Source organism: Shewanella surugensis (assembly GCF_023284005.1).
Taxonomy (GTDB): Bacteria; Pseudomonadota; Gammaproteobacteria; order Enterobacterales; family Shewanellaceae; genus Shewanella; species Shewanella surugensis.
Window position 1 is genome coordinate 1 of the sequence record NZ_JAKIKS010000004.1, and the last position, 104221, is coordinate 104221.

The window sequence follows — 104221 nt, forward strand, 5'->3', positions numbered from 1 at the left end:
TAGGTTGCTCTCCTGTCTTTTGGTCGAGACTTGAGCCTACCTATACCGCGGTATAGGTGAAACCTATGCGAGTCACCCCGGCAGAGCCGGGGGTTTACCGTTTGTTAATTAGTCAAATCTTGCATCAACCGCCACGTTTTTACAGCATAGAAAGCCACGACAATAATAATGAAAAGAACATAAAACAGAGGAAAGTGATTACCATTAGAAATAGCTTCAAGTGCTATAATGGCGAAAGGAAGGTTTCCTAACATAACCATTACTATTAGGTATTCAAATAAACACCATTTTTTATCCAATAATTGCTCTGACACTCCAAAGCTTGGCCCCCTCAAGAGCTTCGCTTTATCAATCGGTAGCGCTAACGTTTTATCTCGCTTGCGTAAAAAAGCCCACATAACAAAAATCATGACATAAGGCCCAGATAGCAGCACTATGATAGGCAGCATATTCACCGTAAAAGCGGGCATAGCTAACATCCTTGTTGCCATTTATTGAAGAAGCATTAAGTATAGATGACTTAATACTTCACTCTGCGCTGTTTAATATGAAATTGGTATTAGCGCTTACTCAACACGCGATCAATATCAGCTACGCTGTGACGATTTTCTAAACGCTCTGAGTCCTCACCCCAAGTACGATTGACAATACGGCCTCGTTGCACGCCCTTTCGCTCAGAGACGGCTTTAGCCCAACGTTGCACATGTCGATAACTATTCACCTCTAAAAACTCAGCGGCACCATAGGTTTTGCCCAAAACAAGATTACCGTACCAAGGCCATATGGCCATATCGGCAATACTGTATTCATCGCCTGCAATATATGCATTACTTGCCAGCTGCTTATCGAGTACGTCTAGCTGACGCTTTACTTCCATGGTAAAACGGTTGATGGGGTATTCAAACTTTTCGGGGGCATAAGCATAAAAATGCCCAAAACCGCCACCAAGATAAGGCGCTGAGCCTTGCAGCCAAAAAAGCCAATTCATGACTTGAGTGCGAGTATGTATATCCTGCAGTAAAAAATGACCAAATTTTTCGGCCAAATAAAGTAAAATGGCACCCGATTCAAACACCTTAATAGGCTTATCACCTGAATAGTCCACCAACGCAGGAATTTTTGAATTTGGGTTGATGTCAACAAAGCCAGATGAAAACTGCTCACCATCACCGATATTAATCAAATGCGCATCATATTCAGCACCTAACACATCCAATGCCAATAACTCTTCAAGCATAATCGTGATCTTTTGGCCATTAGGCGTACCCATAGAATAAAGCTGTAATGCATGTACACCTGTCGGCAACGCCTGCTTGTATCGTTCACCAGAATCAGGTCGATTGATACTCGCCCATTGACCACCATTTTCATCATTCATCGCCCATCTTTTGGGCGGGACATATTCATTTTCCATCGTAGTTCCTTAGTTTTTTCTTCGCGGTCTCAAGTCACTCAAATTCATGTTCAAAGTGCACTATCTCAACATCTACTTTATTATCCCTTTAAAAGTGTTACCTCTCTGTATCACTTACTTACACTAAATCATTTAATTTCCACAAAAAATTCTATCGCCAAAAACACTTGACACATATGTACCCATTGGTACATTATTATTGTATACCAAGTAGTACATAATAAGCAAACGCCGATAAACCATGGATCGGTGAACACCCAAGCCAAGCACATTAAATAATAAAGGAATAGAGTATGAGCGTATCAATTAAAGATAAAGTCGCGTTAGTCACAGGTGCTAATAGGGGGATAGGTAAAGCCATTGTCGAGGCCTTTATCGAGCAGGGAGCAAAGAAAGTTTATTTAGCAGTACGTGATCCCGAAACGACCACAGAGCTTGAATTTAAGCATGCTGATAAAGTACAAACCTTACAGGTCGATATGGCTAATGCCAACTCAATTGCTGCACTTGCTGATAAAGTTAGCGATCTTGACATTATCGTCAATAATGCAGGCGTACTTGAACTCACTAATTTATTGGAAGATCAAAGTGAAGCCGCGCTCGATAAACAGCTCTCCGTTAACCTTTATGGTTTGCTTCGTATTAGCAATGCACTTGTACCTGTTATAGAGAAAAATGGTGGCGGCGCCTTAGTGCAACTAAACTCAGTCGCATCCATTAAAAACTTCTCTGGCGTTGATTTTTACTCCGCCTCTAAAGCGGCAGCCTATTCAATCACCCAAGGCTTAAAGGAAAAATTAAAAGATAAAAATATTACCGTATTAAGCGTTCACCCTGGCCCCATTGATACCGATATGGCGGCGCAAGTGGGGTTTCCTGATGGCGCTTCACCTGCAAGCGTTGCACAAGCCATTGTCAGTTCGCTAAATGCTGGCGACTTCCACTTATTCCCCGATCCGGTTTCAAAAGACTTTGAAAGTGCTTACCAAAGCTATTCCGATGCGCTGATCACGGCAGAATAAAGTGAGGACTAATCTTCAATTATCCATCTTTGCTCCAATCACACATTAGCTTTAAATTTTACTTAAGCCATAAAGTAACACCTTTCCTTCTAAAGGGAGGGTGTATTCTTTCCGAATGTGTTCCTTTATACCTGCTAAGAACACTTTTTCAAATTTCACATCATGTGTCACAGCGCCGAAATTAGGATCAAAATACATCACCTCATCTCCTTGTTTAACAAGATCCATAGAATGCTCCTGCGTTCTAAAAACAAATCAATAAAGCACAAAATAAAAAGTCCTGTTTATTTGATTCAGTCATTTCAATAGCAGAACACTTAATGATGGACTAATTTTTAATCACCTTCTTTATTTAGGTGTTGATATGGGCATCCTACACTCTCTTTTTAAAGCATCGCCACTTATAGCCCTATTAATCACCCTCACCTTAGGCTACTTGGTGGGTAAACTCACCATCGGCCGTTTTGTATTAGGGGGGCTGGCGGGTACGTTAATTATGCGTGTCCTTGTGGACCCAATAGGCGTCGATATTGACAGCAGTATTCGAAATATTTTCTTTGCGCTTTTTATCTATGCGGTCGGATTTCAGGGCGGCCCTCGCTTTTTCAGTGCACTCAATATATTACTTTCTGCCGTTGTCATGACGGTCACCGGACTCGTTTGTGTACTCGCAGCAGATTGGGCGTTTAAACCGCGATCGAGGTACAGCAGCAGGCTAGCGGCCGGGGAATTAACGCCATCATCCATTATCGACACCGAAGGTGATGCCATATCTCAATTGAGCGGTGTGTCTGATCAAGCCAAAAAATCATGTTCTCCTCACATTTAAGATATACAAGGCCAGTAATATGTTAATCGCAGCATTCGAACTCAATCAGTTAATCAACGCGCACTCAAGCGTTGAAAATAATGCGTTACCACTGCATATCTTTGACTGCCGTTATGCTTTACCTACACCGACAACAGCAGACAAGCCCTCTTATGGCAAAGCCAGTTTTGATAAAGGGCATATTCCCCAAGCCCAATTTGTAGACATCGATACGATGTTAACGGGCACGATCACCGCCACGTCAGGTCGCCACCCTTTACCCACGCATACCGATTTTAATGTACAACTCCAAGCATGGGGATTATATCCCAACAGCAAGGTGATCATTTATGCCGATAAAGGGAATTTATTTGCGGCTCGTTTATGGTGGATGTTACATCGCTGGACTAATATCCCCGATGTTTCTTTGTTAGATGGTGGCTTTACAGCTTGGCAGGATGCAAAGTTACCTCTCAGCTACGCATTACCGACCATAACGGCTTCCACACATGATTTTCATTTCGATGATAGCGCATATGTTGATATGCAAACGGTACAAAATGAAATCGCAAAGAAACGGACAAACTTCATCACTGATGCCAGATCCACATCTCGATTTAACGGCGAGCCCAACGCGATTGATACTGTGCAGGGGCATATTCCGGGTGCTGTGAACTATCCTTGCCAACAAAATATCGATGAAGCGGGCTATTTTCGGCCAAAAGATCAATTAATTGCTCATTTTTCATCACTGGTTCAACACAATGCCCCTAAACCGATATTACACAGTTGTGGCTCTGGGTTAACCGCATGCCATAATGCCTTTTCAATGGAACTAGCAGGATTTGATGACTATAAAATTTATATCGGTTCATGGAGCCAATGGACGAAATTTACTGACAATCCGATTGAACAATAAGCGGTGTAATTCGACATATCTGCTTAGAACCTAGTTCTTTGTTCAACGCCTTGTCTAAAAGGCTTTTAATTTCAGTGGGATCCTGTATCTTGATGTATCACGGGTATAAACAAGAGAAGAGCCCACCCGATGAAGATCTTCTCTTTCGAACCATATCACCCTCTTGGGGCAAACATAATAATCGCCATTCCAGCAAGGGCCACCGACGCCCCTAAGAAATCCCAACCACTAGGCTTTACACCTTCCACGCCCCATAGCCATAATATAGCCACAAAAATATAGACTCCACCATAAGCTGCATACACTCTTCCCGCAGCTGAAGGATGTAGAGATAATAGCCAAGCAAATAACGCTAAGCTTAATGCTGCAGGGACTAATAGCCAAGCACTCTTATCTTCTTTTAACCACAAATAAGGCAAATAACAGCCAATAATTTCAGCAATTGCAGTAATAACAAAAAGGGCTAAGGTTTTAATTTCAAACATACGATTAGAAACTCGTTCAATTAAGTAAATTCATTACCCGCATTCATCAGTTTTTCTATCCTCATAGCCTAAAGCACTTGAGCACTTGAGCACTTGAGCACTTGAGCACTTGAGCACTTGAGCACTTGAGCACTGATTAGCGAATAATAATAACAAAGGCTTTGCAACAACATAAACTGTCGCCATTCATGATCCAAATTCAGCCCCTCCTAAAAAACAAAAAAGCGATAATAATTTAGATGATAGAGAAAAATACCATATACCAAGATTCAATATAATAAGCAGCTTAAAACTACCCTTTAGCCTACTAATCTAAAGTATTAACCCTTTAGTATAGAAATATTAAACCTTACTTTCATAGCGTTATAAAAACTTTATTACTTAAAAATCATGAGATTATCTATTTCTGCAATATAAACAGCATCATCTTTGCTTAATTTTACAATCAACTGAAATATTAACTAACAACAACAGATACAACTAACACCATATCACCCACTAAAAATAAACACAGTTAAAACCATTAATCAACATTGACAACTTTATATTCAAATTTTAGTCTATGATAAGAAAACAGTAAGTTGAGCAATTGCCGCTTATTATTAATGTCATAAAAATAACAGCAGGGATGAATCAATAATTGATAAATATAGAGGGGGGGTATCTATAAAAATATAGGTATATTATATACTTGAGATAGATTAAAAACAAAATAATAAAAAATACTTTAATCGATACGTGTAATGAACAATGGAAAGGATGTTTCAATGAAATTATTTACATCATTTACAAAGTGGATTTTACTCGCTCTTCTCGCTCTTCTCATTTTATTTACCGCTTATCACTCTTACTTAAGAGTCAGACCTAATGCTGTCAATTTACCCGAACACCACGGTAAAGTGCATTCTGAACTTAATTTGAGTCAAGGCAATCAACAACCACTAATTGTTTATTTAGGTGGAGAGGAAACTCATCATCATTGGAACAGTGACGCCTCAATGGGTCCCAAGAAACGCCAAGCCATTACCAATCAAGGTTATGCGCTACTGACATTAGACTATTTTGGCAAAGATGGAACGCCTAAACTTTTAGATAGAATTGATTTAGCTGGCGTACACGAAGCCATTATTGATGCAGCAAATCATCCTCAAATAAATCAAAACTGTATTGCTATTATCGGTGTATCTAAAGGAGCTGAGCTGGCCTTAAGTTTAGGCAGCCACTACTCTGACATTAAGGCAGTAGCAGGGATCGTTCCAAGCAATGTGGTATTTGCAGGTCTCACTAATACGATGGCAACCTCTTCATTTTCTATCAATGGACAACAGATCCCCTTCGTTCCCGTTTCAGCCCACTCTGTTTTAACCTATTTTACTCACGACTTAAAATCCAGTATCGAAATCATGTTAGAAGATGAAGAAGCCGTGGAAAATGCAGCCATAAGAGTCGAAAATATTAATGGGCCTGTTTTATTTATATCGGCGATTAATGATATGCACTGGCCTTCCACTGAAATGTCAGAGAAAATGATGGAAAGACTCAGAGATAATGATTTTCCCTATCATTTTGAACATATTACCTCCGCAGGTGAGCACGGGGCTTGGATGAGTCAAGATGATAAGATTTATGATTTCTTTGAAGAACATTTGATCACTAAAAACCCCTCGAATTGTTCAAGAAATGCAAAAATTGCAATGCATTGATCATTGTTATTTTCATCACTGAATCCGCTAAAACCACTTCACTATAAAACTAAAGCCTCTTAAGCCTAAAAACCTGAGTCGCTTTAGTGCTCAGCCCCCATTACTTCTTTCTGCCTAAGCATCCAGAAATTTAAGTTTATTGACTCAATGTTATACAGGCGTATCGAGTTAACCCTATTAAAGTGATCAACAAGGAAAAGACAATCAAATTTTTATGAAACCACTGTCATCAAACGGATCTCAAGACTATGCTCATTATGTATACTCAACAAGAGAACACGATGAAGCATCACATATTAACACTTGCAAGCCTATTTTTATTATTAAGCGTTAACGCCTTTGCTTTACAAAATGATCTGCAACAAGAAGTCATCATCTCGGCAAAAAATCAACAAGCTGATATTAAGAATAATCAAATGATCTTTAATGGCCCAGTGAAAGTGACTCAAGGTTCCATTACCATCACCGCTGAAACACTGCGCGCATTTTCAAAAGCTGGCGGGGATCATAAAGTCCTCATCGCCATAGGCAACCCCGCCACCTATTCACAAACAATGGATAATGGGTTACTCGCCTCCGCCAGCGCAAAAGAGATCCGTTATGATCTCAGCACACGTGTATTACAACTCTCTGGTGATGCAGTGCTAGAACAAAGTGGCAGTAAAGTAAAAAGCAGCTCAATTACATACAATATGTTAGAACAAAAATTAACAGCACAAAGTGGGGGCAAAGGTAGGGATAGAGTCACAACGGTGATAAAAGCCGAAAACTATCAAGACAACGGCAAGCAAGGCAATCCCAAGAAGAAAAACCAGAAAAACCTATCAGTGCATAAAAGTGACAATAACAAGCAAAAAACGGCGGTGTCTAAAAACGTGCCTCAACCCAAAATCAACAATACTAATAGAACAACTGCACAAATAACAAATCCTGCCATTACTCAAGCTCCACCAAAAAAAACCACTCCCATTCAAGCCAGCGCTAGCGCCGTCACCAAAGAAAAACCAACAAAAATAATAGGCATCACACCCGCCAATAAAAATAACTGGTACATTCAAGTCGGTGTGTTCGCGCAAACTCATTCCCAAGATAGCCTCATCAAAAAAATAAAGAAAAGCGGTTTTTCATACAGAACCTATCCAACACGTTTAAAAGGCCGCGATATGTCTCGACTATTAATCGGCCCTTATAAAAACTTACCAGCAGCAAAGAAAGAGATAAACAGAGTCAGACTTGAAATAGAGAAAAGTGCCTACTTTTATCAACTAAAATAGGCATTTATTTATGTGATAATTACATTCCAGTCGTTGCAGCTTGTTTACGTAAAAAAGGGATAAGTAATAATCCCACAACCCCAGCCGACACCGTTAATACAGTAAAGAAGCCTGTCCAGCTATACAGCTCTATAATGCGTGCTAAAGGATAGCCAGCAAGTGCCGCTCCCATATAGGCAAACAGTCCCACAAACCCTGTCGCAGCGCCTGCCGCATCTTTATGTGAACACTCCGCCGCCGCCACACCAATGAGCATTTGAGGTCCAAACACAAAAAAACCAATCGCGAAAAAACAAGCAGCCTGCACAAAGTATCCCTGTGAAGGAAAAAACCAAAGTGCAGAAACAGCAATCAAAATCCCAATAGAAAACAGCCAATTCATTGGCCCACGATTACCTTTAAAGAGAATATCGGATCCCCAGCCCGCGACTAACGAGCCAATAAACCCGCCAATCTCAAATAACGATATGGCGCCATTAGCCGTCATTAAATCGTAACCTTGCTCTTCGGTTAAATACAGGTTTCCCCAATCATTAATCCCCGTCCGCACGATATAAACCAGCACATAACTTAACGCTAATAGCCAAATATATTTATTGCTGAGTACATATTTGAACAATATCTCTTTAGTACTCAACCCTTCATCTGAATGCTCATAAGCCTGTTCAAGCTTATCTTGGCGCCATTCACCAATACTCGGTAAACCTAATGTTTGAGGCTTATCCCGCAAACGCCAACATAAGAACACCCCCACCGCAATAGCACAAAAACCCGGTACGATCATGCCCATACGCCAGCTGTAATGCAGGGTTAAAAAACCCACTAAAAGGGGAATTATTGCCCCACCCACATTATGAGAGGTATTCCAAATCGACCACCAGAACCCTCGCTCTGAGCGAGAATACCAAGTGGTGAGTAATTTAGAGCAAGGCGGCCAACCCCAGCCTTGAAAGAACGCATTTAACATCCATAGAGACGCTAACACAAGAATGGATGACGACAAACCAAATAAAATATTAATAACGCCCGTCGCAATCAGACCTAACCCCATAAAATAACGAGGGTTAGCTCTATCACTCACGATCCCTGAAACAAATTTAGAACAACCATAGGTGAGATAAAATAACGTGCCAATCACACCGATATCTGACTTATCCAGTCCTAAATCAGCAACCATCGCTGGCATAACAAAATTAAAGCTTTTACGGGTAAAATAAAAAACAGCGTAACCGATATACATAGTAAACATCAGGTGTAAACGCCAAAATTTATAATCCGTATCCACTTTCTCAGAAGAAGTCATGGTTGGCTTTATCGGGGCTGCTTTTAAAAAATTAAACATAATAATCTAAACCTGTTTTTAAGATCTCGTCGTATCAATAATCAAATCCGAGATCAGTAATCATGCCGGCTTAATAATGTTTTATGATCAGCAAAATCAAGGATTAATAATGATCCTCAATGGAGTATTCGGCAATCAGGCTTTCCATTATTTTTATGCGAGCAAAACAAGCCAACATGCTATAACAAGTCGGATTTATTCTCAAAGTTCCTGTTTTTTAAAACTTTTAATTTGTCATTTTATTAACTCAAAAAAGGCCTTAAAAACAAAAAACAATATCAGCCATATAAAACAAACGTACAATTATCCATATTAATCATAATGATATGAATTATTAGTAAAAGACATAATACGAGCCTACGACTTAACGCTAAACTCTATTTATTATTAAAAAATGAAAAGTATTAACCGTAAAATAATCACAAAAAGAATCATAATTACAACAATGCACAATTTAAATAAATGTTAATAACAAATAATACAGATTTAACCTTCCCTAATATACTCAACCACTCTCTATGATCTTTGTTATCAATTCGCCATTGTTCACTATAACAACTAACCTTATGGTTATTCCTTCACATTGACACGTTAATTTTCATTGCAAATATAAAAATGAGCCAAGCGATCCTGCAACTAGCTGACATCACCAAGCATTATTCTGATGTGAGAGCATTAAACCAAGCCTCTCTATCTTTATATGCCGGTCAAGCTATGGCACTACTAGGCGAAAATGGGGCGGGTAAATCGATGCTCATGGCTGTGCTTTCTGGTGTCATTAAACCGGATGCTGGAAAAATAATTTTTCAGGGGAAAGAACAACATTTTCATCACCCCAAAGCCGCCCAAGATAAAGGGATCTGTATTATCCATCAGGAGCTAAATCTCATCCCAGAACTCTCCATCGCCGACAATATTTTTTAGGGAGAGAACCGACTCGATATGGGCATATTTTAAAAAAGAAACTGCATGCGGATACCCATGCGCTACTCAAACAACTCAACATCACCCACAGCCCAGAAACAAAAGTCAGTCAACTGAGACTCGGTGAGCAACAAATGGTTGAGATTGCCAAAGCGCTGATCATTATCATGGATGAGCCCACTGATGCGCTAACGCATACCGAAACCCTAAGCTTATTCAACGTGATTACACAACTTAAACAGCAAAATTGCGCCATCGTTTATATTTCTCATCGGCTCCCTGAAATCTTTCAAATCTGCGATCAAGTCACCATTTTAAGAGATGGGCAAACCATCACTCAACAAGCCATCACCGCGCTGACTAAAAACAGCATGATTGAATTAATGGTCGATCGTCCACTCGATCAACAATACCCTAAAATTAACGCCCCCCAAGGAAATGCTCGACAGTAAGTTGAGCATCTCAGTGGTGTCACCGACAATGGTATTAACATCACCAATCTAAGCTTTCATGTTAACGCGGGTGAAATGCAGGGCTTTCAGGGTTAATAGGAGCTGGGCGTACTGAGCTGATGAAACTCATCTATGGCGCACTCCCTTTTAGGGAAGGGAAAATAACCATTGATGACATCCCCGTTAATCTCACCTCCCCCAATAAAAGTTTACAAGCGGGCTTAGTCTATATATCAGAAGACCGAAAGGGTGATGGTCTCATTTTATCTTTATCGGTCAGAGATAATATGAGTCTTTCGGCCTTAAAAATGCTCAGTCATTTTAGCGGACATATTCACCTCTCCGTAGAGCATGATTTAATCCGCTATTATATCGATACCTTTAATATTAAAACGCCTAGCTTACAGCAAGATGTGGGCCATTTATCAGGGGGGTAACCAACAGAAAGTCGCTATTGCCAAAGGGCTCATGGCACAGCGGCTGGAATAGCGGCGGTAAAACGAGGACAGCTCACCGCAACAGTTGCCCAGCAGCCCAAATTAATTGGTCAAACGGGAGTTGAAACTGCGGTGAGTCTATTACACAATAATCACGTCCCCCCCATCATTGCTGTCCCCTTAAAACTAATTCAACAGGTACCTAAAACAGAATGAAAAATAATTTAATCTCGAGTGGCTATCTCTTAGGTAACCAGAGTTTCACTCTAAGTCCACCATGAGGCCTATTGTGCATACTCAATAACCCATTATGAGCTTCTATAATCTCTCGGCATAAGGGCAATCCTATCCCAGTGCCCGATTGCTTAGTCGAATAAAAAGGCAATAATGCTTGTTTCAATACTTCACTGGACATGCCATCCCCCTTATCCTGAATAATCATCTCTATTCCCGCTTGGCCCTCTATTGATAAACCTGTATTAATCAGCAATTGAATCGCATCAGGCTTTGATCCTGATTCATGAGCATTTTTTAATAAATTGATTAACACTTGCTCCATTTGGATTACATCAAAAAAATCGGTTGTTTTAGGTAACGCTGAAGCTAATTCATAATAATAATGCTGCGTTAATTGAGCGGTAAAGCTATCCCAATCGACGGCTTCCTTTTGCGGTAATGATAACTTGGCAAAGCGGGAGTAATCGGCGATAAATTGACTTAAATGCTGACTGCGATCGGCAATGGTATCAAAAATCAAATTCAAGCGACTATTGTTCATCTCTTTGGTGATCATCTTGCCAGAATGGACCATAGAGGTGATCGGCGCCACCGAATTATTTAGCTCATGACTGATAATACGGATCACCTTTTTCCACACAAGCACTTCTTGGCGATCCAATTCTCGAGTCATTTGTTTAAGCAATAATAAATGATGATTTTGCCCGTTTAATAAAAAACGTCCTCTGGAAACATGCCAAGTTTCCATTGTTTCGATATCATTCTTATGAGCCTTATCACTCTGCCAAGAAAACAGTCCCTCCTGCATATCGTTAATGGCCTCACAGAGCACCCTCGGCATACGGTCTAATAACAAGGATAAACTGAGGCCGATAATAGGGCGGCCTCGATAAAATAAATGCCTCGCGGCATCATTGGCGTAAATTATTTTATGGTTATCATCAAATAACAACATCACATTGGGTGAACTTTGGATCACTTTATCTAATAATAATTCCCGTTGATAAATAAACTGCCGTTCCTGACGTAAACTGTCCGATGCATGATTAAAGAGCTTGGATAAGGTTTGAAATGGCTCTTCTTTCCCCACTGGTAAGCTGACACTAAAATCATTATCTTTAAAATTAAGCAGCCCGACTTCTAACGCTTTCAATGATTGAGACAAGTGTCGAGTCACATAAACACTCGCAACAAATGTGATCAGAGCCGACAATAAAAAGCTCCAAAGTAAAGAACTCGATCCAAAGTAGCGCATGAATAACAGCGCAGCCCCAAGGCTCAGTAGACTGATCCATACTGACATCAACACTAACTTAGTGCGGATAGAACATGAAATACTCACCTTTATTTCTCGATACCGTATTTTTCCATCCGTCTATATAAAGATTGACGGCTTAACCCTAAAGATTTTGCTACTCGCGCAATCACCCAGTTATGCTCTCCTAAAGATTCTTCGATACGGGTTTTGCTCACGATAGGAAGAGCGGGGGTAGAAAGAGAAGTAATGGAAACAGCAGGTATACTCGTTTTTGACAATGCGCTATGTTGTTCCGGCAAAAAAAAGTGACTCTCTGCGCGATCAACTTTAGAGGAAGTAAATTCAAACTTAACAATACCTTGAGTAGATGGCGCTTGAATTGTTATGCCAAAATCATTCGTCGTTAACATGGCACTTTGCGCTAAGATCGCCGCACGCTTACAAGCATTTTCAAGCTCTCTAACATTACCTGGCCATGAATAATGATAAAGACTGTGCTTGGCCTGCTTATCCAGATGAAAATCCGCGCCTATAAAATGCCACACTAAAGGTAAAATATCATCTTGGCGCTGACTTAAGGGCGCTAACGCCAGCTCTATCACATTTAAGCGATAAAATAGATCTTCACGAAAGACCCCCGCTTGTATCGCCGCGCTTAAGTCTGCATTCGTCGCGCTGATCACCCGTACCTTTACTTTACGCGTGACATGACTGCCTAAACGTTCAAATTCGCCAGTTTGTAATACTCGCAGCAACTTGATTTGACCCGATAAGGGTAAATTACCAATTTCATCTAAAAATAAACTGCCGCCATCAGCCGCCTCAAAGCGACCAATACGGGCTTTGGTTGCGCCCGTAAAGGCGCCCGCCTCCGCACCAAACAATTCTGCTTCTAATAAATCCACCGGCAAAGCGCCCACATTCACTTTAATAAAAGGTTTATCTCGTAAAAACGAATTAGCATGAATAATATCGGCCAATTTATCTTTACCCGCACCGTTTGGGCCGGTGATTAATACTGACACATCGGAGGTTGCCACTTGCAGTGCTAAATCGACACAGCGCTGCATCACCCCACTGGCAAACACTAAACCACATAAATTAGCAGAATCAATTCCTTGCATACGCTGTTGGTTGACACGTTCAAGTTGAAATTTCTCTTTTGTCATATGCTGTAAGGCCATCAGATTATTAATACTCGTCAGCAGCTTATTATCATCCCAAGGTTTACCCATATAATCGGCGGCACCATGCTTGACTAATTCCACCGCCAATTCAAGCTGAGTCCATGCTGTCAGTAAGATAATGGGCAGCAGTGGCTGTTTTGCGCGTAAGGCATAAAACAAGGCCTTGCCTTCCTCACCCGAGGTTGTATCTTGAGTGAAGTTCATGTCTTGTAACACTAAGGCAATATCATACTGGTCAATAAACGCCAATGCAGCCTTTGGTGATAAGCAACTTAAGGTAGTATAGCCTTGTAACTGCAGCATCAAGGACAAAGCATCGCATATTGCCTGACTATCATCGACAATCAAGATAAGCGCCCCCCTAACCGAGGTCTGGGTGATCACAGTATTCTCTGTTACGCTCATTGGCGAAGGATTTTTAGGCATGGGTTTACTCTATTATTCAAGTATTGAACACTTTATGTTATACACTATGTTAAACGCTGCGAGTAGCCGTCGCAGGCGAAATCATGGCGGCTTTTTGCGCCGGAACAATGACCGCAATGGTCGTCAAAACGATCAACCCCAAAAAGGTCAGCAAAGGGTAAATCGGAGCCAATATGGGCAAACTATAAAGCTGCATTAATTGTTCCCCAAGCTGCAGAGCCAGTATAGCGCCAAGGCTGCCACCGATAATACAAATAATATAATTTTCAACGAGAAAGAAGCGAACAATATCACCTTTGGTGGCCCCAAGCGCGCGGCGAGTACCTATTTGTTTAGTGCGACGGCCAACATTAAACATCACCAAGCCCGCTAAGCCTAGAGAGGTGATGAGTAATAGCAATATCACCATCATGCCCAGCACTGTGGCCATCAACTCATGGGCACGATAAGCACTTTGCCTGTATTCAGCGATCGTCTTAAAGCCTTTTATCACTCGATTGGGCTCATCTTGATGTAATAAAGCAGGAATGATCTCTTTTAAACTGGCAATATTATCCAGATCGCTCCGCACCACATACTTATGAAACGCGCCGTTCATTGGGACATTAAAAATAAGGCTATTATCATTCATCTCTCGATCAACCCAAGCCCCTTGTAAGGTCTCAATCACCCCGATCACTTTGACCGGATAATCTCCCCACTCGCCCATATAAATGATCTGACCGAGTGGTGACTCATCACCCCATGTCTTTTGGGCAAACACTTGAGTCACCAACACTAAAGTTGGGGCTTCCCCACCGCTTGTGATCACTTCATCAGCATAAAAATTACGCCCTTCAATCAATTTAACCCCTAAGGTATTCACTAAATGCTCATCACTATAGAATATGGGCGCTTCGGGGGCATATTGTGACGTCTCTTGACTTTCTCCCACGGTAAACGTCGATGATGATCCGCCGCCGCCTAAAGGCGACATATTAATAGTGCTGGCATCTATCACCTCAGGTAAGCGTCTAATTGCGGCTAAATCACGCTGCCTTTGTTTATCCAAATCAATATCAGTATCAGTATCGAAAGCATAAAGGTTAAAGGTAAACACTTGTGTCTCTTCCACCCCAGAATCACGCTGCATTAAGCTTAACCGTTCAATAATAATAAAGCTGGCGTTTGCCACAATGGCCACCGAGAGCATGATTTGTACTAACAGCAATAATGGCCCGGTTTTATTGCGCATCAAGCTGCTTAAAATGGGTTTTACATGTAACATCATAAAATGTCCTTAATCATTATAAAACCAGATAATAGTGAGGTCAGGATGTTATTACGCATCAAGGTGCTTAAAATAGGTCTAATATGTAACATCATAAAATCCTTTTACTGGCTTTTGAGATAAATGCTAGGCTGAGTACGGCAAATTCGCCAAGCAGGATACATGCCCGCCAATAAAGTCGACACAATGGCAATCATTGGCGCAAAAATCCACATACTCAGATCTAGCTGGGTTAACGCTTCCCCTAATTTAAAACGTGATGTTAACAGCGATAATGCCATCCAAGCCCAGAGCAAACCAAACACCCCACCTGCGGCACCTATCATGGCCACCTCTATCATATATTGGGCAAAAATTTGCAATCGACTCGCCCCAATGGCGCGGCGTACACCGACCTCAGGCGCACGTTTTAAAAATTTAGCCAGCAATAACCCCAACATATTCACCAAACACACCACTAAAAACAACACACTGAGTCCCACTAGGATTTTATTATCTTCAGGGACCACTTTATTGAAATCGAGCCAAGCTTGGACATCAGACACCTCACCTCTGGCATCATCGCGCTCAAAGCGCCCTAATCCTTGTTGCTGCTTTACATAAGCCTGCAGCCAAGCTTGATAATCTTGAACCTGCTGCTCACTTTCAAGCTCCACCCAGTATTGCAACCAATGGGTTTCTGAATGCAATCCTTCTTGGTAATTACGAATATTTTCAGTGTTCCAGCTTTGATTGTTTCCCCAAGATTCAAATTCTTCAATCGGCGCTAAGGATAAAGGCACATAAATCGATTCTGGATCGCTAAAGGGACCGTTATTCAAGTCGTAATACTTAGGGCTTTGATGCCAATCGGCTATCACTCCCACCACCTGATAGGGCATTTGATTTAAATACAGCTCACGGCCGACACTGTTTTCGCCTTTAAACAGGCGTTGATTCAAATCCGCATCGATCACCACTTGATAAGCGGCATCGACATCGATGCTTTTATCCCAAGGTGCGCCGTAGATGAAAGGCACTGAAAATAAATCAAAAAAATCACTGTCTGTTGCCCGAATGTTTTCCAACATAGGTTGAAAATTAGCATCGCCTGTCTGCACCGCCGCGCCTGTTTTATACATGGCTATTTGTCTTGTCGGAATAGTGCTCTGCCTTAGATTCATGGCATCTTGATAGGTAATTTGCGCATTAATGTCAGGCCAAGTATCTTTCCCTTGACTCATTAACTGCACAGCAAACAACTGAGTTGAACGCTCACCCGCTGGATTGGTATTCATTTGTTGATACACATTGAAAGTGGTAATGGTGATCCCTATGCCAATCGAAATGGCCAGCACCATGAGTAATGACAGGTATGGCGTTTTTTTGATACTGCGCCAACCCAAGTCCATATAATAAAAAAACATCTCTGATCTCCCTCGATCGTCACTTAGCGACTGCTGAACTGCTCCTATATAAACAGATCCTAGCAAACTCGATAGCAATACCCTGAATACTGTTCAGCTAAACAGCCACGGGCTTATTTGCAATATTAACTTGTTGATGAGCTTCTTTAGTCGCACTCAGGTCTTGACCTTGGTACAGACTAAAGTCACATACTTGACCATCGACTATTTGAATATTGCGTTGCGCACGCCTCGCTAAATCCCCATCATGGGTCACCATAATAATCGTGGTGCCCGCTTGATTAATATTTTCGAGTAACGCCATCACTTGCCTTGCCATTAAACTGTCTAAGTTCCCTGTGGGCTCATCGGCCAATAAAAATCGCGGCTTACCGGCGAGTGCTCTGGCAATTGCCACTCTTTGCTGTTGCCCACCCGATAATTGTGAGGGCAAGTGCTTCATGCGCGCCGCCAAACCCACTTGCTCTAACGCTTCAATCACTCGGCGCTGACGCTCTTTAGCATTGAAACCACGATATCTCAGTGGTACTTCAACATTCTCAGCCAAATTTAAATCAGAAATTAAATTAAACCCCTGAAATATAAAACCTATTTTCTCATTACGAATGGCGGCACTTTTATTATCACTGACATTAGAGATATTCACCCCATCGAGAAAGTAATCCCCTTGGGTAAACCCCTCTAACAGCCCCGCAATATTCAAGAAGGTGGTTTTACCCGAACCGGAAGGCCCTGTGACAGCAACAAACTCACCTTCATTGACTTCTAAATTGAAATCTCGCAAAGCATGGGTTTCGACTAAGTCTGTTTTAAAAATCTTGCTCACATTTTTCATCGCTAACATTTTCTATTTCCTTATTTTTAAACCTGTTGCATTCCATCAATGGGATTGCCATTCACGGCACTGTGTTCAAACAAGCTGACTTCTAATTGAAAAGACAGCTCCAATAATGAGAAATGAACAAAGAACGTCTTGCTTATCATGTTATTTTCAAGCTGTAATAGGAGAACAATAAACAGCAACAGAGTCACTAAGTTCGATTTATTCATTAAGACCTTTTTATTTTTAAATTCAATCATTAACGCAGTTGAACTTCATGAGCTTTTTTAAAAGGATCAAGACTGGATATCACCCACCTATCGCCAACAAGTCCACCACTGAGCACCTCGACATGACTCATACTGCGCGCCCCTAAGGTAATAGGAATAGACTTGGCAATATTATCTTGCACGACATAGACCCGCTGCCCCCCCCCACTGCGCACAAAAGCACCTTGTTTGACCATGAGGACATTGGGTTTATTTTCAAGTAGTACCCGAGCCGATAACCGCTGATTCTGCCTTAGGTGTAAACTGTCATCTTGGGTAAAACGGACTCTGGCACTGACTTCACGATTAATGACCTCTGGTGAAATGGATGATAAGGTTCCAGCCACCGTGACGGCACCAAAATTAAGCACCACAGTCATTCCCAAACCTAATTCATCGGCGTAGGTTTCAGGTACGGCCAGCTCTGCCTCAAATGCACTTAAATCCACGACAGTGAATAATGCTTGTCCTTGAGATACCCGCGCGTTTTGCTCAACCAGCCAATTACCAATAATACCTGAGACTGGTGCGATGAGCTCAAGCGCAGCCACTTGTCTGGTTAACTCTGTCACCACTAAACTTTGACGTTTGACATCAGAGGCCTTATCTTTAATTTCAAAGCTAAGCGTGTCTTTCATCAAGGCCACTTCTTTTTCCGAGTGGGCATAAAGTAGCTCGGCTTTTTGTAACGTATCCTTACCCGCTTCAAAATCAATTTCGCTGATTAAATGTGACTTAATCAATAAGTCCCCCCGACGACTCTCTCGCTCAGCCGCGACTAAATCCACCCGTGCCATATCCAAAATTCTCTCTGTGGTTAATTGCTGACGACGCGCGTCAAGCTTGGCACGCTCCAGCGCACTCTTCATCCCTTCCAATACCGAACCTTGTTGTTTAAATTGACTCAACAAGGCATGGCTCTCAATTCGGGCTATCACCTCTCCTTTTTTAACGTGATCTCCAGGCATCAGGGCAAGTGTCACTGACCCCATTTCAGGGCTATAAAGTACGGGGGCATTCGCTGCGACTATGATGCCTGTGGTACTGATATCTCGCACTAATGTGCCTTTCTCTAATGTGGCAAATCGAAGTGCTTCAGCATTTATAGAGAAGCTGGCTTGAGGCGACGATATACTAAGCCATACCAGTCCAGTTACCAGTAATCCCCCCCCAATAACCAGCAACGGCCTGACGAATTTTCGGGTTTTATTTGGAGAACAAAGCTTATCTTGTCCACTGGTATCTTTAATCATGCTCATGTCTCTACTATTCATCCCTAATATCACTTACGCACTGTTAAGTACTCATCTTATGTACTGGCCTTACGTACTGTCACCACGCCAATCTTGAGCGGCCACTTATTGACTCTCGATAATGCGATAAGTATGCCAAATTTTATTTTTCAATTAAAAACAAATAATTACATTAATTTAGATTCAAAAAGTGTCCGGCGGACAGTTATAATAGGTGTCCGAACAGAGGTATTCATCACACTCACCTGTCCGGCGAGCAGATTAAGTGTCCGCTGATCATTAATCAAATGAGGAATACAGTGAATTTGTAATAAGAAGATCCATTAACCATAGCCAAATGGCTTAATGTCTTAATGTCTTAATGTCTTAATGTCTTAAAAGTGACGGTCCAAGAATAAATAGCCATCAATAAGTTCAATATAAAATTATACCCATAGTTTTTGTAATGTTTTTATTTTGTGTAAATTTGATCTAATTGTTTGAAACTTGTTTGATATTAAGTTATTTTAATCGGTTTTCGTGTAAAGAAAGCTAATTTTCAAGCTAGATACAGCGCCAGCGTTTTTAAAATTAAGGGGCTTATCTTTGATTTATTTTATCTGTATTAGGCGGTTAGATGAAAGAATTTAAACAGACTCGTCGGGAATTTATAAAAACCGTCGTCATTGCTGGAGTGAGTGTCTACTTTGCACCACTGGCTAGCGCCATGACTCGAGAACAAGAATATTTATATAAACCCAATAAAGGTTGGGCGAGTAATGGTGAAGCTAAGTATCGTGTCGATGCCATGCAAAAAGTCACCGGACAAAAAGTGTTCGCCCGTGATTTTAGAGCGCAAGACTTTGCCGATTGGCCCAATAATCAATGGCATGGTTATATCGTCTGTGCAACAAAAGCAGATCAAACATTCGAAAATATCGACTTGTCATTTTTAGAAAAGCAACCCACAAAAGTCATTTTAGCTGAAGATTTAGCCGACCATGATATTGAACTACCTCGATTTCATGGTAAAGAGATGCTGTTAGAAAAAGGTAACGTGGCTCACTTTTTGGGTCATCCCGTCGCCATTTTACTGTTTGATCGCTTTGATGATTTTAATACCGCAAAATCTCGTCTCGATTTTAATCAAGACATCGTTAAATACGGTGTAAAAGTCCCCGTCTATGAGCGTAATCCCTATGCGGCATGGCGAGTCGTACGCGTCGCGGAAAACCGTACTGAAGGTATCGATGTTTTCTCTCCCTTCCAAGACGGATTATTTTTTCCCGCTTACCAACTCAGACAACCTAAGTGGCCAACTGAGCGCAATATTCAGGGTGATTTAGGACAAAGAGGCATGTTTTATGCTGATCGCATTCATCAAAGCATGTCTGATGACAAATTTCATGTGGTCGATAAACAGTTTCAAACACAAATCATTGAACCCATGATGCTTGAACCTGAGGCGGCTAACATCTGGTTTGATACAAAAACAGCCACGATGCATGGCACTGTCACCTGCCAAGATCCAACCGACTTTACCGAAATGGCTGTGCATATGTTAAAAGCCTCAAAACCCGGTAAAGATATAGAGAATGTAAAACTCTACTCCGGTTTTGTGGGCGGCGCGTTTGGCGCGAAAGATCATTCTATCTTTCCCTTTTACACACTAGCGGCTAGTTTGTTTTCAGATGGCAACCCTATTCGTATTGCAAACGATCGTTATCAGCAATTTCAATCGGGTTTAAAGCGCCATCCGTTCAAAATTCAAAATCGTTTAGCCATTAATAAAAAAACCCTCAAAATTGAAGCATTGACCTCTAAATCAGATGTCGATGGCGGTGGACGTGAAAACTTCTCAGCCAGTGTTGCTTCTGCGGGTATGTCTGCCATGCAAGGGGTCTTTTATATTCCTCAGAGCGATCTACAAGCCACTGCATACTATTCTCGCAATGTCACCTCAGGTTCAATGCGAGGTTATGGCTCGGCTCAATGTATGCCTGTGATTGATTTGATGATAGGGCAAGCTGCGGCCGAACTGGATGTTGATCCCTTTGAATTGCGCCGCAGAAACTTAATGCAAACGGCTGACTTAAATACCCAAGGCGCCGAAATCGACGGTGAAATTCGTTACCGTGAAATTTTAGATAAAGCTGAGCAACATCCGATTTGGCAACAACGAGTCGCCAACAAAAAAACCTTTGAAGCCAATAATCCCAACAAACACTTTGGTGTCGGTTACTCTTTACTGGCTAAAAACTATGGTACCGGTAATGTTGGACCCAATGCTGCGGTTAATTTATCCCCTAACGGCGATATTTTACTGGAAATAGAGTACATGGAAATGGGCTCAGGCGCACAAACCAGCCAAGGCTTATTGACCCATGAGTTCTTTGGCTCTGCTGCCGATGAAGTGCATATCGCCGTGACCGAAACATGGAAAGCACTGCAGCTGTATGAAACGGATAATCCGTATATTATAAGCCAAGAAAAACAAGATAAAATGTCCAAAGATCCCTTATGGACGCCGGTTAAATTAATGGCCAGTAGTGCCTCTGATTCGGCAACCTTCCAAACAGAAGCCACCAAAGGGGCTTGTAACGTTGTCTATCAATACGGTATTTTGCCTGCAGCACGTATTCTGTGGTCTCTGGCTAAAAACAGTGATTTATCTGCCGCTAAATGGGACAAAAATAAACTCGTCCTTGAGGGAAAACCCGCCTTAGATCTTAAGCTACTGGCTAAAACCGCTCACGAACTCGGCTTTGTCACCGGCAGTGTTTCCCATACCCTAAACCGTTGGGCGTGGACTGAAGCGGAATTTACCGTTGAAGGTGATACCCAAGTGCACTCTTTAGATGCGATGGCCGTACGATATGGCGATGGCGCCAGTCAAACTAAAAAGCAAAAAATGGATAGTGCGGGTTACCATTTAATCAAGCGTAACTGGGTAAAGTATCCAAGCACTCAGTTTAATAATGCCATGGTGACTTACTACGCACCTTGTGATTGCTTAATTGAGTTAGCCGTTGATAAGTATACTGGAAAGGTCGATATTCTTCGCTCTCACAGTGTATTAGATGCGGGCCCCGTTATTTCTCAACCTATTGTTGATGGCCAAATTCAAGGCGGTTTAGCCATGGGTGTGGGTCATGTATTACATGAATACTTACCGCCATTTGAAGAAGGTGCGGGCAACGGTACATGGAACCTCAACCGTTACCATGTCCCTATGGCCTCTGATTTAAATGTCTGGAATATGACATCAGAAACCTTGCCAACAAGTGATAAGGCTGCAAGACCAAAAGGGATTGCCGAAGTCGTTATGCTGCCGGTTATTTCAGCCGTTCAAGATGCCCTTTTTAATGCCATAGGTGAGCGCTTTGAGCAAACCCCTATCACGGCCGAACAAATCAAAGCGAGATTAAACGCATGAATACCATCACTGTAGAATTTATCCTTAACGGGAAGCAAGTTGGCCCACTTCAAGTGCCACAAAACACCATGATGATCCAGTTCTTACATGAGTACTTAAATCTCACGGGAACAAAGTTTGGTTGTGGCGCAGGCATATGTCATGCCTGCGTTATCATAGAGCAGACAAAAATAGAACCCATTACCCATAGAACCTGTATCAATGGTGTAGGCGCGTTTAATGGCATGAATTTAGTGACCGTTGAAGGTCATGCCAGTATCGATGTAAAAACAGAAGAAGTGGTATTGCATCCCGTTCAGCAAGCCTTTATTGAAAACTTCTCATTCCAATGTGGTTGGTGTACCTCCGGCTTTGTCAATGAAGCCGTATGCTTTTATGAGTCACTGAAACAAAAACCTGTCGCAAAATCTGAATTACGAGCTGCACTCGAAGCCAACTTAGGTGAGCATGTTTGTCGTTGTACTGGTTATGTGAAGTATTACGAAGCAATGGAAAATCTCATTTTATCTCAGCCAGAACTCGTGCAATAGGATCACCATGAAAAATATCTTTATGATTGGCGTCTTAGCGGGAATTTTTGCCCTTACCTTTGTCTATTTAGGCAGTGGCAAAGATGCTAAAATTCCGCCTCTAGCAAGCCAATGGATTGTCAATGATACTGTGATTGAACGTGGCCGTCAGGTCGCCATTGAAGGGGATTGTGTGGCTTGTCATACCGCCCCTAACGGTGCACCCTTTGCAGGGGGGGTTCATTTCGCCTCACCATTTGGCGACATTTATTCAACAAACATTACCCCCGATCTCACTCATGGCATTGGTGGCTATACCCGTGAAGATTTTTATCGGGCCGTCAAATACGGTTATTCAAAAAATGTGGGGAATCTTTACCCCGCCATGCCTTATACCTCATATCGTAAGTTAAATGATGAGGATATGAATGCATTATGGGCTTATTTTCAATCAGTCACCCCCATTGCAGAGCCCAACATTAGCAATGATCTCATCTTCCCTGCCAATATTCGATTTGGTTTAGGTGGCTGGAATCAACTCTTCTTTGATGACAGTAACTTTAGCGCCGATCCTCATAAAAGTGAGCAGTGGAACCAAGGTAAATATTTTGTTGAAGCCGCAGGTCATTGTGGCGAATGTCACACGCCAAGAAACTTCGCCTTTGCCATGAAACCCGATCAAGCATTAGAAGGGGCGCTGTTAGAAGGCTGGAATGCCATGAATATCACCTCAGGAGAGCTGAAAAATCAAGGTTGGACGGCCCAAGAGCTTAATCAGTTTTTAAAACAGGGCGAGTCAAAATTGGGGATCACTTTTGACAGTATGTTCATGGTGGTTAACCATAGCCTCAGTCATATGACCCAAGATGATTTCAATGCAATATCGGCTTACTTACTGGATCTTGATAACGTTAATACACCGGTTATGGCGGATCAAACTGCCACAACGACCGCTGCCAACAAGCAACGTCACTATCTCACCGATAGCGAAAAGTCACTTGCAGGCTACAAAACCTATGTGAATTACTGCGCCGGTTGTCACGGTGTCGACGGATTGGGTAAACCGAATGCCGTGGTTGCACTGGATCTAAACAGTACTTTTAGTGCCAATTCGCCTTACAACTCGATTGCCGTGATATTACGTGGCTTACCGAGTAAGCGTCAAAGTGTCACTAAAGGCTCTGTTGCCATGTCGAGCTTCAACAACCAAGTCTCTGACAAACAAGTTGCTGAACTGGTGAACTTCGCCAGAGCCGCTTGGGGCAACCAGCCAGAATCGACTGTTGATGCTAAAATGGTGACAGATATTCGCCAGACACTCGAGAACGAAGGCTATTTAGGCCATATGCAACAACAAGCGAGTCATTAATGGTTTGTTAAACTTATCTTTTTAACTGACTACAATGCGTGGTTCACTCCTATATCAATCTTAGTAAGGCCTACTTTTTACAATAGGCCTTATACCAATTGCACGATATCAATGAGCCATTGATATTATTTTTTTGAAACGGAAATATTTGCAACTCATTTTTTTAAACTGGAATAGGCTCATTAAAATGCTACGCTTTAACATTAAGTTAGGGAGAAAGGACGCACACTTTGCTTAAAATCAACGACCCCACGCCAAGGCTTTTCGCTTAGGCTCAAATTCGCTACGCGAAGAGGGGTATCTAAATGACTCCAAAGTCTAAATACTTCTACGCCGCAAGCAGCGAGGAATTAAACCCTACTGAGATTCAAAAAAGACTCGCTATACCAGCATAAAGGTTTTTTAATACGTCATATGACTTATAACAGTCAAAATGAATAAAAATGTCATTCCATATTTATTTTATAAAAATAAAGTCCACAACATTTAAATTAGCCAAGCCTTATTTAAATGAAATAACTCAATCTATTTAAATAACAATTATGGCTTTTACGGCTTTGTTTAAAACAGCGCAGATAAATTCACACCTTCTAAATCAGCTAACTAGTACTAAGGTACCGCTGATCCATGTTGCGTGTTTAAAATGTTATCGATAAGTTATTCCCATCTGGCACAACTTGATACAAGTTGCACCAGGTGGCATTTAGCAGTGAGATACCAACTAAAAGGATTTTCATCGTATTCCCGCAGACTGCATATTGACATTTATCCGTATCTCTCTTGTTGAATAAAGCTAACGTTGGGGGAAATCTGGCTGCTATTAATAAAATCAATATTATCGATGATAAAAAAGTAGACGCTTTGTTAGCGTGCTGATTTTAAATAATCACCTAGATGACTCAATCCCTAATGAGCATGCTTCAACTATTGGATAAGGATAATTCTCTGACATTGAAATCAAAATAACATGAGACACGCCAATGAAGATATTCAACACGCTGTTACTGCTCAGTCTGATTGCTATCTGCTCCTCGAGCTATGCCGATAAAGGGCTGGCTTTTGTTCATGGAACGGGTAAGCAAACCAATGCACTTGACGATTACTGGACGGCTGAATTTGTCGACTCCGTTCGACAAGGTCTAAGCAATCCCAACAAATACACTGTCATCAATTGTGACTTTGATCAATACATGTGGGATGACGCTGCGGCAGGTTGTTTAGCCAGTCAACTCAACAACTTTATCACCAATGATAATATCGATGATTTGATCATGATCACACATTCAAACGGTGGCAATATTGCTCGTTGGATCCTATCGAATCCCACTTGGGATGCTAGCTACGCCTCTATTATCAATGTCACCAGTAATGTTATCGCACTAGCACCTTCCAGTGGCGGCACTCCCTTAGCCGATGCGGCCATTGAAGGCAATGTGTTCGAACAAGCCGTCGGCTGGCTACTGGGTTACCAAAGTGATGCAGTAAAACAACAACAAGTCAGCTGGATGGATTTCTATAATGAGACTTGGCTCTATGGCACACAAAATCGCCCTGCAACCCTAAAGCCTTTTGAGGTCGTTGTTGGCTCAGATGTCAGCTCCGCCGTTTGGGACCATGATAGCTATTGTGGCGGCTATGCCAGTCAAGTGGCATTGGAAACCACGCAAAATTGGTTAGATAATTGCTCCGATGGTTTCTTAGACTGCAAATCACAAAATGCAGCGGGTTCAGTGTGGTTTCTCGATACCAGCAAAACCAATGATAGAGAGCCTTTAAGCCATCAGCAGAGTCGCCGGACTTGCTTTAACTTAGATACTTTACTTCGCCAACATATTTAGGAACGCTACCATGTCATCAATGATTAAATTTGCCAGTGCCTTACTATTTATGAGTAGTCCTTTGGCTGTATTGCACCTCGCTCACGCCAATGACAACACAGCAGAAAATACAGCCATAAGTCCTGTTAAAATAGAGCTATTAAGCAGCCAATCACTCGTATTGTCTTCACCTAAGGTGAGTGACTTACATGCTTCTGAAATCAGTAGTGTCTCTCTTTCTGCCATAAATACTCGTCGCCAATATGTCAGCTACGTCTCTAAAATGTCGAGTCATGATCTCTATACGCCTTCAATGACACAAACCAGTCAAAGCGATCAATATTGGAAAACAGTCACTGGCGCGCAATTAAATAAAGGCCTGCCATTCGCTGTGAGTCAAACCCATAGCGTTATTCGTCTCGCGCCACGATTTGATACGCTCACCAGCCTCAATATCAATGATACGATTTCGCCAGATGATATTATCGTCACCCCCTACACTGCCAATCCAGACTTTGCCATAAAAGGGGATCCTATCAATGAAAACGCTATCTCACTTATTTATTCAAAAGTGGATGCGGATGCCTTAGCAACGGCAGGGCTGAGTGATCACTCCAGCGCTTTGGCATTATCCAGTGAAGCTAAACCTGGATTATATTGGCTTAAAGTCAATAAATCGCTTCCGAGTGATGGCCGTTATTTACTGAATGTTAAAGAAAAACACTCTCCTTTTCAGTTAAGCTTAAATGCACCCATCGCTGTTGCCGAGAATACTGACGCGATTCGTTTTAATCTAGCGTTAACCAACAGTCAAGCGCCATTCACTCCCAAGGCGTTCCTCAAAAATAATCAAGGCCAGCAAACGCCCCTTAAAGTGATCAAGTATGCTGATCATTGGCAAGCACTATTGCCACAAGGTGAGTCCTTATCCACTCACAATGCAGGATTAAGTGAAATTGTTGTCAATGTCGATACACAAATCGATGGCCTGCCAGTGATAAGAAGCGTCAAAACAGCCTTTAAAGCCTTCGTTAACTCGGCTAAAATTAGCAAAAAAGTCAGTGTAATGAGACAAGATAAACAACTTCAATCTATCTTACTCAATATCGATGTGGCCAATGAAGGACGATATGAAGTCAGCGCTGTATTCACTGGCACCAATAAACAAGGTCAAAGTGAAGTCATTTTAAAAACCCAAGCAGCCAATTGGATCACACGCGATAGCCCTCAACTAAAGCTCATGCTAGATGCGAAGCTTATCCAAGCATCTGGGTTAAAAGCCCCTTTTGCTTTGACTCAACTTGAACTAAAAGATCAAAGTCAAATGGCAAGATTAAGTTACCAAGCACACGCGCTCACTTTTAAGTAAGCAGAACTTAACAGTGGACAGCCGAAAGACAACAATGGACCCCTGTATTTGTCACTTGATAGACAGGGATCCACTTTTATTAATATAATTCAAACTCTCAGCGAGCCTTCACTAACGAGCATTGGTCATAGCAACAAACTCAGGATATGCAGAGACACCACAATCTGACACATCCAGACCATCATATTCTTGCTCTTCACTGACTCGGATCACCATCGTTTTGTTCAAAATAGTCCAAGTCACTAAACCCATACCAAATACCCAAGAAAAAATAACAAAGGCACCATACATTTGCCCGAGTAAACTGGCTTCACTATTCGACAAGGGAACCAATAATAGTCCTAACAATCCCCCTACACCATGGACAGAAATAGCCCCTACAGGATCATCAATTTGACAGCGATCGAAACCGATAATGGCAAAAATTACCACGCCCCCCGCCAACAAGCCAATAAGGCCTGCCGCCATCAATGATGGTGATAAAGGATCGGCTGTAATGGCGACTAAACCTGCGAGTGCACCGTTGAGGATCATGGTTAAGTCGACTTTTTTCCACACTAGCTTACACACTAACATGGCTGAAATGGCTCCAAAAGCCGCCGCTGAATTGGTATTAACAAATATTTTGGCCACAGCAGAGGCGTTAGCCGTATCTGAAATCATCAGTTGCGAGCCCCCATTAAATCCAAACCAGCCCATCCATAGAATGAACATACCTAATGTCGCCATGGGTAAATTTGAACCGGGAATAGGGTTCACCTTACCTTTCGCATCATACTTGCCTTTTCTGGCTCCCAGTAATAATACACCTGAAAGTGCGGCCGCTGCGCCCGCAAGATGCACTATGCCACTGCCAGCAAAATCAACAAAACCCGCTTCGGCTAAAAATCCTCCGCCCCAAGACCAATACCCTTCAACAGGATAAATGAAGCCCGTCATCACCACAGCGAAAAGAAGGAAAGCCCATAATTTCATGCGTTCAGCAACAGCCCCTGAAACAATTGACATCGCAGTAGCAACAAAAACAACTTGAAAAAAGAAATCGGCACTCAATGCATGGCTCGCATCACTCGCTTGCTCTCCGATCAGCATTGCCATTGAAGGTAACCAGCCCCCTTGCGTATTATCAACGTACATGATGTTATAACCCACAATCAAAAACATAACGCAGGCGATTGAATACAAGCACACATTCTTGGTTAATATTTCAGTGGTATTTTTAGAACGAACCAAGCCTGCTTCTAACATAGCGAACCCAGCCGCCATCCACATTACCAGTACCCCTGACATTAAAAAATAAAAAGTATCTAATGCAAATCGTAACTCAGCCACTGTCAGGCCTATTGTTTTTATGTCTTCCATTTTGACTCCTGACTTAAAGTGCTTCGTTGTCGACTTCACCAGTACGAATACGAACAATTTGTTCTAGATCTGAGACAAATATTTTTCCATCACCAATTTTTCCCGTTCTTGCTGCACAGATGATGGCCTCAATTAAGATATCGACATTATCGGCTCGAGTGGCAATGTCTAGTCTGACCTTAGGAAGAAAATCCACGCGGTATTCAGCACCTCGATAGAGCTCTGTGTGGCCTTTTTGACGACCAAAGCCTTTCACTTCTGTGATGGTGACACCTTCAATCCCCAGTTCGGCAACCGCTTCTCTTACATCATCTAATTTAAAAGGTTTAATAATGGCACTGACTAATTTCATGGCGACCCTCCTAACAGGACATTTTTATCGTTATTTTGCGCCATTCATGCGGCACTCTACACTCAAACAAGGACAAAACGTAGGATCTCATTGTCTGAGTCCATTGATGCTTTCAAACATCAGGCCATTAATTAAAAGCTATTTTAATTATATAGATAACATATATTAAGTGGATTACATTGACTAAAACGCACTCTTTCAGTGCAAGAATAAGGTGAAGCGCACACTATTAGCGCAGAGGAAAGGATAGAAAAGTAAGGGGAAAGTAAAAAACAAAAAGCAGCTAAAACTGCTTTATCTATTGATGACGTTCTACTGAAATAGAAGCTGAGGCACACTGTTTATCCGCAAACAACTTAGGCATATTCTTTTAGGAATAAGTTAATGCTTTTCATCAATAAAACGACGCCAACTTAACAAGACTTCATAGAAATCTTCTAATCCACAAAAGGCTTCAGACTCCGAAGTGTACAAAGACAGACCCATATCATGTTCAATCTCTTGATCCATGTCTATCTCATTGGCAAACACGCGAACTTGTTCATTATCTAACTCTACAGATAAGCTTTTACCCACAAACACTTTATTGGTAATTTGATTTGCTTGTAACTGAACAATCGTTTGCCCAATTTCAACATAAAAGGCTTTATCATCTGCCAATACCTCAGAAAACCATAATCCCATAATCGCATGCTCCATACTAAAGCGTGCTAAAAAGGTTCCCGTCATACTATTGCGTAAAAATTCATATTCCATAAAGCAAACTCAAATCAAAAATCAGTTTCAACTTTGATTTTAACTCATATCCACAACTCTTGCTTGCTATATGCTATTTATTCTGAGCACTAATCCATCGGACTCGCGACTATAAAGCAATTAAAAACAAAAAAGCCATTTACGATGTAAATGGCTTTTAATCAATAACAGAAATATAAACAGATCCAATTGACCCTGTCACATTTTTCCTATTATGCGATTTGCTTACTTCTTAGCAGCATCTGCTTTAGGCGCTTCTTTTGCATCGGCGGCAGGATTGTCAATTGACAATAGCTCAACGTCAAACACAAGTGTAGAGTTCGCAGGGATACTGCCCATATCACGATCGCCATACGCTAAATCTGCAGGGATAACAAACTTATACTTAGAGCCAACAGTCATTAACTGTAGACCTTCAGTCCAACCCGGAATAACGCGATTAAGCGCAAATGTTGCAGGCTTACCACGAGCAACTGAACTATCAAACTCAGTACCATCTGTTAAGGTACCCACATAATTCACCGTCACTGTATCTTCAGCTGATGGTTTCTTACCCGTACCTTCTTTAAGTACTTCGTACTGTAAACCAGAAGCGGTTGTCTCAACCCCTTTTTTGGCTTTATTTTCAGCTAAGAAGGCTTCACTTTCTTTCTCATTCTTCTCTGAAATTTCAGCCGCTTGAGTTTGACGCTTTTGATCTAGCTTCTCATATAAGCCTTGCAAGATTTTTTGCATATCTTCTTCAGATAATTGCAGATTACTGTTAAGTCCATCTTTAAAGCCTGTGATGATTAGCTCTCTATCTGCTGGAATACCAAGCTCTTCTTGTTCCTTGATATGACCAACCATGTAAGTACCGATAGATGCGCCAACGCTATAGGCTTCCTTTTGTGCTTCTGTAGTCAGTTGAACAGGCGCTGCAGTACTTGCAGTCGACTCTGCTGCTTTTTCTTGATTACAAGCGCTTAAACCAACAACAGCTAACGCAACTAGCGAAAATTTATAAATAGATTTCATTGAAAAGCTTCCTCAGCATCTATAATTGATGATAATTAACTTGATTCTTACAGTTAGGTATAACAGCTTATACTAGTTAAATACGTTATACCAATTAGATTAAATAAATGCACCATCACGGTCAAAAAAACATCCTATTATCATTATAAAACATAGAATAACCGTTATTTTTATACATTTATTTTTCAATATCTACGTTACAGAACATTAATTCAATTCCATGTTTAAACGCAGATAAGTAACACATTAAGACAGCCTTATACCACAGGAATATTAGCAGTGAGACACAAGAATGATTAAGAAGTTCAAATATCCAACGACTTCTAGTCTATTTGACTTTTTTTTAAGCTTTTGTACTCAAACATTCAATATAATAGTCAATATAAAAACAAATATAAGCTAACACAAGGCAACAATGATAAAACAATCAAAAAAGTATTCCTCCTAAACAAACCTAGCTAAAACTTAAGATTTACCAAACAATGTTCCCCAAAAAGGCTTGAGGATAGTATACTCTGCGCATACGAATATTATCTATATCCAAATGACTTAAACAGACAAATTTCAGAGCCTCTTAGCTCAGAGTCATTTAATACTATATTGAACAAGCGCTCCATTTTTAACGGCCTTGCATTTCATCGTTAGGCTGGGAGTTATCCATTTAGAGGCCAGTATGGAAAATATGCTACAACGCATTGAAGAACTTGAAATGAAACAATCCTTTCAAGATATTACAATTGATGAGTTAAACCAACAAGTCATTAAACTCAATGATATTATTGCTATGCAGCAAGAGCAATTTAAGCTATTAGTGACAAAAATACAAACCATTGAGCCCAGTAATATGGCCAGTCAAGCTGATGAAACACCGCCACCCCATTATTAATCTATACTTTGCTTGTTAACGCTTTCATTATTGATAATAATCAGCGTATAAAATGGAGTCATATATTCACATGTTGTCTATTGCACAAGTCGGAGAAACGGTTCTCACTCAAAAAGCAAAAGCCGTGGTATTAATTGATGCCTACATTCATGCCCTTGCCGATACGATGCTCGACTCGCTTAAAGAGGCAAAAGGTGTTGGGCTTGCCGCACCACAAGTTCATCAAAGTATTGCTTTATTTATTATGGCATCTCATCCCAATGAACGTTATCCTGATGCGCCTCTTATCGCCCCAACGGTGGTGATAAACCCCTCTATATTAGCGGGCTCTGACATAATGGAAACTGGGGAAGAAGGCTGTTTATCCATTAAAAATAAACGGTTTTCAATTTTAAGGCACCAATGGGTCGATGTCAGGTACCAAACAATAGCAGGTCAATGGATAGAAGATAGATTAACGGGTTTCGTCGCGCGGATTTTTCAACATGAGTATGATCACCTTCAGGGGATCACAATAGACAAAAGAGCACAATCACAATCCTCTGTTTCACCAGAGGCTAAGCCATGAAAAAAGGGCTCATACTGCCACTGCTATTAGTCACTTTATCTGGATGTGCTATTAACAGTGCTTTTATTAATTACCCTTCACAACTTGCCCCCGTCAAAGCAGAACTCAACAGCAATACCCCCTTAGAAGGTTTAGACTCTCTCACGTCTAAAATTTCTGGCAATGACGGATTACTTTACGCTCAAGAAGCCGGACGAGTCGCTCAGATCGGTGGCGACTTTAAAGCCAGTAAAGCCTTTTACCAACAAGCTGTCAGCGATTATATTGACTTTGACGATAAAGCCACCATCAGCCTAAGTGACACTGGCGCCACCGCCAGTAGTCTATTGATTAATGACAATGTGATCCCTTATAGAGGACCGGGTTACGAGAGGATCATGTTGCATCAATATCAAGCGCTCAATTATATTTTTAGCCAGGATTATGAAGGTGCTTTAGTTGAAGTCAGGCGCAGTAACGAATTGCAAAGCACAGAGCAAGCGAGATACGAAGAGTCGAATAAATCCGTTCAAGCCATGGATAATGGCACTATCAATACGGAAATGAGCAAACTCAGTCAAGCGGCGGGTAGTACGACCAGTGCTTTTTTAAATGCCTACAGTTATTATACGACAGGTGTGTTACATGAAGTGCTTGGCGAGCCTAATGATGCCTTTATTGATTACCGTAAGGCTGCCCAAATCTCGCCTAACAACCGTTATTTACAACAAGATCTCGTCCGCTTAGCAAAGCAACTTGCCATGCCTCAATATGATGAATTCAAACGTCGTTGGGGAGAAGCGGTTTTTCCGACAAAAAATCAAGGGCAAGTCATTTTTTTAATCGAACGTGGATTTGTTCCGGCTAAGCAAAGTTTTACCGTGCCTTTTCCCATTAGTGGCAAATGGCAAAGCATCTCTTTAGCCACCTATCCGTCAAGAGATCCTCTGGTTAGGCCTGCAAGGATCCAAGGCGTCGGTCCTTTACTCCAAGCGGCACCGATTGCTGAAATTAGTGCCTTAGCCATCACCGCGTTAAAAGAAGATTTACCCGCCGCGCTTGCGAGGCAAGTGGCTAGAGTCTATGCTAAATCATTACTTGCCAAAAACACCAGTGATTGGGGTTCAGTGGCCATTCAAATTTTCAATCTTATTACTGAACAAGCCGATAGACGTAGCTGGCTAACCTTACCTCAACAAGCACAAATCGCTCGTAAATACATCAACCCAGGCCAATATAATATTCAATTGGACAATAGTTCACCGACTCAGATTAATGTAGAATCGGGTAGAACAACCTTGATTTGGGCAATAGATACAGGTAATTATACTCGTTTTTATTCAACCATTATTTAGCAACCACTTGTATGGAATTCACTATGAAAAATTTTAAATCCATTTTTATCATCGCAGCATTAATCGCTTTAGCAGGTTGTCAGTCAAAAGTGCAATATGGGGATGCCACCGAAGTCGAAACCGTCAATGCCAATTTTGGCTCTACAGATCTCCAAGCTATTACCACCAAAATGGTCAATAGCATGCTGACTTTCCCGCCCATAATCGCCATCACTGCCAATGAGCGTCCTATCATTTTTGTTGATCGCATTAAAAATAAAACCTCAGAGCATATCGATACCGAATCGGTGACGGATTCGATTAGTAACCAACTACTACGCTCTGGAAAATTCCGTTTTATCGATATGACTAAAGTGGATGCAGTCCGTAAGCAATTAGACTACCAAAATAACTCCGGCATGGTGGATCCTTCTACCGCGATTAACTTCGGTCGTCAAATTGGTGCTCAGTATATGCTATACGGCAACTTATCAAGCATTGTCAAACAAGCAGGTAGCACGAAAGATGTTTATTATAAAATGACCATGCGTTTAATGGATCTTCAAACCGGTTTAATTGAATGGTCTGATGAAAAAGAAATTCGTAAAGTTAAATCGAGCTCTTTCTTAGGCTTGTAAACACAAGCTCTGCCATATTGTTGGAATTAAGCTTATAACTAATTACCTTAATTCCAACAATAACTTAACGGTTAAGATCACAATAGCTCACGCACAAGCGTAATAAATATGTTGCATTATTGTCATTTCCGCTCATTATCCTAGCTTTTATCCCACCCAATGGAAGCTAAAATACATGACGTTTTTTGCATTAAAAAACCTACCTCACTTGTGCGTTATCGCTTGTCTAACACTAATAACCGCCTGTAATGATGAGGCCAGTTCAATTCCCACAGAGACTACCGCTAATAATGAGGCTGATGTTCAACCTACTGAGAAAATATTGGCACACGTAGGTCCTAGACCTTTGTTTCTCGTCAGAGATATGCAAAATAGCGAGTTAAAAACAGCATTATCACAATGCGCTAACCAACCTTTCTATCGTAGTGATTTTTCCATCGGTCACCGTGGTGCGTCCATGCAGTTTCCTGAGCATACAAAAGAGTCTTACCAAGCCGCGATGGACTCAGGTGCTGGTATTGTTGAATGCGATGTCACTTTCACCTCAGATAAACAGCTTGTTTGCCGTCATTCTCAATGCGACTTAGCCAGCACAACCAATATCTTAGCGATCCCTGAACTGGCTAGCCAATGCAGTCAACCTTTTACACCAGCGGATCCTGATAACGGCATTGAAGCCAGTGCCACTTGCTGCGCCAGCGACATCACTGTCAATCAATTTAAGTCATTGTGTGGCAAAATGGATGCCTTCAATCCTATGGGGACAACGCCTGAAGAATATATGGCGGGTACCGCTAGCTGGCGCACCGATCTCTATTCCAGTTGTGGCACCGTCATGACACATGCCGAGAGTATTGCATTATTTAAAGAGGCTGGCGTGAAAATGACCCCAGAACTCAAATCACCCAGTGTCACTATGCCTTATGATGGCTATACTCAGGCCGATTTTGCTCAGCAAATGCTGAATGAATATATTGCTGCCGACGTGGCTCCATCAGATGTTTATCCGCAATCCTTTAATCTTGAAGATCTTCAAGATTGGTTAGCAAGCCATCCCGAGTTTGCAGAGCAAGCCGTCTATCTTGATGGCCGCTATGATCTCGATGATTTTAATCCCAATGAAGCCTCTAGCTGGTCACCTACGATGGATGAACTAAAGAATCAAGGTGTTAATATCATTGCCCCCCCATTATGGGCCTTAGTCACCTTAGATGTTGACAACAATATTATTCCTTCAAACTACGCAAAAGCCGCTACGGCCTCAGGGCTTAAGATCATTGCTTGGACATTAGAGCGTTCTGGCTTATTGAAAAATCAAGGCGGTTGGTATTATCAAAGTATCAGTGACAAAATTGATCAAGATGGAGATACTTATGAGTTACTGCATGTGTTAGCAAAAGATGTGGGCGTCATCGGAGTCTTTTCTGATTGGCCTGCCACCGTCACTTATTACGCTAATTGTCATGGCTTATAAATCTGAACTACAATAAAAATAAAACAGGCGCTCGATGAGCGCCTGTTTTATTTTATAAAAAATTGAATGATGTTAAATAAACAATTCCTTAATATTGGCTAAATCACCTTTACCTTCTGTAATCTCTTTCGCTGATAAACCTGACACTTCATGAGGAAAAACCAGCCACTCATCTGAATTATGAATAAAGTAATCAGGCTTAAGGGGGACAGAGGTATTTTTATGCTTGTAATAAGGACAAGCAATGCGCACATCTTTTGGCATATTGAATCGCATTAACTCACCCAGCTTTTCTTTTAACGCATGGATACTGCGACCGGAATCAAACACATCATCAACGATCAATAACGCATCATCAGCATTGGCATTTTCCACAATGTAATGCAGACCGTGTACCTTAATTTGTTTACTCTGTTGATTAATCCCATAATAAGATGAAGTACGCACGGCAATGTGATCTGTTTCAACTTTTTTAAAATCAAAAAATTCTTGTACCGCAATACCGATTGGGGCACCACCTCGCCAGATCCCAACAATAAATTGTGGGCGGAAACCACTCTCATACACCTGCGCCGCCAAGCGAAATGAATCTTCTAATAATTGCTGCGCCGTAATAAAGCACTTCTCTGACATTTGGCCGTCCCCATTTTATTATATTTAATTTGGTACGGCGGGCTAAAGCTGCATTTCCAAAGATCTGAATGTAGCACAACACAGAAGTCATCATTATTATGACCCCCAGAATTTTAAAGCACCCACCTGATTTTGGAGGCGAATTCTATACTAAAAAACACATTTGTGCCTTAAAAAGAAGCGTGACTTGTCCCTCAAATAATGAAAAAAGCACCGCTCAAGGAAAATGGACATGTTCACTTTCATGTATGTAACAAAAAAACAACATTAAAAAGTAAAAAAACCTGCTTTAAAATGTATTATCTGGCTTTAATCGTGATCATCACTGGCGCATGATCGCTACTTTGGCTGTCTTGTTCGTATTGAGGGTCCACTAAGTGGCGATCAAACGTTTGATGTTTCGTGACTTGAGCCATATTGTGTCGATGTCCATTGACAAATTCAGACGACAATAAAATATAATCTAATACCGATCCCCTCGAACCGTAATAATGAGTCACTGGACGCGGTAATTCAAACACTAAATCCAGTGTGCCTTGATATAAATCAAAAGCATCTTTTAAACAAAAATCACTCAAGGCCCCAACGGATAAACGAGCAAACCGCAACTCATCCATCATCAAATGTGACAAAATATCGCCAGAAATATCGTCATTAAAATCCCCCATCAACACTAAAGGACGCTGAGTGTCTTGCCGTACTTTCACAATATCACTGAGCAACATGGCCGCCTCAGCACCTCTTTGAACACTCGAAGCCCATGTTCCTAATACATTTTCAGCTAATATTTGCCCAATGCACGTTGCACTCTCTGGTGCGTTCTCACTCTGTCTCTGTGCTGACAATGCCACACTCGATAATGACTGATAAGCCTGTTTAACCACTTCAATCGCTGGACGCTTAGATTTAAAGTGCACAACATAAAAATCGCAATAACCTAAATGCGGCAATTTAACGCTCACCTTTAAAGGTGTTCGGCTAAAACTAAACTCATCCGATAAACCCATACTCTGAGCAAGAACGTTATCAGGCTCGATCATCACGACATCTTCAATCGGGTAGCGAGAAGCGATGGCAACAACAGGTGCCTCATAGATATAGTCTTTAACCTGCTCAGGTTCACCCGCGATCGAAAAATATGGATACCCTTGTTCCTCAAGCAGATTTTTTAACGCATCACCGCTAAACACCTCCTGAAAACCAATAATATCGGGTTGATTTTTTAATAGAAAATGGCCTATCCATGCCTGCTTTTTAGCCCATTCTTGATGAGTATAAATATTTTCAAAATCATAATAAGCCGCTGGCGGCGCCATATAATTGAATAAATTCAAGGTTGCGATTTTAATCTCATCAGGACCATTCAAATAATTTTCCTTCTCATTGGTTATCATTTTACATGCTTGATTTTTTTCGCTGTTTCAAATAGCCATAATGCTAATCCCCCCACCAGCACACCAAAGATAGTATTGAATACGCTCGGTAAGATATAAGCCAATAAGGGACCGACGAATAACCAAGCTTGCGTTAAGACTGAAATAGAGACAAAAAATGCTGACACTCCATGCAAGCCATGGGTCAAAATTCCCCCTCCTACCATAAACATCGCTATGGTACCTACCACAGATAAACTTCTCATCAGTAATGGGGCTGCACTCAATAACATAAACCCGACTTTTCGCTTTATTTTAGCAAAATATCCCGATGCCTGTTGTCGAGTCAGGTAAAGACCCGCATCATCCATTCTGACAATGGCGGCTACAATCCCATAAACCCCTATCGTCATGACAATCGCAATAATGACCAAAGTAAAAAACTGTGTCATTAAGCTCATTTGCGCTACAACCCCCAAGGTAATTGCAATGATTTCAGCCGATAAAACAAAATCCGTTCGAATCGCCCCTTTCACTTTTTTAGCCTCATAGGCTTGCAGATCAAGTGCGTCATCATCGTCTATGTCGTTATCGCCTGATGTGGCTTTTTGATTACCTTGCCTTTTATGTGCATACGCATGATAAACACTTTCAACGCCTTCAAAACATAAATACAATCCACCCATCATCAATAAAGGCATCACCGCCCATGGAATAAAAGCGCTAATCAATAGCGCTAGTGGCACTAGAATACATTTATTTCTAAAGGATCCTTTCGCCACCGCCCATACCACAGGCAGCTCTCTGTCGGCGTTCACGCCCGACACTTGCTGGGCATTTAGGGCTAAATCATCCCCTAATACTCCGGCTGTTTTTCGTGCAGCCATCTTACTCATGGTCGCCACATCATCTAAAATAGTGGCTATATCATCAAGTAAGGTTAATAAACTGGCACCCGCCATCTTTACACCTCATATTTGTAAGCTATTAATTATTTTATAAAATATAATACTACCGGCATTGACCGACACTCACATCTGCTCCTTGTTAGGCATTTAATGCTAAATCATCCCCCCCTCTAATATTCCGGCTGTTTTTCGTGCAGCCATCTTACTCATGCTCGCCACATTATCTAAAATGGTGGCAATATCATCAAGTAGGGTTAATAAACTGGCACCCGCCATTGAGACTCCTATATCGATTAATAAAAAATGACTCTGCTTATTACGTCACTGTCAAAATACGCCTTCCTGCTGCGGCTCACAATGGCTTTCTCATTTTTAATCCTCTTGCTTTTAATAAAATTGTTTTTCTGTGTGGAAAATCGGAGATCAGGCATTAGGAACAGCGTATACTAATACCACTCTTTAGCCTTGACGAGATAGAATAATGACACAAGATGAAATGAAAAAAGCCGCTGCTTGGGCCGCACTCAAATACGTTGAACATGACAGTATTGTCGGTGTAGGGACGGGATCGACGGTTAATCACTTTATTGATGCACTCGCGACCATGAAAGCCGATATCGAGGGCGCTGTTTCCAGTTCTGAAGAGTCTACTCAAAAAATGAAAGCCTTAGGGATCCCAGTCTTCGATCTCAATAGCGTTAATGAACTTTCACTCTATGTCGATGGTGCCGATGAAATTAATGCTAGCATGCACATGATAAAAGGCGGCGGCGCTGCGCTGACTCGTGAAAAAATCGTTGCAGCCGTTGCCGATAAGTTTATTTGTATTATTGATAGCAGCAAACAAGTGGATATTTTAGGTGAATTTCCCTTACCCGTTGAAGTGATCCCAATGGCCCGTTCTTATGTTGGCAGAGAACTGGTTAAATTAGGCGGCGACCCTGTTTATCGTGAAGGTGTTATTACCGATAATGGTAATATTATTTTAGATGTCTACAACATGAAAATCATGCAAGCTAAGGTATTAGAAAAACAAATCAATGCCATTGTCGGCGTGGTCACTAACGGTTTATTTGCTCACCGCGCTGCTGATGTATTATTAGTCGGTAAAGAAGCCGGTGTTGAAACGATCACTGACTGACCTCTGGATAATCGATTAAAAGTACAATATGGCGGGTTTCAGTACCTGCCATATTATATATATTAATTTTATTGCATATCAAGCCGCTTCAATCTGCTCAATTAATAACAGGAACGACCGAAAGAGCTTTTATAGCATAACCACCTTTAATTTCAATAACTTGAATTAAAACTGCATCTTTCCCAACACATCCCAAACTGACTCTAAGTGCTTGTAACTTCCTCCTGCTTCGATGTATGGTACACCATATATACACCATTTTGTTTAGAACAGATCAAGAAAGTAGGGGTATAGCATGGCATCCTATTCTATCGAAAAACGCAAAAAAGCAGATGGTAGTTTTAGCTATCGCTGTGGGATCATTGTTAAAAAATCTGGCAAGATTATACATCGGGAGCAAAAAACATTCTCGAAAAAAGCGCTAGCGGTAACGTGGGGAAAAAACAGATGTGCTTATTTAGAAGAAAATGATGTATTAGAAATAAATAAAGTCATCACAATTAATGAACTGCTTAACCTTTATTTTGAAAACCATGATTTGTGGAACGCCACTGGCACCACTAAACGCTATGTCATTAACATGCTCATGGATTGCGATATAAGCAAGATAAAAACAAATGCACTTAAGACAAGTGATTTAATCGAGCATTGTAAAAATCGCCGTGATGCAGGAGCTGGTCCAGCTACGGTTTACCATGATATTGCTTATTTACGCAGTGTAATGAAAAAAGCTCTACCCGTTTGGAATATTACAGCTAACTTTGCCATTTTCGAAGCTGCTATTCCTGTTCTTATTGATATGAAATTGGTCGGAAAAAGCCAAAAAAGGACACGACGACCAACAACTAATGAATTAGATAAATTAAAACTAGGCCTTCAGCAACGTATGGACTCGAGTACCAATAATACAGTACACATCCCTTTTGTTGATATTCTCGATTTTAGTATTTTAACCTGCATGCGAATTGGTGAAGTTTGCAGACTCAAGTGGGATGATTTAAATGAAGATCATAAAACAATTTTCGTACGTGACCGTAAAGATCCCCGCAAAAAAGAAGGCAATCACATGATCGTGCCGCTTTTAGGAGGAAGCTTCGATATAGTTAAACGCCAACCAAAAACAGATGAACTTATTTTTCCTTATAAATCCCCATCCATTACCTCTGGATTTCAAAGAGTTAGAAACAAGTTAGGCATTAACGATTTGCGTTATCACGATTTACGTCGAGAAGGGGCAAGCCGTTTATTTGAAAAAGGTTACTCTTTAGAGGAAGTCGCCCAGGTAACTGGGCATAAAAACTTAAATATTTTGTGGACGGTTTACACGCAACTCTTTCCGCATAAGTTACATGATAAATTTGCAGATGAGTCAAGCGGTGATGGGGCTTAACTTTCCATCTAATGCGGCCGCTTGTGATTGATAGCCGGTAAAGCTACTGGCTTGATCGGGTGGCGCGCCTCTACCGTGTGTGTGTGCTGCCAAACTGGTGTTAGTACTTTTAACCACTGCAATTAAATCAACAACAATTTGCGCTAAGTTTACCTCCTCACTACCGACCCATATTTTAGGGGCTTGTACTCGAGCTAAGTCTGCAGCCTTAGCTTCTAATATTTTTAAACTTTCGATGTTGATATTGGCATGAGCCTTAATATCAACTTGTTGTTTGCTACCAAGCAGTAAGTTATCTAATGCTACGAGTAATGCTTTTTCACCTACTTGGGTTTTTAATGATCCCATCACTTCATTAATCTGATTACCCTCTATCATGGTTTTATCATGAGTGGCTATATGGGTACTTCTTTCGTGATAACTTTGCTCACGAACTTGAGCGTTTACGATAGATGTTTGACTCGTTTGTTTGATGCACCCATCTGTTTGAATATACCAATTTTCATTGGTGCCGCTGATTTTACTACGACTTGATTGCTGCAGTGTCACATCTGATTGTCGATGCTCAGTCACCAAGGTATTGAACGGCAACAATGCAGTGATCACCGGCATAGAATCTAAACCATCAATGTATTGAATAAGGCACTGCATTCCTACGCAGGGCGATATAAAAACGCCTCTGTCATTTGCTTGTCCTGTGGCTAACGTCACTTGTTCAAAAATGGGTACCGCTAAGGCGTGGCCTGTTACAGCATCGAGCAATTGCACATCCACGGCCTTATAGGCTCTAAATGGGCTACTCACTTTGGCCACATCAACGGGTAAGTCATAAATACGTTCTATTCGTGCGAGTTGCGGGACATGCTTACGCTGGCCAAGCTCTGGGTATAAACGCAAAATTAAGCGCTTAATAGCGTTTTTGACCATGTTATCTCCTGCGTATTTTTTGATAAAACCACTTGTGTGATATATCGACCATTCAGCTTTATGCCTGGCCTCATTTTAGGGATCACCAATAACCTTCCCGTCGTGGCCGTCTTAGTGACAATCGGATGCTCAGAAAAGTCAGTAATAGGATTGTTAGCCCAGCCGCTATCGTGCCAACTGCCAACATAAATTTTACCGTCACTTCGTTGCTGAAAAATATAATCAGTTATTTGATAAATTCGCCCTAAGCTGCGTAATGCGCTGACCCCATCACCACTATGGTGGAAACAAGGCACTGGATTATTAATATATTCAGCCTCGGGATAAACAAACTCAACACCAAGCAGGGATAACCCTGAAAGCACATGCTTTAAAGTGGCAAAGCGTATGGCTAACGGTGCAGGAAAAGAAAGCGCCCCAATTAATTCACGACAAGTTAAAAACCACATTCCCTGGCTAAAATGTTTCTTCTCGATCACACCCAGAAAATAAGGAATAAGAGTTGATACTTGATAACCCAGATGTAGTTCAACTAAACCGCTTGGCTCGCTTTCACAACACACCACAAAGATAGCGCGACCTGTTGAAAATAAATCTAACTGCACATGATCGCTCACAATGTTAATCACTGGCTGACCGCCGATGGTCAATACTTTAGTTAATTTAACCGACTCCGCCATTAAGGACCATCCTGTTCGGTAAACTTATCTTGTACTGCGTTATGGCCATCACTTGAAACTGATTGAGTATTCGATACGGCTGTTGCATCTAATTGCTGCTGCTCGCGTTCCGACTTACTCAATAACTCTGTTAATTTAAAAGCGATAGTCCACGCCTTGACATCATCTTCTTCAGTTGCCAACACTTCGCCATCAAACTTAGCTTTACGCACTTTAAACGCGCTAGCTACATCGCTATTGATGGTATAAGGCACGCGAGCGCCGTTTTCATCGAGCGCTTTTGCTTTAGTTACTAGCTCTTCTAACTTTGACACATCGACAAAAGGCACCTTGGTTGTTACCGTTAATATCGCCGCTTTGATGCCGTTATCAGCATTTATCAAAAAAGAGCCGGCGCCTGATAAATCTTCTCCTGCCAATTTAAAACCGCATTTTACTTTGGTTTCATAACCTGGCACTTCCCAACCGTCCAATGTGATCATTTCTCTACCCAAATATTGACATTAATTGTGATAACTCACCTGCATCACCCACGAATAAACATTGCACCCAATGCTCATTATTATCACCTCGCGCTTTTACCTGCTCTGCTAACCCTCTTGCACTACTGGCATTAAATTGCTCTATAAATAATCCGTGATTAGCAGGAGTGAATGCGGTTTGTGTTAGCCTGGCATCTCGCGCTGACTTCAATTCATCCAACTCATTTAAAGCCGCATCAATATCGCTAATCAAGCTTTTGCCCGCATCATCGACCTGAGATAAACCCACATCATTATATTGTTGAGACAAAGGAAGTAACGCCCTAGGTTCTGCAATATGACGCCATTCTAATGATTGGCAACATGCTAGCCCGCGCTGTATTTTATCGAGATCCAACATGGCCAAACTTGCTGCAAAGCGTGCGGCTTCAAGAAACACCGACAACGGACAATATGCATTCATTGCTGTTAAGCTCGAGACTAAGTTCCCCGCGCTTTTTGATGACACATAAAGCAATAATGCATTAAATTTCTCGGGCCGCTGCGAACGGCTTAAATCATTTAATGCTCTCGATAATGCCAAGAACCCCTGAGCGCTAGTTGTACCTACATTAGGCGCATAACTATGGTGGCTAATGCAATGCATCACGCAGGCGCTATCGCTAGCACGCTCTCTTTAAAATACGTTTCAGCCAGCAATACTAATGCATCACCGCTTAACTGTAGTTCGGTACTTGTATTACTGTTACGCCCGACATAACTCACTGCCATGATTGCTGCTGTATGGGTAAACCCGTGTGTAAATGACATTAATCTATCCTTCTAAGTGAAATTGTTTTCGAAAATTAAGGTTTTGCTGTATCTGAATTGTGAGCCAAGATCCATTCACCGCTTAAATTGACGAAATAATTATCTAACTCCTCAACATCAAGATTAACCGTGTTTATTCTTTCTTCTACATATTCAAGCGATTCAACGAGGACGGGATCATTATCAAGTGAGTAAATTTTATCGCCCACTTTTATATTTGATATTGCTATCCATCGCCAATCATTAAATGCCTGACTCAACACTAAAAAAGGGTGCTCATACGTCACTTTTACGTCATCATTTAAAATATAGTGAGCCGGATCGGAACCGAGTATTAAACTTCTAACCGTGGCGCTTTTTATTTCAACTTCTTCAACATCATCACTTTTAACAGTCTTCCATTCTGTATCGTTACCAGTGGCTAAAATTGGGTGATAAATAGATTTAACCTTGTCGCCCACCCTAAGCATTTCAATAGCAACTGAAGCGCCATTTTCAAGCAAAACTTGTGTACCCACTTCAAAGCAAACATCGGGAGGATTTGTCCCACCTGTTCCACCACTTGAACTTGAAACGTGAGTGAGTAATTGTTCGAAAAGCTCGGCAACGTAAATCCTTTGAACTACATTTGAATTTTGAGCGCAAAATAAAACGTAACCAGCCTCAATAGTACCGCCCGCTTTTGATTCAGGCGATCTTGATAAAGACATGTTTGCGCAATTAACTTGATTAACCGCTAAACCACCGTAAGCGTCACGAATTACTACTTTGTTAGATATTGCCTCCTTTGAACATGATGATATTTGCAAGTATTTTGACGCTAATGAGTTACCGTTCTCATGAAAAGCCTTTGCTTGTAGACTTCCGTTTGAATCTCTTGCCGCTATCGTGGTAGCTACTGCTCCGTAATTAGGTTTAAGCCCTTGAAGTAATTCAGCGTTAGCGGATTTACCGTCAACCGTTAGATATATCTCTCTTAATTGTTTGCCATGCTCATAAACATAGCCTTGAGTCCATAAATCATTACCCATTGCACTTGTTGGCTTTCCATTTTGGCACCAAACCGCTTGATGACCTCCGCCCATTAATCCCGAGTTTGTTCCGTCGCCGTCATTTATCTTGTTACCATAAGCTCTAGCTAAGCCGTACAAATTGCCAAAATCTTTACCTGTTAGCCCCAATTGATAAGCAGCACCCATAGAGAATATTAAGCTAACCGATTCTATGGAGTAATCCCCATAAACTCCGGCTTTCGCTGTAGGAGAGCTTGCAATTAACTTTCCCGTAAAAGTTTGATCTGTCGTTTCATTATTTAAAAATACCGATCTTATATTTTTGCCGTCCTCGTAAAAGCTTTGACTAGTTACTTTAGTGAAAAATGTATTGCCGCTCGCGTCCCTTTTTGCAATTGAATTATTAGTCGCCAACGAGGTTGGTAATAATCCGGCTAGCTGAGATGAATTAACCGAAGTCCCATCTTCAGAAAGCGCTCCGACTTCTGCAGCCGTTGGTGGGTTTGATGTATCGTATTGACGCGCCCATGGCGTCCATGTGCCGTTATAAACTCCGCAAACATACGTTTCGCCATCGTGATAAACTTTATATGTATATGTAACCCCAGAACCAGACGACAGCGTTACCGTTAATGATCCAGCCAACTCAATAGGGTAGTTTAATTCTAACTTGGCTGACACTGAAGCGTCTTGATGATAATGCCCTACCTCTAAAGCGGGGTTCTGTATATCCTCGTCCCACAACCTCGTTGAATTAGTAATAGTGCCTTTAACTATTACAGCTACCTCAGAATTTAGAACATATTGCGAATGCGGATTGGCATGACTTAAATGCGCGGCAAAGTCTTCACTGCGTAAAAACTCAGAGTCACTGGTTTGCCAGGGAAGTGTCGACAAAGTGATACCGAGTTCACCTGCCACGCTAGCCCCTCGCCAGACGATACTTTTTACACTGTAATTACCGGTAACCGCGCCGACTGTTTTGGTCTTGGTTTGCTCGCTGGTATGTACAATAGCAATTAACACCTCATCGCTATTAGCTTGAGTCGCAACAACACCATAGGCGTTATAAGTAAAATCACCAACGCTATAATCCAGTACTGCACTCATAAGCACAGCATTACCATTGAGTTTTGATACTCGCTCAACAGGGTGTGATGCCACTATATGACTGTTATCAATTGTGCTATCAGGATCAATCGGTAAATCAGCATCTAGATTAGGAATATAAGCAAACACAAAGTGAGTAATATTTTGCACTTCATCGCCTGCAAACACCGCGTTTTTATAATCAATGCCTGCGTTTGTTATTGTTAATTGGCTCATCCAATGACCTCTTTTTCAAATTCAATAAGTGCAAAACGCTCGTCAGTATTCACGGCGGCCACTGCGCTTAAAAAATAGCGGCTACAGGTACGGCCATAACTGGCAATAATCGCGTTTATTAATTCTTCACGCTCAGCAAATTGGCTCTCTAACATCAGGATTTCGATTTGATCCCAATCAAAGCCTTCTACCCGTTCATTGATATCAATAATATCGAAGCCTAAGCGCCAAAAAATGGCTTTCATGCCTGCCGGACTGCCTGCATCTTTTGCATTAGCAAAGGCATAGATCACTCGTTTGCCATATATCTCTATTGACTCATTGGCTAAACGGGTGATCCCCCGCTCCCACGCGAGCAGGTCTAAAATTTGAATATCGCTGTCTTCTGAATGTTGCTGAGTCAACCACCAATAGAGATAGTTCTCGATATCTCGCCAAAATATTTCAATGACTTTTGCCAGGGAATTAACATCGCTAGACTGAAGCCAAACGGGTAATTGTGGGGTGAGTTTGGATATTGATTGTGGCGTTCGCTGGCTCATAAGAATGTCACCTTGTCAGGTAATGGCAGTGACAAAGATGGCGCAATATTATTATTCGCAAATTTGATGCTTTTAATTTCAGGAAAGTTATTATGCAATTCAGCTTCTAATTGACTGAAACTGAATAGCGCATCGGGCTTACAACGAGTGGGTTGATAATCATTGTTTTGCCTAAAGGCCGCACGAATAAATTGCTCTATATCACTGCGTTTATCTTGAGTATTAATGTGCTGTAATAAATTAACATCTATATCAATACTGGATAACGGCACCGCAAATACTTTTAAATCATCACCGTCACCGTGATTACCCGCCGCAATATAATCATTCACTCTATCGAGTAGGGCTTGACTGACTTGGCCAACATCTAAATACAGATACACATCAACAGAACCTGGTCCACGCGGGGCTGTTTTATCAAACACAATATTATCGGCGCTAATACCGGTATAGGTTGCAATGATGGTGCGATATAAAGAATCGACGTGATAACTGCCTAATGTGGCGAACGCATCACGAAACCTGAGTTGATAATTTTCATTGGTTTCGACATCCTGACCGGCAATGATCAGCCAATCATCATTATTGGTAATGCTAACGCCTTCAATAGACTCTTCTAAGTAAACATAATAACCACGGCTGAGGTTATAATTTTTACCTGAAAACTCCGCTTGAACCACCACTTGCACTTGGCTTTCATTGGCTGAAAATTCAGTATCAAATAACGAGACTAATGTATAAACGACACCATTGATGGGAATAGAGTGAATACGGGTACCCGCCGCTATAACAAGCGCACTTGTCGTATCAGCTCTGGAAAACGTAATATGCCCTTGTACTTTTACCTCTGTTAAACGGGGTAATTTACGGGCATCACCGTGTAAATCGAGCCATTCATCTTTTGCTAGCCTGGCAAAGGAATTTGGCATGATTTGCGTTGCTAAAGTATTAATCAAATCTAACGCAGGCTCTGTCACCATGGCTTTTTGTAAACGCCAAAACGGGCTCATAGGCGATTTATTATTAATCACAAAATCGCTATTTTCTAGGATAGACTCCAGTTTGACTTGCATCGAATAACTATCAGTTGGAATACCCGCTTGCTGCATGATGCGTTTAAAATCGACCTCTTTCATATAGATCCCGCTTGCGTGTTAATATTGTATTGTCGAGTCTCAGCATGAATTGATAGGGTATGGTCGCTGTTATAAAACAGCTCTATGGTGCCAGGCTTTAATCGATCGTCTTTTTCAACTTCAAGTTCAAGCTCTGTTAAAATAGGTGCAATTGAATTGTTATTACGCAGCTTAATGAGTCGGGTTAACATGCCAGACTCGATAATTCGGTGTTTAATATCTTGGGCGATCACTTGTGCTTGGGTTAACTGACTTGGCTCAAACACGCTATTAAAATCTAAATCACCATCGAGAATATTTAAATCAATGTGGATCATCCCGCTAGCTCCATCATGTACTCTGCTGTTTGCTCTGGGCTATCCGATTGCAGCGTTAAGTTATCGATATACACGCGTTTACTGTTATCGGTTGAGCTTTGATTGTTGGTGTTATTACTGCTTGATAGCGATTGTAAATAAGATGAACGCTCAACACGTCGAGTCACATTGGCGTTTATCGTTTTAGCCGAACTGTTCGCGTTATCAATTTTCTGATTAACCTCTTGCACACTCGATAAATTTTGCGGCGTAAACTGTGTCGCATTGTGATTAACTTGGGCAATTCGTTCGTTAATGCTGGTCATGCTAGGAGAGTCACCCGAAGCGATTTGTTGCGCCCGTTGATTAACATTACCAATGCGGCTGGTAATATCATGCACACTGGCGAGATTACCCGATGTCATGTCATTGGCTGCTAAGGCTTTATTCAATGTTAAGTCTTGGGGTTGAGTGAGCGTTTGCTGAGTACTGCTGACGTTTTTCGTTAAATTAGCATCTAGCTGAACATCATCACTCATGCCAAAAAAAGCACTTACGGCACTACCAATAACCTCGCCAAAATTAGCCCCCGTTTTCCCTGCACTCATTAGCGCCTCTTCACAGGCATTAACTGGGCTTAACAAACGGGTAAACCATGAACATAGTTCGCCCACCTTGCTTCCTAGCCAAGAAAACAATTCACCAACAGGAGCAAACACACTCCCCAAGCCACTAAAAAGGGTAATAACAGGGGAAAAACCTTGTTTAAATCCATCCCAAAAACCCGATAAAAATGCCGATATCGGCCCCCAGTATTTATAAATGATTGTGGCTAACACAATCACACTCAATGCAACCCAAGTGAGCGGATTAGCCAGTAAGGCAGATGTAAAGGCCCACGCGCTAGCGGTTGCTGAAATAAACATCGCTTTAAGTCCAGCTAACACGCCACCGCTCCAGATGACCTGATATTGCCAATGAAGTAAGGCGCGACGGCCCCAGTTAATCGCCATCGTTGCTTTATTCATAACAAAGGCATAGGTCTGAGTCACAGAGCTTAAGCCCACCATGCCGAACCTTGTTAATCCAGAGATAATGTTAAACGCACTCATTGCGATCATTGCACCGACAACGGTCAGCGCCAAGGTGACCGCAACCCCTGTAAGCAACGGGAAATGGTCACTGAGTAATCGCACTCCGTTTAACATCATCGCCAGCAATTCAATCACTGGCTCAATAATGGGTAACACTGCCTGACCTAAACTCGTCGCAACGGCATTAAAGCCACCGCTGAGTCGATCCCAAGCCGTTGTTTGTGCATCGGCCATATCAATGGCGGTTTGCATGCCTGTTTGTTGGTTTAAATCTTGAATATTATTTTTAAGCTGAGACACTTGAGGCAATAGCAATTCAATTAATGCGGTCGCTTCACCACTGCCAAAGGCTTTGCTAAGGGCACCCGATTTAGCCACTGTGTCCATATTCATATCACCAAACTTTTGAGATAAGCGATCTAACACTTGCGGCATAGGTAACAACTTACCCATGGTATCAGTGAGTTGTATGCCTAATGCTTTTTGGGCATTACCCACACCCGCTAAGAATGCTTTATATTTAGTACCTGCTTCGCTGCCCGACATAGTGGCTTGTAATTGCCCCAGTACAGCCATGGATTCTGCCATTTCAATACCATGGCTTTTCGCGCTGGCACCAAGGCTGGTAAACGCTCCTGACATCTCGGTACCGTTGGTTTTAAACATGCGTACCGCTGTTGCTGTTTGCCCTGCTAATTGCTCAACCCATGTGTTTTTCCCCATGGCTTTGGCATTATCTTGATAAATACCGTACATGGTACCGAGATAATTTGTAGCAGTGCTGGCATCGGCTTTGGTGCCTTTGGCCATCACTGCCGAGGCATTCGTAAAGGCACTTAATTCTTCGCCCGTTAGTCCTGCTATGGAGGATTGAATATCATAAGAGGCGCTGATCACTTCACTCGCATTACCGCCATATTTGGCGGTAAAGTTAATAGCGGTATTATTGAGTTGTTGTAATGATGAGTCTGCCACCCCCAATGATGACACCTCGCCTAACGCCTGATTTGCTGCAATAGCGGGATTAAGGGAGCCGACCAGCATCATGGCCCCACCTGCGGCACCCACAAATCCACGCATCATGGTTTCTTGGGCACCCGCCGTTTGCTGACTTAATTGATTAATGCGGTTCATGATCTGATTGACAGGGCCCGATGCTCTATCGACCACGCCTATGGTATACATGAGTCGCTCTAATCGACTTAATCCACTCATCCTTAATCCTCAGATAGCGCTCGACAAATGCCGTTATTTACAGCAAGGGTTTGTTGGTTTTGATAATCGTTTTCTAAAAATAATGCGGTGGCTAAGCTGTCCTCAGTAATATCATGATGCGGAAGCCACTTAGCCTGATAAGCAAGCAATTGATCTACTCGGTTTCGGCCGATGTCTCTTGCTTGCTGTTCGATTTTTTTACTGTGATATTAAACTCTGGCTGATATTCTTCGACAATAGCTCCCACTAGATACATAGACGCACCAGGTAACGTTAAAAACTCTTTCAAGCTTTTTCGGTGTTCTTTTTTCACCACTGAAAGTAAAAAGTTAGTCGCTGGCTGCACTTTATTCTGTGGATTATTGGTATTGATATACTTGTTATAAGATGTGATATCTACATCAAAGCTAAATTCACTGTCGTTAACTTCTAATGTAATGGTTTGCTCTAACGCCATAATAATTCTCGCTGTATTAATTAATAAAATAGGTTTTAAGCGGCTGCTTCTATTTGAAAGTCGGCTTGCTCAAATAAGGTGTAACTAAAGTTAGGCCCGTAAGTTTTTGCTGAGTCACGGCACAGAGTCATAAACTCATCAAAGTCTTTTGGGTTAGCAAAGACTTGGCAACCCGCGCTCCACTTGTCGACTTTTGTTGACTCATGCTGCGCACTGGCTCGATGACAATTAATGCCAAAATAGCCGGTTTGTAATTGGGCGTGATGGATACTGGTATCAATGACACTATCTTTATCGTTATCACGTAATACTGTCATTGGGCCACGTTGCACTAATGCAGCATATTGACCTCGGTGATAACCCAATCGCCAACAGCTTTTATGCTGCATAGGCAAAAGAACGGCTGTACCATCGACATTGCAAGGCTGCTTTCTAAAATAGAGCCCCGCATCGGTGGTGGCTTTATACTGTTTTAATTGCCACTTGCCTTTTTGTTGATACAAGAGACAAAGCACATCATTAAAGGTATTGGCACGGTGATCACTACTACGAACGCCAATGATATTGAGGTTTAATTCACCTTCAAACACACGATATTTTTTAAGTTTCATTGCGTTTAATATTACATCGGGTGAAAGCGGGATTATTTTGGTCATTAGAGATCCCTTACTTCATCTTCGGTTAAATATGGGGTACCGTTTATTTTAATAAAGTCAGAACTCGTCACAGGCCCTTTTATAGTTGTAACGTCTTCCTCACCACCTTCGGCCTTAAAGCTCAACACATCATCAAGTTGAGGTAATACGCCAAACGCCTCGACATTCTTTTTACCTGCATCGACTTCTGCTAAAAAACTAATATCGAACGGCTCAATACCTTTCCAGCTTCCCGCCGATGAAGCCTGTTCTTGCACCAATAAAAAGTTTTCATGATCCAGTTTTATGGTCACCTCGGCATCGACCGGGCCATCTATAAACCCTTTGGGAATTCCCCGTACTTTTTTGACTTTGCGGCCATCGGTTATCTTTACCGATGCTTCGATAACGTGAACCATTTTGTCACCGATGAAACAATCAAAATCTTTACCGCCTAATGCTTTTACTGTCATGGTTTACTCCTTCTCGCTTCGGTCTAACATGATGCCAACCAATATTTCAGACGGGCTGTCGACGGGCTGTACTTTTAAAATGACTCGTAGCTGGCGTTCATTCATAAAGGTTAAGCTCACGGCATCATCTTTAGGCGGGCGTATATCACCAGGGAATTTATCAGCACCAATATTGATAGGCTTTGACATATCCCGCAGGGGTTTACCTAGCACTCGTTTACCAAAAGCGATACCCGATGGTGAATTATTCAGACGGCGGTTTTTAATTTGGTGAATGGCTTTTATGCGCACTTCGCGCGCGGCTTTATCGATAATGCGGCCTATTTCTATGGTTTGAAAATCACCACCTTCAGCATCGAGCAATTGCACATCGCCAAAGTAGGTACCATCGAATCCTGGATAAAATTGAGTACAACTAAAACGCTGCACATCCAGTGCCGCTAATGTGGCATTGGTCAATGGTGCACCATTTTTGTCTATTGGAGCGGGTAATAAAGACATGGCCCCCGTTAAAACACGCATAGGACTATCGGCTATCGTGACACTGCGTTTACATAAACGCCCTGCCACCCCGCCCAATTCGTCACCATGAATTTGAGGAATAAGCGCAACATGAACGGCAACAACACCATCGCTAAGGGGCGTAAGCGATGCGTTATATTCGGACCAAGTTTGAGTTGTACTATCAATGCCTGGCACCGCAATAAGTAAACGTAAATAACGCGCATGCTTTGATAGCATTTCTAACGCGACCGCTTGATAAGCCTCCACCTCTGCTTTACCCGTTACAGGCAAACAAATGGCTATCATTTCAGGATAAATATTCTCATCCATGGCCTTATTGATGGCATCAAACACATTATCACTTTCATTTATTCCTAATGCATAACCAGAGACAAGATCGTCACCATTGCGAACCCATGCTTTAAGCTGGGTTTTTAAATCAGAGTCAGCCTCGCCAAATAGCGCATCAAAATCAGACTGCGCACTAATAGGTTCAATTTGCTCACTCACTGTAGCTGTAACACCAATAAACAACATGGTGCGCTCAATCTCTTTTGTTGCGCCGCTGCCCGTATTGAGCGCGGCGACACTGACCTTACCTTGTGCCATGATGTTCCCTTTTATTAATGGCGTGTCGCCTGATCAAACATGTAATTTTTTAACTGTTTATATTCATTTTGGTTTTGACCCAGGAATGAACGAGAAGGCAATTGAATATCCCATTGCTGTTGACCTTTTTCTTGTTCTTTTAATATCCGTAAAATCAGTCCCGCTTGACCTAGCTTTAAATTTTCTTTAATCCATTTTAAGCTAGGTGTTTTCCAGCCTTTACCGCGTTTTTTTCGAATGGTGTAACCTGCTTTTATTAAAGCCTTGGCCTGTTTAGTGGTTGCTGGCCCTTGATAATCTGGTTGGCCTTTTGGCGCTGTATGAGTGAGTTTTTCACCGTCTTGGTGCGCCCTTGCCACCTTAGCGACTCTTGGACTGGCAAAGGTAATATTGGCGCGGTTCTCATTGGTGTGAACCTGTAAATGCTTACCCAGTTTTTTAAGCATTTTGGCTTTACGCCCATTACTACGGCCTTCCCATGCTTGGCCATTTATTCCTTTTTGCGCTTTTAACCTAGCTTTGCTGTCGCGGCGCACCTTGCGACCCGCACCGCGTAAAATTTGACGACGCTTTCGCCCTGGTAATGTAAGTAAATTAAGCGTCTTTGCTGACTCAGTATTAATATCGATATTAAGCATTAGGTTCCCGCCTTAACTTGGGGTTCTAATACTTGAGACTCTAATAAAAATGCTTCGGCGATCCACATTGATTGCTCACCAAAGTCATAATGTTTATCACCGAATAGAAAAGGGCCATCCGCTTGTTCAATAAGCTCAATATTTTCTTGAAAATCTTCGATAGTAATTTCAATATCACTACTATTGTCATCATTAATATCTGCACTAAACTCTATTTTTTTAGCATCATATTTACCTGTATTTTGTTGCACCCAAAAACTGATATAAGTACAAATGAGTGCCGCAGGAGCTGCACACGGATTAATACTTATCACCCCCGCATAGGTAAAACGGGCGACGAGTAAACCGGTACCATTAATGCGCTTACTCGCGGGATCAATACTCCCGCCTTCAATCCATGAATCAAACTGACTGGCATGCGCTAACTTATGGCCTTTGTAATTTGCCTCCATTAAATAGCCGGTCAGCTCGGTTAATTTGCTCATAGTAAAGACACCGACAAATAGCCTGACTCGGCCATTAAATACTGCATCGCACTATTTGACTCAATACGCCAAAATTGCTCGTTATCTACTGCCTGTACTTGCTGCGCTGCGCCTTTATCTCTATGACTCTGACCTAACCGGCTAATTAATAATGTGGCCTTGGTCAGGCTGTACACGGCTTTTTTATAAAATAGCGATAGCGTTTCACCATCTGGCAACTCGTTTAATGTGCTTACACTGTGCCAGTGCAGCTTGGCGAACCCGGTTAACTCGCGGTTAATTTGATGCATGGCTAATGTCAGTTTATTAATCGACGCTTGTTGATACTCAGGTGAAACACCGTAATCACTCATTAATTCGGCAGTTGAGAGATCAGGATAAAAGCCATTATTGATGATGCTATGATCGTCTGTTGCCACCTTGGGCATACCTGATAAATCCATTATTTCTGTCCCAACCAAATTAACGTTAAAGGGTGTGGGCGCCACTCAATAAACGGACTCAGTACAAATTAATGACAGAGGTCGTTATTGAGTTGCCCACTGGCGATAGAGACGGTTAAATATTAATCTCGACATCAATCTTTTTAGCTAATTCTCGCGCGGCCTTTTTTACACCTGCGCTATCGTTTAACAATGTCGCTTGTAGGAAATGACGTAATGCGCGGCCATAGTTATGTTGTTGCTGCTCTAATTTACCTGCGACGGAAAAGAGCTTGCCCGCCACAATAGGATTGAGCGCCCATGCCTGCTCATTAAAATAACGAATTAGTGTAGAGACACGCTCCGTAATGTTTAATAAATCCTCTGCTGATATGTCATCAATATTCGAAAGCTTATCGACCGCGACATCATAGATTTGGTCAATCACAAACTCACCCCAATGTGGCGTTTTAAAACGCGTGGGTAACTTTTGCCCCTGTGCAATAAGCAAAGGTAAAAAAGCAAAGGCTTCGGTATAGCGCTGTAAATCAATCAGCCAAATAAACACCCAAGCTAAGATGATGTTAGGGTGATTGGCCCCGCTATGCTGATAGTTTTTGCAATAATCTAAATAGCCATTTTGTTTGATGGCATCGCTTTTATATTCGTCTTTATCTTCCAGAGTATTAAAGGTTTTTAGCTGAGCTAAATCCGCTTCAATTGCCGCTTTCATGATTTCAAATGAAGCCTGCTCCGCCCCTATTGGCTGAAGTGTTTTATGGGTGACTGTTTTATCAGAAGTTGAAGACCTATCAACGACAACCACATTCTTAAAATTACCCACTCCTGAATTTAAGCGAGCCGCTTTCGCAGCTTGGGCTTTTTTGACTAAGCTCATCGTATTTCCTTATTCCCAAGTGCTTGTTTTTGCGTTGTACAACTGCACACTATCCGATTCAATAAAGTGAATTTTTTCTAAGTCTTCAACAAAATAACAATCATTGCGTGATTGATAGTCTTCGACGCGTTTTTTCTTAGCATTGCTTTCAGTGCTAATACGAGTCGAACCACTTTGAATGTAATGACTGAGGTTATCAAACGAGGTAACCATAATGCCGCGGGGCGGGAAGAAGGACACTTGGAAGGCTTTTAAACTACCGTAAGTACCAATGACTTGTTCAATTTCAATCTTGGTTTTTTCGCTTGGCTTTTCAGCTTGGGCGGCATAGAGCTTATTTTTATCATCAGCGAGTAAATCACTACCAATAATGGCCACTAAGCCAATTCGCTTTTCTAGCGGGATCCCTTGAATTAAATCAAGTACAGCTTGATCGAGATTTTGATAATCAGCATCAGTATGTACGCCAATTTTAACACTGCCATTATTGCTAATCGCGTTTTCTGGTGCATCGCGGCGCACTAGTTGAAACCAACCGATATTGACGTCCTGTAGCATAGGATTAGTACTTTTATTAGTTTTATTGGCTGCCGAGGTGCCATGCCAACCAATTTTAATAATATCCAGCGCTATAGCCTGTTTAACATGACTTCGATAACGTTTGTGAAAGTCGGGGAATTTTGCCCATTGATCCATTTTGACCCACGCCATATGCACATCACACTCAACGGGATAGCAGCGGTATTCACGAGTATCTAATGCTGAAACATCCGTTGTTTGTCGCTCAGCATTGTCATCAGTTTCAACACCGGCGCGACCAGTCACGCCGCCATCAACCCTCATGATCACCGATTGACCGATAAGGTCGTCAACAAGTGCGGTGTTAATTCTCGTTAAAAACTCGGCACTTTCATAAACAGCATCATACAATCGTTGTTCAGTAGTGGGTTCAACATTGAATTGCTCACTCACACCTTTTACACCATAACTTACTGCCAACGCTATGGTGATCTTATTGAATTTCTGTAGCGTTTTTGTTTTCATCTGTATCCCGTTATTCTGTTTCTACCTGTGCCTAAACACCCACCCAAATATTCATAAAATTAAAGCAAGTCGCCTAATTCACCTTCATCGCCTAAGTGCTCTTCTTCACCTGGCGTGGTACCAAACTGGGGGGTTTTTAATGCTTTTGTTAATTGAGTACTTAATGCAGTAACTGAGCTATTTATTTTGTCGAATGCAGCTTGTTGCTCTTTTGAGAAAAGAGCCGCTTCAGGTGGTGTGGTGTCATCAGCTCCACCTTCATCATTGCCACCACCCTTGGTACCACTGATTGTAAGTGCGGCTAAGGCTTGAGTATTTCCTGTTATAGCCTCATTCATTTGTTTCAGTGGTTCGCTTAATGCTTCAGTTAATGCACTGGCAAAGTCTTCTTTCTTCATTTCGGGTTCTTCCTTTTTAAATAGCCCTTTAAATAGGTTTCGTTTAGGCAATCGCTCTTGAGTTAACTCGACTTTGGTTAACTGAACTTGGAATGATTCAAGACCTTTTGAGCTTTGATTAAATTTGGCTCTTTCTGTGTAGGTACTGGCGGGGTAATCGGTAACGGCTAACCCCGTTAAATAAGTGGCGCCTGATTTGATAAAATCGCGGTCGATTTCAATACTAAAATACACGGCTTGATCGGCTTGGTTTAACGTGACAAAGGACGCATTAGGCGCGAGTACCGCATATAAGACTTTAATGCCTTCATCATTTACACCTGTGGTGACTTCAAGCACATCGCCCAACATACCGCCATTTAAGTCAATGTTATAAAGGTGCTTTGCTTCCCAACCTGACCACTCACCTGAATGATCAATATTGATGCGAGCACCGTATTTTTTGTAGTTGTAGGTTTCGACAATATCGTCAATATCTTTGTCAGTAATTTCGCGTCCATCGACGGTCATTCCGACTGCGGCAATGGCTAAAGGTATGGTGCGTAATTGACCTGGCATAGAGTTTGTTCCTAAACGTGTTGCATGCTAATTTAAAAGATGTCTTCACCTTGTTAGATTTCTAGTTTGCACCCGTTTTTTTATCTCTTCCAACTGTTTAACTTTTTGAAATTCCTATTTTTATGTTTTAGGAATAGACAGGATAGGCACATAAAGAATTCACGCTTTTAGCCCTATAAACTGCCAATATTGATTCAATAATTGGCAGCCTATGAAACTCAGATACCGTCCTGATATTTTAAAAACTGCACGACAGCATTATGTGTATGGCGGGCTGACATTTGATGAAATTGCCGCATTAGATGAGATGCCCTGTGCGCGGACATTAAGGCGCTGGGCCATTGATGAGAACTGGACAGAACTATGCCCAGCAATTGATGCTGAAACCTCTTTTAGCCGGCGCCTTTGTTTATTAGCAGAAAAAGAAAATAAAAATGATGCTGACTATAAAGAGATCGGATTTTTAACAAAGCAATTAGTTGCGCTCACCCAAACAAGACAAGCCCCAGCTAAAGCCCGTCAGGATAAAAACAGCGAACAAGGCGAGAATAAGCACAGTAAGAAAACACGTAAGAAACGTGTTAAAAATGATTGCAGTAAAATAACCAAAGACATGCTGGATGAACTTAAAGATAAGTGGCTTTATCCGCATCAATTGTTTTGGTTTGATAATCAAGATCACCGTACTCGTTTTATTTTAAAGCCTCGTCAAATAGGCGCGACTCTCTACTTTGCTTTTGAAGCATTTTATGACGCGGTAGTAAACGGTAAGAATAAAATCTTTATTTCAGCCTCTCGAGATCAAGCTGAGATTTTTAAAGCTAACATTATCGCCCTTTGTAAAGAGCACTTTGATATTGATTTATCCGGCTCTCCTTTGGTGCTTAGCTTAGCGAACGGTAAGAGTGCCAGTTTATATTTTAAATCCACCAATGCTCGGACCGCGCAATCAGCATCGGGCGACTTATATGTTGATGAAGTCTTTTGGATCCCTAAATTTAAAGAGCTACGCGGTCTTGCTCAGGCTATGGCTACCCAGAAACAATATAAAATCACTTACTTTTCGACGCCTTCAGTTAAGAGTCACGAGGCCTATGATTTATGGTCCGGAAAATGGTTTAAAAAGACCATGGCCTGTAACGACCCTAATTTTGAAATTGATGTTGAACATAAAACATTAAAAAATGGCCTCCTTTGCGGCGATGGAATATGGCGACAATTATTAACTGTGGTCGATGTCGTTAAATCAGGTTTTGACCGAATTGATATAAATTTACTTAAAAGTGAATATTCCAAAGATGAATATAACAATCTATTTATGGGTAAATTTATTGATGATGCCCATTCAGCCTTTAACTTAAAAGACTTATTAGCCTGCGTTGGTAACAGAGACAAGTGGAACGATTATGAGCCTGAATGGGAACGCCCTTTTGCCATGAAACCTGTGTTGATTGGTTTTGATCCCGCTCGCACAATCGATAAAGCCACAGTAGTGGTATTAAGTTGCCCGCTAAAAAGCACCGAAAAATTCAGGTTATTAGAAACCTTAGATTTAACCGGTAACGATTTTGAAACCATGGCAGAGGCCATAAAAGAACTCACCCTTAAATACAATGTGCAGCATATTGGCGTAGATACCACTGGGATCGGCTACGGAGTGTTTGAATTAATCCAACGTTTTTACCCCATGGCTATGCCGCTGCATTACAACCCGATACTTAAAAATAAATTAGTCATAAAAGCCGTTAACGTAATAAATAATAAACGATTTGAGTTTGACGAAAACGCCCCTACTGTAGCGGCAAGCTTTTTAAATATCCGTAAAAAAGTGGTTGGCGATCAAATTAGTTATGCCACCAACCGCACCGCATCCACAGGCCATGCCGATATTGCCTGGGCAATTATGCACGCCATGATTTATGAGCCTCTTTCAGGCGTACACATACAAACAAGTATAGGAATCGCAGCTTAATGACTACTCCAAGAATGACCGTGCGCGCAGGTGATACGCCCAATTATCGCAGCAGTATGATTGATTTTGCATTGGGCGACCCAGAGCCTTGTTTAGATAATAGAATGACCGAATATGTGGGTATTTGGGCAGATATGGACGGACTTTATGAGCCGCCGATCAGTCTAAATGGCTTAATCAATTTACTCGGTGTAAACGCACAGCATGGGCCTATTTTATATTTTAAAGCCAACATGATCGCAAAGTGGTTTAAGCCAAACCCGTTAATTAATTATCGCGCGTTTAAACGCGTTGCATTTGATTACGGTTGGTCTGCTAATGCTTATTTGCAAGTGATCAGCAACACATTTGGACAGGTCATTCAATTAAAGCATTTACCCGCAGTAACAATGCGCTATACAAAAACGTCAGGGGTATATGTTCAATTACAAAAAAACGGGAATAAAGTCTTTTTTAATCCTGGCGAAGTCATCCACATAAAAGAGTATCACCCCAAACAAGGGATATACGGTATTCCACAGTATTACGGCGGCATTCAATCCGCATTACTCAATGAAGATGCCACCTTATTCAGGCGGCGCTATTTCAAAAACGGCTCACATATGGGGTTTGTGTTTTCAATGGCAGATCCTTTTATCAGCCCCGAAGATGAGAAAAAACTCTGTGATGCAATATTACAAAGCCGTGGTGTGGGTAACTTTAGATCACTCTTTTTGAATAACCGTTCGCCTAAAGGGGATGCCGAAAAGACTGTAAAGATAACCCCCGTGGGTGATATCGCCACCAAGGATGAATTTGAACGCATCAAAAAAATCACCACAAATGACATGCTTTCAATGCACCGCGCACAAGAAGCATTATCGGGTCAGTCGTCTGGTGACAGCCCGGGCTTTGGTGATTTAGATAAAATAACCAAAGCTTACTACAACAATGAAGTCGTTCCGCTTCAGCACGACATGCGCACCATTAATGAATACTTACCAAAACAACAACACATTGATTTTATTGTACCTGACTATTCTGATTTTCTAACTAATGGAGCAAGTGTATGAACTGGAATGAATTAGGAGAGGTATTTCAGCGTTGGTCTCAACTTTGCGGTGTGGCCGTACTCGCCGCCGCCGTGCAAATGTATATCAGCCGGAAAAAATTCACATTTACCCATTACTTTATGTCGGTATTGATGGCTATTTTTGCCGCTTACCTTGCCGATAGTTTTTGCACTTACTTAACGTTAGCCGACAGTTTAAAGACAGGGATCATAGGCGTATCCGCTTATTGTGCACCGCACATGATGGACGGGCTTGATAACTTTGGGAAGTACATAGCGAAACACCCCGCTAAATTAATCTCTATGTTTTTTAAGGGCAAATCATGAGCATACTCACATCAATACTCAGCATTTTTACTAATCCTATCGCCGATTTGACCGGAGGTTATCGAGAGCGAAAACGCATTGCAGCAGAGTCTGCAAAAATGCTTGTTGATGCCGAGATAAAATTAAAGATATCTAAACTTGAAGCTAAGGCTAGGCGATTTGAACAAACAGCGAATAATGATGCTGATTATGATATGCAGGTGCTAAAAAACCGCAATGAAAGCCTAATGGATAACGTTATTATATTTGTCTTTTCAGCCCTCTTAATTGCGCATTTTATCCCACCTCTACAACCGTATATAGCGGGAGGTTGGCACGCTATGGGGTATAAAGGTGCGCCTTGGTGGTTTGAATTTATCATCGTTGGCATCGCCGTTAGCACCTTGGGGTTAATGGGCCTATTTAGAATTTTTTGGCGACAAAAACCGAATAAAAAAACAAGTAAATAGCTCTATACAACAATAACCAATAAGAAGGATAAACTATGCAGTTGATAAAAGGTGATAGCTTACAGATTTTACGTGATTTACCCAGTAGTTCTGTAGATGCAGTTATCACCGATCCACCTTATGCTTCTGGCGCTGCCAGTAGCTCAGCAAAAAAAGCCAGCACTGGCAGTAAATATACAACAAAAGGAGCAATAAACCCCTTTCTCGATTTTGAGGGAGATTGTCGAGATCAGCGAAGCTTGCTGCAGTGGTCTTCACTTTGGTTAGCTGAATGCTACCGCGTGGCCAAACCGAACGCGCACCTATTGTGTTTTATTGATTGGCGAAATTATCCAGTGTTTGCCGATGCCATACAAGTAGGCGGATGGATTTGGCGAGGGGGATTAGTTTGGGACAAAAAGAATGCTCGTCCTAGAAAAGACGGCTTTAGTCAACAATGTGAGTTTGTGCTTTGGGCAACTAAAGGTTCTGTTAAGGTCGGAGATAATCCACTCTATCATAATGGTGTATATCAATGTCATCCTCATAAAGGGGGGCGATTTCATCAAACAAGTAAACCTGTTGATGTAATGGAATGGCTTTGTAATGTCGTCCCCAAAAATGGCACTGTGCTGGATCCCTTTATGGGCAGTGGTAGCACTGGAGTGGCATGTAACAATTTGGGCTTAGATTTTATAGGTATAGAAATGACGGACTATTTTGATATTGCAAAACAAAGATTAGCCGCTTAGCCCCCCCACCTTTAACGATAGTGGCTCTATTTATTGAGCCGCTTCAATGCCCCTTTAAAGCTACTTTAAGAAATATCAGTTAAAAGCGCTACAGATAGATCCTTTTTTGTCTTTAAATGTCATAAACATGACATTCAGATCGTTTAAATAGATCGCCCCGATCCAACAAACATCAACATAAAGCTCAATATCAATGTCAAAACCAATGTCAAAAACTCATCTTTTTCTTACGGAAGCGGCAGGCGAAGAGGAGTGAATTTTTCGCAGGGTTGAGCATTGGCGTCTTCTTTCTCTAGGCTGGTCAGTAATGAGGTTGTTAAGCATTAACGTACTGTATACAATTACAGTATAAGAATGAGTAATGAGGTGAGTATGGCTAGAGTAAATTGTCCTGAATGTGAGTCTAAAGCCGTGATCACATCACGCGAAACTCAATCAAGTCATGCAGCACACTTGTATTGCGTCTGCACAAATACTAAAAAGTGCGGCGCATCATTTCGAATGACACTTGGCTTTGACCACTACATCAACCCGCCTTTAATGACCACAGCACAAATGGCCAAACAACTTTTAAAGAACTTGCCCAGGGAACAACAATTAGAATTACTCGATTTGTGATTTCACCACTCTGCTCGTTCAAATCCCTTCAAGTACCAAAGTGGTGAGGTTCACCACTTTTTAGCATTGATATTTTTTCGATTTTCAGCAAAGATAAGTGACTATTTTGCGGCGTTCGATAGTGATTTAGGGTGAGTGCCAAAGTCGCGTGGCGTCCAATCATTATTATGTTCAATAGGGGGAGAAAGGGGGAATTTAACACCCTTACAGCCGCACAGAGATAAGTGGTGAGAACAGGGATAAGTTCATGCCTCCTAATTAGTTATACTCCAAACTAAAGCGGTCAAATAAAAGTGACCACGGGCTTAGATTACTAGTACTTAAAATACCCTGTACGGAGCCACATACAAGGTGGTTTGGTGGCCGGAGGCTAGACACCTCTGGCTACCCGATTAAGTGCAGCTACTTCCACGTATAAGATCTATCACTGGGAGCCTCTGATTTTTTATGGTGGTATTCACTTGGAAATTTGTCTAATGCATGTTTTATTTTGCTTTGTTCAAATGGAACAGAAACAAAATACGCCTTATTCTTCAATATAGGAGGGGTTTTTTCAGTAGAAGAATTATTTTTACATAAGTTAACGGCAATAATAGGAATATCCATGCTCATTGCTACTTCAATTTCCCAGCGGACGAACTTATATAGATTTTTTGTGTTTTCACCAACAAGCAATATTGCTTGCTTAGTGTTATTTAGACGCTCTTTAAGCTTTCGTTTAATCTGATCTTCAGATGTGGTTTTTCTTAAATTGTTTAAATCATGGGCATCATGAAAATTAAAGTCTATATTGTCATTAGCTTTCCATGCGGTCATTAATCTATACATACGAATATCAGTATCTGCATCAAACATGACGTATGTTTTATTTTTATAGCTCATAAATCTTCCTTCCCTGCATGATTCGGTATTGAGTTAGTTATAATTACTGTAAAGAATAAAAATGTATTGATTAGCTCGCTCATAAACACCACTCTAATTTCTTGGGTAAGCGGAGAAAAGCCACCATAAGTTAAAGTAAACGCATTTGCGACGCTGAGGAATATTGCATTCGTCGTATCAATTAAGTTATCAGGCCAACCTATCATATGACTATAATGAATGCCATATAGATAGGCGTAGCACAACAAGTAATATAAGATAGCCAAAAGCGAATTAAGGAATTTTCTGTTTAATGTATCGCGGTCAACTCGCTGCCCATATTTACTCCCCCAAACATGATAATAGAAGTAGGTAAAAAGGTTCGAGAATAGAAGGTAGTAAATAACCAGTTTTGGAAAGACTCCACTAGCCTCACAAACCCAGAGTAAGAATAGAACCCCGAATTTAAATATTTGGTATATATCGATTGCTATATTGCTACTTCGAGTTTTATCTTGGGTAGAGAGTTCTCCACCGCTACGCTTATGCAAAACACCAGAGGACAACTTCGCAAGAAACTTGAAAAACTCGACTAGATTACAGTAATACATTAATCGCACTAAAGCGTCGAAAAATGGATAAATAAAGCCGTTATTCATATTTTTTTTACCTAGTCTAATTAGATCAAGCCTACGAGTGCTTAACGCCTGCCAGCAGGGCCAAAGAATTTTTCCCTCTAGCTTTATTACCTTTAACTGAATAGTTTATTGAAATCGATTTTATAACCAACAGCACTCATCTCTTTTGCAATATCGATTTGCCAATCTTGATCTGAGATGTATACCATACCACTTATATCACTTGGTAATTCAACCTTGCCTGACACCAATGGAACAACGTTTTCACGACCCAACTTGCCAATTAAAAAACCATGTTCGAAAACAACATTTTGTCTAGCTCGAGTATTTAACTGACCTAATTCAACCTCAGTTTTAACATTACCAACATCGTCTGGTGTATATAAAACAATTGCGAAATCAGTTTCATTAGAATAGTCTTCAATTTTTTCAATTATTGTCCGACTTTTACTGGCTTGCTCATGCAAAATTATTGCTTCAAACCCTAATTTTTCAACAAATCTAGCAGTCTTCTCTTTCGCGTCACTATTGTGACCATGAACAATAAAAACTTTATCTGACTTCTTTTCTTTGTTTTTTGAGTTATCGGGTTCATTTTGAATAACAACTGCTTCGTGTTTATCATACTCATCGTTTTCAACATCCAATATAAGGGAGTCAATGTACGAAAGCATAGAGCACCCATCTTGCCTCCAAAAATAATCCACAGCACTCTCGCCACGATGCCTAGACAAAATGGAAAAGTGTTGCAATTTAGCCTTGAGCCTTGAAGTTTCACCTGCAAGTGAAACATCTAAGAACTGTGATAGCTTTCTTCTCCATGTTTGAAATCTTTCATGGCCATAGTCTCTTCCACGCTCTTCAAAGGCTTGAAGTACTTCATCTAACAATCTTCCTCGATAACTGTTTAAGCCTTCTAAAATTTCTACTTTATCCATAATTTATTGTTTACAACCTTTGAAGTTAACGCCCTAATAACAGGAAAATTTAACGCCTTTTGATATTTCAGTATCATACGCCTCATTTAAGCCTGAAAATATTGATAGCTGTTTAAATGATTCGTCGCACAGCTTTAATTCCTTGGCATACTTAACATTATCAAATCAAGATACACTCCAAACTCATTGTTGTAAAATCGTTAATTGCTAAAGTAAGCGTTTGATAAGCATGAGGCAATACAAGAAAAGTAGGCAGATTTATGATGGGTATCCCTACCAGTGATAAGGCTTTTTTATCACTGGTTGTTCAACACTTCGCTCTCGATAACATCAGGATCGCAGCTCCGCTGCGGCCTATCCTTATTTGTTATAACGCAATTATTACAAGCCACGTTCCTTTATTATTTGAGCCAACTTTAAGCCTTTAGCAAATTCTGTTTTATAACTTTCATTACGACCAATAGCTAAAGAAAATTCAATTGGATGAATGTCTTTTAATTGTTCTGCGTATTTAACTACAAGATACATATTAACGCCGTCTTTATTTTTTTCTAAAGCAGCTTTAGCGACTTCATCTTTAATATGATTTAACAGTTTACTTTGATTCATTGAAACTCCGCGTTGTGCTTGCGTTATAACAGCTTATCCAACAGCAGGATGATCTTCCAGACCGCTTAATTTGATGAAGTTAGGGTACACTTAAACTCAATTGTTGTTAAACTGTTTCTTAATCATTCAGAAAACCCAAGAAGGAAACATTATGGCCAAAATAGCAATATTGATAGTCCTGCTTTCTTTTTCAAGCTTGATTCAAGCAAATGAGTTATATCGTTCAAAGGCTGGAGATAGTGGAAAATACTACATCATTGAAAATAAAGCCTTAGGTGATAATATTTTTCAGGTTCTTTCTAGCCGTATAGGAAAAAATGACGCCTATACTGATTTCACACTCTTAAAAGTAAACTGTAACACTGCTCAATATTTTGAATTAGCAGGGTTAAGTGAAGATGGGGCAAAAAACAAACCATCTAAAGAACTCAAAGACTGGTCAAAAGATTCTAAATGGGTCAATTTGATTACTGGTTCAAGTAAATATGATCTTGTAAACCATATATGTAATAAATATAGGTGAACTCAACAATTGTAACTACCAGTGACAAGGCTCATTATCACTGGTTTTTTATCAGCGTATATTTTGGTCGCTTCTGTATACTATAATCTTTTATTTTCTTTGAGATAACCTATGTCAGTATTGTTGTGTCGATCATTCGGTCGTTTTGTTTTGAGCTGTCTTTGTCTTATGAGCTTATCGGTGTTGCTTTCAAGTGGTGCGAACGCGGCGGGTAACACCAGTAACCAATCTTTTAGTAAAGCCAAAAAGCAATTGCTCGCTAAAGTCTATCCTGATCATCGGCAAACCATTTATTGTGGTGCTAGCTTCGACAAAAAGAAAAACATCACCCCTCCTGCAGGGTTTAAAACCAGCGTATATAAAAAGCGAGCTAAAAAAGTCGAGTGGGAACATGTGGTCCCAGCGGAGAACTTCGGTCGCGCATTTGTCGAATGGCGCGAGGGGAACAAAGCCTGTGTGAACAGCAAAGGTAAATCATTTAAAGGCCGTAAATGTGCCGAGAAAGTGAATACTGAGTATCGTTACATGCAAGCCGATATGTACAACCTTTACCCCGCTATCGGTGCTGTGAATGCCTTACGCAGTAATTACAATTTCACCATGTTATCGAGCGCTAAATCAGACTTTGGCCAATGTGATATGCGCATTGAAAAACGTAAAGCTCAGCCTCCTGTTAAAGCGCGTGGTCGCATTGCCCGCACTTATATGTATATGCAAGCCGTCTATCCAAAGTACAAAATGAGCAAGCAACAGCAAAAGCTCATGGCCTCGTGGGATAAGCAGTACCCAGTATCAAAATGGGAATGCACTCGAGCTAAGCGTATTCAAAAAATTCAAGGTAACGTAAATCAAGTTGTCGCTAGCCGCTGTAAAGCCGTAGGATTTTAAGTTTTGGTGTGATAAATAGCCTAGTTAACATATTACTTGTTGTACGCATTTGGCTAAAGTCTAATTTTAAACCTTGTTAAAACAATAAAATAAGAAAGCCGCGACACATCTATCGCGGCTTAATTTTTGGATTTAGAGCGAGAGTTAATCACTCTAGCCTAATTTTAGTTTATGTTGAGAATAGTGCAAATTGACTACTACCCGTGATAAAGACGGTTTATCACGGGTAGGGGGAAATGTGCCAGCATCGCCTTACTTTTTCTTATCTTTCTTATCTTTTTTGACTGCTTTACTCATTGCCAAAAAACGGATTATTTACTACAGGTATGACTAATTCACTCCAAATTGGGATAACTCTGACGTCAAATAATGTATAAAATTAGCTTTCTTCACATAGATAATTTTGTAACATTCGATAGAAACCTGACATATCAATTAACTGAGAAATATTAGAAAGTGTTATATCGACCTCGTAAACAAGCATGCTTTCTTTCTCCGTTAAGAATTACTCCTATTCTTTGTTCTGAAAATATAAATATATAATTTACATCAATATCTTATGTGTGATACTGTCAAAAAATAAGAGTACAGCCAAGAACGTTATCCTGTTGCTATTGAATAAGCAGCTAGCTATGCAATCGATCAATTAAATTAAGGGGAAATTTTGACCGAATTAGAAAATACAGAAATAGAACCAATATCTGAGGAAAGTGAAGATTCATATTCTAATGATGATATATACAATATTACATCTTGGGGGGCTGATCTTTCGTTTCGTGAGCTAATTACAATGTATGATGAAGAGGAATTAATAAAGCCTGAACTTCAAAGACATTATATTTGGGATAAAGTTGAAGCTAGTAGATTCGTTGAATCTTTATTACTAGGGTTACCGGTTCCAAGTATTTTTCTAGCAAACACTTCGGAAGACCAAAAGTTAATCGTAGATGGTTATCAACGAATCATGACCGTATATGATTTTGTCAAAGGTATTTGGTCGAAAGATGGAAGAGTATTTAAACTATTTAATAGCGACAAATTAAATAAAAGGTGGAGAGGTAAATCTTTCGGAGAACTATCTTCAGCTGAACAACGTAAAATTAGAAGCACGACTATCCACGCCATAATTTTTGATCAAAAAAAATCTGAAGCTAGTGATACTAGCTTGTATCAAATTTTTGAACGCATAAATACTGGTGGGCGTGCATTAGGGGCTCAAGAAATTCGTAACTGTGTATACCAAGGAAACCTTAACTCTTTATTAATTGAAATGAATAAAGATGAAAGCTGGAGACACTTTGTAGGTAAAGATGTAGATTCTCGAATGAGAGATATAGAATTCATTCTTCGATTTTTAGCACTAAATACCGAAAAAATTAAAAATGTGCCGAAGGGAAATAATTCATTGAAGAAACTTTTAAATGAGTATATGGGTTGTAAAACTAATAATACTGATGATGCAATTAATATTCAGCGTGCGGCTTTCACGTCAACAATTGAATTTATAAAAGATAATATAGGTAATTCAGCTTTTTATAATATTGTTGAAGGTGAACCTGGAAAAATAAGAAAAAGGTTTTATCCAACTATTTTTGATGCATTAATGGTGGCAACAGCTATAGCTCTTGAAAAATTGGGTGCGGGCATACCAACGGATAATCTTGAAGCCAAAAGACTTGATGTTCTCCAAAATGAAAGTTTTAGAAAGTACATAAGTGAAGGCACTATGCAAACTGAGAGTATTCATGGAAGAGTTTCATTATTATTAGAGGGATTATATGGAATTCAATATATCTAATGGATCTGTAGCCGAAAGAATTGAGTCGTGCCTAGATGAATTTCATAAAATAAAATGCATTATAGATGGTATGGGGTCAATGAGTCATCCAGTCCCATACCTTACTCGTTACTCAATTATAAGAGCTTGTGGCGCTATAGAGTATGGCTTTAAAACTATTATTTCTGATATTAATAGTGATGGCCAAACCGAGCAAATTAAAACTTTTATAGATAAAAAGTTTCGTAATAGCTCAATGAACCCAAATTTTTCGAATATAGTGAAAAGTCTAGGGGGATTTGATCGTGAGTGGGTAACTAAATTTAAGCAAGAAATTGAGGCTTTAGATCACACTCAAAGAGTCAAAGACTCTTTAGACTCTCTAAATGAAGCTAGAAATGCATTTGCTCATGGTGGTTCTCCATCTACATCTTTTGCAAATGTACAAAATTATTTTGAAGATAGTGTTAGAGTTTTAGAAAGTATAGAGAAGGTATTGGCAGCATAGCTAATCGGGTAGCTAGAGGTATCTAACCTCCAGCCCCCACACCACCCTGCATGCGGCTCATGTGACATGTCTACTTTGCCCAACAATGCGACTCTTTAACTTGCCTTAACAGGGACTCTTACACTCGGCCTAGATCCCTATTAAACACCACAAAAGTCACTCTCAACTTTAATAAAAACCTAAAAGATTCCACTACTAAAAAGTAGTGGATCTCACCACTTTGGTATTTTAAGTAAAAATCAATTGAAACTATCAACAGTTTATTTTTTAAGACATTCCTAAGATCATCCTGATTTTACTCTCCTATTCAAACCTATACACAGCAAGGGCTAGAGTGGTGGTCATTGCATCAGCCTAAGAGAAGTATGCAACCATTCTTTCCCGCCTAACAGAAGTACATTAAAAAAGGCAATAAAGAGTATCTATTGCCTTGGGCAGGACGCTAACTTATTTTAATAATCAGATCATTTATTGGCTAGTAAATAACCCCCTACAGTATCCTTTGTTAGCTCTAAATTTCCATTTACTATCAAAAGTGACATTATCATAAATTGCCCCCATACCATACTCAGACAATCCAATAACACTCCAAGTACCTTTTAATGAGAATTTCTTAGACATAGCTGTTACCGTCTCAAATACACTTTTAGCATACTGTTTATAATCAAGAGACGGATCCATTTTTTGCAATGTAGAGTCAAACAAAATATCCGCCAATGTTTTAGGGTCAGGAGTAGTAGAGGCACGTATTTCGATTGCTTCAGGTAAATATTCACTGTCATTTAAAAATACATGGACCTCATAATCCATAGTTTCATTTTGTGTGGTTTCATTTAACATGATAAAATCCCCATAATCTGAAAGAAAGTTAATATTAGCTACAGAGCCCTGAAAAAAATATTACAACCTATTACACCCTATTTAGGACTCATACTATTAAGTCCTCTTCATCGGAGTCTAAAAAATCTTCTCGCTTAGCTGTGATTTTAACTGCACTTGTATTTCTTGATTGCTCGATAACAAACGGCCTAACGAAATTTCATTGTCGGTATGGCCACCGGCTAACATCTCAGTAATTAATGACTCGATATAATCGATGGCGTTCGCGGCCACGTCTCTTGCTCCGCTCATTGAACACGCTCCCAACTAATCCCCTTGGCAATGACTTTTCTTTTTTTTACTGGATCAGGCTTTGTTCCCATCACCCGACAAATGAAATGTAGCGTATTGACATAAACAGGCACCCACCATGCAATGTGCGTTTTAACGATGGGTTTTAATCCTGGTCCCGCTTTATGATTTGAGCTCATGACTTCACTCCCTGTTTTTTTATTTTTCTCACATCTAATAAATTATTCAACGTTGTCCGGCACTGCTCGCACTCAATCTCACTCAGTCTTGATAACCAGTCTTTTATCATTGGCCGACTGCATGTATTTAACTTCTCTTTGCAACGGTGATACCGGGCTAAGTGTTCGGCTTTATCGGCGATATCCTCCGCTGCTTGCACAACCGAGTTATTCGGTGCCTGGTGATTAAAAGTGCTCATACATGCTCTCCGTGTCATCATGATATTGCTCGAAATTTTCAGCCCAGTAATCGACATGTGTATCATCATTAGGTTTGTTTTCAGTAAAGCTGTTTTCATAGGCTTGCAAGTCAACCACCTCTTGCAGTTGAACGAGGGCTCGGCGGTGTAAGTTGGGCGCTAGGCTCACTAGCCAGTCATTAATATTAACGTTAGCATCGGAAGATTCAGCTTTTTGCTTAACCTGCTTTTGTTTCGCCTCTTTTTGTTTTGTAAGCAGGTCCCATGCTTGGCGGCGTAGGTCTTTATCTACCTCACCTTGGTTGGCAACATGATCATGATATTGCTGCAGCGCGCTAAGCTGCTCACCTTCACGCCAACCGTTTTCTTCACGCGTCTTGGCTATGTTACGCTTTTTAACCCTTACTATCTGATTGTTTTTAATGTTGATTATGTATTTATTGGTTTCGACGGTGGCCCCAGCCTGAAGACGGTCAAAGTGAAAATCATCAATACCATACTTACGCGCTGTCACCCTTAACATATCCTCTTGATTTATAAGGGGCGTACAGTTATTGTCAGTACTCCAAGGGTCGCGGCTGTCGCCACTCTTAGAAGCAAGATCACAAGACACATCAAAGGCAACAGCAACAGCCTTGACGCTCTTGTCGTCATCTGTATGAGTTGATTGAGTGCTAGAGGGTGCGCGGCGTATTTTCCAGCCGTCTAAGCGAGTATGTATTGGTGTGTGGTTTTCTTGTGACATCACGCCCATGATTTTGGTGATGTCTTCACCGTATTGGCTCGCGGCCTCGTTAACCACCTTAGCCAGCACAATGGGTCTATCAGCACGCAGGCATTCAATGCCGCCCATAACCTCAACATAACGTTGCCAGTTGGGATTATCAGCAGCAGCGCGAGCACGTTCTAAAATCTCATCGTGTTCTAATGCTTCATCAAGTCGCCGTAATTCACGCCAAATAGTGACCGAGGGCCCACCTATTTGTTGAAACTGGCGAATATTCCACGTACTCGCCCAAGCTGCGACACCTTGCGCACCATGCTCGCCCGAGGTTTCAGCCTCGAAATCATCATCGACATACTCACCATCAATATTCTTAGCAATATATTTAGCGATATAACCGGTAGCACTACCCTTTTCTGGATCAATGGTTTTGTAATCAAAGCGGGCATTTTCATTATTAATTAACTCATCCTTATCATGCTCTGTGGCGTAGTGACGCAATACTTCACGCCCCGCTTCAAGCTGCTCAGGTTTAAAAAATAACAATAAATGCCAGTGTGGGGTACCATCATGATGGGGCTCAACCACACGAAAACCAAAGGGAGTGATCCCATCACGTTTTAACTGGCTACGAGCTTTCGCCCATTGTTTCGTTAAATGTTTTTGCGCTTGCTTAGGGTTGGTGCCTTTATATTTCTTATTGGCTATCGCTTTACTTTTTTTATTAACGGTATAGGCGTGATAACGCGACGGGGCTGTGATGGTATAAAACTCACCGACATAGCCATTGGCCATGGCTAAATCTTCAAAACCACGCATCCGCACCATGAGTTCAACGCGGCGGTTTTTAGGATTTGAAATAGACGCTTTTACCGCTTCACTTAATGTCAGTGTTAATTCTTGTTCTTCATTAACCACTTCCATTTGCTCAAGCCAAAGCGCTTGGGCTTTTTTACGGGCCTTGAAATCTAGCAAACATTGATAACTGACATAAGGCGATACCCCTTTGCGCACTCGCCCTATGATAATCGCAATATGCTCTAAATATTGACGGTAGGCGCGCTCTAACTTTCTAGCCCACCATTTATCATCAATGAGTCGGACAATGATTTTACTGATTGCATCATACATGGCGGGATTAGTATCAAACTCCCCCGCCGCCTTGCGTTTAGCGTAATGTTTAAAGCTGGGTAAAATAGGCGTGAAGCCCCACATATCAGCAGGGCTTTTAACTGAATTAATTAACTCGCGCGCATCAACACTTTCGCTTTTATCGGGCGTCATTTTATTCAGTAGCGTTGCACAACGACTCGACCACTCTTTAGCGGCACTGACTCGGCGTTCTTCAGTGTTAATCAGGTCTAGAGGCAAAGGAAATTGCGTTAAAACAGGCCTTAGTGTTTCGACTTGCTTGCGTAGCCAAATATTGGCACTACTGGTTTTGCTTTTGATGCTGTGTTGATATTTTAAGCGACGACTAACCCACTGCTTAAAAAAGTGATTGGCAACATGATCGGGCACATCACTCAATTGAGTGCGCGCCCAGGCTAAATCGTTTTTATCATGCTCTGTAATAAAAAGCGCCGAGAGTAAATCCTCGGCGTGCATAGTGAGTTTTATCGAGTTGTCTTGCTCTTCTGATTTTAACCATTCTAAAAAACACTTCTGATCTTCAAAAGCAACATCACTCGCAGACAACTGACTTAAATCCATCAAAGCCACTCAATATTAAAGTGAGCCTTAGCTTTTTCAATAAAGCGGCGAATACCTTGCGCCAATACCTGCTCGCCATTGCCCAAAGCTTGCCAGTATAGACATTCAAGCGCACCAATTTGATTTGATAGGCGCATTTCAACAGGGCGTGAAAATGATGAGCTTTGGCTATGCTCTATCACCGTTCGTTTATAACTGCGAAAGTGACGCTGTAAATGCAGGTAAGCCGGTGAACGTTTCTTTTCTTTTGCCATATCACGCCACCTTCGCATTGATAGGGGTTAATTCAAAAAGGTCTCTGAATTCAACCATGCGTGACAAAAGATGATTAGCAACGGGCAGCTCTAAGGTGTCTGCTGTGGCGTGTAATGTTTCGAGCGTATTCTCAATCACTAATTCTGATAGCTGATTTTTATCAGTATTAAACGTTTTAATTAATTGATTTGCTTGTTGTAGAAGTGCATCAGATATTGATACACTTTGGGGTGTCGATTTAGTCATAACTTTCCTTAGTTAAAAATGATTTATTCGATATGGCCATTACCTGCTCGAACAGGAAATGGCTTTTTTATTGCACTTTTTTTGCTCTTCCTGCCGTTTGGGTGTGTAATGCGGTGGTTTCAAATTGACTGATTAATTCTGCTGTCGCTTGAGTAACATCATCTAATTCACTCGTTACGCGTTCGTTCTCTTCGCTATTAACATCATTCGCGGCACTGTTTTGCCTAAACTGATCACGTGTCATCGCTAACGAACCAAAGCTTTTACTGACATCAAACATGGTGATAATCGCCGCGCGGAGCCCTTCTCTTTGCTCAATATCAAATTGCTCAAACGAGTAATTGATAAAAGTGGCGGGTTTTAACCTGGCGCCGAACAGCACCATAGACTTTTGCTGACGGTTAAGCTGGTTATAACGACGGGCCACACTGCTTGAACCTAATCGTTCACGCATTTGAGCAATCGCTATTTGTGCGGCACTTGATGATTGTTTTTCTACTTTTATTGACTGTTCACAATTAACCGGCATAACTTAAGCTCCCTTCGCTGCTTGCATGATTTCCCAGCCTTTTTTAGCTTCAAGTCGTTGCTTATCGATAAAAGCTGCTAAGTCAGTTAAATGCACCATTGTTGGCGCTTGAACAGAATCACGTAATTTAAACGTGGTGATCGGTAAAGCATCTACTTTTGCTTTTTGCTCAGCAGTCTTCGGCATAAGCCCAAAAAATTCCTCGCTGATAGCTCTTAACTGAACAGTAGGTGTTTCATAACGTGCAAGTAATGCATACGCAGTATTCATGATAAAAATCCTTTTAATGGGTGTGAGCGGTGGCGTAAAGTTCAGCCCAGCGTTTAGGGCCAAGGGCAATATAAGATTGGATTTCACTGGCTCGCCAAACTGCGCGATAGCCATCAGCTTTAGTGTTAGTTGGAAATAGGTCTTTACCCATTTGAGTGTAAATGGTGACTTTCTTTAATTTGGTACGCTGCATTACCTCATCTAAGCCAAGAAAACTATCTTGTTTAGCGAGCTCCGCGATGGATAACAACTGCGCTGCGAGTGTTTGCAGCACCATATTGACCGTATCTGTTTCTATGTCTGTGTCTGTTTTTTTGTTCATTTATCTATCCCTGTATAGCTCTGCATATATGCAAAAGGTTCCACTTCATGCACTAAAATGTTAATGTTCGATAGAATATCTACCGTTTGGTACGAATAATGCCTGAAAGAGGAACCATCTAAAGCTACAGGTACCTAAAAGGCGAACCGATAAACCGAATATAGTTCACAAAGGCGAACCATGTCAATAACTCTTGGCGAAAAATTTAAGCTCATAAGGGAAACTTTCGGATTAAGTCAGGTTAAATTTGCAGAAAAATTAGAAATAAGCCTTAGCTCTTACAAAAAATATGAAAGTGGTTTTCAAGAAGTTGGCCGCCCCGCCTTACAAAAGGTAGCGAGTGATCCAGACTGTGTGAAGTATGCACTTTGGTTAGTCGCAGATATAACGAACCCAGAGGCGGGTCAAATCGCACCAGGTGATACTGAACCCGAACAAGCGAAAGTAGCAGCTCAATTAAAACAAGAAGAATACGAAGCGCAAGCAGCGAAAGTGCTTACAGATGCATTAATGATGTTTTGCTATTTAGATTGGTTTACCCCCAACAAAGATAAAATGAATTTTGATGATTGCGCTAAATTATTACTCAAAGATTTACAACCGGTGATCAACCAACGATTTGAGACCAACCAAAAAATTCAAGCCATAAAATCGGCATAAAAAAACCCGCTAAATAGCGGGTTTCTTTGATGTTCATTTCTAGTATTAACCCACTATTTTTAAACTCGGAGCTTCATACTGAACCACTTCACGTTTAGCAATCACATTGTGAGTCTGACAATTTCTAAAGTAAGTCTTGGTACTATTCAGCAATGATTTTGTCTTACCATATTGCTCTGTACCATTAAGAACAGCTTGCGCCTCACCTAAGTCATAAACTAAATCATGAGCCATTTGAGCACGGCCATTAATAAATTCAACATACTCGGCGCGCTCTTCCTGCTGCTGCGCTGAATATAAACAAACAAATACAGACACAACACTACTGACACTAATAATCAAAAACATAAAACTCAAACTACCCATAAGCTTTCATCCTTTTATTTCTAATATGCCTAACGGGATAAGCAATAATAAGACTCAATGTAATAATATTAATAACAGGTACTAAGCTCTGGTAAACAAGGTTAAAACCTGAAATATCAAACACACCATATAGTACCAGTTCGATTACTATCAAAAGCTCTAAAGCCAACCCTAGCATCAGACAATAAATAGCAACTTTCGAAAAGCTACAGCGTCTAATTTTATGTAATGTAAACAGACTGATGATGAACAAAAATTCAATCATAAACATCATGAAAAAAAACAGTTGTCGCCGTGCCATAACTTCCATGTCTAGCGCTAAAATATAACGAGAAATGCCCCATGATATAAAATGAAAAAAAAGCACAGTAAATGCACATAAAAATGATGAATGCAGTAAAGCATCACTCGGGGTATTAATATCCGCTTTACCCCCCCAAAATAATACCTTGACTCGTTGATAGCTTAAATAAAGAATCAGCAATACTGTCACAGCTTCCAGTCCACGTACGACCCAATCAATTCCATATAAAAAATCATTCATAATCAACCCTGAATAAAAATGAAAACTTAAAGTGGCGGTATAACACCACCTCCAGATCCACCACCTTGCGGTGAAATATCATCGGATAATGCCGCTACACTTAAATAAGCGTTCACACCTTCAATACTGCTACTTGGTAAACCACTCACGTCGCTCGCCACTTTAACATTTGACGCTAAATCTAATGCTTCTTGGCTAATACTGACACTTTCTGTACTGACAGCTTTTTGGCTATTATCGGCTTGATTGGTTTGGGTTGGCTTCGCTTGGGTTTGGGAGCTTTGATAGCTGCTAACTAGGTTATTGGTATTATTGTTAACATTCATGTTTAGAATGATCCTTTTTTCAAAACTGCAACAAATTACAACGTATTATAAACACTGTCCATTAGACTGTATATAAACACAGCCTTAAATACAAAAACAAGCTACCCCCCAAAAAAGTCCTACTAAAGTTGCATTTTTATTACTAATAGGTACTCTCGACACGATTTATTAATCAAAAAATTGACAATTTCAGTCACATAAGGATATATGATGTTAGAAAAAGATGTTAATAAGAAAGTCAGCATATTGCTGATTATTGGGATTGTATTCCTACCTATCGTTTTTGCATGGTTTACATTAAAAGAGGGGTACTCAAAACGAGCTCAAGGAATTTCGTTTATCTGGATGCTAGTTACACTCATTCTTGCTTTTAATGATTCAACTAAAACACCTCCTCAAGCAAGCTCTCAACCCTCAAATCAATCAACAGCTCCAACCAACTCATCTAGCATAAATTATGACTTAGCAAAAACTCTGTCTAATAAAAAAGCCCAGAGCTATTTAGAGTTTGCAAAAGATTACAATGTTATCGATGTTTACGATTATAGCTTTGCTGGCCGTAAACGAATTAGAGTGTCAATAACGGCAAAAGATGCACATGATTACAATGCGTTTATTGGTACATCTATTCAAGCTGCAAGAGAGATGATGCTAGAATATCGAGCACATCAGATTGATATACATCTTGAACACAGCAAAGTATTAGCGATGAAAGGCTACCAAATGGCAATGGTAACGTATACACCAGATGGTAAAGGTAACTCAGGCAAGTCCTTAGATGGTAAATACTGGGAAGCAAGAGCAATAAAACAAGATTATCCTACTCTCCAATTGAAAGCTTCAGAGCTGTGGGCTAAGAATAAAGATAAATTCAAAAAAACTGACGGTCTTATCGATGAACCAAGACTAGACAGCTTTATTGCTGATAGGCTGTCAATCGCAAAAGAAGACGTTCGGCTATTATCACCGAATTATATTGTAGTTAAATTTTATTAGGTTCAAATAAAAAAGGGGTACCGAAAAATTAATGAAACTTTAGCAGTACCCCTACAAGCCACCTTAAACCCTTCAACCTCAATTAAACCGCTTCAATCTGCTCAATTAATAATTGCAAAGACTGGTTGCCTCTAAACTCATTCACATCCAGTTTATAGACTAACTTGGCATGTTGAATACTGGCATCGGGCCATGTCTGTAAATCAACGTTAAACGCAATAGCATCCAACATCACGCGGCCACATTCTGTTTCTAAAACTAATTTTAAATGCTTTTCTCCAACAATTCTCTGTTGGATAATCTTAAAATGCCCATCAAACAATGGCTCAGCAAAAGCTTGGCCCCATGGACCGGCATGCCTGAGTTCCGTTGCGACTGCCATGGTTAATTCATTAGGGGTTAACTCCCCATCAGAGAGATATTCTCCCGTCAACAGCTCTGGTTCAATAGTATCTCTTATGGCTTGATCATAGGCATCGCTAAACGCGGGAAAGTCATCCCCTCTCATCGATAACCCAGCCGCCATAGCATGGCCACCAAACTTTAAGATCATTCCCGGATGTCGGCTATTAATCAGCTCAAGTAAATCCCGCATATGTAGACCTTTTATCGAACGTGCAGAGCCTTTTATCTCCCCCTTTCCTGCATCAGCAAAGGCAATGACAGGCCGATGATATTTATCTTTTATACGTGACGCTAAAATCCCAATAACACCTTGATGCCAGTCGGCTTGAAACAGTGCTATTCCCCAAGGTAATGATGCCGTATCTAATGTAAGACTGTTCAAGCTCTTTAATGCTTCTTGCTGCATTTCTTGCTCGAGTTCTCGTCTTTCCATATTCAAACTATCGAGCTGTGCAGCCATCCGTCTGGCTTGGATCACATCTTCACAAAGCAGCGTTTCGACACCTAAGGCCATTTCATCTAATCGACCAGCAGCATTAAGCCTAGGCCCAACAGTAAAGCCGAAATCTGAAGCGACAACGCGAGAGGGCGTCCGTTTAGCTACTTCCAGTAATGCGGTTATACCGACTCGACAGCGCCCCGCCCTGACTCTTTTCAAGCCCATCTCGACCAAAATACGATTATTATTATCAAGCGGCACCACATCGGCAACGGTGCCCAATGCGACAATATCCAGTAATTGCGCTAAATTGGGTTCGATAATATCGTGCTTTTGATACCAATTGCGGCCTCTTAGCTCGGCGCGTAATGCCGACATTAAGTAAAAAGCGACCCCAACCCCTGCAATGGCTTTACTGGCAAAACCACAATCTACTTGATTGGGATTCACTATCGCATCGGCATTGGGTAACTCTTTTCCAGGCAAATGATGATCGGTTATCACCACTTGCATGCCTAATGCTTTAGCCGCCTCGACGCCTTCAATCGAAGAAATACCATTATCGACCGTGATCAATAATTGCGCTCCTTTACGTTGAGCCACCTGTACAATCTCAGGACTTAATCCATAGCCAAAATCGAATCTATTTGGAATGAGATAATCCACTTTCTGTGCAGCCATCATCCGCAATGCGAGCATGCATACGCTGGTAGACGTCGCACCATCGGCATCAAAATCGCCCATAATCAAGATGTGTTTATTATCCGCCATCGCATCTGCGATGATTTCAGCGGCTAACGTTAATCCTGCCATGGTATCGGGTTTTAACAACTGCCCTAAGCTTAACTCACACTCCTGTGCTTTAGCGCCTCGACTGGCATAAATTTGTTTCAATAACGGCGATAACGTATCGGGAAGATGACTATCATCCACATGGGAGCGGCGTACGATTTGATGGATCACGAATGAAAGTTACCTAAAAAAGAAAGAGGAGCACTATAACGTAAGCTAAAGTTTCAAAAAAGACACGGACTCAAATTAAATGTCAACGGCCTCTTCAGTGGCATAAAAAAAGTGAGCCAACTGGCTCACTTTATTAGTCAAAAAAAATAATATCTGATTATGACTTAGCGGCAGACTCTGATTTTGTCTCAGTACTTTCAAGCACTTTAAGCAATTGCTTCGGTGGCTGATAACCAGGAATTAAGCTACCATCTTCAAGAATTATCGCTGGTGTACCATTAATACCAAACGCAACGCCTAACTCATATTGCTCTTTAATTTTAGCATCACAATCTGCATCTTTAACCGGTTTACCCGCTTTAGCATCTGTCATGGCTTTTAATGGATCGGCTGAGCACCAAACCGCTTCCATTTCATCAGCAGTTGCTGAAGGGACACCTGCACGAGGGAAAGCGAGATAACGAACCGTAATGCCTAAATCGTTATACTCAGCCATCTCACTGTGTAATTTACGACAGTAACCACAACTAATATCCGTGAACACCGTCACGACGTATTTTTGATTCTTTGCTTTATAAACAAGCATCTTGTCTTCAAGTTTTTTCAGCATTTTCAACCTTGGACCCGCCATCGCCGCCTCGGTCAGATTTTTCATACCGTTGTCTAAATCATAAATCGTACCATGGATCAGCCTGGTGCCATCTTGGCTAATATAAAGCACACCACGATTGGTTAATGCTTCATACAAACCGGGAATTGAAGACATTTTTATCGACGTCACATCAACATCGAGAGTCGAACTCAGTTTTTGCTTCAGCGCTTGAGCTTCTGCATTATTAGCATCCGTTGCTGCTATAGCCGCTGGCGATAATGCCATGACTGCCATCAAAGAAAGTACACGAGTAAACTTCATTGGATATCCTAAATAATTTAAGTGTGGATCACGATTATTGATTCTTAACCAAATAGACCCTGCTTTGGCTTCAAAACTTACAGGCTCAAGTACTCAAAAGCAACTTTTTTACAATAACAAATATAATCTTGTGCCTATTTACGCTCACTTGTCGCTACTCACTCGACTAAAGTCGACAAATAACAACTAACCTCTAGGGTGATGCGCTTTATGTAGCTCAGATAATCGTGCTTTGGCAACATGAGTATAAATCTGTGTAGTCGATAAGTCACTATGCCCTAACAATAGCTGCACTACCCGTAAATCTCCACCGTGATTCAATAAATGCGTGGCAAAAGCGTGGCGTAGCGTATGAGGTGATAAAGGCGATTCAATCCCTGCTCTTAGGGCATATAATTTAATCCTATGCCAAAACGTTTGCCGCGTCATTTGCTTCGCCCGTCTTGATGGAAATAACACATCACTAGGCAGATCTTTTAATAAACTCCCTCGACTTTTTACCAAATAATATTCTATTTCGGTCACCGCATACTCACCCATGGGGACAATTCGCTCTTTCCCGCCCTTACCAATAACTCGAACTAAGCCTTGATTTAAATTTATCTCTTCAATTTTTAAGCTAATAAGTTCACTGACCCGTAATCCCGTTGCGTACAAAAGCTCTAACATGGCTTTATCACGGCATTCTATTGCATCTTGCACGTTCGGCTCGTTTAACAGGGCACCGACATCATCTTCACTCAAGGAATCAGGTAACTTTCTCGTCAATTTAGGAGCTTGTAACATCTCCATAGGATCGATATTAATACGATTATTCATTCTTAAATAACCATAAAAGCGTTTTAGACTGCTCATTAACCGAGCACTACTGCTACTGGCAAAGCCTTGCTCAAACCGTTTTTCAAGATAAGCCCGTACATCTGCTTGTTTGACGGCCAACAAAGTCTGCCCTTGATGCTGTAAATAAGTATCAAAATGCACTAAATCACTTCGATAGGCTGCTAAGGTATTATCGCTTAATCCTTCTGTTGACCATAATTCATCTAAAAATGACTCAACTATGGGATCGGGAATATACTCTGCTTCCATTTCTTAAACCTCATCCTAGGATCTGTGTTGTTACATAGCGTCACTTTTATAATAACAATCAAATTTAAACGAAAGGTTTAAATCGGGTTAAACTTTTATCTAGTGGGAAGTCTAGCTGTTTAGATAAAGCTTGAGCATAAGTTTTAAGCTCACTTGCACTAGTATGATCCTGCTGTTTACAGGCAATGATCACCCAATTACCGCCTCCAGTTAAGCACGCTCGAATATCGACAAAATGCATTTGTAAATACGTTAACAGCTGTCTATCTTGGCTATGCTCTTTCCAACAATTGAGCACTAAAAAGCCTTTTTCTTTAATCGCATCCGCGCATAACGCAATAAACTCGGCTGACAATTGCATTTCATCAACCCCTTTGGCATCATAAATATCGGCAAACACGACATCGACTTTTTTATATTGTTTCTCTGTCAAAAAAACCTTTGCGTCTTGATGAACCAAAGTCAACTTCTTACCTATAGGCAACTGAAAAAATCGTTTCGACAACACAATCACTTGCTCTCTTAATTCGACTGCCGTCATTTTAATGCCCGCATCATAATGCTTTAATGCATGAATGAGTCCGCCGCCGCCCAGCCCTAGTATCATGACACGCTTTGGCTGACAAAAGAGTAAAACCAATAACATCGCCTGCACATAAGTATGCTGAGGGATATGGGGCGTTAACTTTAATAATTTACTTTGCTCGTCATTATCTGCAAACGCCAAAATGCGAGTGTCTTTATTGTCTAGCACAATTAACGGCCCATATTCATCATTTGATCGATGTAATACTTTAAAATCTTTCACCCATTGCCTCCCAAATCGATACTGTTTAAACCGTCAAATATCAAAACGGAGCATTCTACCGAGATCTCCCTCCCATGAATAGCCCTGCCTCAGCGACAAACACTATCAGCAATAAGGACTCTCACATTAAAGCGCTAACGTAAAAATAACCCCACTTGCTTTGCTGTACTACTTGCAAGACTTCGATGGTAGAGGTATCTTTGCGACGCATTTTATTTAAGGGCTTTTCATGACCGATTTTGTATATTCTCCTCCCACAACACCTTGGTTAACCATACTTTACCAAGATAAAGATATTATTGTCCTTAATAAAGCCTCTGGACTCTTGTCTGTACCTGGGCGCGGTCCCGCAAATAGTGACAGTATTTACAGTCGTGTATTAGCGGATCATCCTAATGCTCAAATCGTTCATCGCCTTGATATGGCGACATCCGGTGTCATTGTCGTCGCACTCAGACGCAATGCTGAAAAAGAGCTCAAGAGGCAATTTAGAGAGAGAGAAACGCAAAAAACCTATTTCGCTCGAGTCGCAGGTCATGTCAAAGCAGACACGGGTAGCATTAACTTACCACTCATTTGTGACTGGCCTAATAGGCCTAAACAGAAAGTTTGTCATCAAATAGGCAAAGCGTCTCAGACCCATTTTGAAGTCATTAGCCGCGCTAAACGCTCATCGCTGGTCAAGCTCACCCCAATAACAGGTCGCTCTCACCAATTGCGTGTGCATATGATGGCTCTTGGACACCCGATTTTAGGCGATAATTTTTATGCGGATCCGTTGGCCAAAAGACTCGCGACTCGTTTACTCTTACATGCACAATGCTTAACGATCACACATCCTTATTCAGAACAAGAGATGACCTTTAGCTGTGACACACCTTTTATACAGCCCGAAGGCGAGCAATGATCCATTTTCAAAAGATTCTGCGACAGATTAACAATGGAATATGATCAGATTATCTTTGCCTTAATACATATTAAGCGAGATAATCGACACTTTAAAACGTGAATTAATGATGGCATCATCTATATAATCGGTATAAACAATGGAAACTGTATTTAAACGTGATCCGCTAGACAATCAGATCCTTGCCGCCTTAATGCAAGAGGCTCGAACGCCCTTTGCTGAGCTCGCGAAGCGCTTTTCTGTCAGTGCGGGGACGATTCACGTACGCGTTGAAAAAATGAAGCAAGCGGGGATCATTACTGGTGCGCAAATCACCATTGATCCTAAAGCCTTAGGCTATGATGTCTGTTGCTTTATTGGCATTAATTTAAAGAGTGCTGGGGACTATCCTGCCGCGCTCGAAAAACTTAATGCATTAGAGGAGGTCGTTGAAGCTTATTATACCACGGGCAATTTCAATGTCTTTGTCAAGGTCATGTGTCAGTCTATCGATGGTTTACAACATGTCCTCATTAATCGTATTCAATCTATCGATGAGATCCAATCTACTGAAACGTTAATCATTCTACAAAATCCGATCATTAGAAATGTAACACCTTAATATCTACTGAGCTGTATAATAGACATTTTTTACTTTAAAACTCGATACAAAAAGCTTAAAAGAAAAAAGTTGATCCGGTATTAACCCGATCAACCTTTATATTATAAAGTGAATACTGAATAATTTAATACCCAGCATTCATTCACTCATCTTTATGCTGCTAATTTACGACGTAACCAAGCTAGAGGCAATAATGTCAGAGCTATCCAACCTAATGATCCCCCACTAGATTCATTATCAATATCCACACTAGTAGAGGCGATATCAGTATTACCATTACTGTCTGTTACCGTTAAGTCAAAACCTAAAGTATCACCACTCTTGCTCACTAATGGCGTATCAAAGCTGATACTTTGACCTGAAGCATCAAATTCAACACTGGTGCCTGCAGTTTGGACCCACTGATAAGTAAGTTCATCACCATTAGCATCTGAAGAGCCTGACCCATCAAGCGTTAAACTAGCTGCTTCAAGGACACTTTCTGGTGAATTAATAGTAGCTACAGGCGCAACCTCTTGAACACTAAACGTATATTCCTGTTCAACTGTCGTATCACCCATTATATAAGATAATAATAAACTATAGTTATTGGCTTTACTGGGCAACATATCAAAACTAATAGTGGACTCTTCTGTTGACTCCCCTGTTTTTTGAATGACATCCCATTGCACTTCATTGCCAGACATCTGCCCATTTTGAGAGACATTAACAATCTCTACTTCTGTCGGTGTCGTTAAAGTGAAACTGTAGTTCTTATCTTCCTCAGTCGTATTAGGTAAAATATTAAAGCTTACAGTGTTTACTTCACCTGGCACTAACGCATCAGCTAAGCTTTGAGCGAGGACAACGTCATCTTGACGCGTGATAGAAAATGGTATTTGTTTTGACACTGCTTTATCTGCAGACTCAATAATGACAAAACCTTTAGCGTCTTCACTTTTATCCCACTTGAAGGTTAAATCGAACGTGCTTTCACCTTCATCGACACTTGCAAAAACATGTTCACTTAAATTGGCTTCATCAGACGTAATAGATGTCGCCGAAATCAACACTTTATCAACGGCTCCAGGACTTGAAGCTGTATATCCGTCCACCACAACATAATAAGTCCCTGCTGCTAAATCGATGAAAGTCACACTTTCATCAGATGTTGCACCCGCACTACTGCCTATTTTAGCAAAATTCGCATCTAAAATGCGTAAATCGACATCAGGAGCCTCGTCTGATGAAATAGTGAAAGTGACATTATCAACAACCTCATCAAACGTCACAGCAATGTAAGCTAAGTCACCATCTTCAACATCGACTTCCTCAGGCGTAATAAGATCGACAGCTTTATCATAAATACCAATGGTCATACCAGATAGTTCTTTTGAAACCAAGTCAGTATAAGTAATCGCACCTTGATTACTTGATGCCATTATCGATATTTCTGTTGGAATATTGTCATTACCAGCCATCACCGCGACGGGTAATTTCATATCAGGTAGCTTATTCGCTGTCAAACTGATATTGGCAAAATTCCACCCCACATCAGCAGATGAAACATCAGCAGTAATCGTGAGTTCTTGGATGTCACCTTCAGAGACAGTAAATTGAGTAGGAGAAACCGTTAAAGCAAGTCCATCAACTACCCCTTCAGTACCCACAGCCCAAGTCGCATCAGCCGTTGCTTTAACCAGTCTTGTCCAAGTACAAGTATCAACACATTGAGAGTTAGCCATCGTCGGCAAGTTTATCTCAAGGGGTTTACCACCAATACCTGGGTTAGCAGCCATATAACCTTCATAGGTCTCATCCATGATAAGACCCGTTTGTACCGCTGCAGAAATATTCGCAAATCCTGCGCCCATATCAAAGAAGTCTGACGGCGTTACCCCATCCTCTTTATAGGTGTTTTGATCGGCTGTCATCATCAAAGCTGATTGCACTTCAGCTGGAGACCAATCCGGATGTAACTTAGCGATTAAGGTCAATGCGCCTGCAATATGTGGACTGGCCATCGACGTGCCACTTAAAAAGTTAAAATCACTTGGATTAGGACTTTCTTTAAATTTATCCGATTGCTCATCGGCGTAGGCAGCATAAATACTCACACCAGGTGCAGCAATTGACGGCACGATAATATCCGGTACTGATTTATTGGCTCCTCTTGAAGTAAAGTCAGCCGCGATACGAGCAAGGCTTTCATCACGCACGATAGACGTCGCAGAAATACTCGCAGTATGATCATCACCGGTTGCTAGCCACGTTCTTAATGCATCACCTTGGTCCGCATTGATATGAATAGCAGGTAAAGTATGCGCATCGGCAACAACACTGCCAGCCCCATCTTGAAGATTCGCAAGCACAAGACCCGTAGCGCCGCCAGCGAGGACATTTCGACCTTTATCAACACGTGCAATGGCACCCCGATCACAGACTACGATGGTTTCATCGGCAAAAGTATTTTCAGGGAAAGGTTGTAAACACTGAGCTGAGTCATTATCAGGATCATTGGCATTAACAAAGTCTCCTGCATATACAATTGATCCAGTCACTGCACCCGAGGCCGCTTTACCCGTTAATGTGCTTGGCGCAGTGGTATCACCGCCGCCAAAGCCCGATAAGGTTTTTTCAGCATAGTCTCGGTCATGGGTATAAGCCGCAACCGTGGTCAACCAAGGCGCATCACCGGGTGAACCCACGGTTTCTGGATCGGGGCCATCATTACCTGCCGATGTTGCCACATGTATACCCGCTTTTCGGGCAGCTAAAAACGCTAATGCATCGGCATCTTGCCAAGGATCGCTAGTCCCTCCACCAATAGAGTAGTTCAACGCATCCACGCCATTTTCTATGGCATGTTCAACGGCTAAAACCGTTAATGAAGGATAACAACCATTAAAACCGATGGCATCATCATCACCTGGTTTACACACTTGATACGATACGATATTCGCGTGTGGTGCAACCCCTGACATTGAATCGAAAGAAATCCCTAAAGATTTACCGTCAACATCAGAAATAGATTGATTATAAATAACGTTACCCGCAGTGGTACTGGCAGTGTGCGAACCATGACCATCATGATCTTCACCATTTTGTGCCACATCCGGATCATAATCGGGATATTGATCGGTAATTTGCGGCCAACTGTGCACACCAATTAATTTATCATTACACAAATCAGCGTAATCTGCAGCACAATCACCGCTATATTGGCCTTCACCCCAAGGGTTGGTATGATCATAGTTATCTCCGCCAATATCGGCAAAAGAAGGATGATCACTATTCACACCCGTATCAATAATACCGACAACCATACCTTCACCATAAGTTAGGGTACCATTTGCATTGCCATGCCAAACGGCAGGCGCTTGAATAATCGCAGGTCCCGCATCCGTTTGAGTATAACGTAACACCTCACGCTTAATATGAGCAACGCCACTCACAGAAGCCATTTGTTTGGCTTCTGCTTGAGTCATCTCGACCACCATGCCGTTATAAGACAGATTGGTTCTTTGTTTAATTTTTAATGAACCCAGCTTAGATTTAGCCTGATTAATCACTTCATCTTGACGGCTGGTCACATATTGGCGATAGGCCTTCACATCCGTATTGTTAACATCGAGTTTACGACTGCTCGTTTTGGTCACAGCAGGACTGGTTGCCCTAAAGCCTGTTATTTCACCTTCATATAAGGCCACTGGACTCTCATCGAAGCGCACAAAATAACGATAGACTCCAGCGTCTAAATCATTTTCTGGAATAAACACTTTTTGACTGCTTTGAGCGTTAACAAAATTAACGTCTTGTTGTGACTTAGAATCGATGGACTGAATAGCCCCTACGGGCAAATCAGGCTTAGATATCGAAATGCGATATTGATCTGATGCCTGTACATTCATCGCCATGGACATTAACGCTGCTGAAACAGCAACTGCAACTTGACTTCTCATTTATTATTCCCTTTTACATCTTTAAGATGCTTTTAATTATACTTAAAAATCAAACAGTTATATTTTTAATGTATTTATAGCACATCATTATTAGCGCAATGCTTAATCGAAAGCTCCGCATTAAAATAAACCGGCAATTATTATTAACACAAAAAACAAATAAATATCAATTCAAAAACACAAAACAAACAAAAATACTTCATGTAAAATTAATATGAAAAAAATGTGACAAGGATGAATTAACATACTAATAAGAAATAAATTTAGGCGAACATAACTGCCTAACATAAATTTTTACATACAAGGTGAAAACGATAATCAGAAAGGGCATGATTAAATGAAAAGCCCTAGATACTATCTAGGGCTTATTTCAAACTACATAGGTGAGTTTTTAGCAATTGTTTTATCTAATTTCACTCTAACAACTCGCTTATCGGCTTTTAATTGGGCTAACAGTGATAAAAGATCAGCATTTTTATCAGCGGCTAAAATAACTAAATTACTATTATTTTTCCAATCTAAATCTAGATCGTATAACTTAGCGAATTGTTCTGGATCAATACTTTCAGAAAGCTTAACAATTAGCTTTCCTGTCACCATCGCCAAAGAACCACTGGAATTAACCAACAGCTTATCGCCAGCAGATAAAGTTTGAGCTTCTTTAACACCGGCATCTGTTTTGACATAAAATACGTCATTTAGTCCAAAAAATGCTGCCCTTGATTGATTAACTTCAATTTGTTGAGTATTAGTCTCTGTAGATAATTTATCATGAGCCATTATGGAAAATGACGAAAGCCCCAATACTGTTGCTACTGCTACTAAATTTGTTATTTTCATCAGTTACTCCTTAAGATTTTGATTCGGCGTCATGGCCATGAAAACGAATTGACCAATTTTGAAGCTGACCGCTATCTTCATTTTCAATCTCAACAGTATCAATATTATATCTCATGAATGAATATTCACCGCTATTCACATCAATTAGCTTTAATGTCCATTCACCTTTAGTACTCTCACCATAAAATGCGTTAGATAACATAGGAGTATCAACATAGCCAGTAACGATATCAGCCGTGTTATTTGTATCCATAACCCCTTGATAAACTAATCCATTATAAGGAGTCATAATCACACTACGAGTACCCGCAGGAGAAATCAGCTCCACAGCCAAATCAGGAATACGTAAATGATCTGCTGACAACTGAATTTGTACCGCTTCAACAATCATATCATTTTTAACTTCTATGAAATCAGATACTCCCACTAAACTGGCATCAGGGATCGTTTTATTCAAGTCAACAGCGCTATTTATCCAGTCTGTTAATACATACTCACCTAAGTCGGTTTCATAAGATTGAGCAGCTTTGACAGCCGCACTGACATCAACTCGACCAAAGCCATAAAAATCATGAAAACTAAACCCAGCAGCATTTTCAAACCAAGCCGGAACCGCCTCATATTCTTGAGTATCAGACAAAGAAACGTTAATCGGCGCCTTATCGGCATTCACTTTCGTCGATGTCGAGGCTAAGATATGTCTCACATCTCGCCAAGTAAGATCGGGATTGGCGCTCATAATCATAGCGACAGCACCTGTAGTATTAGGTGCTGCTGAAGATGTTCCATTCATCGTAGACATATAATCACACTCTAAATTCAAAGGATGATCACCACCATGGAATGGGGTATTAGGTCGATCTGCACTGATAACATAACCTTTATCACAGCCAGATCTATCAGCCGTCACGATTGCAGGAAAATCGGTTCCATATTCACCGCCAGGTGCAGTAACAAAAATATTTGCCCCTACAGAAGAATAACTAGATAGTTCTCCAGATGCATTAATTGCCGATACCACTAAATTATAAACATCGGCATTACTTGCTGTCATGTTAGAATTATGAAAAGGTAAACCATTATTGGCCGCTTTACCTTCATCACGCGCCGTAAAATAGTCAGCAGGTAACCAATACACACCACCATAACTAAAATAGTTATAACCATTACCTGCTGATTTTACAAAAATACTGCCTTTACCATCAAAGCTATTGACTGTCGTTTCAGCATAAACTTCTGTTTCATTTTCATTAAAAAGATCTGGAAAGGGAACTGAATAACCATAACTTTGGTTAAATACTCTTGCGCTATCACTATAGGCCGTAGCACCATGTGACATCACAAAATTTTCAAAACTTTGAGCATTTTCGACGCCATCAGGATCGCTATCTAAGAAATTAAAGCCTATCAGCTTGGCTTCTGGTGCAACACCACGGCCACCCATCCCATTCCAACCAGCGGCAGCAATAATACCACCGACAGCAGTACCGTGAGCATAACCATCATTAAGCGAAGTAGGGTCAACAGTCCCTGTAATTAGATTATAAGAACCACCAGAAACAACATTAGCTTTTAAATCTGGGTGATTAATTTCAAGTCCCGTATCGACTACAGCAACAATCACACCTTGACCTTTAACACCTGATGTAATGGCCTCATTCACATTCATATCTTCACCCGCAACACCACGATTAATCGCAAATGAATTTTGTGCTGTATTACTTAGATGCCATTGATGAGGATAAAGAGGATCACCACCTGTAATTTGAATAGTTAAAGTGGAAATAGATTCACTTTCCCCATCACTCACTTTAAAACTGATAGTTTCAGTACCTTCTAATGCATCCGTCACATAAGTAAATTGGCCTGTACTAGCATCTGTAATATCAAAAACACCCAATTTAACATCATCGGAATTAACTAATGAAAAGGTCATATTTCCTTCTGCATCAGTCCCTTCCAATTGACCCGTTATTTGTATCGCTTGAGCAACATTATAAGTAACATCCATACTTTGTGGACTAGTATTTGCAATTTCAGCTGTCTCTTTAGACTTATCGTTGTCGCTGCCACAACCTGCTAATAATGCAGTTATAATGCTCAGTGTAATGAGTGACTTACGCATATTTCAATATCCTTACTATGAAAAAAACTCCATATCACCGAGAATAATCTTGGAAATACTCTGTTATTTTTATTTTTATTTTCCTGAATTATATCAAGAAATAAGACACAAAAATAACCTATAAAGAACACATATTCAACATTAAAAATAAAAATAAAACCATTTAACTACAATTAAATCAACTCATATGTTTCATTTAGGAACATGCACGTATACAAATAAAAGGTAATAATTTATATTTAACCAATAGAAAGGGCGTGAATATCACGCCCTTTTTTATTTCAACTTGATGGGTTAGCGCTCTTTAACCGAGCTCACTATCAGCCTCTAGATGACCCTTATTCATCGATTTTTTAATCCCTGACCAACGCCACAGATAAAACACCACTGGCAACACCAATAAGGTCAATATTACCGCACTCATCATACCGCCAACCATCGGGGCGGCAATACGACTCATGACTTCAGAGCCTGTACCTGTACCATATAAAATCGGTAACAGACCTATGATGATGGCGGCAGCCGTCATAATCACGGGACGGACTCGCTGACCCGCGCCATATAACACGGCCTTGAAGATATCGCTTTGGGTCGTTTGATGATGACTGCTCAGATGCTCATCCAACATCTTGTCGTACGATTGGTTTAAATACACTAACATGATGATCCCAATCTCAACGGCCACCCCCGCAAGTGCAATAAAACCGACCCCCACGGCGACAGAAAAGTTAAACCCTTCAAGGTACATCAACCAAATGCTGCCCACCATGGCTAAAGGTAAGGTGCCCATGATAATAGCGACTTCAATGAAGTTTCTAAAATTTAAAAACAACAGCACCACAATAATTGCCAAGGTCAGCGGCACCACATAACTGAGTTTTTCTTTCGCCCGTTGCATGTATTCATACTGGCCGGCCCACGTAATCGAATAGCCCACAGGTAAAACTAACTTCTCAGCCAATATTTTTTGAGCATCCTCCACATAAGTGCCGACATCCACGCCATCAATGTCGATAAACGCCCAACCATTTAAACGGGCATTTTCAGACTTGATACCCGGTGGCCCATCTTCAATAAACACATTGGCCACATCACCTAATGAAATACGTTGTCCATTTGGCGTCACTATGGGCAGTAAGGCTAATTGCTCAGGTGAATCACGATAATCTTGAGGGTAACGTAAGCTCACCGGATAGCGCTCAAGCCCTTCAACGGTTTCGGTGACATTCATTCCGCCAATGGCAGTGGCGACCACTTGTTGTATATCTGAGATATTCAATCCATAACGCGCCGCTTTCCCGCGCTGAATATCCACTTTGACATAGCGCCCGCCTGCCACTCGCTCAGCATAAACAGACGCCGTGCCTGGCACATCTTTCAAAATCGTTTCAATCTGCTTACCAATATCTTGGATCACACCTAATTTGGGGCCCGCTATTTTAATCCCCACAGGTGTTTTGATGCCGGTGGCGAGCATATCGATACGCGTTTTAATCGGCATGACCCAAGCATTCGTCACACCAGGGAGTTTAACCAATGCGTCCAATTCCTTTTTCAATTTCTCCGTCGTCAAGCCTTTACGCCATTGATCCTTTGGCTTTAATTGAATAAAGGTTTCTATCATGGTGAGCGGCGCTGGATCCGTCGCCGTTTCCGCACGGCCCACCTTACCAAATACCGTTTTCACCTCAGGCACCGTTTTAATAAGTTTATCGGTCTGTTGCAGTAGCTGCCTAGCCTCACCAATAGAAATACCCGGATAAGTGGTCGGCATATACATGAGATCACCTTCATCAAGTGGTGGGATGAACTCACTGCCAATTTTATGTAATGGATAAACGCCAATACCCACTAATATCAACGCCGCCACGAGTGTCGATTTGGGGTAATGCAACACCGTTTTTAGCGCGGGCATATACATCGCCGTCAATAAACGATTCACGGGGTTTTTATGCTCAGGTAGCACCTTTCCCCGAATAAAATAGCCCATTAATACTGGTACCAGCGTAATTGCCAAGATAGCAGATGCAGCCATCACATAAGTTTTAGTAAAGGCCAAAGGCGCAAACATACGCCCTTCTTGGGCCTCTAAGGTAAACACCGGAATAAAACTCACGGTGATAATCAATAGACTAAAAAATAACGCAGGACCCACCTCACTGGCTGATTCAATCACCACCCGCCAACGATTCTCTTTTGTCAGAGGCGTTTTCTCCATGTGCTTATGCATATTCTCAATCATGACAATGGCACCATCAATCATAGCCCCAATGGCAATAGCGATCCCACCAAGCGACATGATATTGGCATTCAACCCCTGAAAATACATGACGACAAAAGCCATTAAAATGCCAACTGGTAAACTGACTATCGCCACTAAGGATGAGCGGAAATGAAACAGAAACACCATGCAAACCAGGGCAACAACCACAAATTCTTCCAATAATTTATGAGTCAAGTTGCTTACCGCGCGTTCAATAAGCGCGGATCTATCATAAACTGTCACAATTTCAACGCCCTCTGGTAAACTTTTCTTGAGCTCATCGAGTTTAGCCTTGACGCCATTAATGACTTGCTGTGCATTTTCACCAAAACGCATTACCACGATACCGCCAACGGTTTCACCTTCACCATTGAGTTCTGCAATTCCGCGGCGCATTTGTGGACCCGTTCCAATGTCAGCGACATCTTTTAATAGCAGGGACGTACCATTTTCATTTGTCCCGAGGGGGATGTTTTCTAAATCTTCAATACTTTTGATGTAACCCGTGGCTTGGACAATGTATTCCGCTTCAGCCATCTCCACCACAGATGCACCAATCTCTTGGTTACCCTGTTGAATAGCCGTTTGGATTAAAGACAAGGGAATACCAAATGCCCGCAGTTTATTGGGATCGACTTTCACTTGATATTGTTTGACCATACCGCCTAGAGCGGCCACTTCTGACACACCCGGCACCGTTTGCAGCTCAAACTTTAAAAACCAGTCTTGTAAACTGCGGAGCTGACTTAAATCCAATTTGCCTGATTTATCAATCAAGGCATATAAATATACCCAGCCCACCCCCGTCGCATCAGGGCCTAATTGCGATTTAGCACTGGTCGGTAAACTGGAGGTAACTTGACTTAAATACTCCAGTACTCGAGAACGCGCCCAATATAAATCTGTTTTCTCGTTAAAAATAACATAGACATACGAAGCCCCAAAAAATGAATATCCACGAACGGTCACCGCCCCCGGCACAGATAACATCGCCGTTGTTAATGGATAGGTGACTTGATCTTCCACAACTTGTGGCGCTTGTCCAGGATAATCCGTCTTAATGATCACTTGCACGTCAGATAAGTCAGGAATGGCATCAACAGGGGTATTTTTAACCGCATACAAGCCAATACCAACAAGAATAAATGTCGCTAATAAAACCAAAAAACGGTTATTCACCGACCAACGAATAATAGACGTCAGCATTATTTACGCCCTCCTATACTTTAACGTGAGCATCTAAACCAGCGGGTTTATCACTGGATAGAGAATGATTTAATATTGTTATTTTATTGATAATAAACTCACCCTCTTTCACTTCAAAAGTAAACTCAACCTTCATACCTTGTTTTAATGCCGTCATATCGATGGCTTTATTCACTATAAAGTCCATGGTTGCCGCGGGTCGCCCCCATTTTTTTATCGGTCCACGGCTAATATTCAACATATTATGTGTCATCATCACAACGTTAATCACACCAGAAGCCGTGGCGACATTGTTCTTACCGGTTTTATTTTTTCTATCATTCATGTCACTCATGTCATGATCCATACGTTTAAAATCAGAGGTTTTACTCGACTCTGAATCTAATAAAAATTGTGCCGAACTCACCACTTTCTCGCCAGCATACAAGCCACTTAAAATTTCAACATCATTCTCATCAAAACGCCCTGCGGTTACCGCGACGGATTTAAAATGTCCCTCACCTAAGGCCAGCACCACTCGGTCTTGGCTGCCTGTTCGAATAAGCGCTTCTTTTGGGATAAGTAATGCCTTATTGCCAGCACTCACATCAATTCTAATGTGGGCAAACATGTTAGGTTTAAATTCTCCGTCTTCATTATTAAATAGCAGCCTCACTTTCATCGTACGGCTTTTTGCATCAAGACTGGGATAGACATAATTAATCTTGCTTTTAAAGACTTTACCGGGAAGATAATCTAACGTCATCACAACAGGCATACCCACTCTGACCTGCGCCGCTTGGCTTTCAAAAATCTCGGCTTCGACCCACACATCCGCCAAATTACCTATCGACATAAGTGTCGAGCCCGGTTTCACATAAAAACCTTCCCGAATATCCAGCTTTTCAATCACGCCATCTTGAGGTGAATAAAAAGTAATGGTTTGTTGTACTTTCTTATTTTTTATCAACTGATTAATTACAGATTGAGGTAACTGTAACGCCAGTAAACGATCTTCTGCAGCTTTCATTAAGCGTTTATTCTTACGATCTAAAGCCAATAATAGTTCTTCTTGACCATTCACTAATTCTGGTGAATAAATGTCATAAAGGGCTTCCCCTTCTTTCACTGGATCCCCTACGGCCTTAACATGTAATCGCTCTATCCAGCCTTCAACCCGAGGATGGATATGTATGATGGTATCTTCATCATAAGCCACATAACCTACGGTATCGATTTCTGAATGCAGTGCGCTATAACCCACCACAACCGTTCTCACGCCCAAATTATTAACCACATCAGGCGATATTCTAATGGTTCCGGGTCCGGCATCAGGTCCCTTCCCCCCCTCATCATAAACAGGGATTAAGTCCATCCCCATGGGAGATTTTCCCGGTTTATCTCGTGTATAATTGGCATCCATGGGCGCCACCCAATATAAGATTTTTCTCTCTGCTGGAGCAGTACCCTTTATATTATTTGTGGAAACAGGTGCAATAAATTGATAATAAGCCAAGATCACTACGGCACCAATCACCAGCCCAATAAGCAATGATTTAATATTAATGTTCATTTTAACGCTCCCTTTGTTCCATCTCTCTTTTTGCTTACTAAGTGGTTATTAATTTTATTTATCGTGACTTGTTGCTTCTCACCAACAAATAAATAATTGAGCTCTAAGCGAATTTTTTGTTGCTCGACATCTAGAGATAATTTATCTATTTCAGCATTCAGTACCGTAATACGCGAACGCACCACATCTGAAAAGTCACCATCATCATTGGTATATGCCGTTAACGATGCTTCAGCTTCGTCGTTAACTTGGGGGAGTAACTTACTGGTATATAAATGCTGTCGTTGATTAACACTCAACAACCGTCCTGTATCACTCAGATAAATACCCAGTAAATCTCTGAGTAATAGCATTTTGTCAGTTTTCACCGCTTCAGTATCTGAAATGGCCGCTTTGACTTCCTGATCTTGACGATTTTCGGTAAAAATAGGTAAATCAAAACTTAAACCCACTGACATAAAATCAGAACGACTGACCCCAGTAGGATCATCCGCTCGATAACCATAACTGGCATTTAGCCCCCATTCAGGCTTGTATTTTTGATTCGCAATATCAATGCCCGTTTTCGTCGCATTGATTTTTTTATCCATGGCCATAACCGATGGATGCAACGCAAAAAACGGCATTAATGCTTCTGGACTCATTACCTTACCCGCCTTAAACAACTCAGCATGACGGAGCTTAATATTGGGTATTTGAGTACTTATCTCAATATTATGACTTGTCCATCCATTTGAATAACTTGAAAGAAGCTGTCCACTACCATTATCTGAAAAATCACTCAGCCATTGAGATAGTTGGCCTTTGACTCGATACTCTTCTTGCTTTAACTTATCGACTCGCTCATTTAAACGCGTCAATTCAAGCTGAGCCCGAATAATATCTTGCTGATTTGTCCTGCCAAAGGCTGCCGAATAACTCGCTTGAGTAATGTCCACCATCTGTTCAAATAACGAATGGTTATCATGTATTAACGTAATACTTTGTTGGATCTGATAAATATCAAGCCATAAACTCCCCACCATCACCGCCACTTTAGCCGCTCTATCTTCTCTCAAAAAGGGATAGGCCTCACTCTGGATCGCTAATTGGCGAGTTTTCAGGGTGAGGGTATTACCACGGGAAAATGTTTGTGACACACCCACTTTAAGCTGGGTCATCGCCTCTTGCCCTAAATCAAAACTGTTAACAGGTAAGTTAGCCATATCTAACGAAACTTTAGGATCAGGTAAGGTGCCTACCAGCTTACTCCTTGACTCTATTGCCTGCTGTTGATGAAGATTACCGGTTATCCAAGGATCGTTTTGTTGAGCTAAGTAAATAGCTGTTTCAAAATTAAGGCCTGAAGGCAGGTCTTTATCCTTGCTTTCGATCGCCTCCACTTGAAAATGAATACCGAAGAAGATAGTCATGCCCAAAATCATCCACTGACTCTTATTTATACGCTTGCGCATTCGAGAGCTCCCCTCAAATTCATAAAGTTAATTATGACATTATTGTTGTAGACCCAAGGAAGTCGATATTAATGAAAAATAAACACTTTTCACTTAAACCTTGCATCATAATTTATTTCAAATTCAAGTCAGCCTTGGTTCAACACCAATGACGTTAAAATAGGTTATGTTCTTATATCTCATTCAGCAGATAGTGCTGAAGTCAGCTAAGTTTAGATATCACCTAAAATATAAGAACAACTCACCTTATTTAACAAGCAAACTAAATAGAATTTATGCTAAAGAAAAAATACAATTAGCTAATGGGAGGTTTATATACAGAAGAGGTCACCGACGCTAATATTGGCGTGGTAATAGAAGGAAGCCGAGAAAGCAATAACAGTATAGGTTCATGCGGACTCAATTGATGCGTTAACGCGGGTGAAGAACATGACATTAAAACACAAACACATTGATTGCATTGTTGATTTCCTTGTTCTACATTTTTATCAGAACAAAACATCTTCAACTTATTCTCACCATGAAGCATTGTTTCGCTCATATGCTGCATTGATAACTGACTTGTTATCACACCCGTTTTCATATCAGCTTGCATACTCATTTCATTCATATCATCACAAGACATCACCAAACCCGCCATCGACTGAGTAACAAAACTCAAACACAATAGCGAAATCAATAATATTCTTTGAATAAACTGAATGATTAAGAACACATAACACTCTCAAAATGAAAAGAAGCACTAGATTAACATTTAACAAAAACAATTCAAGCGAAATACTGCCACCATGTGATTTAAGCTGTTCGTTTCAGAGCCTAATCACCCTGTTCAATGACACTCCCCCTCAAAAGGCGGGTAAATACACCCTGTTTGTCCATAAATATCACTCTTTCATCCTATTGTTCATGACTCTTTCAATCCATAGGATAAAAGAGTTGTTTCCTAATAAATAATGGCTGTAGTGATTTATAACACTTTATTTTTAAATCATTTTATTTGAAATGGATGTCACTCTTTTAATGATCACTCTAATGGATATAATACATAATGAGAAATAATAAGGTTAGCTGTATTTTCTTGGCTATTTCAGCTGCGCTCAGTGCTCAAACTCTTGCCGCAAATAGTGTCTATGTGTCAAGTTTCACTCATTCAGCATCCAGCAATAACATTCATACCGCTCTGATGTTAGAAGCAGGTAGCCATTTTCAAGTCGCCAAAGCAATCAACCTCAACAAGTCCACGACCAAACAACGTTTACAACAATACTTCTTTGACATCCCCGTGTTTGGCCACACCATTAGCGCAAATGTGTCCTCCATGGGGGTATATTCTAGCCTTAAAGGAAAATTGCTCAGTAACATCGCCAAACCAAGTGCTTTCACAACCCCAACAATCACTCCATCTGAAGCCTTAAGTGCCTCCAAAGCGAAGCAAGAAGACAAGGATGTTCAATCCCATAATGAACAAGCCAATTTATGGGTTTACTTAGATGATGCCCTACAAACAAGGTTGGTCTATATCACCTCCTATGTTCAATATGGTGAGCAACCCACCCGCCCTTTTACTCTCATCGATGCCCACAGCGGGGAAATCCTTAAGCGTTGGGAAGGGCTTACCTTTGCAGCCATAGGTACTGGCCCTGGTGGAAACAGTAAAACAGGGCAATATGAATATGGAATCGATTTTGACTTTCTTGATGTCACAACCAACAACGATACCTGCATCATGGACTCACCCAATGTAAAAACAGTTAACTTAAATCACCGAGAGTCGGGAAATAATGCCTTTGAATACACTTGTCCTCGCAATACCATAAAATCTGTTAATGGTGCTTTTTCACCACTCAATGATGCGCACTTTTTTGGCAATGTTATCTATAACATGTACAGCGAGTGGTATAACACCGCACCACTGAGCTTCCAATTAACCATGCGAGTGCATTATTCAAAAGGATTTGAAAATGCTTTCTGGGATGGCAGTGCCATGACTTTTGGTGATGGTATGACCCGCTTTCACCCGCTAGTTAGCTTAGATGTGTCTGCCCATGAGGTCAGTCATGGTGTGACTGAACAAAATTCAGGCCTCATTTATATGAATCAATCTGGCGGCATGAATGAAGCGTTCTCTGATATGGCTGGAGAAGCTGCTGAATTTTACATGCATGGCAGCAATGATTGGCAAGTCGGCGCCGATATTTTTAAAGGTGATGGTGCATTACGTTATATGAATGAGCCCACGCTCGACGGCCGCTCAATCGATAACCCTGATGATTATTTCGATGGCATCAATGTACATTACAGCTCAGGTATTTTTAACCAGGCCTTTTATACTTTAGCCACCACACCCAATTGGGATACACGTAAAGCCTTTGAAGTCATGCTATTAGCAAATCAAATTTATTGGACTGCCGATAGCCACTTTTGGGACGGCGCTTGCGGGGTAAAAAATGCCGCCTTTGATTTAGGCTATAACGCTGAAGACATTATTAACGCCTTTCATGCGGTAGGTGTCGAAGCCTGTGTTGAGCCCGAGCCGCTCCCCATTCCAGAGCCTATTGTATTAGATAACAATACGCCCATTGACGTCTCGGCCGCGACAGGCAATCAAACTTATTACACCTTCAATGTCGACACTGAACTCAATGACATCAATATTGCGCTCTCTGGCGGGACTGGCGATGCGGATCTCTATGTCAAATATGGCGAAGCCCCCACCTTTAACCGTTTCGATTGCCGCCCTTATTTAGCCGGTAATGATGAAGCTTGTTCATTGCCTTCATCTGCAGCCGGTGTTTACTGGGTGATGGTGCATGCATGGTCAGCGTACGATGATGCACGTTTAATCGCCAGCGCAGAGGCCCTCACCCCGAACGAACTCCCTGTTGCTGACTTTACCGCCGAATTTTCTCATGGTTTAGCAAACTTCAACAGCACCAGTGTTGATAATGATGGCACGATTGACACTTGGTATTGGGACTTTGGCGATGGCAGTCAAGCACAAGGCGAACACGTCACTCATCAATATACGAATTCAGGTGAATATGCCGTCACGCTTAGCGTTCAAGACAATCAAGACGGTACTGGCTTGAAAGCACAGTATTTTGTGGTAGAAGCCTCCAATGATAACTTTCCGCTCATTATCAAAGCCGTTAATCAATCTCGTCAAGGCAGTGCCCGAGTATCTCTAGATTGGAACAATCTCGATGACAACGCGTTTCTGATTTACCGAGATGGCATACAAATAGGCAGCGCTAACAATAGCCAGTTTATCGATCGCTTTAACACTAATGCCGTCAGCGAGGTGACTTATCAAGTTTGTACTTCAGCAGGGATATGCTCTACGCAACAAGTGGTCAACTTTGAAAATTAACGCTTAATCCTGAATGAAAGCAAGCAATATCAGCCCCGTTAGACGGGCTGGTATTTGACATATGAAGCCTCCACTTTAAACATCAAAGATTATTGTTTCGGTGGCTTCAAGTTTTTATTATCATAAATTTCTTGTAATAACGCTTGGCTCACTCGGCAATAAGGTAACTCTGTACCAGACAACTTACGCTGTAATTTTGTCTTCAAAGACGGATTTTCACAGCGATGTTTAGCCCACTCGTATAATGACGCTTTCTCAAAACCGATATTGCTGAGACGTAAATCTTCGACGTTGGCTTTTTTTAATAACAACCTAAGCGCTTGCTCATTGCCATAATGCGCTGCAAGCGAAATGGCCGTATTACCCGACTCATCTGTAATCCCTAAATCCTTAGGGGAGATTCTTTCAATGGCCATTTTCTCCAATTCAGGCAATTGCTGATACACCATGCCCATTAATGCCGTTTGTCCCTGATGATATTGTTTACTTAAATTGTTAGCCGACATAAATTCGGGCGCTTTAACAGACAAGTATTTTACCATGTCAAGATTACGAGCTAAAATGCTCGGATGCGAAAAACACAGATCCCACACGGTTTGCCCCGCAGCATTGGTCACATAACAATCTTTCTCCGTCATTTTAGCCATTAAAATCTGCTTAACGTCGGGGGCATTCTGGCTTAAATTAGCCAAACTCAATTTTGGTTGATAATTTTCAATTAACGCCATCAGTAGCGTATTATGAGTACGAGCATCTTTGACACTCAAATCTAATTCGTGCTGATTTTGATTGACTAATAATTCAAATATTTTAGGCGTATATAAGGCGGTGAAAAGCGGATGTCTCCCCTGCTTATCACATTGTGACAGTGACAGATTATCTTGTAATAATAGCCACTTCACCATCGCACTATCTTCACGAGAGATGGCTTGAATTAAAGGTGTTTGGCCTTGTTGATTAATAACCGCATTCACATCAATATGAGAATGATGTTTAAGTAACGCATCCAATAATGGATAGCCTGCTTTTGTTTGTAATGTAAATTCAAAGCAAGCCGTAAACATTTTATGTGCTATCTGTTTATTGTTAAAAGAAGGGTGCTGAATTAAAAAGGTTATTTTCTCTGCCAATGCATCTTTTTTAACTGAATCCATTGCTAAGTAATACGCTTCGGATGCGTATTGTATGGGTAACCGACCTTGCTTATCTTTCACTTCCATCGCCTTGGGATCAAGCTTTAATAAACGCTTCAAGTCATCCACACTCGTATTTTCACTCAGTAAGGCTTGTGTGAAACCTGAGCGAATATTGACTTCTTCATCATGAGTTATACCAAACATTTTGGCACCACTCATGGATTCAAGATAAGGTTTAGTATCCACCTCAAACGAGTACGTTCGATTTCTTCCTTGTGTTTCTTGATATATACGCGCCACCTCATTGACGTCTTTTGCATAAGGGGAAAGGTGATCCCAAAGCTTATTCGCCCTAAGCAAAATCTCCTCACAGATCTCAAAACTGGGGACAATCTTTTTGTACTCCTCCTGAACACTCGATTGTAAATATTTACTAGAATCGACACACCCAAGCAATGCATCTTTTTGTGCGATATTAAAGACGCTTTTTTTTGTTTCCGTTAAAATTGTTAGCATCTGTTGACGCATTTTTTCACCTTCCACTCCCGTGGTCGGCGGCGCGGTTTTACTAATCGTCACCGCTTTAAAATGACTGTCTTTATATAAAACAGGTGTCGGTGTTAAACACCATGCATCGACTACCACAGCATTATCATCAGGCCTTCCCTGTTTATTTAAATGACCAATAATCACCACGGAATGATCGCCATCCCAAGCACCTAAGTGAATAGGCATACTATGCTGCTCTGCGGCTAATTTAACAAAAAGCAAGCGCCCAACATCCCCACAAAAAGAACCTTGCGTCACCCTTGCTCGAAATACAGCCTGTCCTAATTCATCCCAATTATTGTAGGCCGTTTGGTTCACCTCGCCATTGGCCTTATCAATAAATAAATTAATGCGCTTGCCTGCCATCGCATTAATGTAACTTTGACCACTCGTCACTTGTATATGATTCTTTTGATTACCAATATATTCAATTCCCTCATCATATTTTATCGATAAAATGGTTCTCTTGGCTTTCACTAAATGATCCATCAGCTCAGTCGATACGGGAACACGCTTAGCGTTATCGCCAGTATTGGTTGGCATAAGCTCTACAGATTGCTCATCAACATGAAAATGTCGAATAGGAGATGGAATAAAATTATTTAAATCAGGCATAATGTTTAATATAAAGATCTTATTAGATAATAGTAAGTGATTTCAGAAGGAATACGCTTAATCAACACCCTTAAATCGAATGATAATTGAACAGTGTTTTTTGGCTAATTTTAATAACGCGATAAATTATAACTTCTAATTCAAAGGGGGTTATTTTAACAATAGGGTAACTTTCATTATAAGCTATATATTTCTTATCTGGCGTAATAGAAAAAGAACCGTCTAAAACGGCTAAATAATTAGCCTCTAGTAAAATTTCATAAGCTTGTTGGCGGGTATTTTCAGCAATGATTTTTATATAACTGATAATATGAACACTCTGGGTTTCATCAAAAAAAACAATGTGTACATCAAACTTTTCATCGACACAGAATGAAGCGCAATCATTTAATACGCTTAATTTATTACCAATTGAAATGTTATTATAATCTTCAATAAAGCTTTCAAATATGGGGCTATTTTTCATCGATACGTTAACTTAATAAATTAAATACATTTCAATTTAAGCATTCTAGTTTTTATTTAACTGACCCGTCAAACACTTATTAACTATGACTAATTAACAATGTTTAAACGCTGCTATTTTAACCTGAAATAAATCAATACGTTTATTAAACGATCCAAGTTTGCATTTTTATCAGAAACTAATAAAAAATATCACAGCCCATCTCACAAATAATCGATAATATAAACACTCTACATCCCCCCCAGGGCGGGATCGCACTTTGTTAACAAAGATTGAATCTGCTGAATTACTGTGATCTAATCGCACCTCACTTTCTGAGAGGTAACCCAATGACCCTGATCGAACACCTTA

General features: G+C 41.0%; 104 protein-coding genes and 2 pseudogenes. 35 read left to right on the plus strand and 71 right to left on the minus strand.

The features are described 5' to 3' along the window. Positions 1 to 104: 104 nt before the first annotated feature. Positions 105 to 470, minus strand: a complete 366-nt coding sequence (locus L2764_RS01840) for a hypothetical protein (protein WP_248938541.1) — start codon at positions 468 to 470, stop codon at positions 105 to 107. Between the two features lie 89 nt (positions 471 to 559). After that, positions 560 to 1414: a glutathione-dependent disulfide-bond oxidoreductase gene (yghU, locus tag L2764_RS01845; protein ID WP_248938542.1), complete on the minus strand. Its 855-nt coding sequence runs from the start codon at positions 1412 to 1414 to the stop codon at positions 560 to 562. A 293-nt stretch (positions 1415 to 1707) separates the two neighbouring features. On the opposite strand from yghU, the gene L2764_RS01850 reads away from it, so the two are divergent. Beyond that, the gene (locus tag L2764_RS01850) at positions 1708 to 2436 is read left to right on the plus strand and encodes an SDR family oxidoreductase (RefSeq protein ID WP_248938543.1); all 729 of its coding nucleotides are present in this window, start codon (positions 1708 to 1710) and stop codon (positions 2434 to 2436) included. A 51-nt stretch (positions 2437 to 2487) separates the two neighbouring features. On the opposite strand, the gene L2764_RS01855 is transcribed toward L2764_RS01850, so the two are convergent. Next, a complete protein-coding gene (locus L2764_RS01855) occupies positions 2488 to 2664 on the minus strand; it encodes a hypothetical protein (protein WP_248938544.1) in 177 nt (58 codons plus the stop codon). A gap of 136 nt (positions 2665 to 2800) precedes the next feature. Here L2764_RS01855 and L2764_RS01860 point away from each other — a divergent pair, with 136 nt between their 5' ends. Both L2764_RS01860 and L2764_RS01865 read left to right on the plus strand, forming a co-directional pair. After that, a complete protein-coding gene (locus L2764_RS01860; RefSeq protein ID WP_248938545.1) occupies positions 2801 to 3265 on the plus strand; it encodes an aspartate-alanine antiporter-like transporter in 465 nt (154 codons plus the stop codon). A gap of 19 nt (positions 3266 to 3284) precedes the next feature. Further along, complete coding sequence (locus L2764_RS01865; RefSeq protein ID WP_248938546.1) at positions 3285 to 4163, plus strand: sulfurtransferase; 879 nt, start codon at positions 3285 to 3287, stop codon at positions 4161 to 4163. A gap of 155 nt (positions 4164 to 4318) precedes the next feature. Here the strand turns inward: L2764_RS01865 and L2764_RS01870 are convergent, their stop codons facing one another. Next, the gene (locus L2764_RS01870) at positions 4319 to 4648 is read right to left on the minus strand and encodes a YnfA family protein (RefSeq protein ID WP_248938547.1); all 330 of its coding nucleotides are present in this window, start codon (positions 4646 to 4648) and stop codon (positions 4319 to 4321) included. Between the two features lie 767 nt (positions 4649 to 5415). On the opposite strand from L2764_RS01870, the gene L2764_RS01875 reads away from it, so the two are divergent. Further along, positions 5416 to 6351, plus strand: a complete 936-nt coding sequence (locus L2764_RS01875) for an acyl-CoA thioester hydrolase/BAAT C-terminal domain-containing protein (RefSeq protein WP_248938548.1) — start codon at positions 5416 to 5418, stop codon at positions 6349 to 6351. Positions 6352 to 6632: 281 nt separating this feature from the next. Further along, positions 6633 to 7625 carry a lipopolysaccharide transport periplasmic protein LptA gene (gene lptA, locus L2764_RS28110; RefSeq protein ID WP_376708365.1) on the plus strand — a complete coding sequence of 331 codons (993 nt, stop codon included), beginning with the start codon at positions 6633 to 6635 and terminating at the stop codon, positions 7623 to 7625. Between the two features lie 19 nt (positions 7626 to 7644). On the opposite strand, the gene L2764_RS01890 is transcribed toward lptA, so the two are convergent. Further along, entirely contained in the window at positions 7645 to 8967 is a 1323-nt protein-coding gene (locus tag L2764_RS01890; protein WP_248938549.1) for an MFS transporter, read from the minus strand. 615 nt (positions 8968 to 9582) lie between these two features. On the opposite strand from L2764_RS01890, the gene L2764_RS01895 reads away from it, so the two are divergent. The 3 genes and pseudogenes from L2764_RS01895 to L2764_RS01905 all read left to right on the plus strand — a co-directional run. Further along, positions 9583 to 9891: an ATP-binding cassette domain-containing protein gene (locus L2764_RS01895; RefSeq protein ID WP_248938550.1), complete on the plus strand. Its 309-nt coding sequence runs from the start codon at positions 9583 to 9585 to the stop codon at positions 9889 to 9891. A 134-nt stretch (positions 9892 to 10025) separates the two neighbouring features. Continuing rightward, complete coding sequence (locus L2764_RS01900) at positions 10026 to 10343, plus strand: ATP-binding cassette domain-containing protein (protein ID WP_248938551.1); 318 nt, start codon at positions 10026 to 10028, stop codon at positions 10341 to 10343. Positions 10344 to 10435: 92 nt separating this feature from the next. Next, positions 10436 to 10780, plus strand: a pseudogene (locus tag L2764_RS01905) (ATP-binding cassette domain-containing protein); the annotation flags it as partial. A 238-nt stretch (positions 10781 to 11018) separates the two neighbouring features. Here the strand turns inward: L2764_RS01905 and L2764_RS01910 are convergent. From L2764_RS01910 to L2764_RS01940, 7 genes are all read right to left on the minus strand, one after another. Beyond that, entirely contained in the window at positions 11019 to 12320 is a 1302-nt protein-coding gene (locus tag L2764_RS01910) for a sensor histidine kinase (RefSeq protein ID WP_248938638.1), read from the minus strand. A 41-nt stretch (positions 12321 to 12361) separates the two neighbouring features. Next, positions 12362 to 13867: a sigma-54-dependent transcriptional regulator gene (locus L2764_RS01915; RefSeq protein ID WP_248938639.1), complete on the minus strand. Its 1506-nt coding sequence runs from the start codon at positions 13865 to 13867 to the stop codon at positions 12362 to 12364. 70 nt (positions 13868 to 13937) lie between these two features. Next, a complete protein-coding gene (locus L2764_RS01920; protein ID WP_248938640.1) occupies positions 13938 to 15155 on the minus strand; it encodes an ABC transporter permease in 1218 nt (405 codons plus the stop codon). Between the two features lie 107 nt (positions 15156 to 15262). Continuing rightward, a complete protein-coding gene (locus tag L2764_RS01925; protein ID WP_248938553.1) occupies positions 15263 to 16564 on the minus strand; it encodes an ABC transporter permease in 1302 nt (433 codons plus the stop codon). A gap of 97 nt (positions 16565 to 16661) precedes the next feature. Next, positions 16662 to 17408 (minus strand): ABC transporter ATP-binding protein, encoded by a 747-nt coding sequence (locus L2764_RS01930; RefSeq protein WP_248938554.1) that lies wholly within the window; start codon positions 17406 to 17408, stop codon positions 16662 to 16664. Between the two features lie 17 nt (positions 17409 to 17425). Next, on the minus strand, positions 17426 to 17614 hold the full coding sequence (locus L2764_RS01935) for a hypothetical protein (RefSeq protein WP_248938555.1): 189 nt from the start codon (positions 17612 to 17614) through the stop codon (positions 17426 to 17428). Between the two features lie 29 nt (positions 17615 to 17643). Beyond that, positions 17644 to 18906 carry an efflux RND transporter periplasmic adaptor subunit gene (locus tag L2764_RS01940; protein ID WP_248938641.1) on the minus strand — a complete coding sequence of 421 codons (1263 nt, stop codon included), beginning with the start codon at positions 18904 to 18906 and terminating at the stop codon, positions 17644 to 17646. A 616-nt stretch (positions 18907 to 19522) separates the two neighbouring features. Here L2764_RS01940 and L2764_RS01945 point away from each other — a divergent pair. The 5 genes from L2764_RS01945 (at position 19523) to L2764_RS01965 (ending at position 27385) form a co-directional block, all read left to right on the plus strand. Then, on the plus strand, positions 19523 to 22321 hold the full coding sequence (locus L2764_RS01945; RefSeq protein ID WP_248938556.1) for a xanthine dehydrogenase family protein molybdopterin-binding subunit: 2799 nt from the start codon (positions 19523 to 19525) through the stop codon (positions 22319 to 22321). After that, positions 22318 to 22851 (plus strand): (2Fe-2S)-binding protein, encoded by a 534-nt coding sequence (locus L2764_RS01950; RefSeq protein ID WP_248938557.1) that lies wholly within the window; start codon positions 22318 to 22320, stop codon positions 22849 to 22851. The genes L2764_RS01945 and L2764_RS01950 overlap by 4 nt, the downstream gene beginning before the upstream one ends. 7 nt (positions 22852 to 22858) lie before the next feature. Next, on the plus strand, positions 22859 to 24199 hold the full coding sequence (locus L2764_RS01955) for a cytochrome c (RefSeq protein WP_248938558.1): 1341 nt from the start codon (positions 22859 to 22861) through the stop codon (positions 24197 to 24199). Positions 24200 to 25179: 980 nt separating this feature from the next. Continuing rightward, positions 25180 to 26037, plus strand: a complete 858-nt coding sequence (locus tag L2764_RS01960; RefSeq protein ID WP_248938559.1) for a lipase family protein — start codon at positions 25180 to 25182, stop codon at positions 26035 to 26037. A 10-nt stretch (positions 26038 to 26047) separates the two neighbouring features. Further along, positions 26048 to 27385 (plus strand): DUF4785 domain-containing protein, encoded by a 1338-nt coding sequence (locus L2764_RS01965; protein WP_248938560.1) that lies wholly within the window; start codon positions 26048 to 26050, stop codon positions 27383 to 27385. 111 nt (positions 27386 to 27496) lie between these two features. Here L2764_RS01965 and amtB read toward each other — a convergent pair whose 3' ends face one another. The 4 genes from amtB to fkpA all read right to left on the minus strand — a co-directional run bounded on the left by amtB (position 27497) and on the right by fkpA (position 30872). Further along, positions 27497 to 28747: an ammonium transporter AmtB gene (gene amtB, locus L2764_RS01970; RefSeq protein ID WP_248938561.1), complete on the minus strand. Its 1251-nt coding sequence runs from the start codon at positions 28745 to 28747 to the stop codon at positions 27497 to 27499. Between the two features lie 13 nt (positions 28748 to 28760). Next, entirely contained in the window at positions 28761 to 29099 is a 339-nt protein-coding gene (locus tag L2764_RS01975; protein WP_248938562.1) for a P-II family nitrogen regulator, read from the minus strand. A gap of 381 nt (positions 29100 to 29480) precedes the next feature. After that, a complete protein-coding gene (locus tag L2764_RS01980; protein WP_248938563.1) occupies positions 29481 to 29855 on the minus strand; it encodes a YacL family protein in 375 nt (124 codons plus the stop codon). Positions 29856 to 30080: 225 nt separating this feature from the next. Next, the gene (fkpA, locus tag L2764_RS01985; protein WP_248938564.1) at positions 30081 to 30872 is read right to left on the minus strand and encodes an FKBP-type peptidyl-prolyl cis-trans isomerase; all 792 of its coding nucleotides are present in this window, start codon (positions 30870 to 30872) and stop codon (positions 30081 to 30083) included. Positions 30873 to 31545: 673 nt separating this feature from the next. Between fkpA and L2764_RS01990 the strand changes: the two genes are divergently transcribed. From L2764_RS01990 to L2764_RS02010, 5 genes are all read left to right on the plus strand, one after another. Then, positions 31546 to 31758, plus strand: a complete 213-nt coding sequence (locus L2764_RS01990; protein ID WP_248938565.1) for a SlyX family protein — start codon at positions 31546 to 31548, stop codon at positions 31756 to 31758. 70 nt (positions 31759 to 31828) lie between these two features. Continuing rightward, entirely contained in the window at positions 31829 to 32326 is a 498-nt protein-coding gene (gene def, locus L2764_RS01995) for a peptide deformylase (protein WP_248938566.1), read from the plus strand. After that, positions 32323 to 33660, plus strand: coding sequence for a COG3014 family protein (locus L2764_RS02000; RefSeq protein ID WP_248938567.1), 1338 nt, complete (start codon positions 32323 to 32325; stop codon positions 33658 to 33660). Before def ends, L2764_RS02000 begins: the two co-directional genes overlap by 4 nt. Before the next feature lie 23 nt (positions 33661 to 33683). Then, positions 33684 to 34277, plus strand: coding sequence for a penicillin-binding protein activator LpoB (lpoB, locus tag L2764_RS02005; protein ID WP_248938568.1), 594 nt, complete (start codon positions 33684 to 33686; stop codon positions 34275 to 34277). Positions 34278 to 34452: 175 nt separating this feature from the next. Then, on the plus strand, positions 34453 to 35751 hold the full coding sequence (locus tag L2764_RS02010; RefSeq protein ID WP_248938569.1) for a glycerophosphodiester phosphodiesterase family protein: 1299 nt from the start codon (positions 34453 to 34455) through the stop codon (positions 35749 to 35751). A gap of 72 nt (positions 35752 to 35823) precedes the next feature. Here L2764_RS02010 and L2764_RS02015 read toward each other — a convergent pair whose 3' ends face one another. From L2764_RS02015 to L2764_RS02030, 4 genes are all read right to left on the minus strand, one after another. Beyond that, on the minus strand, positions 35824 to 36384 hold the full coding sequence (locus L2764_RS02015; RefSeq protein ID WP_248938570.1) for a phosphoribosyltransferase: 561 nt from the start codon (positions 36382 to 36384) through the stop codon (positions 35824 to 35826). A 299-nt stretch (positions 36385 to 36683) separates the two neighbouring features. Continuing rightward, a complete protein-coding gene (locus L2764_RS02020; protein ID WP_248938571.1) occupies positions 36684 to 37751 on the minus strand; it encodes an endonuclease/exonuclease/phosphatase family protein in 1068 nt (355 codons plus the stop codon). Positions 37752 to 37774: 23 nt separating this feature from the next. After that, positions 37775 to 38719: a DUF808 domain-containing protein gene (locus L2764_RS02025; protein ID WP_248938572.1), complete on the minus strand. Its 945-nt coding sequence runs from the start codon at positions 38717 to 38719 to the stop codon at positions 37775 to 37777. 99 nt (positions 38720 to 38818) lie between these two features. Further along, on the minus strand, positions 38819 to 38941 hold the full coding sequence (locus L2764_RS02030; protein WP_376708366.1) for a DUF808 family protein: 123 nt from the start codon (positions 38939 to 38941) through the stop codon (positions 38819 to 38821). A gap of 205 nt (positions 38942 to 39146) precedes the next feature. Between L2764_RS02030 and rpiA the strand changes: the two genes are divergently transcribed. Together rpiA and L2764_RS02040 are read left to right on the plus strand one after the other, a co-directional pair. Next, positions 39147 to 39806 carry a ribose-5-phosphate isomerase RpiA gene (gene rpiA, locus L2764_RS02035; protein WP_248938573.1) on the plus strand — a complete coding sequence of 220 codons (660 nt, stop codon included), beginning with the start codon at positions 39147 to 39149 and terminating at the stop codon, positions 39804 to 39806. A gap of 295 nt (positions 39807 to 40101) precedes the next feature. Then, complete coding sequence (locus L2764_RS02040; protein WP_248938574.1) at positions 40102 to 41196, plus strand: site-specific integrase; 1095 nt, start codon at positions 40102 to 40104, stop codon at positions 41194 to 41196. Here the strand turns inward: L2764_RS02040 and L2764_RS02045 are convergent. From L2764_RS02045 to L2764_RS02140, 21 genes are all read right to left on the minus strand, one after another. After that, entirely contained in the window at positions 41176 to 42123 is a 948-nt protein-coding gene (locus tag L2764_RS02045; protein ID WP_248938575.1) for a hypothetical protein, read from the minus strand. The two genes, L2764_RS02040 and L2764_RS02045, sit on opposite strands and share 21 nt — an antisense overlap. Beyond that, positions 42096 to 42803, minus strand: coding sequence for a hypothetical protein (locus L2764_RS02050; RefSeq protein ID WP_248938576.1), 708 nt, complete (start codon positions 42801 to 42803; stop codon positions 42096 to 42098). The genes L2764_RS02045 and L2764_RS02050 overlap by 28 nt, the downstream gene beginning before the upstream one ends. Continuing rightward, positions 42803 to 43285, minus strand: coding sequence for a baseplate complex protein (locus L2764_RS02055; RefSeq protein ID WP_248938577.1), 483 nt, complete (start codon positions 43283 to 43285; stop codon positions 42803 to 42805). The genes L2764_RS02050 and L2764_RS02055 overlap by 1 nt, the downstream gene beginning before the upstream one ends. Positions 43286 to 43289: 4 nt before the next feature. Beyond that, on the minus strand, positions 43290 to 43868 hold the full coding sequence (locus tag L2764_RS02060) for a hypothetical protein (protein ID WP_248938578.1): 579 nt from the start codon (positions 43866 to 43868) through the stop codon (positions 43290 to 43292). A 62-nt stretch (positions 43869 to 43930) separates the two neighbouring features. Next, entirely contained in the window at positions 43931 to 44095 is a 165-nt protein-coding gene (locus L2764_RS02065) for a hypothetical protein (protein WP_248938579.1), read from the minus strand. 35 nt (positions 44096 to 44130) lie between these two features. Further along, complete coding sequence (locus tag L2764_RS02070) at positions 44131 to 46434, minus strand: phage tail-collar fiber domain-containing protein (RefSeq protein ID WP_248938580.1); 2304 nt, start codon at positions 46432 to 46434, stop codon at positions 44131 to 44133. Beyond that, a complete protein-coding gene (locus L2764_RS02075; protein ID WP_248938581.1) occupies positions 46431 to 46976 on the minus strand; it encodes a phage tail protein in 546 nt (181 codons plus the stop codon). Before L2764_RS02075 ends, L2764_RS02070 begins: the two co-directional genes overlap by 4 nt. Then, entirely contained in the window at positions 46973 to 48112 is a 1140-nt protein-coding gene (locus L2764_RS02080; RefSeq protein ID WP_248938582.1) for a baseplate J/gp47 family protein, read from the minus strand. The genes L2764_RS02075 and L2764_RS02080 overlap by 4 nt, the downstream gene beginning before the upstream one ends. Continuing rightward, positions 48109 to 48429 carry a DUF2590 family protein gene (locus tag L2764_RS02085; protein ID WP_248938583.1) on the minus strand — a complete coding sequence of 107 codons (321 nt, stop codon included), beginning with the start codon at positions 48427 to 48429 and terminating at the stop codon, positions 48109 to 48111. Before L2764_RS02085 ends, L2764_RS02080 begins: the two co-directional genes overlap by 4 nt. Beyond that, positions 48426 to 50717 (minus strand): phage tail tape measure protein, encoded by a 2292-nt coding sequence (locus tag L2764_RS02090; RefSeq protein WP_248938584.1) that lies wholly within the window; start codon positions 50715 to 50717, stop codon positions 48426 to 48428. The genes L2764_RS02085 and L2764_RS02090 overlap by 4 nt, the downstream gene beginning before the upstream one ends. Before the next feature lie 2 nt (positions 50718 to 50719). Further along, positions 50720 to 50866: a DUF6890 family protein gene (locus tag L2764_RS28115; RefSeq protein ID WP_376708367.1), complete on the minus strand. Its 147-nt coding sequence runs from the start codon at positions 50864 to 50866 to the stop codon at positions 50720 to 50722. Between the two features lie 5 nt (positions 50867 to 50871). Further along, positions 50872 to 51174 (minus strand): putative phage tail assembly chaperone, encoded by a 303-nt coding sequence (locus L2764_RS02095; protein ID WP_248938585.1) that lies wholly within the window; start codon positions 51172 to 51174, stop codon positions 50872 to 50874. Positions 51175 to 51209: 35 nt separating this feature from the next. Then, entirely contained in the window at positions 51210 to 51830 is a 621-nt protein-coding gene (locus L2764_RS02100; protein WP_248938586.1) for a hypothetical protein, read from the minus strand. Beyond that, positions 51830 to 52282, minus strand: coding sequence for a phage protein (locus L2764_RS02105; RefSeq protein WP_248938587.1), 453 nt, complete (start codon positions 52280 to 52282; stop codon positions 51830 to 51832). Before L2764_RS02105 ends, L2764_RS02100 begins: the two co-directional genes overlap by 1 nt. A 3-nt stretch (positions 52283 to 52285) precedes the next feature. Further along, a complete protein-coding gene (locus L2764_RS02110) occupies positions 52286 to 53395 on the minus strand; it encodes a DUF2586 domain-containing protein (RefSeq protein WP_248938588.1) in 1110 nt (369 codons plus the stop codon). Between the two features lie 14 nt (positions 53396 to 53409). Further along, the gene (locus L2764_RS02115) at positions 53410 to 54033 is read right to left on the minus strand and encodes a phage virion morphogenesis family protein (RefSeq protein WP_248938589.1); all 624 of its coding nucleotides are present in this window, start codon (positions 54031 to 54033) and stop codon (positions 53410 to 53412) included. Beyond that, complete coding sequence (locus tag L2764_RS02120; protein WP_248938590.1) at positions 54033 to 54518, minus strand: phage tail protein; 486 nt, start codon at positions 54516 to 54518, stop codon at positions 54033 to 54035. The genes L2764_RS02115 and L2764_RS02120 overlap by 1 nt, the downstream gene beginning before the upstream one ends. Continuing rightward, positions 54515 to 54961 (minus strand): head completion/stabilization protein, encoded by a 447-nt coding sequence (locus L2764_RS02125; protein ID WP_248938591.1) that lies wholly within the window; start codon positions 54959 to 54961, stop codon positions 54515 to 54517. The genes L2764_RS02120 and L2764_RS02125 overlap by 4 nt, the downstream gene beginning before the upstream one ends. Before the next feature lie 115 nt (positions 54962 to 55076). Next, complete coding sequence (gene gpM, locus L2764_RS02130) at positions 55077 to 55838, minus strand: phage terminase small subunit (RefSeq protein WP_248938592.1); 762 nt, start codon at positions 55836 to 55838, stop codon at positions 55077 to 55079. A 9-nt stretch (positions 55839 to 55847) separates the two neighbouring features. After that, entirely contained in the window at positions 55848 to 56882 is a 1035-nt protein-coding gene (locus L2764_RS02135) for a phage major capsid protein, P2 family (protein ID WP_248938593.1), read from the minus strand. Positions 56883 to 56941: 59 nt separating this feature from the next. Further along, on the minus strand, positions 56942 to 57838 hold the full coding sequence (locus tag L2764_RS02140; RefSeq protein WP_248938594.1) for a GPO family capsid scaffolding protein: 897 nt from the start codon (positions 57836 to 57838) through the stop codon (positions 56942 to 56944). A 211-nt stretch (positions 57839 to 58049) separates the two neighbouring features. Here L2764_RS02140 and L2764_RS02145 point away from each other — a divergent pair, with 211 nt between their 5' ends. The 6 genes from L2764_RS02145 (at position 58050) to L2764_RS02170 (ending at position 62986) form a co-directional block, all read left to right on the plus strand. Continuing rightward, complete coding sequence (locus L2764_RS02145) at positions 58050 to 59810, plus strand: terminase large subunit domain-containing protein (protein ID WP_248938595.1); 1761 nt, start codon at positions 58050 to 58052, stop codon at positions 59808 to 59810. Next, positions 59810 to 60862, plus strand: coding sequence for a phage portal protein (locus L2764_RS02150; protein ID WP_248938596.1), 1053 nt, complete (start codon positions 59810 to 59812; stop codon positions 60860 to 60862). Before L2764_RS02145 ends, L2764_RS02150 begins: the two co-directional genes overlap by 1 nt. Then, positions 60859 to 61188 (plus strand): phage holin family protein, encoded by a 330-nt coding sequence (locus tag L2764_RS02155; RefSeq protein WP_248938597.1) that lies wholly within the window; start codon positions 60859 to 60861, stop codon positions 61186 to 61188. Before L2764_RS02150 ends, L2764_RS02155 begins: the two co-directional genes overlap by 4 nt. After that, on the plus strand, positions 61185 to 61637 hold the full coding sequence (locus L2764_RS02160) for a hypothetical protein (protein ID WP_248938598.1): 453 nt from the start codon (positions 61185 to 61187) through the stop codon (positions 61635 to 61637). Before L2764_RS02155 ends, L2764_RS02160 begins: the two co-directional genes overlap by 4 nt. Positions 61638 to 61672: 35 nt before the next feature. Then, positions 61673 to 62368, plus strand: coding sequence for a DNA-methyltransferase (locus tag L2764_RS02165; protein ID WP_248938599.1), 696 nt, complete (start codon positions 61673 to 61675; stop codon positions 62366 to 62368). A gap of 372 nt (positions 62369 to 62740) precedes the next feature. Continuing rightward, entirely contained in the window at positions 62741 to 62986 is a 246-nt protein-coding gene (locus L2764_RS02170) for an ogr/Delta-like zinc finger family protein (protein WP_248938600.1), read from the plus strand. A 402-nt stretch (positions 62987 to 63388) separates the two neighbouring features. Here L2764_RS02170 and L2764_RS02175 read toward each other — a convergent pair whose 3' ends face one another. The 5 genes and pseudogenes from L2764_RS02175 to L2764_RS02190 all read right to left on the minus strand — a co-directional run bounded on the left by L2764_RS02175 (position 63389) and on the right by L2764_RS02190 (position 66032). Then, positions 63389 to 63868 carry a TIR domain-containing protein gene (locus L2764_RS02175; RefSeq protein ID WP_248938601.1) on the minus strand — a complete coding sequence of 160 codons (480 nt, stop codon included), beginning with the start codon at positions 63866 to 63868 and terminating at the stop codon, positions 63389 to 63391. Continuing rightward, on the minus strand, positions 63865 to 64506 hold the full coding sequence (locus L2764_RS02180) for a hypothetical protein (RefSeq protein WP_248938602.1): 642 nt from the start codon (positions 64504 to 64506) through the stop codon (positions 63865 to 63867). The genes L2764_RS02175 and L2764_RS02180 overlap by 4 nt, the downstream gene beginning before the upstream one ends. Positions 64507 to 64598: 92 nt before the next feature. Then, positions 64599 to 65423 (minus strand): TIR domain-containing protein, encoded by an 825-nt coding sequence (locus L2764_RS02185; protein ID WP_248938603.1) that lies wholly within the window; start codon positions 65421 to 65423, stop codon positions 64599 to 64601. A 33-nt stretch (positions 65424 to 65456) separates the two neighbouring features. Continuing rightward, positions 65457 to 65567: pseudogene (locus tag L2764_RS28490) on the minus strand (hypothetical protein); the annotation flags it as partial. Positions 65568 to 65804: 237 nt separating this feature from the next. After that, on the minus strand, positions 65805 to 66032 hold the full coding sequence (locus L2764_RS02190) for an HTH-like domain-containing protein (RefSeq protein ID WP_248938604.1): 228 nt from the start codon (positions 66030 to 66032) through the stop codon (positions 65805 to 65807). Between the two features lie 151 nt (positions 66033 to 66183). Between L2764_RS02190 and L2764_RS02195 the strand changes: the two genes are divergently transcribed. The 4 genes from L2764_RS02195 (at position 66184) to L2764_RS02210 (ending at position 69728) form a co-directional block, all read left to right on the plus strand. Continuing rightward, complete coding sequence (locus L2764_RS02195) at positions 66184 to 66555, plus strand: hypothetical protein (RefSeq protein ID WP_248938605.1); 372 nt, start codon at positions 66184 to 66186, stop codon at positions 66553 to 66555. Positions 66556 to 66723: 168 nt separating this feature from the next. Further along, a complete protein-coding gene (locus tag L2764_RS02200; protein ID WP_248938606.1) occupies positions 66724 to 67443 on the plus strand; it encodes an endonuclease in 720 nt (239 codons plus the stop codon). A gap of 664 nt (positions 67444 to 68107) precedes the next feature. Continuing rightward, complete coding sequence (locus L2764_RS02205; RefSeq protein ID WP_248938607.1) at positions 68108 to 69241, plus strand: DUF262 domain-containing protein; 1134 nt, start codon at positions 68108 to 68110, stop codon at positions 69239 to 69241. Then, a complete protein-coding gene (locus L2764_RS02210; RefSeq protein ID WP_248938608.1) occupies positions 69222 to 69728 on the plus strand; it encodes a HEPN domain-containing protein in 507 nt (168 codons plus the stop codon). The genes L2764_RS02205 and L2764_RS02210 overlap by 20 nt, the downstream gene beginning before the upstream one ends. A 468-nt stretch (positions 69729 to 70196) precedes the next feature. Here the strand turns inward: L2764_RS02210 and L2764_RS02215 are convergent, their stop codons facing one another. From L2764_RS02215 to L2764_RS02255, 9 genes are all read right to left on the minus strand, one after another. After that, the gene (locus L2764_RS02215) at positions 70197 to 70568 is read right to left on the minus strand and encodes a hypothetical protein (protein WP_248938609.1); all 372 of its coding nucleotides are present in this window, start codon (positions 70566 to 70568) and stop codon (positions 70197 to 70199) included. Between the two features lie 117 nt (positions 70569 to 70685). Then, complete coding sequence (locus tag L2764_RS02220) at positions 70686 to 70859, minus strand: hypothetical protein (protein ID WP_248938610.1); 174 nt, start codon at positions 70857 to 70859, stop codon at positions 70686 to 70688. Next, entirely contained in the window at positions 70856 to 71038 is a 183-nt protein-coding gene (locus tag L2764_RS02225) for a hypothetical protein (RefSeq protein WP_248938611.1), read from the minus strand. Before L2764_RS02225 ends, L2764_RS02220 begins: the two co-directional genes overlap by 4 nt. Before the next feature lie 225 nt (positions 71039 to 71263). After that, on the minus strand, positions 71264 to 73714 hold the full coding sequence (locus tag L2764_RS02230) for a replication endonuclease (RefSeq protein WP_248938612.1): 2451 nt from the start codon (positions 73712 to 73714) through the stop codon (positions 71264 to 71266). Beyond that, positions 73714 to 73968, minus strand: coding sequence for a hypothetical protein (locus L2764_RS02235; RefSeq protein ID WP_248938613.1), 255 nt, complete (start codon positions 73966 to 73968; stop codon positions 73714 to 73716). Before L2764_RS02235 ends, L2764_RS02230 begins: the two co-directional genes overlap by 1 nt. A gap of 1 nt (position 73969) precedes the next feature. Continuing rightward, the gene (locus L2764_RS02240) at positions 73970 to 74215 is read right to left on the minus strand and encodes a hypothetical protein (RefSeq protein WP_248938614.1); all 246 of its coding nucleotides are present in this window, start codon (positions 74213 to 74215) and stop codon (positions 73970 to 73972) included. Positions 74216 to 74282: 67 nt separating this feature from the next. After that, on the minus strand, positions 74283 to 74744 hold the full coding sequence (locus L2764_RS02245; protein ID WP_248938615.1) for a hypothetical protein: 462 nt from the start codon (positions 74742 to 74744) through the stop codon (positions 74283 to 74285). 3 nt (positions 74745 to 74747) lie between these two features. After that, the gene (locus tag L2764_RS02250; protein ID WP_248938616.1) at positions 74748 to 75014 is read right to left on the minus strand and encodes a pyocin activator PrtN family protein; all 267 of its coding nucleotides are present in this window, start codon (positions 75012 to 75014) and stop codon (positions 74748 to 74750) included. Between the two features lie 13 nt (positions 75015 to 75027). Then, positions 75028 to 75336, minus strand: a complete 309-nt coding sequence (locus tag L2764_RS02255) for a helix-turn-helix transcriptional regulator (protein ID WP_248938617.1) — start codon at positions 75334 to 75336, stop codon at positions 75028 to 75030. 180 nt (positions 75337 to 75516) lie between these two features. On the opposite strand from L2764_RS02255, the gene L2764_RS02260 reads away from it, so the two are divergent. After that, positions 75517 to 75996, plus strand: a complete 480-nt coding sequence (locus L2764_RS02260; protein ID WP_248938618.1) for a helix-turn-helix domain-containing protein — start codon at positions 75517 to 75519, stop codon at positions 75994 to 75996. A gap of 45 nt (positions 75997 to 76041) precedes the next feature. Here L2764_RS02260 and L2764_RS02265 read toward each other — a convergent pair whose 3' ends face one another. Genes L2764_RS02265 through L2764_RS02275 form a run of 3 tightly spaced genes read right to left on the minus strand, consistent with a single transcriptional unit; the run spans position 76042 to position 77232 of the window. Further along, positions 76042 to 76362, minus strand: a complete 321-nt coding sequence (locus L2764_RS02265) for a hypothetical protein (protein WP_248938619.1) — start codon at positions 76360 to 76362, stop codon at positions 76042 to 76044. Then, positions 76355 to 76906 (minus strand): hypothetical protein, encoded by a 552-nt coding sequence (locus tag L2764_RS02270; RefSeq protein ID WP_248938620.1) that lies wholly within the window; start codon positions 76904 to 76906, stop codon positions 76355 to 76357. Before L2764_RS02270 ends, L2764_RS02265 begins: the two co-directional genes overlap by 8 nt. Positions 76907 to 76932: 26 nt before the next feature. Continuing rightward, positions 76933 to 77232, minus strand: coding sequence for a hypothetical protein (locus tag L2764_RS02275; RefSeq protein WP_248938621.1), 300 nt, complete (start codon positions 77230 to 77232; stop codon positions 76933 to 76935). Positions 77233 to 77439: 207 nt separating this feature from the next. On the opposite strand from L2764_RS02275, the gene L2764_RS02280 reads away from it, so the two are divergent. After that, a complete protein-coding gene (locus L2764_RS02280; RefSeq protein WP_248938622.1) occupies positions 77440 to 78228 on the plus strand; it encodes a DUF4875 domain-containing protein in 789 nt (262 codons plus the stop codon). 82 nt (positions 78229 to 78310) lie between these two features. Here L2764_RS02280 and recJ read toward each other — a convergent pair whose 3' ends face one another. The 4 genes from recJ to L2764_RS02300 all read right to left on the minus strand — a co-directional run bounded on the left by recJ (position 78311) and on the right by L2764_RS02300 (position 82845). Continuing rightward, entirely contained in the window at positions 78311 to 80035 is a 1725-nt protein-coding gene (gene recJ / locus L2764_RS02285; RefSeq protein ID WP_248938623.1) for a single-stranded-DNA-specific exonuclease RecJ, read from the minus strand. Between the two features lie 157 nt (positions 80036 to 80192). Continuing rightward, on the minus strand, positions 80193 to 80948 hold the full coding sequence (gene dsbC / locus L2764_RS02290) for a bifunctional protein-disulfide isomerase/oxidoreductase DsbC (protein WP_248938624.1): 756 nt from the start codon (positions 80946 to 80948) through the stop codon (positions 80193 to 80195). 186 nt (positions 80949 to 81134) lie between these two features. Continuing rightward, on the minus strand, positions 81135 to 82037 hold the full coding sequence (gene xerD / locus L2764_RS02295) for a site-specific tyrosine recombinase XerD (protein ID WP_248938625.1): 903 nt from the start codon (positions 82035 to 82037) through the stop codon (positions 81135 to 81137). A 64-nt stretch (positions 82038 to 82101) separates the two neighbouring features. Continuing rightward, positions 82102 to 82845: a spermidine synthase gene (locus L2764_RS02300; RefSeq protein ID WP_248938626.1), complete on the minus strand. Its 744-nt coding sequence runs from the start codon at positions 82843 to 82845 to the stop codon at positions 82102 to 82104. Between the two features lie 229 nt (positions 82846 to 83074). On the opposite strand from L2764_RS02300, the gene rluA reads away from it, so the two are divergent. Next, positions 83075 to 83752 carry a bifunctional tRNA pseudouridine(32) synthase/23S rRNA pseudouridine(746) synthase RluA gene (gene rluA / locus L2764_RS02305; protein ID WP_248938627.1) on the plus strand — a complete coding sequence of 226 codons (678 nt, stop codon included), beginning with the start codon at positions 83075 to 83077 and terminating at the stop codon, positions 83750 to 83752. A gap of 139 nt (positions 83753 to 83891) precedes the next feature. Further along, complete coding sequence (gene asnC / locus L2764_RS02310; RefSeq protein WP_248938628.1) at positions 83892 to 84353, plus strand: transcriptional regulator AsnC; 462 nt, start codon at positions 83892 to 83894, stop codon at positions 84351 to 84353. A gap of 152 nt (positions 84354 to 84505) precedes the next feature. Here the strand turns inward: asnC and L2764_RS27645 are convergent, their stop codons facing one another. The 7 genes from L2764_RS27645 to L2764_RS02345 all read right to left on the minus strand — a co-directional run bounded on the left by L2764_RS27645 (position 84506) and on the right by L2764_RS02345 (position 98449). Then, positions 84506 to 88294: a S8 family serine peptidase gene (locus L2764_RS27645; RefSeq protein ID WP_283106882.1), complete on the minus strand. Its 3789-nt coding sequence runs from the start codon at positions 88292 to 88294 to the stop codon at positions 84506 to 84508. A gap of 375 nt (positions 88295 to 88669) precedes the next feature. Continuing rightward, positions 88670 to 89134 carry a serine protease external chaperone gene (locus tag L2764_RS02320; protein ID WP_248938629.1) on the minus strand — a complete coding sequence of 155 codons (465 nt, stop codon included), beginning with the start codon at positions 89132 to 89134 and terminating at the stop codon, positions 88670 to 88672. 10 nt (positions 89135 to 89144) lie between these two features. Beyond that, positions 89145 to 91259, minus strand: coding sequence for a S8 family serine peptidase (locus tag L2764_RS02325; protein ID WP_248938630.1), 2115 nt, complete (start codon positions 91257 to 91259; stop codon positions 89145 to 89147). Between the two features lie 304 nt (positions 91260 to 91563). Continuing rightward, the gene (locus L2764_RS02330; RefSeq protein WP_248938631.1) at positions 91564 to 94728 is read right to left on the minus strand and encodes an efflux RND transporter permease subunit; all 3165 of its coding nucleotides are present in this window, start codon (positions 94726 to 94728) and stop codon (positions 91564 to 91566) included. 13 nt (positions 94729 to 94741) lie between these two features. After that, positions 94742 to 96280 (minus strand): efflux RND transporter periplasmic adaptor subunit, encoded by a 1539-nt coding sequence (locus L2764_RS02335; RefSeq protein ID WP_248938632.1) that lies wholly within the window; start codon positions 96278 to 96280, stop codon positions 94742 to 94744. Next, entirely contained in the window at positions 96277 to 97734 is a 1458-nt protein-coding gene (locus L2764_RS02340; RefSeq protein WP_248938633.1) for a TolC family protein, read from the minus strand. The genes L2764_RS02335 and L2764_RS02340 overlap by 4 nt, the downstream gene beginning before the upstream one ends. A gap of 295 nt (positions 97735 to 98029) precedes the next feature. Continuing rightward, positions 98030 to 98449, minus strand: a complete 420-nt coding sequence (locus L2764_RS02345; protein WP_248938634.1) for a hypothetical protein — start codon at positions 98447 to 98449, stop codon at positions 98030 to 98032. Between the two features lie 333 nt (positions 98450 to 98782). On the opposite strand from L2764_RS02345, the gene L2764_RS27650 reads away from it, so the two are divergent. After that, complete coding sequence (locus tag L2764_RS27650; RefSeq protein ID WP_283106883.1) at positions 98783 to 101104, plus strand: M4 family metallopeptidase; 2322 nt, start codon at positions 98783 to 98785, stop codon at positions 101102 to 101104. A gap of 89 nt (positions 101105 to 101193) precedes the next feature. Here L2764_RS27650 and L2764_RS02365 read toward each other — a convergent pair whose 3' ends face one another. Then, positions 101194 to 103404 (minus strand): ankyrin repeat domain-containing protein, encoded by a 2211-nt coding sequence (locus L2764_RS02365; protein ID WP_248938635.1) that lies wholly within the window; start codon positions 103402 to 103404, stop codon positions 101194 to 101196. A gap of 70 nt (positions 103405 to 103474) precedes the next feature. Further along, complete coding sequence (locus L2764_RS02370) at positions 103475 to 103870, minus strand: type III secretion system chaperone family protein (protein ID WP_248938636.1); 396 nt, start codon at positions 103868 to 103870, stop codon at positions 103475 to 103477. Positions 103871 to 104221 lie beyond the last annotated feature (351 nt).

What these genes read in the sequence shown, in the direction of transcription:
- L2764_RS01840 (WP_248938541.1), bottom strand. Translation starts at nt 470, where the DNA reads ATGCCCGCTTTTACGGTGAATATGCTGCCTATCATAGTGCTGCTATCT.
- yghU (WP_248938542.1), bottom strand. Translation starts at nt 1,414, where the DNA reads ATGGAAAATGAATATGTCCCGCCCAAAAGATGGGCGATGAATGATGAA.
- L2764_RS01850 (WP_248938543.1), top strand. Translation starts at nt 1,708, where the DNA reads ATGAGCGTATCAATTAAAGATAAAGTCGCGTTAGTCACAGGTGCTAAT.
- L2764_RS01855 (WP_248938544.1), bottom strand. Translation starts at nt 2,664, where the DNA reads ATGGATCTTGTTAAACAAGGAGATGAGGTGATGTATTTTGATCCTAAT.
- L2764_RS01860 (WP_248938545.1), top strand. Translation starts at nt 2,801, where the DNA reads ATGGGCATCCTACACTCTCTTTTTAAAGCATCGCCACTTATAGCCCTA.
- L2764_RS01865 (WP_248938546.1), top strand. Translation starts at nt 3,285, where the DNA reads ATGTTAATCGCAGCATTCGAACTCAATCAGTTAATCAACGCGCACTCA.
- L2764_RS01870 (WP_248938547.1), bottom strand. Translation starts at nt 4,648, where the DNA reads ATGTTTGAAATTAAAACCTTAGCCCTTTTTGTTATTACTGCAATTGCT.
- L2764_RS01875 (WP_248938548.1), top strand. Translation starts at nt 5,416, where the DNA reads ATGAAATTATTTACATCATTTACAAAGTGGATTTTACTCGCTCTTCTC.
- lptA (WP_376708365.1), top strand. Translation starts at nt 6,633, where the DNA reads ATGAAGCATCACATATTAACACTTGCAAGCCTATTTTTATTATTAAGC.
- L2764_RS01890 (WP_248938549.1), bottom strand. Translation starts at nt 8,967, where the DNA reads ATGTTTAATTTTTTAAAAGCAGCCCCGATAAAGCCAACCATGACTTCT.
- L2764_RS01895 (WP_248938550.1), top strand. Translation starts at nt 9,583, where the DNA reads ATGAGCCAAGCGATCCTGCAACTAGCTGACATCACCAAGCATTATTCT.
- L2764_RS01900 (WP_248938551.1), top strand. Translation starts at nt 10,026, where the DNA reads ATGGTTGAGATTGCCAAAGCGCTGATCATTATCATGGATGAGCCCACT.
- L2764_RS01910 (WP_248938638.1), bottom strand. Translation starts at nt 12,320, where the DNA reads ATGTCAGTATGGATCAGTCTACTGAGCCTTGGGGCTGCGCTGTTATTC.
- L2764_RS01915 (WP_248938639.1), bottom strand. Translation starts at nt 13,867, where the DNA reads ATGAGCGTAACAGAGAATACTGTGATCACCCAGACCTCGGTTAGGGGG.
- L2764_RS01920 (WP_248938640.1), bottom strand. Translation starts at nt 15,155, where the DNA reads ATGTTACATGTAAAACCCATTTTAAGCAGCTTGATGCGCAATAAAACC.
- L2764_RS01925 (WP_248938553.1), bottom strand. Translation starts at nt 16,564, where the DNA reads ATGTTTTTTTATTATATGGACTTGGGTTGGCGCAGTATCAAAAAAACG.
- L2764_RS01930 (WP_248938554.1), bottom strand. Translation starts at nt 17,408, where the DNA reads ATGTTAGCGATGAAAAATGTGAGCAAGATTTTTAAAACAGACTTAGTC.
- L2764_RS01935 (WP_248938555.1), bottom strand. Translation starts at nt 17,614, where the DNA reads ATGAATAAATCGAACTTAGTGACTCTGTTGCTGTTTATTGTTCTCCTA.
- L2764_RS01940 (WP_248938641.1), bottom strand. Translation starts at nt 18,906, where the DNA reads ATGATTAAAGATACCAGTGGACAAGATAAGCTTTGTTCTCCAAATAAA.
- L2764_RS01945 (WP_248938556.1), top strand. Translation starts at nt 19,523, where the DNA reads ATGAAAGAATTTAAACAGACTCGTCGGGAATTTATAAAAACCGTCGTC.
- L2764_RS01950 (WP_248938557.1), top strand. Translation starts at nt 22,318, where the DNA reads ATGAATACCATCACTGTAGAATTTATCCTTAACGGGAAGCAAGTTGGC.
- L2764_RS01955 (WP_248938558.1), top strand. Translation starts at nt 22,859, where the DNA reads ATGAAAAATATCTTTATGATTGGCGTCTTAGCGGGAATTTTTGCCCTT.
- L2764_RS01960 (WP_248938559.1), top strand. Translation starts at nt 25,180, where the DNA reads ATGAAGATATTCAACACGCTGTTACTGCTCAGTCTGATTGCTATCTGC.
- L2764_RS01965 (WP_248938560.1), top strand. Translation starts at nt 26,048, where the DNA reads ATGTCATCAATGATTAAATTTGCCAGTGCCTTACTATTTATGAGTAGT.
- amtB (WP_248938561.1), bottom strand. Translation starts at nt 28,747, where the DNA reads ATGGAAGACATAAAAACAATAGGCCTGACAGTGGCTGAGTTACGATTT.
- L2764_RS01975 (WP_248938562.1), bottom strand. Translation starts at nt 29,099, where the DNA reads ATGAAATTAGTCAGTGCCATTATTAAACCTTTTAAATTAGATGATGTA.
- L2764_RS01980 (WP_248938563.1), bottom strand. Translation starts at nt 29,855, where the DNA reads ATGGAATATGAATTTTTACGCAATAGTATGACGGGAACCTTTTTAGCA.
- fkpA (WP_248938564.1), bottom strand. Translation starts at nt 30,872, where the DNA reads ATGAAATCTATTTATAAATTTTCGCTAGTTGCGTTAGCTGTTGTTGGT.
- L2764_RS01990 (WP_248938565.1), top strand. Translation starts at nt 31,546, where the DNA reads ATGGAAAATATGCTACAACGCATTGAAGAACTTGAAATGAAACAATCC.
- def (WP_248938566.1), top strand. Translation starts at nt 31,829, where the DNA reads ATGTTGTCTATTGCACAAGTCGGAGAAACGGTTCTCACTCAAAAAGCA.
- L2764_RS02000 (WP_248938567.1), top strand. Translation starts at nt 32,323, where the DNA reads ATGAAAAAAGGGCTCATACTGCCACTGCTATTAGTCACTTTATCTGGA.
- lpoB (WP_248938568.1), top strand. Translation starts at nt 33,684, where the DNA reads ATGAAAAATTTTAAATCCATTTTTATCATCGCAGCATTAATCGCTTTA.
- L2764_RS02010 (WP_248938569.1), top strand. Translation starts at nt 34,453, where the DNA reads ATGACGTTTTTTGCATTAAAAAACCTACCTCACTTGTGCGTTATCGCT.
- L2764_RS02015 (WP_248938570.1), bottom strand. Translation starts at nt 36,384, where the DNA reads ATGTCAGAGAAGTGCTTTATTACGGCGCAGCAATTATTAGAAGATTCA.
- L2764_RS02025 (WP_248938572.1), bottom strand. Translation starts at nt 38,719, where the DNA reads ATGGCGGGTGCCAGTTTATTAACCTTACTTGATGATATAGCCACTATT.
- L2764_RS02030 (WP_376708366.1), bottom strand. Translation starts at nt 38,941, where the DNA reads ATGGCGGGTGCCAGTTTATTAACCCTACTTGATGATATTGCCACCATT.
- rpiA (WP_248938573.1), top strand. Translation starts at nt 39,147, where the DNA reads ATGACACAAGATGAAATGAAAAAAGCCGCTGCTTGGGCCGCACTCAAA.
- L2764_RS02040 (WP_248938574.1), top strand. Translation starts at nt 40,102, where the DNA reads ATGGCATCCTATTCTATCGAAAAACGCAAAAAAGCAGATGGTAGTTTT.
- L2764_RS02045 (WP_248938575.1), bottom strand. Translation starts at nt 42,123, where the DNA reads ATGGTCAAAAACGCTATTAAGCGCTTAATTTTGCGTTTATACCCAGAG.
- L2764_RS02050 (WP_248938576.1), bottom strand. Translation starts at nt 42,803, where the DNA reads ATGGCGGAGTCGGTTAAATTAACTAAAGTATTGACCATCGGCGGTCAG.
- L2764_RS02055 (WP_248938577.1), bottom strand. Translation starts at nt 43,285, where the DNA reads ATGATCACATTGGACGGTTGGGAAGTGCCAGGTTATGAAACCAAAGTA.
- L2764_RS02065 (WP_248938579.1), bottom strand. Translation starts at nt 44,095, where the DNA reads ATGTCATTTACACACGGGTTTACCCATACAGCAGCAATCATGGCAGTG.
- L2764_RS02070 (WP_248938580.1), bottom strand. Translation starts at nt 46,434, where the DNA reads ATGAGCCAATTAACAATAACAAACGCAGGCATTGATTATAAAAACGCG.
- L2764_RS02075 (WP_248938581.1), bottom strand. Translation starts at nt 46,976, where the DNA reads ATGAGCCAGCGAACGCCACAATCAATATCCAAACTCACCCCACAATTA.
- L2764_RS02080 (WP_248938582.1), bottom strand. Translation starts at nt 48,112, where the DNA reads ATGAAAGAGGTCGATTTTAAACGCATCATGCAGCAAGCGGGTATTCCA.
- L2764_RS02085 (WP_248938583.1), bottom strand. Translation starts at nt 48,429, where the DNA reads ATGATCCACATTGATTTAAATATTCTCGATGGTGATTTAGATTTTAAT.
- L2764_RS02090 (WP_248938584.1), bottom strand. Translation starts at nt 50,717, where the DNA reads ATGAGTGGATTAAGTCGATTAGAGCGACTCATGTATACCATAGGCGTG.
- L2764_RS02095 (WP_248938585.1), bottom strand. Translation starts at nt 51,174, where the DNA reads ATGGCGTTAGAGCAAACCATTACATTAGAAGTTAACGACAGTGAATTT.
- L2764_RS02100 (WP_248938586.1), bottom strand. Translation starts at nt 51,830, where the DNA reads ATGACCAAAATAATCCCGCTTTCACCCGATGTAATATTAAACGCAATG.
- L2764_RS02105 (WP_248938587.1), bottom strand. Translation starts at nt 52,282, where the DNA reads ATGACAGTAAAAGCATTAGGCGGTAAAGATTTTGATTGTTTCATCGGT.
- L2764_RS02110 (WP_248938588.1), bottom strand. Translation starts at nt 53,395, where the DNA reads ATGGCACAAGGTAAGGTCAGTGTCGCCGCGCTCAATACGGGCAGCGGC.
- L2764_RS02115 (WP_248938589.1), bottom strand. Translation starts at nt 54,033, where the DNA reads ATGCTTAATATCGATATTAATACTGAGTCAGCAAAGACGCTTAATTTA.
- L2764_RS02120 (WP_248938590.1), bottom strand. Translation starts at nt 54,518, where the DNA reads ATGAGCAAATTAACCGAGCTGACCGGCTATTTAATGGAGGCAAATTAC.
- L2764_RS02125 (WP_248938591.1), bottom strand. Translation starts at nt 54,961, where the DNA reads ATGGATTTATCAGGTATGCCCAAGGTGGCAACAGACGATCATAGCATC.
- gpM (WP_248938592.1), bottom strand. Translation starts at nt 55,838, where the DNA reads ATGAGCTTAGTCAAAAAAGCCCAAGCTGCGAAAGCGGCTCGCTTAAAT.
- L2764_RS02135 (WP_248938593.1), bottom strand. Translation starts at nt 56,882, where the DNA reads ATGAAAACAAAAACGCTACAGAAATTCAATAAGATCACCATAGCGTTG.
- L2764_RS02140 (WP_248938594.1), bottom strand. Translation starts at nt 57,838, where the DNA reads ATGCCAGGTCAATTACGCACCATACCTTTAGCCATTGCCGCAGTCGGA.
- L2764_RS02145 (WP_248938595.1), top strand. Translation starts at nt 58,050, where the DNA reads ATGAAACTCAGATACCGTCCTGATATTTTAAAAACTGCACGACAGCAT.
- L2764_RS02150 (WP_248938596.1), top strand. Translation starts at nt 59,810, where the DNA reads ATGACTACTCCAAGAATGACCGTGCGCGCAGGTGATACGCCCAATTAT.
- L2764_RS02155 (WP_248938597.1), top strand. Translation starts at nt 60,859, where the DNA reads ATGAACTGGAATGAATTAGGAGAGGTATTTCAGCGTTGGTCTCAACTT.
- L2764_RS02160 (WP_248938598.1), top strand. Translation starts at nt 61,185, where the DNA reads ATGAGCATACTCACATCAATACTCAGCATTTTTACTAATCCTATCGCC.
- L2764_RS02165 (WP_248938599.1), top strand. Translation starts at nt 61,673, where the DNA reads ATGCAGTTGATAAAAGGTGATAGCTTACAGATTTTACGTGATTTACCC.
- L2764_RS02170 (WP_248938600.1), top strand. Translation starts at nt 62,741, where the DNA reads ATGGCTAGAGTAAATTGTCCTGAATGTGAGTCTAAAGCCGTGATCACA.
- L2764_RS02175 (WP_248938601.1), bottom strand. Translation starts at nt 63,868, where the DNA reads ATGAGCTATAAAAATAAAACATACGTCATGTTTGATGCAGATACTGAT.
- L2764_RS02180 (WP_248938602.1), bottom strand. Translation starts at nt 64,506, where the DNA reads ATGAATAACGGCTTTATTTATCCATTTTTCGACGCTTTAGTGCGATTA.
- L2764_RS02185 (WP_248938603.1), bottom strand. Translation starts at nt 65,423, where the DNA reads ATGGATAAAGTAGAAATTTTAGAAGGCTTAAACAGTTATCGAGGAAGA.
- L2764_RS02190 (WP_248938604.1), bottom strand. Translation starts at nt 66,032, where the DNA reads ATGAATCAAAGTAAACTGTTAAATCATATTAAAGATGAAGTCGCTAAA.
- L2764_RS02195 (WP_248938605.1), top strand. Translation starts at nt 66,184, where the DNA reads ATGGCCAAAATAGCAATATTGATAGTCCTGCTTTCTTTTTCAAGCTTG.
- L2764_RS02200 (WP_248938606.1), top strand. Translation starts at nt 66,724, where the DNA reads ATGAGCTTATCGGTGTTGCTTTCAAGTGGTGCGAACGCGGCGGGTAAC.
- L2764_RS02210 (WP_248938608.1), top strand. Translation starts at nt 69,222, where the DNA reads ATGGAATTCAATATATCTAATGGATCTGTAGCCGAAAGAATTGAGTCG.
- L2764_RS02215 (WP_248938609.1), bottom strand. Translation starts at nt 70,568, where the DNA reads ATGTTAAATGAAACCACACAAAATGAAACTATGGATTATGAGGTCCAT.
- L2764_RS02220 (WP_248938610.1), bottom strand. Translation starts at nt 70,859, where the DNA reads ATGAGCGGAGCAAGAGACGTGGCCGCGAACGCCATCGATTATATCGAG.
- L2764_RS02225 (WP_248938611.1), bottom strand. Translation starts at nt 71,038, where the DNA reads ATGAGCTCAAATCATAAAGCGGGACCAGGATTAAAACCCATCGTTAAA.
- L2764_RS02230 (WP_248938612.1), bottom strand. Translation starts at nt 73,714, where the DNA reads ATGGATTTAAGTCAGTTGTCTGCGAGTGATGTTGCTTTTGAAGATCAG.
- L2764_RS02235 (WP_248938613.1), bottom strand. Translation starts at nt 73,968, where the DNA reads ATGGCAAAAGAAAAGAAACGTTCACCGGCTTACCTGCATTTACAGCGT.
- L2764_RS02240 (WP_248938614.1), bottom strand. Translation starts at nt 74,215, where the DNA reads ATGACTAAATCGACACCCCAAAGTGTATCAATATCTGATGCACTTCTA.
- L2764_RS02245 (WP_248938615.1), bottom strand. Translation starts at nt 74,744, where the DNA reads ATGCCGGTTAATTGTGAACAGTCAATAAAAGTAGAAAAACAATCATCA.
- L2764_RS02250 (WP_248938616.1), bottom strand. Translation starts at nt 75,014, where the DNA reads ATGAATACTGCGTATGCATTACTTGCACGTTATGAAACACCTACTGTT.
- L2764_RS02255 (WP_248938617.1), bottom strand. Translation starts at nt 75,336, where the DNA reads ATGAACAAAAAAACAGACACAGACATAGAAACAGATACGGTCAATATG.
- L2764_RS02260 (WP_248938618.1), top strand. Translation starts at nt 75,517, where the DNA reads ATGTCAATAACTCTTGGCGAAAAATTTAAGCTCATAAGGGAAACTTTC.
- L2764_RS02265 (WP_248938619.1), bottom strand. Translation starts at nt 76,362, where the DNA reads ATGGGTAGTTTGAGTTTTATGTTTTTGATTATTAGTGTCAGTAGTGTT.
- L2764_RS02270 (WP_248938620.1), bottom strand. Translation starts at nt 76,906, where the DNA reads ATGAATGATTTTTTATATGGAATTGATTGGGTCGTACGTGGACTGGAA.
- L2764_RS02275 (WP_248938621.1), bottom strand. Translation starts at nt 77,232, where the DNA reads ATGAATGTTAACAATAATACCAATAACCTAGTTAGCAGCTATCAAAGC.
- L2764_RS02280 (WP_248938622.1), top strand. Translation starts at nt 77,440, where the DNA reads ATGATGTTAGAAAAAGATGTTAATAAGAAAGTCAGCATATTGCTGATT.
- dsbC (WP_248938624.1), bottom strand. Translation starts at nt 80,948, where the DNA reads ATGAAGTTTACTCGTGTACTTTCTTTGATGGCAGTCATGGCATTATCG.
- xerD (WP_248938625.1), bottom strand. Translation starts at nt 82,037, where the DNA reads ATGGAAGCAGAGTATATTCCCGATCCCATAGTTGAGTCATTTTTAGAT.
- rluA (WP_248938627.1), top strand. Translation starts at nt 83,075, where the DNA reads ATGACCGATTTTGTATATTCTCCTCCCACAACACCTTGGTTAACCATA.
- asnC (WP_248938628.1), top strand. Translation starts at nt 83,892, where the DNA reads ATGGAAACTGTATTTAAACGTGATCCGCTAGACAATCAGATCCTTGCC.
- L2764_RS27645 (WP_283106882.1), bottom strand. Translation starts at nt 88,294, where the DNA reads ATGAGAAGTCAAGTTGCAGTTGCTGTTTCAGCAGCGTTAATGTCCATG.
- L2764_RS02320 (WP_248938629.1), bottom strand. Translation starts at nt 89,134, where the DNA reads ATGAAAATAACAAATTTAGTAGCAGTAGCAACAGTATTGGGGCTTTCG.
- L2764_RS02325 (WP_248938630.1), bottom strand. Translation starts at nt 91,259, where the DNA reads ATGCGTAAGTCACTCATTACACTGAGCATTATAACTGCATTATTAGCA.
- L2764_RS02330 (WP_248938631.1), bottom strand. Translation starts at nt 94,728, where the DNA reads ATGCTGACGTCTATTATTCGTTGGTCGGTGAATAACCGTTTTTTGGTT.
- L2764_RS02335 (WP_248938632.1), bottom strand. Translation starts at nt 96,280, where the DNA reads ATGAACATTAATATTAAATCATTGCTTATTGGGCTGGTGATTGGTGCC.
- L2764_RS02340 (WP_248938633.1), bottom strand. Translation starts at nt 97,734, where the DNA reads ATGCGCAAGCGTATAAATAAGAGTCAGTGGATGATTTTGGGCATGACT.
- L2764_RS27650 (WP_283106883.1), top strand. Translation starts at nt 98,783, where the DNA reads ATGAGAAATAATAAGGTTAGCTGTATTTTCTTGGCTATTTCAGCTGCG.
- L2764_RS02365 (WP_248938635.1), bottom strand. Translation starts at nt 103,404, where the DNA reads ATGCCTGATTTAAATAATTTTATTCCATCTCCTATTCGACATTTTCAT.
- L2764_RS02370 (WP_248938636.1), bottom strand. Translation starts at nt 103,870, where the DNA reads ATGAAAAATAGCCCCATATTTGAAAGCTTTATTGAAGATTATAATAAC.